The sequence below is a fragment of the Massilia scottii genome (assembly GCF_030846495.1).
Classification (GTDB): Bacteria; Pseudomonadota; Gammaproteobacteria; order Burkholderiales; family Burkholderiaceae_D; genus Telluria_A; species Telluria_A violaceinigra.
Genome location: NZ_JAVCWM010000021.1, coordinates 1 through 115,343, shown reverse-complemented (window position 1 = coordinate 115,343; position 115,343 = coordinate 1). Strand labels below are relative to the sequence as shown.

Here is a 115,343-nt window from a genome sequence, read left to right as displayed (position 1 = left end):
ATGGTGCTGGCGATGGCGCAATCGTTGCTGTCGAACGGCAGGCCGGTGGTAAACGAGCGGTCGATCTTCAGGGTGTCGATCGGGAAGCGCTTCAGGTACGACAGACTCGAATACCCGGTGCCGAAGTCGTCCAGCGACAGGCTTACGCCGAGCGCGGTGATGCGGTCCATGATGGCGATCACGCGCTCGATGTCGTGCATCAGCGTGCTCTCGGTAATTTCCAGCTCCAGCCACGAGGGATCGAGCTGGTAGCGCGCCAAGGTCTCGCTCACCCGGCCCGGCAAGGCCGGCGAGAATTCGCGCGCCGACACGTTCACGGCGAGGCGGAACGGCGGCAGGCCGGCCGCCTGCCAGCGCGCCGCCTGGGCGCAGGCCGCTTCCAGCACCCATTCACCCAGCTGGACGATGAGGCCGGTCGCTTCGGCCAGCGGAATGAACTCGGCCGGTGGCACCAGGCCGCGCTGCGGATGCATCCAGCGCACCAGCGCCTCGGCGCCGACCATCGCGCGCGTGCTGATTTCGAACTTGGGCTGGTAGTGCAGCAGCAGCTCGCCATTGGCCAGCGCCTGGCGCAGGCCCGATTCGAGGCGCATGCGTTCCTGCATGCCCTGGTTCATGTCGTGGCTGTAGAAGGTCACGCTGTCCCCATGGCTGCCCAGCTTGGCGCGCGCCATGGCGATGTCGGCCACGCGCAGCAAGGCTTCGGCATCCACCCCGTCCTGCGGATAGACGCTGATGCCGATGCTGGCGCCCACGCGCAGGTCGTGGCCTTCGATGATGAACGGCTCGACCAGCGCCGCCTGCAGCTTGTGCGCCACCGTGGTCGCCTCGAAATGCTCGCGGATGTCGAACAGGCCGACCGCGAATTCGTCGCCCGACAGGCGCGCCACCACATCCTGCTCGCGCAGCACCTGGCGAAAGCGCTGCGCCACCTGCTTGAGCAGCTCGTCGCCGGTGGCGCGCCCGAGGGTGTCGTTGAACATCTTGAAGCGGTTCAGGTCGATGAACAAAATGCAGGCGGTGGCGTTCTTGCGCTGGGCCGACGTCAAGCCCTGGTCGACCAGCTTGGCCATCAGGCTGCGGTTCGGCAGGCCGGTCAGCGCGTCGTAGTAAGCCAGGTGGTGCAGGCGTTCTTCGGCGTGCTTGCGTTCGGTGATGTCGGTCAGGTAGGCGATCAGGCCGATCGGGCGCTGCTCGCGGTCGTGCAGGGGCGAGAGCGACAGGCTGGCCCAGAACACCTCGCCCGATTTTTTACGGCGCCGCACTTCCATCATGCGCCCGCCCTGCTCCACGAAGGCATCGTGGAAGGCCGTGTCTTCCTCGGCGTACAGGAACAGGATGTTGCGCCCCACCGCTTCCTGCGCGCTGTAGCCGAACAGGCGCTCGGCGCCCTTGTTCCAGCTGGTGATGTAGCCGGTCTGGTCCATCGTCAGCACCGACTCGTGGATCTGGTCGAGAATTTGCGCCTGGTGCGAGAGCTCCGCTTCGAGGTCGAGGTAAGCCTGGGTCGAGCGTAGCGCGAAGTCGTTGACCTGCAACACACTGGCGGCCAGATCGGCCAGGCCGGCCAGCAGGCGGCGGTCGGTGTCGTCGTAGGCGGCGCGCCCGCTGACCACGAGGCGGCCGAAACAGTGAGCGCCGCTGGCCACCTCGCAGGCGAGCTGGGGAACGGCGCCGTCGGCCGCCTGTCCCGGCGCGGCAAAGCTGCCGTGCGGGCTGGCCAGCAAGTCGCGCGCGATGCGACCGAGCTCGGCCGCAAGCGGCTCGCCGCGCAGCTTGAGCACGGCGGCACACAGGGCGGCACTACTGGTCAGGAAATCGGTCGCGGCGCTGACATGCATCCTACAGGTTCCTGCCGACCTGGATCGCCCAGTGGAAGGCGTGCAACTGGCTTTGCCACCATTGTTTGTTGTCGATGCCGAGCGCGGCCAGCTGCGCGGGTGCCGGCAGGCGCTGCTCCACCATGCTCAGTTGTTCGCCGAGGCGCCCTTCGCGCAGCAGCAGCGCTTCGGCCGCGGCCGGCGCCAGGCCGAGCGCGCCGACGATGTCTTCCATCGACATGCCGAACAGCACGTCGAGCAGCGAAAACACGCCGGTCATGAAAGCGATGTCCTGGGCATCGCGCTCGCCGCCCTGCAGCTTGCACAGGCATTCGAGCTGGGCTGCGCGCAAGGCGGCCAGCGGCAGCAGCGGATTGGCCATGCCGTCGGGCTGCTGGCGCGCGTACAGCAGCAGTTGCAGCCAGCGCTGCAACTGGCGCCGCCCCAGCAGGTTGATGGCCTGGCCGAAGCTGGTGATCTGGGTACTGAGCGCGAACGCGGCCGAGTTGACCAGCTTGAGCAGATGATAGGACAGCGCCGGATCCTGCTTGAGCAATTGTTCGAGTTCGCGCGATTCGGCGTCGCGCGCCAGCAGGCCCAGCAAAGCCAGCAAGCGCTTGCGCGAGGTGCCGTCGTGCGGCTTGGCGCTGGGCGCGGGATGCAGCGGCCAGGCGCCGCTGAGCCATTCAAAGCCGGCCTCGGTGCAGTCGGCGAAGTGCGCGGCGCTGTGCACGCCATGCGCCAGGTGCGGGCCGAACAGGGCCAGGACCTGGTATTTGCCGCCGCGTACCACCGGCAAGCCCGCGCTGCAGTCGAGCGCAACCGCACGCAAGGTGGCCGGCACCTTCACGCCCTCGGCCGGCTGGCCGTCGAGCAGCACGCGGTAGCCCTCGTCGTGCAGCGCCAGCACCTGCCTGACCAGCGCCTCGTCGCCGAGCACGCCGGCATCGATGGCGAACATCACACGGTGCGGCGGCATCAGCGCCAGCAGCGCCGGCGTCAGTACAGCGGGCGATGCGAGGTGCAGGATGCAGTCGAGCGGCGCAATGGCGGTGAGGAGGTCGGGCTCGCCGAACACGGCGTGCAGGGCGGCGGCCTGGTCGACGCCCGGCGCGATGCGCACGGTCAGCGCCAGCCACTCGTTTTGCGCATTGGCCGCCGCTTGCATTTCTACCAACGGGAACGGTGTTGTGTCGAAGGCAGCCATCGGCATCTTTGAATTAGGGGGTTGGTCAATCTTAGTTGAGATAATGATCCGAAGCAACCACTTCGTGCCCCACGTTCGTGGGTGGTGCAATAGCAGTTCGTCATCATTATTTTCCGTCAATGTAAAAGGATACTAGCTTCCCTCAAAACGTGCGTGCTGCACGGCGTATCTGATCAGTTCGGCCTGGCCTTCGATGCCAAGTTTGCGCTTGATATTGAGGCGGTGCGTTTCCACCGTGCGTACCGACAGGTCGAGCGCGCGCGCGATCTGCTTGTTGGACTGGCCACCGGCCAGCTGCTGCAGCACTTCCTGTTCGCGCACCGTCAACTGGTTGTCTTGCACGGCCGGACGAGCCAGCTGGCGCGCCAGCGCGGCGCTGTAGTAAATACCGCCGGCCATCACGGTCTCGATGGCCAGCACGATATCCTTGCCGGGCGCGTCCTTGAGCACATAGCCGCGCGCGCCGGCCTGCATGGCGTGGCTGACGTATTCGATCTTGTCGTGCATCGACAGGATCAGCACGGCGATGGCCGGGTAGCGCTGGCGGAACTGGGCGGTGGCGTCGATGCCGCTGATGCCGCGCATGTTGATGTCCATCAGCACCAGGTCGATGGCGTGCTCGCCGGCCTGGCGCAGCGCGTCGTCGGCGCCGTCGGCTTCGGCCACCACACTGAAATGCGGCACCGCTTCCAGGCGCGCGCGCAAGCCGTCGCGCACCAGGGGGTGGTCGTCGACCAGCAGGATGTGAATGAGTTTGTCGGTCATGAGCGCATGGCGGTGGGGGGAAGCGGAACCGACGCTTGCACCGAGGTGCCGGCGGCGGACGAAGTGATGGCGAGTTGCCCGCCGATGGCGTCCATGCGCTCCATCATGTTGCGCAGGCCGATGCCGCGCTTGGGGTGGATCGCCACGCTGGCCGCGTCAAAACCGGCGCCATCGTCGGCAATCGTGAGGGTGACGCAACCGCCCTCGCACGCCAGCGTGATCTCGACCTGGCGCGCGCCGGCATGGCGTTCGATATTGGTCAGCGCTTCCTGGGCGATGCGGAACAGCACCGTGTTGGCCACATCGTCCAGGCCCTCGCTGGCGCCGCGCGCCAGGAAGCGCACCGGCAACGCGCTGTTCTGGGTCGCTTCGTGCGCCAGGTGGTCGAGCGCGGCGGCCAGGCCGAGGTCGTCGAGAATGGCCGGACGCAGATTGTGCGAAATGCGCCGCACCTCGCCCAGCACATCGTTGAGCTGGCTGGCGGTGTGCTCGAAGCTGGCGCGCGCCTTCTGCTGCTGGGCCGCGTCGCCACCGAGACGGATCACGCCGGCCTCGATCTGCAGCTTGATCGATACCAGCCACTGGCTGATGCCATCGTGCAGGTCGCGCGACAGGCGCGCCCGCTCCTGCTCCTGCGACTCGACCACGCGCTGGGCCAGCACCTTGAGCTTGGCGTCGGCCACGCGCAGCTCGCTGATGTTCAAGGCCAGCCCGGAACTGGCCACCACCAGCGCGCTGACGATCGCCAGCACCGCGATCCACAGCAAGGTGCCCTGGATATTGCGCGACTGCTGGGCGTCGATCTTGGCCAGGGCGGCATCGACGTCGTCGAGATAGATGCCGGTGCCCAGCATCCAGCCCCAGTTTTCCATCGGAATCACAAACCCGAGTTTGGGCGCCGACTTGTTGATCGACGGCTTGGCCCAGATGTAGCGCTGCAGCCCGCCGCCGGCCCTGGCGCGGGCGATCAGGCGCTGGATGGTCGGCTCGCCGTTGACGTCGCGCATGTCCCACAGGTTTCGCCCCACCAGCTCGGGCTGGCGTGGATGCATCAGGCTGTTGCCCTGGTAATCGTAGACAAAGAAATAGCCATCGTCGCCGTAGCTCAGGGTCGACAGAATGCGCTTGGCTTCGTCGAGCGTGGCGTCGTCGCGCTTGCCGGAATTGACCAGATGGGCCACCGAGCGCGCCGCCAGGTCGACGTAGTGCTTGAGCTCGGCTTCCTTGCTGGCCAAATATGCTTGCTGGATAGTATCGCGCTGCTGCTGGGCCAGCGTGATGGCCTGATGGCGCACGAACAGCGCGATCGTGCACAGCGCCAGAATCAGCGGCGTGATCGCGAGAAAAATGACCTTTTGCCTTAACTTCATGCAGCGCCCGGCCTGCCGTTGACGGCTTTGTGAAATGAGCCACATTCTACGTCGCTTCCGCCGCGGGTGGTTACGTAGTAATACGTATTGCTCTGCGTAATGCTGCGCTTGCCGATGAGAACAGCCCATTCGATACTGATTCACGCTGTGCAGGATCGAAACCGGCTTAACCGGTCAAAACAGCACGGACCATAAAAAAACACCTTGGAGGAGTCACCATGAAACGTCTGTCAAGCCAGCTCGGCTGGGCTGCGCTGTCGGTTTTCGGCGCTTGCGCGCTCGGCTATATCGCGCTCAAGCGCGGCGAAGCCATCAATGCGATCTGGATCGTCGCCGCGGCGGTCTGCGTGTACCTGATCGCGTACCGCTTCTATAGCCAGTTCATCGCCGACCGCGTGCTCGGGCTCGATCCCAGGCGCCAGACCCCGGCCTACAAGTTCAACGATGGCCTCGACTACGTTCCCACCAATAAATACGTGCTGTTCGGCCACCATTTCGCCGCCATCGCCGGCGCCGGCCCCCTGGTCGGCCCGGTGCTGGCCGCGCAGATGGGCTACCTGCCCGGCATGATGTGGATCCTGGCCGGCGTGGTGCTGGCCGGCGCGGTGCAGGACTTCATCATCCTGTTCATCTCCACCCGGCGCGACGGCCGCTCGCTCGGCGACCTGATCAAATCGGAACTGGGCGACATTCCCGGCGTCATCGCCCTGCTCGGCACCTTCATGATCATGGTCATCATTCTCGCCGTGCTGGCGCTGATCGTGGTCAAGGCCCTGACCGGCTCGCCGTGGGGCAGCTTCACCGTCATGGCCACCATTCCGATCGCCCTGTTAATGGGAGTGTACTCGCGTTACGTGCGCGTGGGACGCATCGGCGAAGTGTCGCTGATCGGCTTCGTGCTGCTGATGCTGGCCATTATCGGCGGCCAGTACGTGCAGGAGCACGCCGTGCTCGGCCCCATGTTCACCTACACCGGCACCGAACTGACCTGGATGCTGATCGGCTACGGCTTCGTGGCGTCCGTGATTCCCGTGTGGCTGCTGCTGGCGCCGCGCGACTACCTGTCGACCTTTTTGAAGATCGGCACCATCGTGGGCCTGGCGATCGGCATCCTGATCGTCGCGCCGGACCTGAAAATGCCGGCCGTGACCAAGTTCATCGACGGCAGCGGACCGGTGTGGTCGGGCAGCCTGTTCCCCTTCCTGTTCATTACGATTGCCTGCGGCGCGGTATCGGGTTTCCATGCGCTCATTTCGTCCGGCACCACCCCGAAGATGATTGAAAACGAACAGCACGCGCGCTTCATCGGCTACGGCGCGATGCTGATGGAATCGTTCGTCGCCATCATGGCGCTGGTGGCCGCCTCGACCATCGAGCCGGGCATTTACTTTGCCATGAACAGCCCGGCCGCGATCCTCGGCACGACGGCCGAATCGGCGGCGGCGGCCGTGACGCAGATGGGCTTCTACATCACCCCCGAGATGCTGACCGAGACCGCCAAAGATGTCGGCGAAAGCACCATCATTTCGCGCGCCGGCGGCGCCCCGACCCTGGCGGTGGGCATGGCCAACATTTTGTCGAACGTCATCGGCGGCAAGACCATGATGGCTTTCTGGTACCACTTCGCGATCCTGTTCGAGGCCCTGTTCATCCTCACGGCGGTGGACGCCGGCACCCGCGCCGGACGCTTCATGCTGCAGGATTTGCTGGGCACCTTCGCACCGTCGATGAAGCGCACCGAATCGATTCCGGCCAACCTGATCGCCACCTCGCTGTGCGTGGCGGCCTGGGGCTACTTCCTGTACCAGGGCGTGGTCGATCCGCTGGGCGGCATCAATACCTTGTGGCCGCTGTTCGGCATCGCCAACCAGATGCTGGCCGGCATCGCCCTGATCCTCGCCACCTGCGTGCTGTTCAAGATGAAGCGCGCCAAATATGCGTGGGTGACCATGGTGCCGACCGCCTGGCTGCTGGCCTGCACCCTGACCGCCGGCTGGCAAAAGATTTTCCACGACAATGTGCGCATCGGTTTCGTGGCCCACGCGCAAAAGTTCCAGGCAGCCATCGACCAGGGCACCGTGCTGGCGCCGGCCAAGTCGATGGCGCAGATGCATCAGATCGTGTTCAACGATTACCTCGATGCGTCGCTGGCGGGCTTCTTCATGTTCGTGGTGCTGTCGGTACTGTTTTTCGGCGCGCGCACGGTGCTCAAGGCCCGCGCCGATGCCGCGCCAAGCTCGCAGGAAACGCCGTTCGTCGTCAATGCGGTCAAGCCCGCATGAGCATGTTCAGCGATCTGGCCGATGCCGGACGCGGCCTGGCCCAGGCCGGCCGCTACCTCGGGCAAAGCATGCGCCTGATGGTCGGCCTGCCCGAGTACGACACCTACGTGGCGCACAGGGAGGCGACCCATCCGGACGACCCGATGATGAGCTATGAGGAGTTCTTCCGCGAGCGCCAGGAAGCGCGCTACGGCGGCGCGGGAAAGCGCGGCGGCTGCTGCTGAAACACAAAGGGACGCTGCGGCGTCCCTTTTTTACATCCGCACCGTGCGCACGCCGTCATTTGGCGGGGGCGCGCACGGCCCCGAAGACACGCGCTCGCAATATTATCCAAGCAACTCCCACCTGTCGCATTTTCAGACACCGTCCCGGCACCTTTGTGCCTTATCAAAGTCGTGCCAGATCAATCCCCGTATATTTTTCCTGCGGGACATATTTCCCGGGCCACACCACCTTTTGCCGGGTCGTCCCATGCTGAACTTTGAACGCTCAAGCCTGAACAAAAAACTGACGATCATTTCGTTCCTGTCGACCGGCACCGCGCTGTTCTTTGTCTTCATCGCCTTTGCCGTCACCTCGGTCCTCAACCACCGCAAGGACGAAGGCATGCAGCTATCCTCGTTTGCCGGCGTGATCGGCACCAACAGCGTCGACGCGCTGATGTTCAACGACCGCGATCAAGCCACCGCCACCTTGTCCGCGCTCAAGGCCAAGGTCGAAATATCCAACGCGGTGTTGTTCGACCGCAAAGGCAAACTCTTTGCCCGCTACGTGCGCAGCGGTCACGCCGAACCGGAACCGAGCGCGCCGGAAATGAACCTGGACGAAGACGTGCTGGCCGAGGCCAGCCGCCAGGGCAGCCGCTTCTGGTCCAGCCGCATGCGCCTGTACCGCCCTATCATCAACGGCAATTATCAGGTCGGCATCGTCATGATCGAGGCCGACCTGACCCTGATGTGGCTCGACATCCTCAAGAGCCTGGGCGTGATCGCCGCCGCCATGGGCGGCTCGCTGCTGATGTCGCTGATGCTGGCCAGCCGCTTCAAGGCCAGCATCGCCGACCCGGTGGCCAAGCTGATCAACGCGGCGCAAAAGGTCTCGGCCAGCCAGAACTACAACCTGCGCATCCCCCACGAGCGCACCGACGAAATGGGTTCGCTGATCGACAGCTTCAACGCCATGCTGGCCCAGATCGAAGGGCGCGGCGCCGCCCTCACCCACCACCGCGACGAACTCGAACGCCAGGTCAGCGTGCGCACCGAGCAGCTGGAAAAGGCCAAGAACGCGGCCGAAGCGGCCAGCCGCGCCAAGAGCGCCTTCCTGGCCACCATGAGCCACGAAATCCGCACCCCCATGAATGGCGTGCTCGGCATGACCGAAATGCTGCTGAGCACCGCGCTCAACGATACCCAGCGCAACTACACCAGGCTGGTCAAGCGCTCCGGCGAACACCTGCTGGTGATCATCAACGACATCCTCGATTTTTCCAAGATCGAGGCCGGCAAGCTGTCGATCGAATACATCAACTTCAACCTGTGGGACTTGCTCGACGATATCAACACCATCTACACCCCGCAAGCGCAGGCCAAGGGCATCGCGCTCGACTTTGCGATCGCCAACGATATCCCGATCGCCATCTGCGGCGACCCCAACCGCCTGCGCCAGATCATGGCTAACCTGATCGGCAACGCGCTCAAGTTCACCGACCGCGGCCAGATCCTGGCCAAGGTCGCTGTCGAAACCGAAGACGGCGCCAGCGTCGGCCTGCGCTTCGAGGTGCACGACACCGGCATCGGCGTCTCGCGCGAGGCGCGCAGCCGGATCTTCGACGCCTTTTCCCAGGCCGACAGTTCGACCACGCGCAAATACGGCGGCACCGGCCTCGGCCTGGCCATTTCGCGCCAGCTGGTCGAACTGATGGGCGGTAAAATCGGCGTCGACAACGCTCCCACCCAGGGCTCGATTTTCTGGTTCACGGTCAGCTTCGACAAGCGCCGGGTCGACCCCAACATGCTCGACGCCAGCCTGCGCATGACCGAAGGCATGCGCGTGCTGATCGTCGACGAAGAGGCGGAGAGCCGCGCCAGCCTGGAACAGCAGCTGGCCGAGTGGCAGGTCGCCAGCGACAGCGCGGTGTCGGCGCGCGACGCGGTCGACCGCCTGCTGGCCGCGGCCCACAGCGGGCGCCCGTACGAAGTGGCGATCATCGACATGAACCTGGAGCGCACCAGCGGGCTGTCGCTGGCGGCCGGCATCAAGGGCGACCCCGCCACCAGCGCCACCCGCATCATGCTCATCAGCGACAACCGGCTGGCGGCCGACCCGGTGCAGCGGCGCGAAGCGGGCGTGGCATACCAGCTGATCAAACCGGCGCGCGCGGCCGACCTGTTCGAATGCATCATGACGCGTCCACGCGGCAAGCAGGTAGCCTCCCTGGCGCCGGTGCCGGTGGCGCACGCCCCGGCCGCGCCAGCGGGCCGCAAGCTGCGCCGCCAGCGCGTGCTGCTGGCCGAGGACAACCCGGTCAATGTCGAAGTGGCGACCGCCATGCTCGACTCGCTCGGCCTGGGCGTGTACTGCGCGCGCAACGGCGCCGAAGCGCTGGCCGCGGCCCGCACCGACGGCTACGACGTGGTGCTGATGGATTGCCAGATGCCGGTGATGGACGGCTTTGCCGCCACCGCCGAAATCCGCCGCCACGAGCGCGAATGCGGCCGCGCGCGCACGCTGCCCATTATTGCGATCACCGCCAACGCGCTGCAGGGCGACCAGGAGGCGTGCCTCGCCGCCGGGATGGACGATTACCTGAGCAAGCCATTCAGCCAGCAGGAGCTGGCCGCCGTGCTCGGACGCTGGATCACGCTGCCGCTGGCCGCCAACGTACACCACGCCGGCGCTGCTCAGATGCCTGCTCCGGTGCCCGCACCGGTCCCTGCGTCCCCTCCCGCGCCGCCGGCGCAAACAGTGCGCACCGGCGCGGCGCCGCGTGAAGCCGGTCCGCACGATGCCGTGCTGCGCCAGATCGAGCCGCGTGCGCCGGCCGCGCGCCTGCCTGCCACGCCGGGCGCGGTGCAGCGCGACGTCATCAACCGCCACGCGCTCGAAAATATCCGGGCGCTGAGCAAGGAGCGCGGCGACGCGCTGGTGCAAAAAGTGATTGCGGCGTATGTGGGCGACACGCCGCAGCACCTGCGCACGCTGCGCCAGGCCATTTCCGGGCTCGATCCGGGCAACCTGCGCAAGGTCGCGCACAGCCTCAAATCGAGCAGCGCCAATGTCGGCGCCGAAACGCTGGCGCAGATGTGCAAAGACATGGAAACGCTGGGCCGCACCGATACCACCGAAGGCGCGTCCGGCATCCTTACCGACATGGAGCGGGAATTCCAGGCCGTGTGCCACTCGCTCAATGCCCTCCTAGAGAAGGAACATTAAAAATGGCTGCTACCCCAATCAAGCGCGGCGTCGTCCTGGTGGCGGACGACGATCCGGTCATGCGCCTGCTGATGCTCGAAATGCTCGGCCAGGTCGGCCTGGACGCGATCGAAGCGGAGGACGGCCTGCAAGCCGTCGCCCTCTACCAGAGCATGGCGCCGGACCTGATCCTGCTCGACGTCGACATGCCCAACATGGACGGCTTCTCGGCCTGCCGCGAGATCCGCCGCATCGAAACCGGCGCCCCGGTACCGATCATCATGGTCACCGGCGGCGACGACATTGAAGCGGTCACCAACGCCTACGAGGCCGGCGCCACCGACTTCGTGTCGAAACCGATCAACTGGCCGATCCTCGGCCACCGCGTGCTGTACGTGCTGCGCGCCAGCGACGCCATCGTGCGGCTGCGCATCGCCGACGCCCACAACCGCGCGGTGCTGGCCGCCATCCCCGACACCTTTTTCCGGCTCGGCAAGGACGGCGTCTACCTCGATTACGAACAGGGCCACGACGCCTCGGCCGCCATTCCCGCGGAACTGTGCGTGGGCAAGCACATCACCGAAGTGCTCCCGCGCGACATCGCCGAACGCCTGCTCGAACAGATGCACTGCGTGCTCGATACCCAGCACGTGCGCTCGGTCGAATATGAACTGGCCAGCTTCGGCATGGTGCAGCACTTCGAAGCGCGCCTGGTCGCCACCGGACCGGACGAGGTGCTGGGCCTCGTGCGCGATATCAGCGAGCGGCGCCGCACCGAGGAACAGATCCGCCGCCTGGCCTATTGCGACAGCCTGACCGGCATTCCGAACCGCCAGGCGTTTCTCGAAACGCTGGAACGCGAACTGCACCGCTCCAAGGTCGGCAAGAAAAAGTTCGCGGTGCTGTTCATGGACCTCGACGCCTTCAAGCGCATCAACGACACCCTGGGCCACAACGTGGGCGACCATCTGCTCAAGATCGTCTCGGAGCGACTGCGCGAAACCATCCGCCCGAGCGACCTGGTCTCGCGCGGGGACCAGTCGCACAACCTGGCGCGCCTGGGCGGCGACGAATTCACGATCCTGATTCCCGACCTGGAGCGGGTCGAAAACGCCCTCAATGTGGCGCACCGGGTCAAGGAAGCGATGCGCCGTCCCTTCCTGATCGAGGGGCACGAAATTTTTGTCACGGCCAGCATCGGTATTTCGCTGTTCCCGGAAGACGGCGACGATTGCGACTCGCTGCTCAAGTTCGCCGACACCGCCATGTATCACGCCAAGAACTGCGGCAAGAACAACGCCAAGTTGTACAGTTCTTCGCTGACGATGCAGATCATGAGCCACGTGAAGCTCGAAGTGGGCTTGCGCAAGGCGCTCAAGAACGAAGAGCTGTATCTGCTGTACCAGCCGCAGATCGACGTGCGCTCGTCCGAGATCGTGGGCGTCGAAGCGCTGGTGCGCTGGCGCCATCCCGAGCGCGGCATCATTTCGCCGACCGAGTTCATTCCGCTGGCCGAGGAAACGGGCTTGATCGTGCCGATCGGCGAGTGGGTGCTGCGCACTGCCTGCAGCCAGGCCAAGGCCTGGCAAAAGGCGACCGGGCGCGCGATCCGCATGGCGGTCAATTTATCGGCCAAGCAGTTCAAGGACGAGAACCTGACCCAGATCGTGCTCTCGGCGCTGCACGACTCGGGGCTCGATCCCAAGATGCTGGAGCTGGAGCTGACCGAAGGCACGCTCATGGACGACGCCAAGGCGACCATGGCGACCCTGGAGCAGCTGCGCGGGATCGGCGTGTATCTGTCGATCGACGACTTCGGCACCGGGTACTCGTCGATGAATTATCTGAAGCGCTTCGATGTGCGCGCGCTCAAGATCGACAAGAGCTTCATTTGCGGGCTGCCGCAGGACTCGGAAAACGCCGCGATCACGCGCGCCATCATCGCCATGGCGCATGGATTGAAGATGGTGGTGGTGGCCGAAGGCGTGGAGACCGATGAACAGCTGGTGCTGCTGGAGGAGTACGGGTGCGATCTGGTGCAGGGGTTCTACCTGGGGCATCCGTCACCGCATGAATCGATCACGCTGATGCTCAATAAAGCTGGGGCGATGGCGCTGGCGATGAAATAGGGCGGGAGCAGCCTCACAACGCCGTCCCCGCGCCAGGGCGCGGGGACGGCGGTTCGATCCGGGTTACTTGAACGTCAGCGTATGCCGCGCCACCCCGGGCAGCAACGGGGTCGGTTTCCCGCTCACCCAATCGGCGTGGCCTTCCATGAAATACGGCGACAGCGGATGCCCGCTCTGCCCACCCGGCATGTTGAACACGCCCTGCTCTTCCTTCCCGGGCGACACCGTCATCCGCTCCGACTGACCGAAGTTTTTGCCCGACACGCGCGGCATGTTGGCGTCGCCGGGCAGCATGTCGGCCGGTGCGCTGAGCCAGCGTGCCACGAACGGCACGGCGGCGGCAATCGGATGCGCAATGGCCGCCGTATTGCGCTCGCCCCACGTCGCACTTGACAGGGGCGTGCCATCGGCCGCCAGTTCCACAATCACCCGGTCGATTGCTTCGAGCTGCACCGACTGCCAGTTCGCGTGCCCCGGCGGCAGCCACGCAGCCGGCTGCTCGTCGAGCAGGCGCGTGACCACTTCCGGCCAGCGCGACGTCGCCAGCGCCATGGTCGACTTGGGATGCAGCGCGGCCAGATCGCCATTGACTCCCTCGAACAGCACATCGCCCACCGCCCACATGAAGTGGCGCGCCAGCCGGTAGCCGACCGAATCGACACTGGCGCGCCCGCTCCAGCTCTTGTTCAACAGGTCCAGGAACTGCGCGCGCTGCGGCTTGGCCTGCAGCGCCGCCGTGTCGAGCACCTTGATCGCGCGCTCGCGCCACGGGGCGACAAACAGCGCGCGGTCATCCAGCGCCACGCCGTACACGCCCGCCAGGTCGGTCTTCGGCCCGAGCGCGGCCAGACCATCGCGGATCTGGCGGTTGCGCGCGCCGATGTCGAAGCCGCCGTCGCCGAGAGTCTGCGCATGCGCGCCATTTAACTGGCGGCTATTGGCGGTCGACAGCTGGCCGCCGGGCGGATTGACCACGCGCGGATAATCGGCCGGCGCCAGCGCACCATCGAAGCTGGCCTGCCCGCCATCGACGGCCAGCGGGAAGGTGGCGCCGCTGCCCGGCTGCGTGCGGCGCGGCAGCGGGCCGGAAATAGTCCAGCCGATATTGCCCTTGTCGTCGCCGCCGACGAAATTTTGCGACGGAATGCCGATGGTGGCCGCGATCGACAGTGCTTCATCGAGCGTGTCGACCGTCTCGAGCCTGATCGGATCGAGATTGATCGAGGCCGGCGCGTGCGCCAGCCAGTGGATGGCATACGGTCGCCCGCCGCTCTCGCGCACGGGGCCGAGCGAGGTGTCGAGTACCGTCATCCGCTCGGCGGGAGCGCCCTTGACCAACATGGTTTCGACCACGGCGACCGGCTTTTCCCAGCCCGCGGGAGTACGCAACTGGTCAGGATGCTGCTTGTCCTGGCCCAGCATCACGAGGTCGAGCAGATCGGCGTAGCTGTTCGTATAGCCCCAGGCGACACGGCCGTTGCTGCCGGCGATGATGACCGGCGGCGCGCCCGGCAAGGTAACGCCGACGATGCGGCGCGGCGCGCCCTTGGCGTCCGGGTACTGGATCGCCAGGCGGTACCAGATGTTGGGCAGGGACAGGCCCAGGTGCATGTCGTCGGCGACAATGGCCACGCCATCCTTGCTGCGGCTGCCGGCGACGGCCCAGTTGTTGCTGCCGACCGCATCGATGAAGTCGGCCGAGGCAGTCTTGTGCGCGCCAGGCTGGCGCGGCTTGCCCCACCATGCCGGCGGCGCCGGCGGGATGGGCACCGGCGCGACGGCGATGCCGGCGGCGTCGAGCGGGGCGTCCCACTTGCTCGCTTCGGGCAGCAGGAAGGCCAGCTGCGCGGCGTCGCTGTGGTCGCGAATCCAGCCCCGCGTCAGTTCGCGCGGTTCGACCGTGCCTTGCAGGTCGAAGTACATCGCGCAGACCACCAGCAGCGAGTCTTCCGCGCTCCAGGGACGCGGCTTGACGCCGATCAGGGCGTATTCGAACGGGTTGGCGCCAAGCGCCGCCAGGCCGGCGTTGATGCCGGCGACATAGCGATCGAGCAGCTGGCGGTCGGCCGGGTTGAGCAGCTTGAGCGAAGCGGCCACGCGCGCGCGGAAGCGGTGCAGGCGGTTGGCGCGGTCGCGCGGCAAGGCGCGCGCGCCGAACAGTTCGGCCAGTTCGCCGGCGCCCGCGCGGCGCAGCAAGTCCATCTGGAAGAAGCGCTCCTGCGCATGCACGAAGCCCGTGGCGTAGGCGACGTCGGCACGGCGCGCGCCGCTGATCAGGGGCACGCCGCGCCCGTCGCGCGCCACCGTGACCGGGGCCGACAGGCCGGGCGCCTTGATGTCGCCGTCAAGCCGCGCCAGGCTGGCGCGCAGGTACAGCCACACGGCCAGTGCCGCGAGCACCAGCAGAACAAGCAGGCCAAGCAGCAGCCGGACCGACCAGACTTTGATTCCACGCGTACGCATAACATTCCCCGGTTTGATTTCGCAAGGCATCTTGCCAGAAAAATCAGGCTACGCGCAAACATTGTTGGTGGGACTGTTGGTGCGAGACTAGAACAAGTACGAGGTTCCCCTTAACCGTTTGATATGGATCAGGCCCCTGCTTAGCGGCCCTTTTAAGCTATGTCAAGGACATACGCGGCCGCGCGCAAAGCGCACGCGCATAAAGGAGATATCGATGCGAAAGCTCATGACGGTGTGTATTGGCGCGTTGCTGCTCGCCGGCTGCACCACGCCGCAGCAACGGGCCGCCTCGGCGCAGGCGGAAATGGACCGGATGATGGTCGTGTACGGCCCGGCGTGTTCCAGGCTAGGCTATCCGTCCAACTCGGATTCGTGGCGCAATTGCGTACTGCAACTTAGCGCGCGGGATGATCTGCAGCGCTATGGCTATCCGCATTTTCACGGTGGTGTGGGCCGGTCGCACTGGTCGCTGGGCGGTTATTGGGGGCCGTACTGGTAGCGACTGCGGCCCATTGACGGGCAAAGGCGCTCTTGGTCAGCGCCGCACGCGATTGCAGCAAGTGTTCGATGAGTTGCTGCGCATGGCGCAGCAGTGCGGGGTGGCGCGCGTCGCGCGGGTGCAGGGCCAGGCGTACCAATGGCGAAGGGTGCATCAGCCGGGCGAGCGTCCAGGCGAGCGGCGGGGAAACGATGCGCCCGGCGCGGTTGCGTGCCGCGTACACCAGGGATGGCGATAGCAAGGCGTGAGGCAATGGCGGCGGCGCTTCAGAGAACATACGTTCCATACGTTCCCGTCGAGGGCCGTCCTCGCGTGGGAATGATCGGTGCAAGGGTGGTGCCGGAGCCGACGGATTCAAGGGCTGTGCCGGAACCGCCGGATTCGCGGGCGTCTGCATCAAGACGTGAAAATGGCTCCACGTGGTTGTGTAGAGGAACGGGTAGCTGCGCACCGCCTCCCAGGCTCCATCGCTGAGCAGCCATGCCGGCGCGACGAAACCGCTGGCGGGCCAGCCGCGCTCATCGAACCATGCCAACCCCAGCTCGATGCGGCGCCTCGCCTCGGCCGCGTCAAGCGCGGCAAACTCGCCCTCCCCTTCGGTGTACACCCCCCGCAAAAACCGGCTGCGCCAGTCGCGCCGCTCCGCAGCGGTATCAACATGCGTGTAGCCATGCAGGGCGATTTCATGACCGTCGGCCAGCAGGCTGTCGAGCGCCGCCTCGCACGCAGGCGAGCGGTCCTCGCCGCCATGCCAGCGCGGCACCGCCAGCCACGTGAGGGGAATGTCGGCCACCGCCCGCACGGCCTGCAGCAGGCGCAGGCAATCGGGCCAGGTGGCCGGCGCCACATCGTGGATGACGACGCACAGCGCCGCCTGCTCATTCGGTGGCGCAGGCACGCTCGGCCTCCAGGTCGGCCCGCGCGCGCGACGCCAGCAGGCCCGCGTAGCGGTTCATCAGCTGCGGCATGATGCGGTTCCAGTCGTAGTACTCGTGCGCCTTGCGCGACGCCGCGCGCGACATCGCCGCCAGGTCCATGCGGAAGAGCGCCTCGATCCCTGCCGCCAGGCTGTCGACGCTGTTGGGCGGCACCACGATGCCCGTTTTGTCATCGATCAGTTCGGCCACGCTGCCCCCACTCGTGCCCACCACGGGCAGGCCGCACGCCATCGCTTCGGGCACGATCAGGCCGAAGGTTTCGCAGTCGCCGGGATGGACCAGCACATCGCAGCTGGCCAGCAGGCCGGCCAGCACGCGCTGGTCGCGCTGGAAGGCGATCCGGCTGGTCCGGGCGCAGTGCGGCACCGCACCGCCGCCGCCGATCAGCAGCAGGTGATACGGCGGCCCCAGCTTGCGCACGGCGTCGATCAGCACCGTCAGCTTTTTCTCGGCGGTGAAGCGGCCGGCGTAGACCAGCAGCCGCGTTTCCGGCGCCAGTCCGAGGCGCTCGCGCAGCGACGCGCTGCGGCGCTGCGGGCAAAACGTGTGGATGTCGATCCCGAGCGGCTGGTGCACCACATCGCGCACGCCGATGGCCGCCAGCTGGTGCACCATCAGCCGGCTCGGTGCGAACACCAGGTCGAACTGGCGGTACAGGTGGGCCAGGTAGGCGCCGGCGGCGCGCCGCGCGGGCTGGCCGAAGCGTTCGTGTATCAGGCGCGGCAGATCGGAATGGTAGAAGGCGACCGCCGGCACGCCCAGCTTGCGCCGCACGCGCAGCGCCGCCCATGCGCCGTGGCCGGCGTCGCCGGCTTCGATCAGGTCCGGTTGCAGGCCGAGCATGATGCGCGTGGACGCGCCGATCGAGAGCGGCATGCGAAAGCCGTTCACGCCGGGAAAGGCGATGGCGGGAACGCGCCGCAATGCCGGCGTGCCGTCGCGGCTGTCAACGTTGGTACTGAGAATGGTGTGGCGCACGCGGTTACGGCGCGCAAGCCAGGCCGCCTTGGCGTTGAGGTAAGTGCTCACGCCGCCGCCTTCCGCGGCATAAAACATGGTGATGTCTACGAGGTGCATGTTGGTGGACTCGGTTGGGAGAGCACACCATAGCAGCGCAAAGCGGGTGGAGTTTGAGCGCACGCAAACGCTCGCAGCGCGACATGGGATGGACACCGCTGGCAGCTTCTACAGCACCTTCGCCTGTCTCAGGGCGGCAATTGCATCGGCGTCATAGCCGAGGCTGGCAAGGATGTCGTCGGTGTGCTCACCCAGCGCCGGACCGAGCCAGCGGGTCTGGCCCGGCGTGGCCGACAGCTTGGGCGTGATGGCGGGCAGCTTGACCGGCGTGCCGTCGCTGAAGTGGTGCTGCTCGAACATGTCGCGGGCGAGGAACTGCGGGTCGCTCATCATGTCGCGCACCGAGTAGATCTTGCCGGCCGGGACATCGGCCGCCTGCAAGGTCGCCAGCGCGCTGGCTATGCTTTGCGTGGCACACCAGGCCTGGATCGCATCGTCGATCTCGGCGCTGCGCGGCACGCGGCCATCGTTGCGCGCCAGTTGCGGGTCCCCGGCCATGTCGATGCGGCCCATGGCCAGCATCAGGCGCTTGAAGATGGCGTCGCCGTTGCCGGCGATGACGATGTTCTCGCCATCGCCGGTGGTGTAGGTATTCGACGGCACGATGCCCGGCAGCGCGCCGCCGGTACGCTCGCGCACCACGCCGGCGTGGTCGAACTCGGGCACCAGCGACTCCATCAGATTGAACACGGCTTCGTACAGGGCCACGTCGACCATCTGCCCTTCGCCGTCCACGCGCCCGCCGGTGGCGTCGCGGTGGCGCAGCGCCATCATGGCGCCGATCACGCCGTGCAGCGCGGCCACCGAGTCGCCGATCGACACGCCCACGCGCACCGGCGGGCGGTCCGGATGGCCGGACACGTAGCGCAGCCCGCCCATCGATTCGCCGATGGCGCCGAAGCCCGGCTGGTCTTTCATCGGGCCGGTCTGGCCGAAGCCGGACAGGCGCACCATGATCGCGGCCGGGTTGAGGGCCTTGATCTGCTCATAGCCGATGCCCCATTTTTCGAGCACGCCGGGGCGGTAGTTTTCGATAATGATGTCCGCTTCCAGCGCCAACTGCCTGGCGATGGCGCGCCCGCGTTCATCCTTCATGTTGAGGGTGATGCTTTTCTTGTTGCGCGACTGGACCGACCACCACAGCGAGGTGCCGTCCTTGAGGATGCGCCACTGGCGGATCGGGTCGCCGCCATCGGGCGCTTCGACCTTGATGACGTCGGCGCCGAATTCGGCCAGCATGCGCGCACAGAACGGGCCGGCGATCAGCGTGCCCAGTTCGAGCACCTTGATGCCGGCCAGCGCGCCGGGCTTGAATGGCGGCGCCGTCATCAGGTGCTGCGCCGGTCGAGCATCGCGCGCGCGATGGTGCCCGGGTCGACGTATTCGAGTTCGCCGCCGACCGGCACGCCGCGCGCCAGGCGGCTCACCTTCAGGCCGCGCGCCTTGAGCATTTCGCTGATGTAGTGCGCGGTGGCTTCGCCTTCGTTGGTGAAATTGGTGGCCAGGACCACCTCGCCGACCACGCCGTCGGCGGCGCGCACCAGCAGTTTTTCGAGGTGGATGTCCTTCGGGCCGATGCCGTCGAGCGGCGACAGGCGGCCCATGAGAATGAAGTACAGGCCCTTGTAGGTCAGGGTCTGCTCGATCATCATCTGGTCGGCCGGCGTCTCTACGACGCACAGCAAGGTGGTGTCGCGCTGGTCGTCGAGGCACAGGTCGCACACGTCGGTTTCGGCGAAGGTGTTACACAGGGCGCAGTGGTGAACCGCGTCGACAGCCTGGTACAGCGCGCGCGATAGCATGGCGGCACCCTCGCGGTCGTGCTGCAGCAGGTGGTAGGCCATGCGTTGCGCCGACTTCGGGCCGACGCCGGGCAAGCGGCGCAGCGCTTCGGTCAGGAAGTCGAGCGATTTGGACATTTAGAACGGCATCTTGAAGCCGGGCGGCAGCTGCATGCCGGCGGAGAGGCCACTCATTTTTTCGGCGGACGTCGCTTCTGCCTTGCGCACGGCGTCGTTGAAGGCGGCGGCGACCAGGTCTTCCAGCATGTCCTTGTCGTCGGCCAGCAGCGACGGGTCGATCGAGACGCGCTTGACGTCGTTCTTGCAGGTCATGACGATCTTCACGAGGCCGGCGCCGGACTGGCCTTCGACTTCGACGCTGGCCAACTGTTCCTGCGCCTTCTTCATGTTGTCCTGCATGGCTTGCGCCTGTTTCATCAAGCCTGCGAGCTGGTTCTTCATCATGGTGGTTCTCCGGGATTCAAAAAATGGTCAATAAGGGGGTGTTTGGTTCAGGCGGGGGCGCCGGGGGCGGCGGCGGGACGCACCGATCCGGGCACGATGAACGCGCCAAGGTCGCGCATCACGTCTTTCACGAACGGGTCGTTGGCCACGGTTTCCTCGGCCACGCGCTGGCATTCTTCGCGCCAGGCGATCGCTTCGGCGCTGGCCGTGTACCACACCGGACCGATGTCGATCTCGAGGTGGATCTTGGTCGCGGCGAAGCGCTCCTGCAGTGCGGCGCACAGTTTTTCGGTATTGCCGCTGGCGCGCAGGGTGTCGATCGGCACGCGCAGGCTGAAGGTGGTGACGTTACCGTCCACCACGCAGGAAACCAGTTCCGTCTGCAGCGCCAGTTGCTGGGACACGCCGCGCAAGGTCAGGCCGGCGGCGAGGCCGGGCCAGTTGCCGTCCCAGTCGATCTCGGGCACCGGGGTGATGACGTAGGCCGGGCGCGCACGCGCGGGCGCGCGCATGGCGGCGGCCGGTGGCGCTTCCTGGGCGACGGCGGTGTCGTCGGAAAATTCGGTGACCCACGATGGCGGCTCGTCGTCCTGCATCTCGGGATAGTGCGCCTCCGGCATCGGTGGCGCTGGCGCTGGCGGCGGTGCGGCCTGCGCTGCGGCAGCCTGCGACTCGCCCTGCTCCCACGGCGGCGGCGCCTTCGATGCCGCCGGCGCGGGCGGTGGTGCGGGCTCCGGCGCGGCCTGCGGTGGCGCAGCCGCGGCGGCGTTGGCGGCGGCCTGGTTCGACATGGCGGTCGGTCGGCGCGGCGAAGAGTTCTGTCCGCGGCTGGCCGAACGCGCCGCTTCGAGGGCGGCGTTGATCGCGGCGCGCGCCGAGTTCATGGCCGGTACGCTGGCCGCTGGTGCGGGCGGCGCCGGAGCGGGTGCCGCCGCTGCTGGCGCGGGCGGTGGCGGCATGCGCGGTGCCGGTGGCAGCGGCGCGCTCACCACGGCGTGGCTGGCGACGGCTGCCGATGCGGCGCGTGCCGGCGCGGCGGCGGCTGCCGCAGCACGGGCTGGCGAGGGCGAACGGGCCGCGGCCGAACCGGTCGGCGGCGCGCCTTCGGCGCCACCGTTACCGGGGCGGAAAGCGAGCATGCGCAACAGGGTCATGGTGAAGCCGGCGTATTCGTCGGGCGCGAGGCCGATCTCGTTGCGGCCGTGGACGGCGATCTGGTAAAACAGCTGCACTTCCTGGGCGTCGAAGGCCGCCGCCAGGCGCAGGATGTCGGCCAGTTCGGGCAAGTCTTCGGGCACGGCGGACGGCACGCTTTGCGCCAGCGCGATCCGGTGCAGCAAGGTGCCCAGATCCTGCAGCGCGCCGTTGTACGACAGGCTGCGGCTGGCCATTTCGTCGGCCACCGCCATCAGGTCGGCGCCGTCTTGCGCCAGCAGCGCGTCGAGCAGGCGCACCAGATACGTCTGGTCGAGCGCGCCGAGCATGCCCTGCACTGCGTCGAGCGTGACTTCGCCGGCGGCGTAGGCAATCGCCTGGTCGGTCAGCGAAAGCGCGTCGCGCATCGAGCCGTGCGCGCCCTGGGCCAGCAGGCGCAGGGCCGGCTGCTCGAAGCTGATGCCTTCCTGGCCGAGGATGTTATCGAGGTGGCTGATGATATGCCCCGGCGGCATCTGCTTGAGATTGAACTGCAGGCAGCGCGACAGGACGGTGACGGGGATCTTTTGCGGATCGGTGGTCGCCAGGATGAACTTGACGTGCTCGGGCGGCTCTTCCAGCGTCTTCAGCATGGAGTTGAAGGCGTGGTTGGTCAGCATGTGCACCTCATCGATCATGTAGACCTTGAAGCGCGCGTTCGAGGGGGCGTACACGGCCTGCTCGAGCAGCTGGGCCATTTCGTCGACGCCGCGGTTCGAGGCCGCGTCCATCTCGATATAGTCGACGAAGCGGCCGGCATCGATGGCGGTGCAGGCTTCGCACACGCCGCACGGGTCGGCGGTGATGCCGCCGTTGCCGTCAGGGCCGATGCAGTTGAGCGACTTGGCCAGGATGCGCGACAGGGTCGTCTTGCCGACACCGCGGGTGCCGGTGAACAGATAGGCGTGATGCAGGCGGCCCGATTGCAGGGCGTGCGTCAGCGCGCGCACCACGTGCTCCTGGCCGACGAGCGTGTCGAAATTCTTGGGACGGTATTTGCGGGCGAGGACTTGATAGGACATGCTGAATTTTACCGTAGATAGCGAACGCGGCGGGGATTCCCGCTCCCCGAAAAGGCAATTGTAGCAAGAGCGCGCGCGAATGCGAAACCACCGCTTGTGCGGACGGGCTGCGACTGTGCTGGGGGAAGGTACGACGGAGACTGGACAACAAGGAGATCGAAAGAGGCGAGCCTGATCTGCGGCACTTATGGTTAACGGCCGTGGCTGCTTCGTTCCCGACCTGACCAGGTTAGCCATGCCACAATGCGCAGGGGCCCGCCAGCGACAATTATAACCGACCGGGAGAATTTGTGGGAAACAGCTTGCGGGCTCATCCCGGCAGCTCGAGCACCTGCATGTTCTGCTGCAGCGAGGCGCTCATGGGCGGCAGCGCGTCGGCGGGCGTGAGCACGATTTCAAAGCCGAAGTCGACCACCACATTATTTTCCACCTTGCGAAAGCCGTTGACCGCGGCCGCGTAGCATCCCGGCGCCATATCGATCTGCTGCCAGCCCTCCTCCGGATACCACTCGAGGAACACGGCCAGGTCCGCAATGATGAGCCGGCCCGTCACCCGCAGCGGGAACGACGCGTTTCTCACAATGATCAGCTCGTCAGGAACGATGGACGGTTCCCCGGCCATGCGCACCAGTACCCGGTAGGAACTGTCGTTGACGCCAATAATGGGAATCACGATTCCCTGCTCAACCACCTTGTCGCCATCGTCGGTGGTCGTGAAGCGCCTGTACAGATTGTCGCCCTCGGCGATGTTGCCGAAGTACGCCTGCAAACCCTTGTCGTCGAACACCACGATGCCGCCAAAGTCGACCACCACCTCGAATTGCTGCATGTTCATAGCTCCACTGTCATATTGTTATCAGCAGCCGCCGGACGGCGGCCGCGGCGGCAACGCCTGTTTCCTGCCCCACGTCAGCAGCGCGGAGTAAGCCTGGCGCGGCGTGACATTGTGCGCGATGACTTCGCCCGTTGCCGGTATTTTCAGGTCGCCCCGGATATGCGATACCGCGTCCAGCCCCCTGCCCGCGGCCCGGACCAGGTCCATCGGCTTGCCGCTCCACGATCCTGTCAGGCGCCCGACGAACGGTTTTTGGGCCGCGTGAATGGCTTCATGGCTGCCCGCCACATACGGTTTCGAGAAGAAGAAGGTCGGCGTCTGGGTGTTGCTGCCGAACAGGGTCGCGACCAGGCTGGGACCGGTCGAGCGGGCCAGGCTTTGCGGCACCAGGTGGTGCCCGACATTGACCGGATCGACCCACGGCATCAGCCCCCACGGGTCCATCCAGCCGGACGGATTCGGGGCGTACGCGTACAGATTGTCGCCGCCGGCCAGCCCGATCGGGTCCGGGCTGATGAAGCGCCCGATGTCGGGATCGTAAAAGCGGAAGGTGTTGTAGTGCAGCCCGGTGCCTTCGTCGGCATACTGGCCCGGGAAGCGCAAGGGCTGGTCGATGGCGCCGGCAAGCGCCACATCGTCGTCGTTGCCGACCTTGCCCCAGGCCTGGTAGGTGCCGGCCCAGGCCAGCTCGCCCGCTTCGTCGGTCATTTCGAGCGGCGCGCCAATCAGGTCGGTATGAAAGTGATACACGCGCGCCGTGCTTTTCGCGGTGGCGATGGCGGCGGCCGTCGCGGCGGCGGCAATCACCGCATCGACCCGCGCCAGCGGCGTGTAGGCGGCGTCGGGACTGAACACGTAGCTGCTGACGGCATTGCCGCGCCGCTCCTGCACCATGCGCAGCCCCTGCCACACATAGCGCCTGACGACGCTGTGCGCCAGCCCGCCCGCTTGCGTGCGCGTGTCGGTCGTGGCGATGCGCCGGCCCAGCGGATCGTAGGCAAACCGCGTTTCCGTCACGCCCCGCAGGTTTTCCGTCACCATGCTCACCAGGCGGTCTTCGGCATCGAAACTGAAGCGCTGGATCTGGTGCGCCCCTTTGCGCTTGGTGACCATATTGCCCCAGGCATCGTACTCGAAGCGCATGTCTTGCCAGACCATGAGCCGGTTGCCCTCGACCTGGCCGCGACTCTTTTCGCCCGCGTCCTGCAGCAGATTGCCGGCCGCATCCCACACGAAGCGTTCCTGCTGCTGGTCGGCGCGGCGCATCTGGCGCCGCAGCTGCCCGGCCGCATCGTACTGAAAATCGATCGCGCCGCGCACGCTGTCGCGCTGCTCGGCCAGGTCGCCGGATGGGTGGTAGCGATAGCTGCGCCACAGGCGTCCCTGCCCCTCCGCCAGTTCCGGCGCGCTGCCCGCCGTCTGCGATGTGCGCCTGCCCAGGATGTCGTAGGCGATGCGCTGGGTCAGGCCACCCTGGGTGCGTTCGACTTCGCGATGCAGGTCGTCGCGCTCGAAGTCGCAAATCACGCCGTCGGCGCAGCGGATCTGGTGCACGTGGCCGGAACCGTAGGTGAGCATGTCGATGCGCTGGCCGTGCGGCAGCGCCAGCGATACCAGGTTGTCGAGCATGTCGAGCGAATAGCCGACCGTGCCGTCGGCGCCGTGTTCGGCCACCATGCGGCCCGCGCGGTCGTACTCGAAGCGGACCGCGCCCGCCGCCACGCCCAGCGCGGCGCCGGCGGCATCGGGCTCGGATGTCGCTTCGAGCAGGCGGTCGCCATCGTCCCAGGTGTAGCGGGTGACGGCGGTTGCCGTGGTCTGCGCCAGCACGCGCCCGGCCTTGTCGCGCTCATACAGCACCGTGCGGCGCGCGGCGCCGCCTTTCACGGCGCCGATTTTTTCGATCTCGATCAGTTCGCCCGCCGGGTCGTAGCGCATGCGCCGCTCGGCGCCATCGGGGCGCATTTCGCGCGCCAGGCGGTCGCCGGCATCGTATTCGAAGCGGTAGCGCGTGCCGGTGTCGCGGGCCAGCTCCACCACGCGGCCACGCACATCGTAGCGGTAGCGCAGGTGCTGCTGCGCGGGATCGATGGCGTCGACCACCTGGCCGCGCGCGTTGCGCACCCAGCGGCGCGCTGGCTGCTCGCCGCTGCGCTGTTCGATGAGCAGGCCAGCCGCGTCGTATGCGAATTCTTCGGTGCTGCCGTCGGCCAGCACCACCTGGGTCGGCTCGCCCGTGCGCAGGTAGTGATAGCGCGTGGCCTGGCCGAGGGCGTCGGTCAGGCAGGCCAGCTGGCCATCGGCGTTGTACTGGTAGCGCGTGACCTTGCCCGAGCAGTCGGTGCGCGACGTCATCTGGCCGCGCCGGTTCCATTCCATCTGCTGGCGCCCGCCGCTGGCATCGATGTGCGCGACCGGGAAGGGACTCAGGCCGCTCGGGTATTCGTTACGTTCCTCGCGGCCCAGCGGATCGGTCGTCGCCAGCAAGCGCCCCAGATAATCGTACTCGGCGCGCCAGCGGGAGCCGTCGGGCAGAATCAGCTCGCTGATGCGCAGGCTGTTGGCGTGGTAGGCCGTGCGGGTGACGCGGCCGAGGGGATCGGTTTCGGCGATGACGCGCGCGGCGTGGTCGTATTCGAACGCCACTTCGCGCTCGCCCGGCAGCGACACCAGCTGCGGCATGCCGGCATCGTTGTACGTGATGCGATAGCTGGCGCCATCGAAATCGGTGCACGCGACGATCTGGAAATGCGCGTCGTACTGCCAGTGCGCAGTGCGCCCCTGCTCGTCCTGGGCCCAGGTCTGGCGCGCCTCACGGTCGTAGCGAAAGCGTGTGTGATCGCCCTCGCTGGTGCCGCACGCGACCACGCGCGCGGCGCCGTCGATCTCGGCCCACTCGTAGGTACAGGTCAGGCCGAGCGCGTTGGTGTGGCTGGCCATGCGGCCGTCAAGGTAGCTGAACTGGCGCGCCACGGCGCCGTTGGCGTCGGTGACGGACACCAGCTGGCCCAACCCGTCGTAGCCATATGCGACCAGGGTGCCCGGGGTTCCGCCATCGGTGCAGTCGATCGCGGTCAGCCGCGATGGCGATTCGGCGTAGCGCAGCTGCAGCTGCTGGCCGCCGCTGGTGCGGATCATGCTCACGCGGTTGGCGTCGTCGCGGGTGTAGCTGTGCCACTGGCCGGTGCGGTCTTCCTTGCGCCGCACCCAGGCGATGTCGCCGCCGGCGTCGAGAAGGCCGAAGTCGTGATACACCTCGTTCAGGTCATACAGGATGAACTGTCCGGTGGCGGTGCAGGCCAGGTAGCACTGCTCCGCTTCGCTGTAGGCGCAGTGGCCGGGCTGCACCAGCGGGAAACCGGTTTCGCGGCCCTGGGCATCGGTCAACCAGATCATGCCGTCGCGCTGCTGCAGGCGCAAATCCCATGGCAGTACCCATCCCTTGCCCAGGCTGCCCTCGAAAGCGAGGTCGCTGCCGTAAAAGCGCGCACAGACCAGCGGAATGGGACTCTGGAGCACGGCGTCGATTTCGTGCTGGGCCAGCAGCACCTTGCGCCCGGTCGCCACCTCGACCGGGTTGCCGAGCAAGCCACCCATCACGCGCGAAATGACCGGGGCGGCCACGTAGCGGCCGACCGCTTCGCCGGCCACGTAGCCGGCGATGAATTTCGCCGCGCACGGCAGCAGCGCGCGCGACAAGCCCCCGGCGGCCTTGACCAGGCCGGCCAGCCCGCCCGCCAGCCCGGCCAGCGCGAACGCCCAGTCGACCGTGGTGCGCAGCCAGGGCGGCACTTCGTCGGCGACCGGCAGGTATTCTTTTGTGCCGCCGCCGATGAACACGTTCGATGACCCGCCGTCGATCTCGGCGCCGCAGACCGTGTGGTCTTTCTTGCGCGCCGCGCCGAAGCCGTTGATAAAGACATTGGTCGACCCTTCCGCCACCAGCGGCACCGGGCTGTGCTTGTCGCACAGAACCGTGCTCGCCTTGGCGAAGGCGGCCGCCAGGCTGTTGGTAAAGACAGTGGGCGAGCCGCTGGTGATGGCCCCGGCGGTCGACATGATCGACTTCCCGATCGCCTCGCCTATGCCGAGTATCAGCGAGCCGCCCACCCCGGCCGCCAGGCCGGCGAGCAGCGCGACGCCAAAACCGCAGGTGAAGGTGGCAAACGCGACGGCGGCGATCAGGGCGATGCCGATCAGGGCGCCGACCAGAAATCCGGCCAGGGCGCTGCTGTGGGCAATGGGGTCGGTGAGGCGGGCGGCTTCAAACATGGCGGGCTCGTACCTGGTTGGTGAAGGCCGGTGCCTCGGCACGCCTTTTCCGGTTTGTCATCGGACGCCAGTGTGCGCCCGGGCTTGTTATCGGTGCCAGCTTGGCACTGGACGAAACCACAAGGATACAACTATAGCAACAATTGATCAGTGCAAGAATACACCGAAACGGACGACGTTGTCACCACACCGCACAAGCGCAAGTCCGGATGGCGGGGGCTTGCCGCCAAGCCCCCCCCGTTCTACAACTTAAATACCCAGCTCCTGCCAGATCGAATCGACCCGCGCCTTCACTTCCGGCGTCATGCTGATGGTCGTGCCCCACTCGCGGTTGGTCTCGCCCGGCCATTTATTGGTCGCGTCGATGCCCATCTTGCTGCCCAGCCCACTGACCGGCGAGGCAAAGTCGAGATAATCGATCGGGGTATTGTCGACCAGCAGCGTGTCGCGCATCGGGTCGACCCGCGTCGTGATCGCCCAGATCACCTCTTTCCAGTCGCGGATATTCACGTCCTCGTCCACCACCACGATGAACTTGGTATACATGAACTGGCGCAGGAAGCTCCACACGCCGAACATCACGCGCTTGGCGTGGCCGGCGTACTGCTTTTTCATCTGCACCACGGCCATGCGGTAGCTGCAGCCTTCGGGCGGCAGATAAAAGTCGGTGATCTCGCTGAACTGCTTTTGCAGCAGCGGAATGAACACTTCATTGAGCGCCACCCCGAGCACGGCCGGCTCGTCGGGCGGCTTGCCTGTATACGTAGAGTGATAAACCGGGTCGCGCCGCATGGTGATGCGGTCGATGGTAAACACCGGAAAACTGTCCTGCTCATTATAGTAACCAGTATGGTCGCCAAACGGCCCTTCCAGCGCGTGCTCGTAGCCGGTCGGATGATTCGGATCGGCGTAAATATGCCCTTCCAGCACGATCTCGGCCGAGGCCGGCACGCGCAGTTCGCTGCCGATGGCCTTGGTCAGTACCGTGCGGCTGCCGCGCAGCAGGCCGGCGAACTGGTATTCGGACAGGCTGTCCGGCACCGGCGTGACCGCGCCGAGGATGGTGGCCGGGTCGGCGCCCAGCGCCACCGCCACCGGATACGGCTGGCCCTTGGTGGCAATGCCATGTTCGCGGAAGTCCAGTGCGCCGCCGCGGTGCGCCAGCCAGCGCATGATGACCTTGTTCGGCCCGATCACCTGCTGGCGGTAGATGCCCAGGTTCTGGCGCTTCTTGTTAGGGCCTTTGGTAATCACGAGGCCCCAGGTGATCAGGGGCGCGATGTCGCCCGGCCAGCAATGCTGGATCGGCAGGCGCGCCAGGTCGACGTCGGCACCTTCCCAGACGATATCGTGGCAGGCGGCGCCGCGCACTTCCTTGGGCGACATGTCCCACACGGCCTTGACCAGGGAGCCGAGCCCCATCAAATCCTTGAAGCCCTTGGGCGGTTCCGGCTCCTTGAGGCGGGCCAACACATGGCCGATCTTGCGCAGCTCGCCCACGTCGTCGGCGCCCATGCCGAGCGCCACGCGGCGCGGCGTGCCGAACAGGTTGCCGAGGACCGGAATCGTGTGGCCGGTCGGATTTTCAAACAAAATGGCCGGTCCGGCAGCCCGCAAAGCGCGGTCGCACACCTCCGTCATCTCCAAATAAGGGGAAACTGGCAAGGAAATGCGCTTTAATTCGCCCATTTCTTGCATTTTCGACATGAAATCGCGCAAGTCTACGTAATTCATCGGGTTTAAATTCTTTTTTTCATGTGAGCATGGTTGTTCAATTAGCCATGGCAAGTGGTTGATTTCATAGGACTTTGCTGCAACGCAGCACAAAAAGCTAGATCTAAAAGTAATATAGAACGTTTGTGTTAGTATTGACTTAGTATATACCCGCTTCTACAATTCGCCCTACTTGATGAGCAGGCACTGTCTACGAACTCGATTCTAGCCTGTCTCATAACTTCACGGGGTCGGGGCCCCAATGACATTTTAAGGAGTGTTTTCAATAGGCGTCTGCCTTCTCCCCCGAAAAAGTTGTTTAGCTACTGGTCCAATACCACAGGGAACGACCAGCTGAAGCGAGCAATGACGGCGTTAATCGCGCGCCCACGCGGCGGCGATGGACGATATTTCTGATGCACGGCACAAGTCTGCCCGCTGCGCTAACGCGCGGTGCCGGGATGGCTTTTTCCGCGACAAAGGGGAATTCGATGATACATCGTTTCAACGGGGCGACAGCAAAGCTCGCCCAAACCATGGCCAGCCAGCCATTCACGTGGTCTTCCGTGAGCAAAACGGCGCGTGGTCTCCTGACTACAATGCAACACACACTGACGTTTTTCGGTGTTTCCGCACTGGCCATGATGGCTTTGCTCTACATGCGTCCTGAACTGGCGCACGAAGCGTCGCAACTGCTGGCAGCGCCGCACAAGCCGGCGCCCGTCGTCGTCGTCGCGCGCCCGCCCGTGCAGGCGCCTGCCCTGTCGGCCCTGATGACGGCACCGGCACCCGCACCAGCCGTGCTGGCGCCGAACGAGCCGCCGATTCTGGCGCTCGACGACAAGGCGAACCACGCCAACCGCAAGCAGCAGGAGTTCGTGACCACCTGGCTGTCCAAGCGCTACCGCGTGGCGGGCGACGCCGCCAACATGCTGGTCTCGACCGCCTATTCGACGGCGCGCGAAATCAAGCTCGATCCGCTGCTGATCCTGGCGGTGATGGCCATCGAATCGGGTCTGAACCCGTTTGCCGAGAGCCCGGTCGGCGCGCAAGGCCTGATGCAGGTCATGTCGAAGATTCACCATGAGAAGTTTCAGGACATGGGCGGGACCAAGGCCGCGCTCAATCCCGTGGCGAATATTCGCGTCGGCTCGCTGATCCTCAAGGAATACGTGAAACGCGGCGGTTCGGTGGAAGCCGGCCTGAAGACTTATGTGGGCGCCGCAGCCTTTGCAACCGACCAGGGTTATGGTTCGCGCGTGATGAACGAGTATCAGAAGCTCAAGCTGGTTGCGAGCGGCAAGAAAGTGCCGACGTTTACGGCGCCGGCCGCGCCGAAGCCGGTCCTGGTGGAGAAAGCCTCGCAGGAGCAGATCGCCGGATTGTAATTTGCCGCTATATATAGATGTAAAAAAGCCCGATGCTTGCATCGGGCTTTTTTTATGCGCGCTTCCCGCTCGGGAAGCAGAGGCGGAACCCCGGCGCAACTGCCATCGATTCCCGCCAGCGAGAAGACGATGGCGTTCAAGGTGCCGCCCAGCTTAGCGGCGCGTGTCGCCCGCGACTTCGTCGGCGCGCAGCCTCGGCGCCAGCTTGTCGAGTACGCCGTTGACGTACTTGTGTCCGTCGATACCGCCGAACGACTTGGTCAGCTCGACCGCCTCGTTGATGACAACGCGATAAGGAATATCCAGGTTGTTCTTCAGCTCGAACGCGCCGATCAGCAGCACGGCGTGCTCGATCGGTGACAGTTCGGCCACGCCGCGGTCGATCAGGGGTGCAAACGCTTCGCGCAGGGCAACCGAATCCTTGATCGCGCCGTACAGCAAGACCGCAAAGTGGTCGGCGTCGGCCTTTTCGAAGCCGTGCGCTGCCCGGATGTTGGTCACGACCGTGGTGGCGTCTTCATTGTTCAGCAGCCACTGATACAGCCCCTGCAAGGCGAACTCGCGCGCCCGGTGACGCGGCGTGCGGTTCTTGCTGGGGTTGGCGTGCAAGGTTTTCTCTGTCATGGTGTTCTTACCTTCTTATTACCGTTTGTTCTTAACTACGTGTTCTGGACAATGTACTGCTGACGCCGCGAACTCAGTCTTCTTCGGCTTGCAGCTCTTCGAGCGCGATCAGCAGATTGGCCATCTCGACGGCGCAGCGCGCCGCTTCGGCACCCTTTTCCGCCATGCGCGCTTCGGCCTGCTCGTCGTTCTCGGTGGTCAGGACGGCATTGGCGATCGCGATGCCGTAGTCGAGACCGATGCGGGTGATGCCGGCGCCCGATTCGTTCGAGACCAGCTCGAAGTGATAGGTTTCGCCGCGGATGACCGCGCCGAGCGCGACCAGGGCATCGAACTGCTGGGTCTCGGCCATCTTTTGCAGCGCCAGCGGAATTTCCAGCGCGCCGGGCACGGTGACGTGCAGCACGTCTTCGTCGCTCACGCCCAGGTGCTTCAGTTCAGCCAGGCAAGCCGACAGCAGTCCATGGCCCACATCGGCGTTAAAACGCGCCTGGACGATGCCAACGCGCAGGCCTGCACCGGTCAGATTGCTTTCATAAGTTCCTACGGTCATGGCAGACCCCTTTTATATGTGTGATTGAATGAGAAGTGTACCGCGTCAGGCAGCCGGCTTGGCGGATGGCTCGCCGTTCGGCTTGCCGTTCGGCTCGCCGTTCGGCCTGGCCCGATAGCCGGTCACTTCCAGGTCGAAACCGGTCATGGACGGCATTTTGCGCGGGCTGGCCAGCAATTCCATCTTGCCGACTCCCAAGTCCTTGAGGATCTGGGCGCCGATGCCGTAGGTGCGCAAGTCCATGCTGGCGGCGCGCCCGGTCGGCCTGGTGTCGGCGTCCAGCGCCGCGAACTGGGCAAACAGCTGGTCGGCCGTCTCGCCGCAGTTGAGCAGCACCATGACGCCGCGGTCGGATTCCTTGATCGCCTGCATCGACGACGCCATGGTCCACGAGTGGGTGGTCGCTTCGCTGTCGAGCAGGTCGAGGATGGACACCGGCTGGTGCACGCGCACCAGGGCATCGAGGTTCGGGGCCAGGTCGCCATGCACCATGGCCAGGTGGGCCGAGCCGCTCGGCTTGTCGCGGAACGCGATCAGGCGGAACTCGCCGTAGGCGGTCTGCATGGTGCGTTCGGCAATGCGTTCCACCAGACACTCGTTCTGGCCGCGGTAGTGGATCAGGTCGGCAATGGTGCCGATCTTCAGATTGTGTTCCTTGGCAAACTCCAGCAAGTCCGGAAGGCGCGCCATGGTGCCGTCGTCCTTGAGGATTTCGCAAATCACCGAGGCCGGCGTCAGGCCGGCCATCTCGGTCAGGTCGCAGCCGGCTTCGGTGTGGCCGGCGCGCATCAGTACGCCGCCGCGCTGGGCCTTGAGCGGGAAAATGTGGCCGGGCTGGACGATATCGGCCGGGCTGGCGTTCTTGGCCACCGCCACCTGGATGGTCTTGGCGCGGTCGGCCGCCGAAATGCCGGTGGTCACGCCCTCGGCCGCTTCGATCGACACCGTGAAGTTGGTGCCGTAAAAGGTTCCGTTGCTCGACGTCATCATCGACAGGTTGAGCTGCTTGCAGCGCTCTTCGGTCAGGGTCAGGCAGACCAGGCCGCGCGCGTGCTTGACCATGAAATTGATGGCCTCGGGCGTCACGAAATCGGCCGCCAGCACCAGGTCCCCCTCATTTTCACGGTCTTCTTCATCGACCAGGATGACCATGCGTCCTGCGCGCAACTCTTCAACGATTTCGGGGGTACTGGAAATAGACATAAAAGATCCTCTGATGCGACAAAGCTGCTGGAGCGTAATCCGCTATTTTAAAGGATTTACCCGACTTCAACCGCCCTAAGCTTGGGAAGATTCCGAGGAGGTGCGGCGACTTCACCCATGCTTACCCAGATTCGTTGCACTGCGACAACAATATGAGGTAAATGATAAGGGAATGTTACTTTTTTCAAATCGTTCCGAAACAAATCCGGAAAGCGCGCGCCGACCTGCATTATTATCACTGCAGGCCTCGCCTTCCGTGCTTTTGCATGCCGGAGCGATGCCCGGAGCCACCGATGCCAGCACGTCCCCACTCTCACCGCACACCATCCCGCCCCCCGGAGCCTGGCGTATGTCCACGATCCTGATCGTCGACGACCGGCCCTCGAACCGGCGCTATCTGAGCGCCCTGCTCGGCCACACCGGCCATCGCCTGCTCGAAGCCTATGACGGCGCGCACGCGCTGGCCCAGGTGCGCACCGAGCGGCCCGACCTGATCATCACCGATATCCTGATGCCGGCCATGGACGGCTACGAATTCGTGCAGCAGCTGCGCGCCGACCCGGAACTGGCCGCCACCCGCGTGATCTTTTACTCGGCCATCTACGCCGTGAGCGAAACCACCGCGCTGGCGCGCAGCTGCGGCGTGACGCGGGTGCTGGCCAAGCCGGCCGACCCGGAAGACATCCTGGCCGCGGTGCACGGCGAACTGGGACTGTCCGGCAGCGCCAGCATGCACGATCAGGGTCCGCCGCCGGACGACGGCGCGCCAGTCCTGGGCGCGGACCTGGGCAGCAGTATCGACGACGCGCTGGTGTCGGCGCGCCAGGCGCTCGGTGCCCTCTTGCTGCGCCATGGCGCCACCGATGCCGCCCTCGGCGCGGACCTGAACACCCTGCTGGGGGAGCGCATGAGCGGCTTGCGCAGCCTGGCAGCGCGCCTGGGCGCCATGGAGGAAATGAGCCTGCGCCTGACCGGCGAGCGCAATGCCGACGCGATGATCGGCGTGTTCCTGCAGGCCGCCGGCGCCATCCTGGACGCCGACTGCGTGGCCGTGTGCCTGCTCGACAGCGGCGAACAGCGCGTGCGCCACCTGGCCGCGCGCGGGGTCGACAGCGCGCTGCTGGCCGGACGCGCGCTCGATACGCGCCAGCTGCCCGGCGCCCTGCTCCAGCAGCCCCTGGCGCTGCGCCTGCAGGACGGCGCGGCGCTGCCCGAGGGCCATCCGGCGGTGGACGGTTTCCTGGGCCTGGCGATCCGCGACCGCAACCACCTGTACGGCTGGATGTACTGCGCCCGCGCGCCCGGCGCGACGCCGTTCAGCCACGAAGATGAACGCATTGGGGTAACCCTCGGCGCCCAGCTGGCGGTAGCCTACGAAAACCTCGGCCTGTATGAAGTGGTGCAGCGCCACGCCGCCCAGTTGCAGCTGGAAGCGGCCGCGCGCCTGCAGGCCGACCGCGCCCTGCGCGACAGCGAACAGCGCCTGCGCCTGTCGGCCCGCATCCTCGAGAGCACGCAGGAAAGCATCATGATGACCGATGCGCAGGGCGCCATCATCGCCGTCAACCCGGCCTTCGAGCACATTACCGGCTACAGCGAAGCGGAGGTGGTGGGCCGCAATCCGCGCCTGCTGCAGTCGGGCCGCCACGACAGCGCGTTCTACCGCGCCATCTGGGCCAGCCTGGGCTCCAGCGGCCAATGGCGCGGCGAAATCACCAACCGGCGCAAGAACGGCCAGGTATATCCGGAGCGGATCAGCATCAACGCCGTGTGCGGGGCCGGCGGCGCGGTCGACGCGTATGTGTCGGTATCGAGCGACATCAGCGCGCTCAAGGCCGCCCATCACCAGGTCGACTTCCTGAGCAACCACGATCCATTGACCCTGCTGCCGAACCGCTCGGTGCTGGTCGACCGCATGCAGCAGGCAATCGCCTCGGCGCGCCACGGCGACCGCCAGATCGCCCTGCTGCTGTTTAATATCGACCGCCTGCAGCGCATCAACGACAGCCTGGGACACGAAGCCGGCGACGCCCTGCTGCAGGAAGTGGCGCGCCGCGCCGGCATGCTGGCCGGTCCCGCCGACTCGCTGGCGCATCTGGGCAGCGACGAATTCGTGCTGCTGCTGACCGAATGCCTGGACTCGGACGCCATCATCGTCGCGGTGCGGCGCCTGATCGACGAGATCGCGCAGCCGTTCCAGGCCGACGGCCATGAACTGATCGTCACCACCAGCGTGGGCATCAGCATCTACCCGCGCGACGGCGCCAACCCGAGCGAGCTGCTGAAAGCGGCCGACGTGGCGCTGTCGCACATGAAGGATGCTGGCCGCAACGGCTTTCGCTTCTTCAAGGGCGAGATGAACGCGCACGCGCTGCGCTGGATGGCGCTGGAAACGCACCTGCGCCGCGCCATCGAACGCAACGAACTGTCGCTGCACTACCAGCCGCAGGTGGCGCTGGGCAGTGGCCGCATGTGCAGCATGGAAGCGCTGCTGCGCTGGAGCAGCCCGGAACTGGGCCAGGTCGGGCCGGGCGACTTCATCGCGCTGGCCGAAGACACGGGCCTGATCCTGCCGATCGGGAACTGGGTGATCCGCCAGGCCTGCATGCAAAACAAGGCATGGCAGGACGCCGGCCTGCCCCCGCTGCGGGTGGCGGTCAACGTCTCGGCGCACCAGTTCACGGCCGGCACGGTGCCGGCCGTGGTGCGCGAGGCGCTGCGCGACAGCGGCCTGGCGGCGCGCTACCTGGAAATCGAACTGACCGAAAGCGTCATGATGCGCGACAGCGAAGCGGCCGAAAAGCAGCTGGCCGAACTGACCGACATGGGCGTATCGATTTCGCTCGACGACTTCGGCACCGGCTACTCCTCGCTCGGCTACCTGTCGCGCTTCATGCTCGACAAGCTGAAGATCGACCAGAGTTTTGTGCACAACATCATCAGCGATCCGCGCAGCGCCGCCATCGCCCAGGCCACCATCGCGCTGGCGCACGGCCTGTCGCTGACCGTGGTGGCCGAAGGGGTGGAAACACCCGAGCAGCTGGCGTTCTTGCAGCGCATCGGCTGCGACGAGGTACAGGGCTACCTGTTCAGCCGTCCGCTGGCGGCCGACGCGATGGCGCTGCTGATGGCGTCCGATGCGCGCCTGGCGCTGCCGCCGCCGCTACCCGTCTCGGCAAAGGAGTAGAATCCGCGCTCCACCAAACATATTGCAGAGACGCCGATGACCAAGTATTTCGTTCGATCCGCCTGTGCGGCCGCCCTCCTGATGGCATGCGTGATCGGTGCCCAGGCCGCCATCAGGCTGGACGACGCAATACCGGCAGGGCCGCAGGTCAAGGTGGGCAAGCTGGCCAACGGGCTGACTTACTACATCCAGAAAAACGCCAGGCCCGAGAAAAAACTCGAACTGCGCCTGGTGGTCAAGGCCGGCTCGATCCTGGAAGACGAGGACCAGCAAGGGCTGGCCCACTTCACCGAGCACATGGCCTTCAACGGCTCGACCAACTTCAAGAAACACGAACTGATCTCGTACCTGCAATCGATCGGGGTCAAGTTCGGCGCCGACCTCAATGCCTACACCAGCTTCGACGAGACGGTGTACATCCTGCCCATCCCGACCGACAACCGCGACAACATCGACAAGGGCTTCCTGGTGCTGCAGGACTGGGCGGGCGGGCTGACCATGAACGCGGCCGACATCGACAAGGAACGCGGCATCATCCTGGAAGAACTGCGGCTGGGCAAAGGCGCCAACGACCGCATGCAGAAGGTGCTCATTCCGAAGCTGTACAACGGCTCGCAGTACGCCAGGCGCCTGCCGATCGGGCAGGAACACATCATCAAGGGCTTCAAGCACGAGGCCATCCGGCGCTTCTACAAGGACTGGTACCGGCCCGACCTGATGGCGGTGGTGGTGGTGGGCGACATCGACCCGCTTGATGCCGAGCGGCGCGTCAAACAGCATTTCGGACAGCTGAAGAACCCGGCCAACCCGCGCGCGCGCACCTACGCCGCCATTCCCACGCGCGCCCACACCGAGGCGCTGGTCGTGACCGACAAGGAAGCGACCTCCAATGCGCTGCTGATCCGCTACCCGGTGAAGGAAGCGATCGACAAGGGCACCTTCGGCGCCTACCGCGAAAAGCTGGTCGAGGCGCTGTTTACCGGCATGCTGGGCCAGCGCATGCAGGAACTGGCGCAGCAGGCCGACCCGCCGTTCATCGCCGGCAGCAGCTCGGTGGGCAAACTCACGCCGCGCTACACATCGTTCAATGCCTTCGCCGCGCTCGGCAAGGGCGGCGCCACGCCGGCCATCGAGGCGCTGGTGCAGGAAAACGCGCGCACGCGCCAGTTCGGCTTCAGCGCCCAGGAATTCGAGCGCGCCCGCAAGAACATGATGCGCCAATACGAACTGGCCTACAACGAACGTGACAAGACCGACTCGGGCAGCTATGTCGGCGAATACGTGCGCAACTTCCTCGAACAGGAAAGCATCCCCGGCATCGAAAACGAATACGCCTACGTGCGCGAGCTGCTGCCGGCGATCACCCTCGACGAGATGAACGGCTACGCGCGCGCCACCATTCCGGCCGCCTCGGCCAAGCTGGTGGTGTACACGGGCAGCACCAGGAACGATATTCCGGTGCCGACCAGCGCCCAGCTGCTGGCGGCGGTGGCCGCGGCCGAAAAAGTGACGGTGCGCGCGCTCGAGCAAAAGACGCTGGCCACGGAGCTGATGGACAAGCCGCCGGCGGGCGGCAGCATCGTCGCGCAGAGCGAAGACAAGGCGCTGGGGCTGACCAGGCTGACCCTGTCGAACGGCGTGAAAGTGATCCTCAAGCCGACCGACTTCCGCAACGACCAGGTGCTCATGAGCGCGGCGCGCTTCGGCGGCCAGACCCTGTTCGGCGAGGCCGACATCATCAACGCGCGCTATGCGAATGCGGTGGTGGGGACGATGGGGCTGAAGGATCACTCGCCGCTCGACCTGCAAAAGATTTTGGCCGGCAAGGCCGCCACGGTCAGCGTCACGCTGGGGACCCATGTGGACGGCATCACCGGCAGCACCGCCAACGACGACATGGAAACCATGCTGCAGCTGCTGTACCTGCGCATGACGGGCGTGCGGCGCGACGAAGGCCTGTACAAGTCCTTCGTCGGCAAGCAGGTCGAAGCGGCGCGCAACGCGATGGCGCAGCCGGAATCGGTGTTTCGCGACACGCTGGTGAGCACCCTGTATCAAAACCATCCGCGTGTGGCCCGCACGGCGCGCCCGGGCGACTTCGACAAGCTCGATCTGGAGCGCGCACTGGCGGTCTACCGCGCGCGCTTTTTCAGCGCGAAAGACATGACCTTCATTTTCGTGGGCAGTTTTGACATGGCCAAGGTCAAGCCGCTGCTGGCGGCTTACCTGGGCGCGCTGCCGGTGGGCGAGATCGAGGTCGGCTACAAGGATGCCGGCGTGCGTCCGGTGCGCGGAGTGGTGAAAAAGGACGTGCGCGTCGGGTCCGAGGCCAAGAGCAGCGTGTCGTTCAACTTCAGCGGCGAGGCGCCCTATTCGGACGACGAAGCGATGCGCTTCCAGGCGATGCTGGAAGTGATCAACATCCGGATCACCGACATCCTGCGCGAGAAGCTGGCCCTGATCTACGGCGGCGGCATGAGCGGCAGCTTGAGCAAATACCCGTACGAGAATTATCTGATCACGGCCTCGCTGCCGACCGGTCCGGCCAATGTGGACAAGGTGATCGCCGCCACGATGGCCGAGATTGCGCGCATGAAGGAGCAAGGACCGGATCTGGCGGACCTGAACAAGGTCAAGCAGAACTGGCTGCAGAATCACCAGAAATCGCTGCGCGAGAACGGATACTGGGTCAACCGCCTGCAAGCGGCCGAGCTGCAGGGGAACGATCCGCACGAGATCCTGGCGTATCCGAAAAAGGTGGACGCCATCACGCCGGAACAGCTCAAGCAAGCCGCGCGGCGCTACTTCGACATGAACAACTACGTGCAGCTGGTGCTGTATCCGGAAAAATAGGTCGCGGGTGCCCGGTCGGGCACCTCCCGCTCGGGCACCCAAGGCGTATTCGCGCTTATTTTAAATAACGCTCGAACCACGCCACCGTGCGGGCGCGCTGGTCGCGCTGGTGTTCGGGCTTGCGGATCGCGTGGCCTTCGCCATCGTAGATCACCAGCGCGGTGGGCGTGCCCATGGCGCGCAGGCCGTGCCAGAACTCCATCGATTGCACCGCCGGCGTTTCGACGTCGCGCTCGCCCACGTAGAGCAGGGTCGGCGTCTTCGCGGCCTTGATCGATTCGATCGGCGAGGCGGCCCGGTACACCGCCGGGTCGTCGTAGGCCGAAGCGCCGAAGAAGGGGATCATCCACTGGTCGATGCCGTTCTGGCCGTAGTAGCTGATCCAGTTGGCGATGCCGGCGCCGGCCACCGCGGCCTTGAAGCGCTGGCTGTGCGTGACGCCCCACATGGTCATGAAGCCGCCGTAGGAGTGTCCCATCAGGCCAAGGCGGCCGGCGTCCACCGGCGCCACCTTCACCACGGCGTCGACGCCGGCCAGGATGTCGCGCCAGTCGCCGCCGCCGAAATCGCGCCTGTTGGCGCTGCTGAAGGCAATGCCCTGGCCGAAGCTGCCGCGCGGATTGGGCAGGAACACGTAGTACCCCTTGCGCGCAAGGTCGCGCAGCAGCGGGTTGGCCTGTTCGCCGCCGGAGACGAAACGCGGCGAGGCGGCCGACGCCGGCCCGCCGTGCACCTGGACCACCATCGGATATTTTTTCCCCGGCTCGGTCGCCAGCGGCGCGACCAGCCAGCCCTGCATCTTGAAGCCCTCGTTGGTCCATTCGACGCTGGTGGCGCGCACCTGCGGCGCGAAACCGTCGTTGTCGCGCGTGATGGCGGCCAGCTGCGGCAGGCGTCCGGCGACGATGCGCGGCGCGCGCGCGAAGTCTTCATGCACCGAGGCGGCGACCGCGCCATCGGCGCTGAAGACGAAGCGGCCCTGGCGCGAGCCGGTGGCACCGACGGCGCCCGACCACAGGGTGCGCGTGCTGCGTTTGGCCGGATTGATGCTCAGGACCGCATGGTCGCTGCCGACCAGCGCCGAGGCGATCAGCTGCCTGCCCTGCCAGGCCAGAGCGTTGAAGGAGCCGGCGAAGCGCGGGGTGACGTTGTGCGGCTCGCCGCCCGACAGGGGTACCGTAAAGACGTCGCCGCCGACCGCGCCGAAGTCGCTCATGAGGCCTCCGATGAAGGCGACGCTGCGCCCGTCGGGCGCGACGCGCGGGATATTCATCTGCATCTTCGGCGAAGCCAGCACGCGCAATGTGCCGCTGGCGGCGTCCACATGGCCGAGGGTGGCGACCCACCAGTTGTTGTCGCCGTTGCCCTTGGCGCTGGTGACGACGAAGCCCTTGCCGTCCGGGGTCCAGTCGTATTCGTAGATGTAGCTGTCGGGCGGAGAGACCATGGTCAGTTCGCCGCCGTGCGGGGCCACCAGGGCGAGGCGCTGGGCGTCGTCCTGGGTGCCGATTTCGCCGACCTGGCGCGCACCCGCTTCGACGGCGCCGGCGAGCTTTTTCGCGCCGGGGGTGGCCAGCAGCGAGAGCAGTTTGCCGTCCGGCGACCAGCGCGCGGTGCTGGCTACGCCCTTGATCGAGGCAACCGGCGTGGCGCCCGCGGGGCCGGCGACGTAGACGGTGGCGGTGCCGGCCCTGGCGTCGGCACTGATGAAGGCCAGCGATCGCTGGTCGGGCGACCAGGCGGGATGGTCGTAGGTGCAGGTGGCGCACGGGTCGTGCTGGGCCAGGATGGCGCCGCTGACGGCATCGCGCACGACCACGACGGCGTGCGGGCGCAGCGGCAGCCCGCCCGGGTCGAGCGATTCGAGAGCGGCGATACGCTTGCCGTCCGGGGTGATGGCCAGGGCGCGGTAATCGCGCAGGGCCACGGGTTCAGCGGCCAGTGCGGGAGCGCTGGCGGCGGCGCCAGCCATCATGGCCGAGAACAGGACTGTGTGGAGTTGTGCCATAGTGAGTTTATGTGGGTGAGATTTTCTGTCAAATCCAGCAAAAGGAAAACCGTGATCGGCCATGCGATAGGGTCGGCACGTTCAGGGGACTCAATATATACGATTGCGCAGTGCGCTACACAGGCGGCTGCGCATTTCCTTGCATCGGGCAGGAATAGGACCGGCCGGATCAGGCGCTGCGTTTCCTGTTCTGTTCAAGCGCCACTGGCGGCGCTCAGCCCGGCTTTAGTACGACCAGAAAGACGATCGCCGTCACGCCGCACAAAACCGCTGCGGCGGCGTACCGCAAGCACGCGGGTGCTCGGCGAGACGGGCTGTCAACCATGCGCCGCAGGCTGCCGCCCTGGATCCCATGCACGGCCGACAGGGCGAGCACCAGTACCATCTTCAGACTCAGCCAGGGCGTCATCCACCAGTGTCCGAGGGTGGCCAGCGCGAGTCCGCACGCCCAGGCCAGCAGCATCGCCGGTGCGGTCAGGAGCCGGTCCCAACGCACCGCGGCGCCAATCACGCTGCGCTCATCCGGCAACAGCGGCAAGGGCTGACGCGCCACCGTCCGCAACAAAAAGGCCTGCATCAGCAGGCCACCGATCCAGGTCGTCACAGCGACGATATGCAGCGTTTTCAGGAGCAGGTACATCATGCGGCCGGCGCGACGATCGCCGCGGCCTTGCGCTCGATCAGGCCGATGCTGAACCATGCGCCGAATGGCAGCATCGCACAGCCAATCAGTTGCGCGACCTCGGTACGCGTCCAGTCTTCGGCTGTGACGTTGCTCGTCATGGTCCAGAGATAATACAGAAATGCCATGCCGTGCACCGGCCCCATGAGCGTGACCAGGGCGGATTGGCCAGCAATATGTTTTAGCGGTACCGCAATACCGAGCAGAAGCAGCAGGGTCGCCCCTTCCCACAGCGCGGCGTGGCGCAAGCGCCGACATTGCTTCAATCGTGATTCCATTGCCCACCCTTGCCGTTAAATGAAGCACGATTATGACGGCGCAACTCCTGGCTGAACATTGGCCGCATTGCCATATTGCGCAATAATCCGGCCAAACACTATCCAGAGACTGACACGACAGCCTATCGCCGCTAGAATCGCGCCATGCACAAAATCGCCATCCTGGCGCCCCACGGCGTCATCCCATTCGACCTGTCCACTGCCTGTGAAGTGTTCAGCCGCGTTCGCGTTCCGGGCTTGCCTGCCGCATACGAGGTCATCGTATGCGGCGAAGCGCCGTCGGTCGCAGCCAGCCTGTTCGATTTGCACACGCGATGGAATCTGGGCCACGCGGCCGGCGCCCATACCTTGATCATTCCAGGCATCGACGACATCGACGCGCCAGTGTCGGAAGCGGTGCTTGCGACGATCAGGGCCACGGCTGCGGGAGGGGCACGCATCGCCTCGATCTGCACCGGCGCCTTCCTGCTTGCGGCGAGCGGCTTGCTGGACGGCCAGCGTGCCACCACCCACTGGATGGCGGCGGGCGAACTGGCGCGCCGCTTTCCGGCAGTTACCGTGGACCCGAACGTGCTGTTCGTCGACAACGGCAAATTGCTGACCTCGGCGGGTGCTGCGGCCGGACTCGACCTTTGCCTGCATCTGGTGCGGCGCGACTACGGCGCCGCGGTCGCCGCCGATGCGGCCCGCGCCGCGGTGATGCCGCTGGAACGTGGCGGTGGCCAGGCCCAGTTTATCGTGCATCCGGAACCGTCATCGTCGCTGGCTCTGCAGCCGGTGCTCAAATGGATGGAGTCGCAATTGCATTCTGCGTTGACGCTGGAGGCCATCGCCGCGCATGCCGCGCTCAGCAAACGCACCCTGAGCCGGCGCTTTCTCGAGCAGACGGGCACCTCGCCCTTGCAGTGGCTGCTTGGCGCGCGCGTGCGGCGCGCCCAATATCTGCTGGAAACGAGCGCACTATCAGTCGAGCAAGTTGCCAACGCGACCGGATTCGGTTCAAGCGCCGCCCTGCGGGCTTGTTTCGGCAAGCAGGTCGGCACCAGTCCCCATGATTATCGGCAAAGTTTCCGGTCGCGTTGAGGATAAGCAGGCATCCAGGCAACCTTGCGACGCAGCGGGGGGACGCATTACATGGCCGACGTTACGGCGATGGCGCCGCGCAGGCGCCGTCCAGGCGGATTTCGGCGATCATTTCGCCATCCTCGTCCAGGCCGGCTGCTCCGGCAGCAAGGGCAGCAAGGGCAGCAAGGGCAGCTTGATGATGGCGTCGAAATTGTGTTCGGTGACAGCTTGCAGGGTGATCGTCACGCGGCGCCTTTCTGTTGCACCGGGAAGGCGGCGCGGTACCAGGCCGGCCGCCGGAACGACGCCGGTCAGGCCTTGCCGACCGAGAGCATGCGCTCGACGTAGCGGGCGATCAGGTCGATTTCCAGGTTGACCTTGCTGCCGGCGCGCAAATGCTTGAGCGTGGTGACGGAAATGGTGTGCGGAATCAGGTTGATCGAGAAGCGGCACAGCTTGCCCGAAGCGGCGTCCAGGTCTTCCACGCGGTTGACCGTGAGCGAGACGCCGTTGATGACGACCGAGCCCTTGAAGGCGAGGAATTTGGCCAGTTCGTGCGGGGCGTCGATGACCAGTTCCCACGATTCGCCCACGGCGTCAAAGCGGTGCACCAGGCCCAGTCCGTCGACGTGGCCCGACACCAGATGGCCGCCCAGGCGCTCGGCCAGGGTCAGTGCTTTTTCGAGGTTGACTTCGCCGGGCGCGTCCAGGCCGGCCGTGCAGTTGAGGCTTTCGCGCGAGACGTCGACGCTGAAGGTGGCGTCGGTCTTGGCGACCACGGTCATGCAGGCGCCGTTGATGGCGATCGAGTCGCCCAGGGCGACATCGGCCAGCGGCAGGCCGCCGGCATCGATGTCGAGCCGCACGCCCGCGTCGAGGCCGCCTTCGAGTGCTTGGACGGAGCTGATCTTGCCGACGGCGGCGACGATTCCTGTAAACATGCTGGTCTATTCCTTGGTGTGAGTAAAGCGGGCGAGGATGCGCAGATCGTCGCCCAGCGGGTGAATGGCGTGAAAGCGCAGGCGCTTCTGCTGGTCGAGGCTGGTCAGCGCGGGCAGAGCGAACATCCCCTGCGCTTCGCCCAGCAGGCTCGGCGCCAGGTAGACGAGAAGTTCGTCGACACACCCTTCGCGAATCATCGATCCGCCCAGCTTGGCGCCGGCTTCGACGTGCAGTTCATTGATTTCGCGCCGGGCCAGTTCGCGCATCAGGGCAGGCAGGTCGACCTTGCCGGCCTCGTTGGGCAGCAGGATGACATCGTGGCCGGCGGCGCGCAGCACGGCTTCCCTGGCGGGATCGGGCGCGGCGCACACGATCCAGCATGGGGCGCCGGCCAGCACGCGGGCGGCGGGATCGATCTCGAGCCGGCTGTCGACAATGATGCGGCGCGGCTGGCGCGTGGTGTCGACGCCGCGCACGGTCAGTTGCGGATCGTCGGCCTTGACGGTGCCGATACCGGTGAGGATGGCGCAGGCGCGCGCGCGCCAGGCGTGGCCGTCGGCACGCGCCTCGGGTCCGGTAATCCATTGGCTGGCGCCATTGTGCAGGGCCGTCATGCCGTCGAGGCTGGCGGCGGTCTTGAGGCGGACCCATGGCACGCCGCGCTGCATGCGCGACAGGAAGCCGATATTGAGTTCACGCGCCTCGGCTTCATGCAGGCCGGAACTGACGGCGATGCCGGCCGCGGCCAGCTTGGCCAGGCCCTGCCCCGCGACCAGGGGATTGGGGTCGACCATGGCGGCGACCACACGGCCCAGGCCGGCCCGCACCAGGGCGTCCGAGCACGGCGGGGTGCGGCCATGGTGGTTGCACGGTTCCAGCGTCACATAGGCGGTGGCGCCGCGCACGTCGTTGCCGCGAGCCTCGGCGTCGCGCAGGGCCTGGATTTCGGCATGGGCCTGGCCGGCCGGCTGCGTGTGCCCGGCGCCGATGACGACGCCATCGCGCACGATCACGCAGCCGACGCGCGGATTTGGCGAGGTCGTGTACAGCCCTCGTGCAGCCCAGTCGAGGGCGAGGGTCATGGCGGCAGAATCGGTAAGTAATTGCACGGATATCCCAGCGTAAATGGCTGACCGCGATTTTACGCCAAGACGGCCGTTCCCGCCCGGTCTTGCCAAGAGCCTGTTCCGTTAGTCCGGCCAGGATCGGACTCGCCATCCTGACCCGGACACATGATGCACGACCGCTACCGCCCCCACAGCGGCCCTTCCCTGACGCGTTGCCGAAACTAATGACCTATCAGCACGTCATGGCCCTCATGTTTGTCGTGGATACCAAACTTGTCTACCAAGGTGGCGCTGGCTTCGTTGAGGCCCTGCACCTCTACTTGCGCACCGAGCCTGCGAAACTTGAACACGATCTTATCCAAAGCGCTGATCGCAGTAATGTCCCAGAAGTGCGCCTCAGTGAGATCAATGTGCACGCTGTCCAGGGTTTCTGTGTAGTCGAACGAATGAACAAGCTGATCCGAGGAAGCGAAGAACACCTGTCCTGTCACCCGGTATCGGCGAGCGCGACCGGCGTCTTCAATCTGCGAGCTGACATCCAGAAGTCGGCTGACCTTCTGGGCAAAGAATATGCCGGACAACAAAACTCCGGTGAGCACGCCTTTCGCCAGGTCATGGGTTGCCACGGTGACGACGACGGTGGCAACCATCACGATGCTCGAACTGGCCGGGTGTTGGCGCAAATGCTTGATCGACCTCCAGTCGAAGGTACCGATCGACACCATGATCATCACCGCGACAAGCGCCGCCATCGGGATCTGCCTGACCCATTCGCCCAGGAAGACAACCAGAATGAGGAGTACCACGCCGGCGGTCAACGTCGAGAGGCGCCCGCGTCCACCCGACTTGACGTTGATGACCGACTGGCCGATCATCGCGCAGCCAGCCATGCCGCCGATGAAGCCGGTCGCAATGTTGGCAACGCCCTGCCCTACGCACTCGCGGTTCTTGTCGCTCTTGGTGTCAGTGAGGTCATCGACAATCGTGGCCGTCATCAGCGACTCGAGCAGACCCACGACCATCAGCGTTGCAGAGTAAGGAAGGATGATCTGGAGGGTCTCATAATTGAACGGAACGTTCGGAATCAGGAAGGACGGCAGGCTGTCCGGGAGCTGGCCCATGTCGCCCACAGTGCGAATATCCAGCCCCATTGCGATAGACACGCCCGTCAGGACAACAATCGCGACCAACGGGGACGGGATGGCGCGCGTCACATAAGGCAGGCCGTAGATGATGGCCAGACCGGCAGCCGTGACGGCATACACGTGCCAGGTAACGTTTGTCAGCTCAGGCAGCTGCGCCAAAAAAATCAGGATAGCCAGCGCATTCACGAAGCCGGTCACGACCGAACGCGAGACGAAGCGCATGAGCCGGCCGAGCTTGATCCATCCCGCAGCAATTTGAAGAACCCCTGCGAGGATCGTAGCGGCAAGCAAGTAGTCCAAACCATGGGATTTTACCAGCGTCACCATGACGAGGGCCATGGCGCCGGTTGCAGCCGAGATCATCCCTGGACGTCCGCCAAAGAAGGCGATCAGCGTCGCGATGCAGAACGACGCGTACAAGCCGACCTTTGGGTCCACACCGGCAATGATGGAAAAAGCGATTGCCTCCGGAATGAGCGCGAGTGCGACGACGAGGCCTGCAAGCAGGTCATTACGGACGTTGAAAAACCAGTCCTGGCGAATAGTTTGTAGAGACATAGAGATACCTTCTCAGGCGAGTGTCGCCGAGTACGGATGAATAAGTGCCTGCGCGAATCGTTACGCGCAGCGGATTGGGAACGAGCATTGAAAGGCACGGCGTCGCAGGATGCGACACCAGTTTATCTGCCGGTGAGAAGGTGTCTTACGGGGGAGTAACTGAGCAAAAATAACCGCGTGGCAAGCCGACTCCTGGGTAGGAGGGTGCGCCCTGACCGAGACATAGACGAGCGCACTCAGCGGCATGTAGCGCGCGTGCGGTCGTGTCAGATGTAGGGAAAGAGGCGGTCATAGCCCGCCATTTTGCACTGCAGCATAGGCGTAGTCAAGGCATTCGCCTGAGACTGTCTGCCAATGGCCGAAGCGGACGGCCGGAATGGGGCAATGTACGAGAGCGTTACCCTCAGAAAAAGCAAGCGGTGTTGTCAGGCGTTTTAAGGCTCCTCCTCTTCCCCGGCGCAGTTGGCGCCGTCGCGCGCGGGGTCGCACACGCGGGCCCGGCCGAGCATGTTGATCTTGATGCGGCGCGTCTGCCCGCCCTGGAACAGCGACAGCGTGCCCCAGCGCGCCGCGGCGCTGCTGCTTGCGCTGCAGCTGCGTCCGGCACTGTTGTAGGCCAGGTAATCAGGCAAATTCTGGCTGGTGAACACGGCGCTGACGACAATGCCCTTCCCGACCGGGCCGTGCATGGAAATCAGTTCGTCGGCGGCGCCGGGCCGGCGGTCGCCGTCGCGGTCGACAAACGCCACCCAGCCGAGACTCCAGTCGGCACCGCCAGCGTCGGCCGGCGCAAGCATGACGCGCTGGCCGCGCGCCATGGCTTGCGTACGCGTCATGGCGATGGCGCCGGCGAGGTCGTTCACGGCCGCGTTGAGCTGGTAGTGGCGGATCAGCGCGCGCATGTCGGGCATGACGAGAGCGAGCACGATGGTGGCGATGAACAGCAGCGTCATCAGTTCGACCAGCGAGAAGGCATGCAGGCGCCGCGCCCGCGCGTGGTTCATGGCCAGCAACCGGCGCCACCGCCGCTGGCCGTGTGTTCGCCTGCGCTGTTGAGCGTCAGGGTCTCGCAGTGGCCATCGCGGAAGGTGGAGTCGACCCGGCCGGTGCCGGGAATGGCTTCGATGATGATGCAGCGCGCAATCGTCTGGCCGGCGCAGGCATGCCCGCGCAACTCGTATGCGCTCGACGCGGCGCTGCTGCCGGACCACCACTTGAAGTGTCCCTGCTCCGGGCTGCCGGCCTCGGCCGAGAAAGCCAGGTAGCGGTTGTGCTGGGTGTAATAGCGCTCCTGCTTTTGCATCAGTTCAAGCAGGACCGCCTGGGCTTCGGCGCGGCGCGCCTTGATGATGAAGTCCTGGTAGCCGGGATAGGCAAGCGCGGCTAGCACGACGACGATCGTCATCACGATCATCGTTTCGATCAGGGTAAAGCCTTGACTGCGTTTCATTGCCGACTCCCTTCGCTCAAGTGGTCATTTTTTCCTGCTTGCGTCGTGCAGATCCTGCCAGTTGGGTATTTCGCGCCAGCCGAGGCGCCGCGACGGGAACCTGACGATGACCTGCTGCGCCGGCGCAGCCTTGCCGTCTTCCTGCGGACGCACGATGGCGTAGGTGTGGGCCGCCTCGGCGCGTCCGGTAGCCGTGCGCACGCCCGTGCTGGCGCTCATTGCGATCATCATCGGCGCCACGCCGGCAAGGGCTGCATGGCGCTCGCCCGTGCTTTCCCCGGAACGGGCCAGGCCGTCGGCACCGATGGCAAAGCCGCTCAGCGCGTCGATCACGTAGCTGCGCGACGCCGGCGCGGTGCACAGGTCGGCACCGGGCAGCAAGGTGTCGACGATCAAGGTTCCCGCCCTCGACACCGGGCTGCCGGCGGCCCGTTCGCCGTCCAGCGCGGTCTGGGGGAAATCGAAAAACCAGCCCTTGGGCGCGTCTGGCGCTTCCGGCCCGCCCAGCTCGGCATGCGCACCCGTGACCGCATAGCGCGCCGTGCCGGTCAAGGTGCGCGGCACGAGCCGGGCACGCGACAGCGGCGGCTGCGGCCTGCCGGCGGCGTCGTGGACGGCATAAAACGATTGCGGCAGGTAGCTGCCGCGCTGGGTATCGGCCAGTTCGAGGAACTTGCCGGTGCCGAACAGGACGAGGTAGCCGCCGCCGGGCGCGAACACGATGCGGGGCGCGTGCGCGACCGGCTGGCGCCGCCCGCCGGCGTCGCGCGCGTCGAACAAGGGCGAGACGGCCGAACCCCATGGCGCCGGGCCGCTGAAATCGAAACGCCACAGCCGGCCCTGCAAGTCGCCCGCGTAGGCGTGGCGCACGCTGGCGTCGCCCGCCATGGCCAGTGCCGGGGGTGCCAGCGCGTTGGCCAAGGACGGGACCGATGCCGGGGCATCGAAGCGGTAATAGTTGACGCCGCGCCGCCATCGCTGCGAGGCGGGCTTGTCGGGCGCGAGCAGGAACAGCGCACCGTCGCCATCGCCGCTGCCGTTGTTGATGCCGCTGGCCACGACGACAAAGTCGCGGTACTGGGGCACGCCATCCCTGACGGCGGTGCGAAAGCGGGCGACCAGCGGCGGCGCGGCCACATGGCCCATGGCCGGATCGTCGCGCTCGGTAAATTCCCACAGCGCGCCCAGCCCCGCATGGAAGGCGGCAGGGTCGGAGATATCGAGCGCAAACACACCGCGCGCGCCCATGCCCATGCCGGAAGCGAGAATGGTGCGCCAGCGTCCGTCCACCAGCGCTTCGCCGCTGCCGGCGCTGGCATCGACATAGGGCCGGTGCCCGTAGCCGGGACTGGCGAGGAGCGGCAGCGCCGGCAACAGCGCATTGGGCACGTAGGCGAACAGTTCGGCGCCGCTGGCGGTGTCGAAGGCGTGCAGCATGCCATCGTTGGCGCCGACGTAGACGACGCTGCGCCGTGCATGGTGGCGCCGGTGAAAGTCGGCATAGGCCGGGTCGGACCGGGATGGCGGCGGCGGTCCGACCAGCAAGGGTACGCTGTGGACGATGTCGCCGAGGACACCGGTGCGGCGACGGAACACGCCGCCCGGGCGCCCCGCTTCCATGCCGCGTTCGCCGCGCAGGAAGGCGGTGCGGGCCTCGCCCAGCCCGTCAGTCACGCCACCGGCAACAGGAACGTCGAGCAGCGCCCGCGATTCTTGCGGCAAGCTGGCCCAGTCGAAAGCAATCGTGACCGTCTTGTCCGGGCGGTAGTCCAGCGTGTAAATCTTACGCGCCGCCGCTACCGGCGCCGGCAGCGGCGGCACTGCGCCGGCGTTCCCGCTCAGCAGCTCGGACGCGTCCCAGTCCGGCACCGGTGCGATGGCCGGCTCGCCGCCATTGCCGATGGCCAGCGCGCGGCGCTGCAGGCTGCCGCTGCCGGTCGCCAGATCGTGGCCGGCCTGGACGATGAAGCCGCGTCCCTTGCTGACAGGGCTGGCCGCCACGGCGCCCGGCATCATGCCGCTAGCGTTGCGGGCAGCGGCGAACAGGGCGTCGATGGCTGGCCCGATCGCCTGGGCGTCCCTGGCGGCAAAAAAGCCCGCCGGCGTGCTGCCGTCGGCGCTCCATTCGGTATTGTCGTGCCGGTTGCCGGTGGTGATGAAGGGATTGCCGTCGTCGTTGCGGTCCTTGAAGGCGCCGTATTTGGCGGCCAGGTAGAGCGCGCTGGCGCCCATGCCGGATGCCGGGCCGAGTTCGAGCGCGATGCTGCTGACCGTGACCGGCTTGTCGCGCCGGATCGGGTTGGTGTGCGCCCAGTAGGCCGCGCCGGCCAGGTACAGGCTGCCCGCGCCGTCGGGGCCGTCGCTGCGCAGGTCGAGCCTGTCCAGGTCCGGCCGGGGCGCGCCGTTGCCGAAGGCGCCGTTGCGGTCGGCTTCCATGTCGCCGACGCGGCGAGTCGCCTGCATGACGTCGAAGCGGACCGGCGCGAAGGTGTCGACGGCGCGCGCGGGATCGTTGCGGCCGGTCCGGGTGTTGCCCGGCACGTGGCGGTCATCGATGAAGGAGGAATGGCCGATGGTGGCGATGACGTTGCGCTGGCAGGCCGCGCCGACCGGGTCGGCGCGGCTCGACCAGGCCGGCAAGCCATCGCCGGGCACGGCGCCAGTGCCCGGTTCGCGCCCCTGCAGGTAGCGCAGGGCTTCGTAATACAGTTCGGCCCCGGGATCGCTGGCCGCATAGCTGCCGGCGGTGGCGGGATGGCTCCTGCCCGCCAGGTTGATGGCCGCGATCGTGCCGCTGGCCGCGCCGCTGCTGCGGTCGGGATTGGGTACGAGCACGCCGCTCACTGCGCTCCATTCGGCGCGCTGGTTGACCTGCGATTCGTAGCGTGGCGCCTCGATGGCCTTCTCGCCGATGAACTTGAGCGGCGCGCGCAGGACGCCACCATCGACCGCCGCGCTACCGTGCGCCGCGCTACCGTGCGCCGCGCCATCGTGCGCCGCGCCATCGTGCGCCGCGCCATCGTGCGCCGCGCCCTTCTCGCGCGTGGCGGCCGGGTACGCCATGAGCCCGATGCGCGCCGTCCCGGCATGCCGCTGCAGCGCCCCCTCGGGCTTGAAGGCGGCACCGTAGGGACGGCACAAGCCGGGCCGGCTGGCGCTGTCGTCGGCGCCGCAGACGCGCACGCGCGCGAGAAATTCGCCGTGGAACTTGTCGGACACCAGCCGCGTGCCGCTGGCGCCGTAACGGGGTGCGTCGCAGTTGCTGCCTTTGCCGGTGCCGCTGAACAGCACGCGGTTGCGGCACGACACGATGAACAGGTCGGCGCTGCCGAAGGGCGTGAGCGCCGCGCTGTGTGCCGCCGCCAGCTTCTTGCGCGGAAAATGCCGCGGATGGGCATAGAAATCAGGATGCGCCGCGCCATCGGGCAGCCATGCGCGCTGCAGCACGGTGATGCCGGGTTCGTCGATGACGCGGTCGCCGCCAGTCAGGCCGAGCCGGACCAGGTCGAGCGTGGACGCCGTGGCCCAGTTGAGCAGATGGCCGCTGAACGCGTCACCGCCGCAGCCATGCTGCGCATCGGCCGGCCCGACGGGCGAAAAATACCCCTGGCGCTCGTCCAGGTCGGGCTCGCGCACCGAGCGCGAGCGCGCCCTGGCCGGGTACCGGTAGCACAGGCGCGGATTGAAGTAGCCGGGGTAATCGGCCCCTTGTGCATACTCGCCACGGTAAGCCGCGCCCGCATCCTCGAAGGTGAGCGACAGGTTGAGCAGCAGATTGGGTGGCAACTGGCCGGGCGCACCAAGAACGCCGTCGGGCAGCACCAGCGGCGGCGCGGCCGACGCCAGGCAAGCGTGGCAGACAAGCACGAGCGCCAGCAGGCAGCGAAGACAGGCGCGCAGCGGTTTCATGGCGCCTCCTCGGGCGCGGCCTCCGGCACGGCCTTGAGGTAGAACGATTGCAGCACCACGCGGGTGGCGTCGAGCGCGCCGAAGCCGACGGCGGTAATCCGGTAAAAGTTGCCTGGCGGGCGGGCAGCGTCGGCGCCGGCCTGAGTGTGCGGCAACAGTTCGATCAGGTAGCGCGGCGGCCGCAGCGGCAGCGTGCCTTTGCCCGACGGCAGCTGCGCGCCGGTAAAGCGGCCGTATGCGACCCCGTCCGGCCCCGGCCCGTCATGGTCCGACAAAGCGGCGCTTTGCCACGCCGGCGTCCCGGGCACATGCTGGCACAGCCCGGCATTGACCTCGCGTTCTGCGCCGCAGCCGTCGACGAAGCCGAGCGCGTAACCACGGGCAAACAAGGCCGCGCGCGCCGATGCGGGATCGGCGCCGCCTTCGATATCGTGCTCGGCGTCGGCCAGCGCGGCCTCGGCCGCCTGGAAGGCGATGTGCCGGTCGCGCTCGTGGCGCGCCGATTTTTCACCGTCGAGCGCGCTGCGGGCCGCCGACACGCCGACGATCATCAGCGCCAGCAGCACGAACAGGGCCGCCAGCATGACGGCGCCACCTTGACGGTCGAGGGGAGAGGGAGCGCAGGGCATGGCGTCTCACAGGGCCGCGTTGCGCAGTACGATGGTGGCGGCGAAACTGCGCCGTTCGCGCCAGCGCAGCGCCGGCGGCATGCGCGCTTCGTCAAGCCGGGTACCGGGGTCGGCCGCACCGCTGTAGCCGGCGCCGAACAGGTCGAACGCTTGCGGCTCGCGGTCGGCCGCGCCGCGCCGGGCGCCGTGCAGCAGCAGCGCCACCTTGATGCTGGCCACCCGTTTCCAGTGGGTTTTGCGGCGCAGGTCCTGCTCGCGCTCGGCCGGACTTGCCCCGTCAAGCGCCAGGGCGGCATCGAGCGCGCTGACGGCGCCGGCGCTGAGGTACTGGTTGGGCAAGCCGTCGGCCGGCACATCGGTGTCGAGTCCGTACAGCACCTGGAAGGTGTCGACCCCGGCCACGAGCGCATCGCTGCGCCAGTTTTTCTGGCCCCGGTATTTGCAGCGCAGTTCGGCCTCGCCGCCCGCTGCCGGCGCGACATAGAAAATGCTCCAGCCCTCGCTGCCGGCCCCCACGCCGAACCCGGCGCAACTGAGCATGCTGCCATCGCCCTCGGCGCCCTCGCCCACGCCGTCGAAGCGCAGCGCCAGCACGTCGCTGCCGTTGACGCCGCCCGGGCGCGCGCTGGCGATGCCGGGCCCGCCGCCGAGCACCTGGTCGTCCAGCCCGCCGATGCGGGCGGCGGCGCTGGCCGGCGACGGCGGCGCGTCTTCACGGTCGAGATCGACAAAGGCGCCCTGGCGCGCCGCGCGTTCGATGGCGTCCAGCGCAAAGCGGCCGGCGTCATCCACCTGCGCCAGTTCGCCCTGGGCCGCGTAGCCGGTCTGGGCCGACACCAGCACCGATGCCGCGGCGAGTGAAACCAGCAGCCCGAGCAGCAGTGCGACCAGCAATTCCACCAGGGTCAGGCCGGCCTGATGGCATCGGCGCCGGACCGCCGCGTGCGCGCTCATGGGGCACCCGTGCCGAGCATCACCGCCACCGCCGGCGGGGATGGTGCGCCGGCGCCGGCATCGGCAGCGCCGTCGGCCCGCTTGGCGCGCCAGCCGAGCTTGATCACGACAGGGGCGCCGGCCGCGCCGGCGCACTCCCAGGCCAGCGCCTGGCGCGCCTCGTCCCACACGGTGGCGTCGCGGCAGACTGCGATGCGCCCGCCGGGAAAGCCCGCGTGCAGCGCCGCCATGGTGTCGGCGATGTCGAACTGGGCCAGCTGGGCGCTGTCGCAGCGGTTCACGCCGTAGCATTGCGCGGGCGCGGGCGGCGGCGCGCCATCGGCCGCATCGTAGTGGAGTTGCAGGTAGGGATTGCTGAGATCGTCGCGCTGCATTTGCCCGGCGTTCGCCTGCATGCGCCCGGCCAGGCCGCTGGCCAGCTGCACCGCGCGCGACATGAGGCTCGCTCCCTGGTGCGTGCGCAGCGCGGCGACCTGCGTGCCAAGGGCGCCCAGGATGCCGACGGTCAGCAGCAGCAGCGCCACCAGCACTTCGGTCAGCGTAAATCCGCCGGCGACACGTTTTCGCAATAAGCGCATGACTCCCCCGCAACGTTGAACAGACACGTCCGGTCATGACGCCGCGGCCCGGCAGGCGTGGCTGCAAGGTGCGTGGACGGGTGATCTGGATCGCTTGTGAGCTACGTTAACAGCAGGGCGTGCAGGCACGGATGGCCTGCCTCAAGCGTGTGAGCTGAACTATTTGCGCGGTTTGCGCTCGTGGCCTACTTCGGCAATGGCTTCCTGGAACTCGGCCAGGTCTTCGAAGTTTTTATAGACGGACGCGAAGCGGATGTAGGCAATCTTGTCGAGGCGTTTCAGTTCCTGCATGACCAGTTCGCCCACGTGGCCGGTATCGACCTCGCGCTGTCCGCTGGTAAGCAGCTTTTCCTCGATCGAGGCGACCGCGCTGTCGATCGCTTCGGCCGACACGGGCCGCTTGCGCAGCGCCAGCATCAGGCTGCCGCGCAGCTTGACCGAGGCGAACTCGGTGCGGCTGCCGTTTTTCTTGACAATGATCGGCATCGACAATTCGATCCGCTCATAGGTGGTGAAGCGCTTGTCGCACTTGACGCAGCGGCGCCGGCGCCGGATCGAATCGCCCTCCTCGGAGACGCGCGTATCGAGCACTTGCGTGTCTTCATGCTGACAGAAAGGACATTTCATGGGGGCGCCGGGCTGCTGGTGTGAGGTTAAGCCGCGTAGACCGGGTACTTGTCGGTCAGCTTCTTGACTTCCACCTTGACGCGTTCGACGACGGCGGCGTCGTTCGGGTTGTCGAGGATGTCCGCGATCAGGTTACCGACCGTGGTTGCATCTTCTTCCTTGAAGCCGCGCGTGGTGAAGGCCGGGCTGCCGAGGCGGATGCCGGAGGTCACGAACGGTTTTTGCGGATCGTTCGGGATGCCGTTCTTGTTGCAGGTCATGTGGGCGGCGCCCAGCAAGGCTTCGGCTTCCTTGCCGGTCAGGTTCTTCGAGCGCAGGTCGACCAGCATCACGTGCGATTCGGTGCGGCCGGAGACGATGCGCAGGCCGCGCGCGATCAGCGCCTTGGCCAGCGCGTCGGCGTTTTTGACAACCTGCTTCTGGTACTCGGCGAACGATGGCTCCAGCGCTTCCTTGAAGGCGACGGCCTTGCCGGCGATCACGTGCATCAGCGGGCCGCCCTGGATGCCGGGGAAGATCGCCGAATTGATGGCCTTTTCGTGCTCGGCCTTCATCAGGATGATGCCGCCGCGCGGGCCGCGCAGCGATTTGTGCGTGGTCGAGGTGACGAAGTCGGCGTGCGGCACGGGGTTCGGGTACACACCGGCGGCGATCAGGCCGGCGTAGTGCGCCATGTCGACCATGAAGTAAGCGCCCACTGCCTTGGCAACCCTGGCGAAGCGCTCGAAATCGATCTTGAGCGAAAAGGCCGAGGCGCCGGCGATGATCATTTTTGGCTTGTGCTCGTGCGCAAGACGCTCCATCGCCTCGTAGTCGATATCTTCCTGCTCGGTCAGGCCGTAGGACACCACATTGAACCACTTGCCCGACATGTTCAGCGCCATGCCGTGGGTCAGGTGGCCGCCTTCGGCCAGCGACATGCCCATGATGGTGTCGCCCGGCTTGAGCATGGCGAAGAACACGCCCTGGTTGGCCTGGGAGCCGGAGTTCGGCTGCACGTTGGCCGCTTCGGCGCCGAACAGTTGTTTGACACGGTCGATCGCCAGTTGTTCGGCGACGTCGACGAATTCGCAGCCGCCGTAGTAACGCTTGCCTGGATAACCTTCGGCGTACTTATTGGTCAGCTGCGAGCCCTGGGCTTGCATGACGGCTGGCGAGGTGTAGTTCTCGGACGCGATCAGTTCGATGTGATCTTGCTGGCGTGCGTTTTCCTTCTGGATCGCGCCCCACAATTCGGGGTCAACATTGGCCAGCGTGTGTTCTTTTGAAAACATGAAAAAACTCCAATCGATAAGAGTGCGAGGCACCTGATTGCAAGGATCGAATGAGGGAAGCCGTCGGAAATGGAACAGGCAGCCTCATCGTGCGCTTCCATCGGTGGCTGCCCAGGCGAACGGCTGATGAAATCTCACGTTCCCCGGTGGATGCCCACCTTTCGCCGCCAGGCAGCAATGCGCCGCGACTTTTCGCCAGTTACGTGAGACATAATGGAGCCCAAATTGTAAGTTAAGTCCCTGATTAGGGCAAGGAATGGGATTGCCTAAATGGCAGGTCGCGGCCAATATCGTCACTTGGGCTACAATCCGGCATAGTTTCGGACTTCCTCAGGACACCACATGATCGTTTTCATCACCGGCGCCTCCGCCGGCTTCGGCGCCGAAATGGCGCGTACCTTCGTCAACAACGGCCATCAGGTCGTCATCAGCGGTCGCCGCAAGGACCGGCTCGAAGCCTTGGCAGCCGAGCTGGGCGACCTGGCCTTGCCGATCGTCATGGATGTCACCTGCAAGGAATCGATCAATGAAGCCTTGTCGATGCTGCCGCAATCGTGGCGCCAGGTCGATGTGCTGATTAACAATGCCGGGCTGGCGCTGGGTACGCAGCCGGCCCACGAAGCGCCGCTGGCCGACTGGGAAACCATGATCGCGACCAACTGCACCGGGCTGGTAACGATGACGCGCGCGCTGCTGCCGGCCATGGTCGAGCGCGGCAGCGGGCTGATCATCAACCTGGGCTCGGTGGCGGGCCACTATCCTTACCCGGGCGGCAATGTGTACGGCGCGACCAAGGCCTTTGTCGACCAGTTCACGCTCAACCTGCGCGCCGATCTGGCAGGCAGCGGCGTGCGCGCGACCAACCTGGCGCCGGGATTGTGCGGGGGGACGGAGTTTTCCAACGTGCGCTTCAAGGGCGACGACGCGGCCGCGGCCAAGGTGTACGAAGGCACGGTGCCGCTGACGGCAGCCGATATTGCGGCGACGGTGTTCTGGATCGCCACCCTGCCGCCGCATATTAATATCAATACGATCGAGATGATGCCGACCTGCCAGGGGTTTTCGCCGTTTGCGATCAAACGGACCTGATTCCCCGTCGTACCCGCCGAGTGCCGCCTTGGCGCGGTAGTCGTTTCTGCCAATGGCAGGAACGACGGGTGTGAGCCGGCATCACGTAACACAACTACACCCCATGTAAGCGATTGTTACAGAACTTGGCACTTCGTTATCGCTCACGTCTACTTGTGCCCCACTCCACCCCCGCTGGGTCATCTTTATGTACGCTTGCGTACATTTACAGCCCCGAAATCGCGTAAAATGTTTCCGATATTCACTTATGGCAAATGAAATGCCCTCAGTATTCAGTTGGCCGGTACGGGTCTATTACGAAGACACCGACGCCGGCGGCATCGTCTTTTACGCGAATTACCTCAAATTCTTCGAACGCGCCCGCACCGAGTGGCTGCGCGCGGCCAACGTCGGCCAACAGGCGCTGCGCGACCAGGATGGGGCCATCTTCGTCGTCAAAAACGCCAGCATCGACTATCACGCGCCAGCCCGGCTCGATGATGAATTAAACTTGACATTGAGTATAGAAAAACTGGGGCACGCATCGGTCCAGTTCCTCCAGCAAGCCTGGCACGGCGACGTCTTGCTGGCCAGCGCGCGGGTCAAAGTCGGTTGCGTCGATGCCGCATCCTTGCGTCCGCGCGCCCTGCCCGACGCAACGGCTGCTAAAATGCGTGCCGCCTGACACTTCACATCCAGAAAAATCCAACGCCCATGAATGCAGCCCAAGACCTTTCCTTTCTCGCCCTGATCAGCAACGCGCACCTGATCGTGCAATTGATCATGGCACTCCTGCTGGGCCTGTCCATCATGAGCTGGACCTACATCTTCCGCAAAGCGTTTGCCGTGCGCGCCGCCCGCCTGCAGACCGAACAGTTCGAGCGCAGCTTCTGGGCCGGCGGCAACCTGCACACCCTGCACCAGAACGCCAGCACCACGCGCGAGCAGAGCGGCGCGCTGGCACGCATCTTTGAAGCCGGCATGGGCGAGTTCATCAAGGGCAAGCAAGCCTCTCCCCAGCGCGATCCGCTCGAGACCGGCGCCGTGCTCGATGGCGCCCGGCGCGCCATGCGCGCCGCCTTCCAGCGCGAACTCGACGGCCTCGATTCGCACCTGAACTTCCTGGCCTCGGTCGGTTCCGTCTCGCCTTACATCGGCCTGCTCGGTACCGTGTGGGGCATCATGAACGCCTTCCGCGGCCTGGCCAACGTGCAGCAAGCCACCCTGGCAGCGGTTGCGCCCGGCATTGCCGAAGCGCTGATCGCCACCGCCATCGGCCTGTTCGCGGCGATTCCGGCCGTGGTCGCGTACAACCGCTTCACGCACGATATCGACCGCCTGGCCATCCGCTTCGAGAGCTTCGTCGAAGAATTCTCGAACATCTTGCAGCGCCAGTCGCGCTGATCGGAGTCACTCATGGCATCGTTTTCCAGCAGCCTGCGCGGCGGACGCAAACGCAAGTTCAAGTCCGAAATCAACGTCGTCCCCTACATCGACGTGATGCTGGTGCTGCTCATCATTTTCATGGTCGTGCCGCCTGCTAACAGCCCGAGCGTGATCAACCTGCCGAGCGCCGAGAAATCGGCGCTGCCGCCGGACGACTACATCCAGATCGTGATCAAGCCCAACGCCACCCTGAGCATCGGGGTCAACGGCAAGAACAGCGCCGCGCCCGAGGAGCTGCCCAACCGCGCCGCCGTATTGCGCCGCCTGCGCGCGCTGCATGCCGAGCATCCCGCGTATCCGGTCATGATTGCCGGCGACCGCGACAGCAAGTACGACGAAGTGATCCAGTTGATTTCCGAAGCGAAGAAAATGGGCATCAACCGGGTCGGCCTGGCCACCAAGTGACGACACGATGGCGCCCCTGACCCCTCCCGCCAGCACTGGCGGCCCTTACACTGTTCCGCCCGAGCCGAGCCGCACCCCGGCCATCCTGCTGGCGCTGGCCGTGCACGCCGGCTTGCTGCTGTTCCTGTGGGCTGGCATCAGCTGGCAGAACGTCGCCCCGACCACGACCGAGGCGGAAGTGTGGGACATGAAAGTGCAGGACGCGGCACCGCCGGCCCCCGAGCCGCCGCCGCCGCGCGAGGTGAAACCGGTGGAGCCGCCCAAGCCGGTCGAGAAAACGATCGAAAAACCGGTGGAAAAGCCGGTCGAAAAACCGCCGGCCGTCAAGCCGCCGGACATCGCGCTCGAACGCGAAAAGAAGCTCAAGGAACAGAAGCTCAAGCAGGAAGAGCGCCTGGCCGAGGAAAAGCGCGAGCTCGAGAAAGCCCGCAAGGAGCTGGCCGAGCAGAAGAAGCGCGAAGAGAAGAAACTCGACGAGCAAAAGAAACTGGCCGACCAGAAGAAACTCGAGCAGCAGAAGGCGGAACAGGACAAGCTGGCCGAGAAGCAGGCGGATAAGCAAGCCGACAAGCTGGCCCAGGAAAAGGCGGCCAAGGCGGAAAAAGCGGCCAAGGACAAGAAACTGGCTGAAGAAAAAAAGATACTCGACAAGCTGCACGCCGCCGAAATGCGCCGCATCACGGGTGGCGCCGGCGGCACCGGCGAGAGCGAGCAAAAGAGCGCACCGAAAGGCGATCCGAGTTACTTCGGCGCGATCGGCGCCAAGATCAAGAGCAACCTCAATTACACGGGCAGCACCAGCATGGCCGGCGATCCGGAAGCGGTGTACCAGATCGAGCAATGGCCGACCGGCGAAATCAAGTCGGTCAAGAAGATTAAAAGCAGTGGTGTGCCGGCGTACGACCAGGCAGTGGAAAATGCGATTGCCAAATCGTCACCGCTGCCACGGAAAAAAGATGGTACGGTAGATCGTTCAGTTCCCGCGGCATTCAAATTGAAGGAAACCCAGAAAAACCATGACTAAACTCAGCACATTGATCCTGACCGGCGCCCTGATCACCGGTTCGTCGGCCTACGCGCAAATGCGCGTGGAAGTCGTTGGCGTCGGCAGCAACCAGATTCCGATCGCCATTGCCGCGTTCGCAGAAGAAGGCGTGGCGCCTGCGCAAATCTCAGCCATCATCCGCGCCGACCTCGAGCGCAGCGGCATGTTCAAGATCATCGACGCCGGCAGCACCCTGTCGGAAACCTCGCCGATCGATTACAGCCAGTGGAAGTCGCGCGGCGCCGATGCGCTGGTGGTGGGCAGCGTGCAGAAGCTGGCCGACGGCCGTTTTGAAGTGCGCTACAAGCTGCACGACACCATCAAGACCAACCAGTTGTCGAGCCTGACCCAGGCCGCGCAAGCGAAATACACACGCCTGTCGGCCCACAAGATCGCCGACGATATTTACGAAAAGCTGACCGGCAGCCGCGGCGCCTTCGCCACCCGCGTCGCGTACGTGAATGAAAACCGCGGCGCGCGCGATTACCGCCTCGAAATCGCCGATGCCGATGGCGAAGCGGTGCAGGTGGCGGTGCGCTCGAACGAGCCGATCATTTCGCCAGCCTGGTCGCCGGACGGCACCAAGGTCGCCTACGTGTCGTTTGAAAAACGCAAGCCGATCATCTACGTCCAGGACCTGGTGACGGGCGGACGCAAGATCGTGGTCAACGAAAAGGGCAGCAACTCGGCGCCGTCGTGGTCGCCCGACGGCACCCGCCTGACGGTGGCGCTGTCGAAAGACGGCCATACCCAGGTGTATATCGTCGGCGTGGACGGCAGCGGCCTGCGCCGCGTCTCGAACAGCAATGGCATCGATACCGAACCGCAATTTTCGGCCGACGGCCAGACCATTTATTTCACGAGCGACCGCAGCGGCGGCCCGCAAATCTACAAAATGAGTGCCAACGGCGGCGCAGCGCAGCGCGTCACCTTCAATGGCAGCTACAATATCAGCCCGCGCGTCTCCTCGGACGGCAAAACCCTGGCCTGGGTATCCCAGCGTGACGGTGGCTATTCCCTCTATGCGATGGACCTGGCCAGTGGCCAGGAACTGCGCCTGGCCGATGCGGCCACCGAACCGAGTTTTTCGCCCAACGGCAAATACATCATGTACGCAACCAAAGGCGGCGGCCGTACTTCGCTGGCTGTGGTGTCGGTCGATGGAAGGGTCAAGCAGCGCTTAACAACCCAGGCAGGAAACATCAGGGAGCCCAACTGGGGTCCCTTCATGAAGTAAAAAAAGAAGTCCAAACGTCATTCACGTCATTTTTAACACCGACCAGGAGAAGAACCCATGCGCAATTTTAAAACCCTCGCATTCATCGTCACGAGCGCCGCCCTGCTCTCAGCTTGCAGCACCCCAGTCAAGGAAGAAGTCGCGCCAGTGACCGAGCGTCCGGTCGCCGCCAAGCCGGACGTCGCCGCCGACAAGCGTGACGTCAACCCCGTCGAAACCGGCTCGGTCGATCCGGTCAACGATCCAAAAGGCGTGCTGGCAGCCCGCAGCATCTACTTCGACCTCGACAGCTATGTCGTGCGCGAAGATGGCAAGCCGGTCGTCGAAAACCACTCCAGCTACCTGAGCAAGAACAAGGGCCGCAAGATCATCATCCAGGGCAACACCGATGAACGCGGCGGCACCGAGTACAACCTGGCGCTGGGCCAGAAGCGTGCAGAAGCTGTGCGCAAGTCGATGGCATCGCTGGGCGTAGCCGAGTCGCAGATGGAAGCCGTCTCGCTGGGCGAAGAAAAGCCTAAGGCTACCGGTGGCGGCGAAGCGGCATGGACGGAAAACCGTCGTGCCGATATCGTCTATTAATCGCTTGCCGTAAGGGCATCCGGACCATCGGGGCGGCGCGCAGTGCGAACTGTGCCCGCCCCGCTGACCTTGCGCGGCTGTTCGACCGCCGGGTCCCGTGGTTTTCAGTTTCAACGGTTTTGAAAGAGTCACGATCATGATCACACTGTCCAAGTCCCGCATTGCCGCCGCCTGTGTCGCGCTGGCCGCCTGCATGCCGCTGCAAGGCCACGCCGGCCTGCTCGACGACGATGAAGCGCGCAAGGCCATCATCGACCTGCGCGCCAAGGTCGAGAACATGGCGCGCGAGCTCAACGCCCGCATCGACACCAAGTCCGACCGCAGCAGCGCGCTCGACATGGTGAACCAGCAGGAACAGACCATGTCCGAAATTGCGAAATTGCGCGGCCAGGTGGAAGTGCTGAGCAATGAACTGGCCAATGCCCAGAAGCGCCAGAAAGATCTGTACGCCGACCTCGACGAGCGCATGCGCAAGCTCGAGCCGCGCCAGGTCACCATCGACGGGCGCGAAGCGGCGGTCGATCCGAGCGAGCAGCGCGCCTACGATGCGGCCATGGTCATGTTCAAGGGCGGCGACTACAAGAGCGCGGCGGCGGCGCTGGGCGACTTCGTGCGCCGTTATCCAGCCTCGGTCTATGCGGCCAATGCGCAGTACTGGCTGGGCAATGCCCATTTCGCGCAGCGCGACTTCAAGGGCGCGATCGCGGCCCAGGAGATGGTGGTCAGCCAGTACCGCGACAGCCCCAAGGCGCCGGACGCCATCCTCAACATCGCGAGCAGCTATACCGAATTGAAGGATATTAAGAATGCCAAGAAGGCATTGAAGGAACTGGTGCTCAAGTATCCGGACTCGAGCGCGGCGCAAGCGGCGAAAGAGCGCCTGGCCGTGCTCAAGTAACAGCGGATGTAACACCACGGTAAAAAATGTGTGCTGGGGCATTTGACAGAAGCACGGATGCCCCCTATAATCTTGCTTCTTCGGGTCGTTAGCTCAGCTGGTAGAGCAGCGGACTTTTAATCCGTTGGTCGCAGGTTCGAATCCCGCACGGCCTACCACGAATACAGCAGCAAGCAAATGAAGCAGTTACGAGCGATCGTAACTGCTTTTTTGTTTTTGGCTGAACGGTTTTATCGGCTTGCACCCTGCTCCCGACCTGGACGACAATAAGTCGCGCTTCACGTAAAATCCTTGGTTAAATTTCTGGCAGACTGGGCAAGACCTGCACGTGCTGGAAGGCTGACGAAGACTGCACTCCACGGCTGCGCATGTTCTCCCTGTTCGATCAATGGGTTGTTCGCCTTCGCCAACTGAACGTAACGGGTACGTTATGGCTGGATGGCTCGTTCGTCACACGCAAGCCAGATCCTAACGACCTCGACTGCGTGCTATGGCATCCATCGTTTGCCGGCCCGGTTTCTGAAGAGAGTAAAATCGAAGTGCGCAGCATGATTGATCGCGCGTCGGCCAAAGCAGTGTTTGGTATCGACCTCTACATCGCATTGCCGCTTCCCACTGAAAAGATGGCGTCCGAAGCATATTGGCGCGGCTTGTTTGGTTTTCAGCACGATGGCAGAAGCGCCAAGGGATTTATGGAATTGAAAGTATGAGCACCGATTTTCTTGAGCAGCACGCCAGGCAATTGCAGCGCGAGGCACAGCAAACAGCTGAGCGCAGTGCAGCCACGCCTGACGATTTCTGGCTCAATGCGGCCGCCGACAATCAACGGCAGGCAGCCCGCGAGGCTTTGCGGGCATTGGAACTTGAGTATGCCCGCGAAAGCGGCGAGCTGCTCGATATGCGTTTTTCAGGCCCGCGAGCCAATGGATCCATCTCCCTGGATGCGTTTTTAAAGATCGCGGAACCACTGAACAAGGCATGGAAAGCGGCGGCTTTCCGACTCCGTCACGGCGTGGTCGAGGGGCGGATCGGCCAAGGCATCGGCGCCACCCTGAATCTGAAGCTGGCAGGCATAGCGCAAGGGTCGACACATATACTTCTGACTGGAAATGGGTCCGAAGACCTTTCAGGCGAGAGCTTGTTCCGGGAAACGTTGACACAGACCTTCCGACTGCTTTCTTCGAACAACGACGACTTCTACGATGCGGTTGACGCAATGGGCGGACGTGCGGCCCACTATGTCGGTGAGGCGCTCAAGGCAATCGATGCCGCAGGACTCGCGGCGCAATTTACGTGGCAAAACAGGGGCGCGCTGAATTGCTGGAATGGGTCCACCGATGAGGTTTTAAGAATACGCGCGCTCCTGGCCGGCGTATCGGACTCCAAGACATATGAGGAAACGATCTCCGGCAGCGTCGCCGGTATCTTTGACAATGGCCGGCTCGACATTCGCACCGAGGTTGGCAAGGTCCGGATTCGATTTCCGCTCGATATGATTCCAGTGGTTCAAAGATTTCAAATTGCAGCCCACGCCGACATTCGGGTACAGACGACGCGATTTTCCGACCCAATATCAAGGCGGGACGTCGTCACATACCAAATGCTTCCGACAGAGAAATAAGCGCCTGAAGCAGTGGCCCAATCGGCGCAAGCGATGGTGCGCCCAGCATGGACGCACCAAAAAAAGCCCCAATCGCTTGGGGCTTTTCGTTCTCGTTTCTATTTTTTCGCCGCCGCACGCCGTTCCCAGAAACTGGCATTCTTGATGCCAAGCTTGATGGGGTCGAACGCGATGGGGCCACCCGCCTTTAACTGGGCTTCGTAGTCGCGCAGGCACAGCATGGTGGGCTTGGCCATGAAGAAAATCATCAGGATGCCGATGATGTTAATCCACGCCATGATGCCGACGCCAATATCGCCGAGATTCCAGATGTAGCCCGCGCTGTTGATGGTGCCGTAAGCCACCATCGCCATGATCACCACTTTAACGGTGACCAGCGGTATGCCACGCTTGAGAAAGCGGTTCAGGTAGGCGATGTTGGTTTCCGCAATATAGTAGTAGGCAATGATGGTGGTGAAGGCGAAGAAGAACAGCGCCACCCCGACAAATACCGGACCGAAGCCGCCGAAAGTACTCTGCAACGCCATCTGGGTAAATGCCGCCGAGCCTATTTCGGTGGCGGCCGGCAGGTTTTGCACGATGAACTGGCCGGCAGGCAGCGTGCCCTGGACGTTGTACTGACTGGTGATCAGGATCATGAGCGCCGTTGCGGTGCAGACCAGCAGGGTATCGATGTAAATTGAAAACGCCTGCACCAGCCCCTGCTGGGCCGGGTGTTCAATTTCCGCCGCGGCCGCCGCATGGGTTCCGGTACCCTGCCCGGCTTCGTTGGAGTAGACACCGCGCTTGACACCCCAGCCCATGGCAGCGCCAAACCCGGCCTGGGCCGTAAAGGCATCCGAAAAAATCAGGCTGAAGACGCCTGGCAGTTTCTCGATATTCAATCCGATCACGATCACGGCCAGGACGATATAGCCCAGCGCCATAAACGGGACGACGAATTCGGCAAACTGCGCAATGCGCTTGATTCCGCCAAAAATGATCACTCCCAGCAGCGCCAGAATGACGCCCAGGCCGATCAGTTTATAGATCCCGACCGGGCCCAGAAACGTCTCGACCATGTCGCCGTTGCCGAAGATCTGGGTAACGGCATTGCCAACGGCATTGGCTTGCACACCGGGCAGGAAGATGCCGCATGCGATCGCTGCCGCGATGGCAAAGGAGATCCCCAGCCAAGGCCAGCCAAGGCAACGCTCGAAGAAATAGGCCGAGCCGCCGCGGTACTGTCCGTCCTGTTCCACCTTATAGAGCTGGGCCAGGGTGGACTCGGCATACGCCGTGCTCGCGCCGAGGAAAGCGACGACCCACATCCAGAAAACCGCACCGGGGCCGCCGAAACCGATGGCAGCGGCGACACCGGCGATATTGCCCACGCCGACCCGGCCCGAGAGCGACACTGCCAGTGCCTGGAACGATGAGATGCCGGAATCGGTGCTCTTGCGTCGGAACAGCAGGCGCACCATCTCTTTGAAATGCCTTACTTGGGCAAAGCGGGTCTGGATCGAATAAAACAAACCGGCACCGAGGCAAAGGTAAATCAATCCCTTGCTCCAGATGATGCCATTCAGACCGTCGATAAAACCTTCCATTTGAACCTCTTCTGGTACGTGTGAAAGCTTGACTCCCGCGCTGCTGGCAGGGGGAGCATCCATTGACAACCGGGATGAAGCCGTATCGGCACCGGCCTTGCGCAATCGTCGGGCGGAGGAGCCAGCCAGACATGCGCGTTCGCATTTTAAGGGATTAATGGCGAGAAAGACATGCTTGTCGACGCCGAGACCAACTTTCTGTGGAGCGCCATCATCCCGCGACGCCGACCCGCGACGTGCGACGGTGACCCTGTTGTAGCAAACCCGTCCGGCTCGCACTGCCTTAACTTTTATCAACAAGCTCCCTGTCGGAGAATCTTACACTGGACTACTGAGTTGACTATTGGAAACATATTCCCGCATCACGCAGGCGGGCCCTCCGCCCCGGCATCGCCTGGCGGCCACTCCGCAGGATCAGGACATGCATCCGACACCGAACCACCCTCTTCGCCCCGCGCTGGCCGCCATGTTCGCTACTGCGCTGGCCGGCACGCTCCCGCTTGCCATGGCCAGCCCCGACCACCAGCAAGACCTGAACGCGCTGCCGATCGAGCAACTGCTCAACCTGGAAATCATCACCGCCTCCAAGTTCGCGCAGAAAATCAGCGAAGCGCCCTCGTCGGTGTCGGTGATGACCGCGGAAGACATCCGCCGCTTCGGCTATCGCTCCCTGGCCGACATCCTGCGCAGCGTGCGCGGGGTGTACGTGACGGACGACCGCAACTACAGCTACGTCGGCACGCGCGGCTCCGGCCGCCCTGGCGACTTCAACACCCGCCTGCTGATCCTGGTCGACGGCCGCCGCCTCAACGACATGGTGTTCGACCAGGGCGCCGTCGGCACCGAATTCCCCATCGATGTCAGCCTGATCGAACGGGTCGAATTCGTGCCCGGACCGGGATCGGCCATGTATGGCAGCAGCGCGTTTTTCGGTGTCGTCAACGTCCTCACCAAGACCGGCGCCACGCACCAGGGCACGACGGTCAGCGCCAGCGCCGCCAGCGCCGGCACGCGCAAGGCGCGCCTGGCGAGCGGCTTTGCGCGTGCCAATGGCATCGACCTGCTGCTGGGCGCTGCCTGGCTGGAGCGCAAGGGAAGCGACCAGTATTTCCCCGAATACGACGACGCGGCCCACAACTTCGGCGTGGCCCGCAACCTCGACCATGACCGCTACCAGCGCGCCTTCGCCAAGCTGTCATGGGGAAGCGTCGCGGCCAGCGCGTATCTGGGCCGGCGTACCAGGGGCATCCCGACCGCGTCCTACGGGCAGCAGTTCAACGATCCGCGCAGCCGCACCGTCGACGAGTATGCCTCCGCCAGCGCCTCCTGGCAGGCGGCGCTGAGCCCGACCCTGGAAGTGCATGCCGGCGTCAACCTGCACAGGTACCGCTACCAGGGCACCTATATCTACGTGCCCGACAGCGCAACCGTCAACATCGACGCGGCCGAGAGCCGTACCGTGGCGTCCGAAGTACGCCTGCTGAGCACGGCATTTCGGAACCACAAGATCATCGCCGGCGCCGAGTACGCCAGCGACGGCAAACGCATGCTGAGCAACCACGACCTGGATCCCTACACCTTTTCCCTGCTCAGCGACAGCCCCAAAAAACGCGCCGGCGTGTACCTGCAGGACGAGTTCCGGCTGGGCGAACGGGTGATCCTCAATGCCGGACTGCGCCACGACCACGACGACGAAGGCGGCGGCGTGAGCAATCCGCGGGTCGCCCTGATCGTCAAGGCCGCCACGCATACCACGCTCAAGGCACTGTACGGCACCGCCTACCGCTCCCCCAATGCCTACGAGCGCTACTACGCCACCAACACGGGTTTCAAACTCAATCCCGCCCTCCGGCCCGAGCACATCAAAACCTATGAACTGATCGGCGAGTATTTTCCATCAGAAAATTTCCGGGCCAGCGCCTCGCTCTTCCAGTACCGCTTCACCGACCTGATCGCCCTCGCCACCGATCCGCTCGACTGCAAGCTGGTCCAGTCGAACATCGATTCGGCCCGTTCCAAAGGCGCCGAGTTCGAGGCCGAATGGCTGCGCGATGACGGCAGTTCGCTCAAAACCAGCGTCAGCCTGCAGTACGCGCACAACGGCGCCAACGGCGAATGGCTGAGCAACTCGCCGCGCCAGCTGTTCAAGCTGAACTACGCCAAGCCGCTCCGGCGCGATACCCTGCGCGCCGCGCTCGAGTACCAGTTCACCAGCCGCCGCCGCACCGCGGCGGACGGCCACGTCGGCGGGTTCGGCCTGTTCAACGTCACCGTCCTGGGCCACCCCATGGGCAAGCACCTGGAGCTGTCCGCCAGCATCTACAACCTGCTCGACAAGCGCTACGCCGATTCGGCCAGCGAAGAGCACTACGACAGCAGCAGCCCGGCCCGCTATCTGAACGCCATCGGCCAGGATGGACGCAGCTGGCGCCTGCAGGCGAGCTACACCTTCTGATATGCGCCTGCGCCCCGCTTCCCTCCGCACCGCGTGGCTGGCCGGCACCGTGCGCCGGCGGCATTGCTGCGCCCTCGCCCTGGCCTTGCTGCTGCCCGCCTCCGCCCAGACCCAGGCCCCGGCGGCCGCGGAGTACGCGGCGAAAGCGGCATTCATCTACAACATCGCCTTGTTCAGCACGTTTCCGAACGCGCAGGCCAAGCTGATCAGGCTATGCGTCCTCGGGCGCGATCCGTTCGGCAATCTGCTCGCCAGCCTGGAGGGCAAGCCGCTGGGCGCAGCGAAGATGACGATCGCCTATCCACGTTCCGGCCACGACGCGCTCAAGCAATGCCAGATCGTGTTCATCAGCGCCTCCGAGAGCGACAGCGTGGCCCTGCTGGCGCAGTCGGCGCGCCAGGAAGGCGTGCTGACGGTCTCCGACGCGAAGGGGGCGGCGCGCATGGGCATCATGGTCGAACTGGACGTCGAGGACAAGCGCATCGCCTTCGAGTTCAACGCCGAGGCGGCGCGCGCCGCCAATATCGCGCTCAGTTCCAAAGTGCTGCGCCTCGCGCGCGCTGTGTATTGAACCCACGAAACGGACCCATCATGAAACGCCCCTGGCCTCGCCGCCGCAACCGCACACAAACCCTGAGCACCAAGCTCAAGTGGGCAAACCTGGTCACCAGCGGGACCGTCATCCTGCTCTCGACCCTGTTCCTGCTCGGAATCCAGACCTATTTCTTCACGGCGGCCCTGGTGCGCCAGACCCAGGCGCAGGCGGCCATGGGCAGCGAAAACATGTCGGCCGCCATGCTCTTTGGCGACCAGCACGCCGCCGACGACATCCTGGCCGCCCTGCGCGTGGTGTCGGATGTGCAGTCGGCCGTGGTCTACGACAACGCCAACAAGCGCTTCGCCAGCTACCTGCGCGACGCCGGGGCGGCCCCGGTCGCGCTGCGGCACGACAGCGGCAGCGGCTACACCCTGTCGTACCGCCACGTCACCGTGGTCGAGCCGCTGATGGTCAAGCGCCAGCGGCTCGGCACCCTCATCGTGCAGAGCTCGCTGGACAACGTCTACCGCCAGCTCGCGTTCTACCTGGCGCTCACCATTCCCGTCATGCTCGCGGTGCTGGCCATCGCCCATCTGGTGCTGTCGCGTCTGCAGCGTTTCATTACCGATCCCCTGCGCGCGCTGTCGGAAACGAGCGCGCAGATCTCGCGCCTTGGCGACTACGCGATCCGGGCCGAGGTCAGCTCGCTGGCCGATATCGGCATGCTGTCGACGGCGTTCAACACCATGCTCGAGCGCATCCAGAAGCGCGAGAGCGAACTCGAGGCCGAGATTGCCGAGCGCAAGCGGGTCGAGGTCAAGCTCGACCGCCTGGCCCACTTCGACAACGTGACCCAGCTGCACAATCGCCACTTCTTCAACGACCGGCTCGAAGCGGTCATCGCCCGCGCCCAGCGCTGCCGCGAGCGCGCCGTGGTGATGTTCATCGACCTCGACAACTTCAAGACCGTCAACGACACGCTGGGGCACGATATCGGCGATGAACTGCTGCGCCTGGTCTCGCGCAGCCTGACCGAAACCGTGCGCGCCGGCGACGCCATTGCCCGCATCGGCGGCGACGAGTTCGCCATCATCCTGGAAAACGTCCACCACATCGGCGACGCCTCGATGGTCGCCGAAAAATGCCTGCTGCGCATTGCCCAGCCGATCGCCATCTCGGGCCACGAAATTCACATCAGCGCCAGCATCGGCATCAGCGTGTACCCGGACGATGCATTGACGATGCACGAGTTGCTCAAATACGCCGACAGCGCCATGTACTACGCGAAAAACAGCGGCAAGAATGCCTACCGGCTGTTCACGCACAGCATGCAGGAAGATGCGCGCAAGCGCTTCACGCTCGACAACAACCTGCGCCGCGCGCTCGAACGCAAGGAATTCGTGCTCCACTACCAGCCCCAGATCGACCTGCGCAGCGGCGCCATCTGCGGCGCCGAAGCCCTGATCCGCTGGATCCATCCGGACCTTGGCCTGATCAGCCCGGCCGACTTCATTCCGGTGGCCGAAGATACCGGCATGATCGTGGCGATCGGCGAATGGGTGCTGCGCGAAGCCTGCCACGAACTGCGCAGGTGGCATGACGATGGCCACGGCGTGCGGATGTCGATCAACCTGTCCGGACGCCAGCTGAGCGAGGAAGGGCTGGTCGCCTCGGTGCTGGGAATCGTCGACGACAGCGGAATCGACGCGCGCTGGCTGGAACTGGAACTGACCGAAAGCATGCTGATGGATGCCTCGGCCAGCGTGATCGACAAACTGCATACGCTCAAGCGCGCCGGCATCGCGCTGGCCATCGACGATTTCGGGACCGGCTACTCTTCCATGAGCTACCTCAAGACATTTCCGGTCAGCGCGCTGAAGATCGACCGCAGCTTCGTGCGCGACCTGCCGCACAGCACCGAGGACGCCGCCATCACGAAAGCCATCATTGCCATTGCCCGGAGCTTGAAAATGGAAACGGTTGCCGAGGGTATCGAAACGCTGGAGCAAGGCGAATTCTTGCGCGCAAGCGGATGCGACAAGGCGCAGGGCTATTACTACGGCAAGCCGCTGGCGGCGGCGCAGATGCGCGACTTGCTCATGCGCCGCGAGCAGGAGGCGGCCGAGCCGGCCATGCCGTGCGACGCATGACGGACGATGGCCGCCCGCGCCTGCGCCGTGGCGGCCGTCGCCAGCTCCTCTCGGACCACGCCGGGCCACATCCATACCACTCCCGGCCCATCAAAAATTGCATACATCTTTAGGAAATGCATATACCTGTATGTACATTTTAGCTGATAGCATCCGCTTCTTTGCATTTCAATAACACAAGTAAGCCCATGTCGTGGCCTGCTTGCCAACCATCCGGAGCTACACCAGCCATGACCGAATTCCCCGTTTCCGACGCGTCGATCCGTCCGTTTCCCGCACGGCGCCTGGCCGCCCTGGCCGCCTCCCTCGCCATTCCCCTGGCGTTGATGGCCAATCCCGCCAGCGCCGCCAATTGCTCCGCCGCCGTGACCAACGGCGGCTTGTACAGCGTCGTCAACGCCGCCTCCGGCAAAGCGCTCGACATCGTCGCCGGCTCGACCCAGGGCGGCGCCGAAGTGCAGCAATGGGGCTACGGCGGCAGCGCCAACCAGCAATTCTATCTGCGCGACGCCGGCAACGGCTACTGGACCATGCAAGCCAAACAGAGCGGCCTGCTGCTCGACGTACTGAACCTGTCCGCCAACGATGGCGCCAGGATCATCCAATGGAACGCCACCGGCGCCCACAACCAGCAATGGCTGCTCAAAAAATCGGCCAGCGGCGGCTACAACGTCGTCGCGCGCCACTCGGGCAAGTCGCTCACCGCGGGCGACAACAACAGCGGCTCGCGCGTCTACCAGGCGATTGATAGCGCCGGCGGCCTGCAGCGCTGGTTCTTCAACCCGACCAACGGTTCCTGCGGCGGCCCCGCACCGGACGGCTTCGCGGCCCAGCGCGGCGCCGACGGCTTGAGCACCACCACCGGTGGCGGCAACACCGCCCCGGTTACCGTGACCTCGTGCAGCGCCCTGAGCGGCGCCCTGCAATCGGCCGCCGCGGCAGTGATCCAGATCCCGGCCGGCACCACCATCGATTGCCGCACCCCCGTGCGCTCGCAAAGCACCTGCGCGGTCGCCTGCCCGACCTACCAGGATCCCGGCAAGAGCACTTACCGCATTCCGGTCGGCGCACAGACCTGCAAGGAACTCGGCTCGACCAGCGAAACGCGCTACATGCGCCCGCGCGATGAAATCAATATCCGGGTCGGTTCCAACAAGACCCTGGTCGGCCTGAACAAGGATGCGCGCATCATCGGCGCCTCGCTCACCCTGAGCGGCGCCAGGAACGTCATCATCCGCAACCTGTCCATCGAAAACATCAACCCCGGCATGGTCGAAGCGGGCGACGGCATCACCGTCAGCAAGTCGAGCCACGTCTGGGTCGACCATGTGCGCTTTAGCATGATCAGCGACGGCCACATCGATATCCAGGACAGCAAGAACGTCACCCTCAGCTGGAACCGCTTTGACGGCACCAACCCGGCGGTCTGCGGCAACCAGCACCACTACACCAACGCGTTCAGCAACTCGCAGGTGACCCTGCACCACAACTTCTGGAACAAGACCTCGGGCCGCAATCCGAAGCTCATGGGCGCGGCATCCCGCACTCACCTGTACAACAACTACTGGCTGGACGTGCCCTACTTCGCCATCAGCGCCGATGACTTTGCGCAAGTGAAAGTGGAAGGAAACTTCTTTGCCAACACGGCCAGGCCGCACTGGAACGGCAGCAACGGGCTGATCGATGCCAACATCGCCTCGAACCGCTACACCGGCAAGTCGGCCACCGATGCGGACCGGGACACCGGCGCCAAGGTGTTCAGCGACACCGTGCTGTTCCCGTACAAGCTCGACAACGTCGACAACCTGCCGGCCGCGCTGACCGGCGGCACCGGCGCACGCTGATCCGCAGCCCGGCCCACACGGCCGGGCAATCGCTATACCGTTGCCGCTCTCGCCGGCAACGGTATCGGCCGGCACCCCGAGAACGCCAGCCTTCGCCCTCCTCCCATGCCGCGCCAGCCTTGCGCACGCGCACATCCATCTCTTCCTTGAATTGCAAAAGGAAGCGGATTCAGTCCAGCTCATCCGTGAGGTCGCCCGCCTCGCCGCACCGCCGTGTTTCTTTCTCCGTTCCGGCAACGCGCAGCGGCTTCCCAGATTGAACGTGACAGGAGGCCTTGCGCCCGTCATACTTCTTTCCGAAGCAACAAGGTTATCGTGCGCCAGCAGTATTTACCGCACAAACAGGACCGCAATACCTCCAACATAAAGCACAGACGCAACAATGACGACGAACTGGTCACTTTTTCACAAATACGCCGGCACCAAGCCACGACAGTTTGTCGAGGTGCGCGACCTCGGCACGGCAGTCTGGAGCGCCACCGGCATGGCCGAAACCTGGGGCACCGACACGCTCGATGAAGTGGCCAGCCCGGCCGCCGCCCAGGCGCGCTACGCGGCCCTGTGCGCCGACGCCGTGGCCGCCGGCTTCACGCTCACGCGCCAGGCCAATGTCGACCTGAACCGGCTCGATGCCGCCCTGCTGGCCAGCGAAATCCGCGACGGCGCCCGCAACGCCTTCAACGCCATGCGCGCGGCCCATCCGGACCAGACGTTCAACGCCTTCGCCCTGATCAGCGACGACAGCGCCATGACGATCGTCCCGCTCGCCAACAGCGTGGAAGCGCTCAGCGAGGACGGCGGCGGCGACGATATCCTGTGGAATCCGTCGGAATGGTCGTTCTTCGAGGAAGGCGCCTGGCTCGACATCGCCTACCGCATGATCCTGCCCTACCACCGCGATCTTCCCAACGAGGTCGACATCGACGCACTGCGCGCATGGGTGTTCGGCGCCTGCAGCGCGGCCTTGCAGCAGCTGGCCGACGAAGGCCTGTTCGGCAGCGCCGCCCAGCGCGATGCGGTGGCGCTGCTGTTCCACGTCACCGATGGCGACGGCGACGACGACGTCATCGAAGAACTCAACACGCCGGCATCGTTCCGGCGCTACGCGGCCTGGCGCGCCACCTGGAACTAGCGCTAAAGCCGCCTGAGCCCCGATGCGCGGCGTGAGGCCGTCCAGCAAGCGATAACAGACGAAAAGAACTTACCGCGCCAGCACGCGGCCGGTCACGCTGTCACTGCGCGCGCCCGGACCGGCCGGATCGTAGTCGAAACGGCAGGACCGCACGTAGTCGAGCGCGCCGGCCACCAGCGCGTCCGGCTGGCCGTTGGCCTCGGCGGCGAGGCGGAACGGCACGCCGCCCTCGCCCACGATAAAGCGCACCAGCACCCCGCTGGCGCTGGTGGGCGCCGCGTCGAACGGGGCGAAGTGCGCAAAGCGCGAGGAAGCCTGGCAACTGCCGGCGCGCAGCACCGGCGTGACACCAGCATCGCCGTCGAGCTTCCAGTCGAACTGCATGGGGAATGGTCCGGCGCGCTGCGCCGCGTCCAGGCCCGGCTTGAAGCGGCAGGCGGCAATCCCGGCCAGGGCGGCGTCGTCGAGCATTTTCCAGCCGCTCGTACGCAACAGGCGCGGCTGTACCACCGCGCCATCCGGCCCGATGGCGAACGCCAGCGTGGTGCTGCCCTGCAAATCGTAGCGTAGCGCTTCGCGCGGCCAGGCCGGCGGCGGGCAGGCGCCCGCTCCGGCCAGCAGATGGCTGGGAAACGCCGGCGCGGCCGCAGCCGGGGCAGGCTTGTCCGGCACCTGCGCCACCGACGCGGCGGCAGCGGCGATGCACACGCCAATGACTAATTTTCTGTTCAAATCATTCCACCCGATAAGCTGTGACGGGGCGGAAGCGACCTTGGTACACTTCCAGCGCAAACAACGATACCACGACGATACTGACGTCGACGGCGCCGGCAGCCGGCTTGCAACGTGGTCCTCCGCCAACAAACAGCGCTGCAATTTTCACATATTTGCCATCGATGCATCGTTTCTTGGGTACAATAAATACATCCTACAGTAAATTTAACACGGCAAAACGCATGGCGGTACTAAAATCAGCGGCATTCCGGCAGCGCGAAGAGGCCCACGCTTGCTAGACGGCCGCTTGTCCCTGACCACGCCCGAGGGCGTGAGCCTGCAATTGACGCCCGCCGGCCCCTACCTGCGCGCGGTTGCCTGGCTGCTCGATTTCCTGCTGTGGGCCGTCGTGTGCTTTCTGCTGCGCCTCGCCATGCCAAGCGGGAAACTGGGCGAAGGCATTTTCCTGCTGCTGCTGTTCGTGACCTACTGGGGCTATCCGATCATCAGCGAAGTGTATTTCAGCGGCCGCACGCTGGGCAAACGCGCCGTCGGCCTGGAAGTGGTGCGCAGCGACGGCCTGCCGGTCGGCTGGCGCGAATCGACCCTGCGCAATCTGCTGCTGGTGGCCGACTTCCTCCCGGTCATGTACGCAACCGGGCTGGTGTGCATGATGTTCGACCTGCGCTTTCGCCGCCTGGGCGATATCGTCGCCGGCACCCAGGTCATTTATCACGAAAAGGCCGTGCCGCGCCCCACCCCGTTGCTGGCCCATCCGCTGCCGCTGCCGTTCCCGCTCAGTCCCGACCAGCAGCGCACCCTGGTCGACCTGTTCGAGCGCGAAGCGAAGCTGCCGCTCGACCGCATGGCCGAATTGGGCAGCATCGCCGAACCGTTGACCGGCGTACGCGGCACCGAGTCGGTCGAGCGCATGCGCTCCTACGTGGCGGGCCTGACCCAATGAAGCAAATTCAGTTCGAAGCCGACAACGCCGCTCTCTGGACCGAGATCGCTGCCATCCTCGACGGCAGCCAAGCCGACCAGCGCGCGCTGCCGGCCCTGTACCGGCGCCTGTGCCAGTGCCTGGCGCTGTGCAGCCAGCGCGGCTATTCGCCCGCCCTGACCGATCATCTGCAGAAAATGGTCGGCGCCTGCCACCGCCGCCTGTACGGCACGGTCGTCGAGCGCCCCACTACCCTGCTGCGCTGGATGCTGGTCGACTTTCCCTGCCGCGTGCGCGCCGAATGGCGTTTGCTGCTCATTACCTGCCTGGCGTTTTTCGGCGTCGGCCTCGTGGTCGGCCTGCTGGTCTGGTACCAGCCGCAGTGGGCGTACAGCTTCGCCTCGGCGCAACAGCTCGACCAGTTCCGCGAAATGTACCAGCCGTCCCGCATCCACGTCGGGCGCGGCGGCAGCGAGGGCGACCTGATGATGTTCGGCCACTACATCTGGAACAATGTCTCGATCGGTTTTCGCAGTTTTGCCGGCGGCATTTTCGGCGGCATCCCGGCCTTGATCAGCCTCGGCCTGAACGGCATGCACCTGGGCGTGATCGGCGCCTGGCTCACCCGCGACCCGACCACCGTCCACCAGTTCTGGTCGTTCGTGATCACCCATTCCAGCCTCGAAATCACGGGGCTGCTGCTGTGCGCCATGTCCGGCATCCGGCTCGGGCTGACCCTGATCCACCCGGGCCGGCTGACCCGCGCGCACGCGCTCTACACCACCAGCCAGACCATGTTCCCGGTGATCGTCGGCGGCAGCCTGATGACCATGTTCGCGGCCTTCTTTGAAGCGTTCTGGTCCGGTTCAGGGGCGATCCCGATCCAGGTCAAGTACGCTGTCGGCGGCATCGGCTGGGCGCTGGTGATCGGATTTTTCCTGTTCGCCGGCCGCGGCAAGCAATAAGGGCCGCCATGCAAATCGACAAACTGCAGATCGAACTGCGCCCGCGCACCAATGCCCAGGCGCTCGACCTCGGGTTCAGCCTGCTGCACTCGCACGCCGGCGCGGCCTACATGGCGTTCCTGGCGCTGTGGCTGCCCCTGGTCGCCGTGTGCGCCGCGCTGACCGTGTGGCTGCCCGAACTGTCCTGGGCCTGGCTGATCCTGGCCTGGTGGTTCAAGCCCCTGCTCGAACGCGCGCCCCTGTACGTGCTCTCGCGCCAGGTGTTCGGCACCGCCGTCACCTGGCAGGAAGCGGTGCGCGCCTGGCCGGGCCAGCTCGGCGGCGGCTGGTTCCGCCTGATTACGTGGGGCCGCCTGATCAGCGCCGGACGCGGCCTGTGGCAACCGGTCTGGCAGCTCGAAGGTGCGCGCGGCGGGGTCGCCAGCGCACGCCGCAGCGCGCTCGGCAAGAATGGGACCGCCTCGTCGGCAGTCTGGTTCGGCGTCGTCTGCGCGCACCTGGAAGTGGTGCTGCAGCTGGGCGCCCTCGGCTTCATCGGCATTTTTGCCGCGGACGGCAAGATCGGCAATCCGTTTCTCCTGTTTGCCAATATGGTCAGCGACACGCCCGACGTGCTGACCGAGCTGCTCACCCTGGGCGCCTTCGCCCTGTCCATCGCGCTCATCGCGCCGGTCTACACGGCCTGCTGCTTTACCCTGTACCTGAACCGCCGCGCCAGCATGGAAGCGTGGGATCTCGAAATCAAGCTGCGCCAGATCAAGCGCCCGCAAGCGGCCCGTGCGCGCAGCGCCGCGCCCGTGTCGGCGCTGCTGGTGCTGGCCGGCGCCGGCATGCTGCTGGCGCTGGCGGTCGTTCCCGCGCCGGTCTGGGCCGAGCCTGCCGCACCCGGCAAGCGTGCCCTGGCGTCACCGGCCCCGGCGCGCCCGCCATGCGAACGGCCCAAGGGCATGCGCCTGCCCGAACGCGGTCCGGCGCAGGCCCCCGAGCAGGCGCGCATCCGCCAGCAGATCGACCAGGTCTATGCCGACCCCGACCTGCGCGGCTACGAATGCGTGGAAAGCTGGGAACTGAAAGAGCGCGACAAGAAGAAGGAAATCAAGAAGGAAGAGCGCAAACGCTCCTCGTCCGACATGAACCTGATCGCCGCCATCCTCAAGGTGCTGTTCATCGCGGCGGCCATCGGCGCCGTGGCCTGGGTGCTGTACCGCTACCGCCACCATTTCCCGTCCTTCGAGCGCGCGGCCAAGGCGCGCGTGGCCACCGAAATCGGCGGCCTGAACATCCGCGCCGAATCGCTGCCGCCCGATGTGACGGCCGACGTGCGCGCCCTGTGGACCCGCGGCGAGCGGCGCGCCGCCCTGGCCCTGCTGTACCGCGCCACCCTGTCGCGCCTGGTCACGGAAGATGCACTGCCCCTGCGCCAGGGTAATACCGAAGGCGACTGCCTGCGCCTGGCGCGCCAGGCCGCGCAGCGCCAGCAGCTCTCTCAAGCGCGCCTGGAAGTGGCCATCAGCGCCACCTCCCTGTGGCTGGGCGGCGCCTACGCCGCGCGCTGGCCGGACGACGACACCCTGATGGCCTGCTGCGCCGCATGGGATGCGCAGTTCGGCGCACTGCGGGAGACGGCGGCATGAACGACAACCTGAAAAGCTTCCTGTCCGTGCTGGCCCTGGTGGCCCTGGGCGCCCTCGGCACCTGGTGGTGGCACGACATGATGGAATTGCGCTGGGAATCGCGGCGCACCATGTCCGAGGCGGCGCGCAAGGATCGCATGCTGGCCGCCACGCGCCTGTTGCAACAGAACGGCCGGGTCGTCAGCAGCGTCGGCTCGCTGGGCGAACTGATCTTGCCCAAGGTCGGCGGCGGCACCATGATCCTCAGCGGCGCGTCGGGCACGGCGCTGCCGGGCCAGGCACAGGAAATGCTCGACTGGGTGCGGCGCGGTAATACCCTGATTGCCGAACCGCGCTCGCTGACGTCCGCCGAAAAAGCCGCGCTCGCCGCGCTGGAGCCGGCCAGCGAGGAGAACGACGACGAGATCGAGGACGAGGAAGAAGAAGTCGAAGAGCCCAGGCCGGCCGCCGCTCCCGCCGGGGCGCAGGGCAAGGATGAAGACAAGCCCAAGGAGGATGCGGACGAGGACGAGGACGAAGAGGAAGACCATGCTCCGTCCGAGCCGCGCGCCCGGCCGTTTTTCACCGCCGAAGCCCGCCACAACAACGACCCGCTCACCGACCGCTTCGGCGCGCGCGTGCGCCGCGACGCCAAGGCCTGCGAATGCCGCACCGAGCCGGCCGCGGAAGACAAGGACAAGCCGGAAGCGATCGCCGCGGCCCGGCGCGAGCGCGACAAGACCGTCAGCCGCCTGACCCTGCCGGGCAAGAGCTATCCGCTCGAACTCGACGGCGGCAAGATGGAACTGGTCAGCCTGCCCAACGCCGTCGCCCCGCTCTGGAGCGACGACGATGGCGGCGCCGTGCGCGTCTACCGCGAGGGCAAGGGCCAGGTCGTCCTGGTGACCAACGATTACTTCACCAACTACATGATCGACGAGCGCGACCACGCCCAACTTCTGCTGGCACTGACCGAGCTCACGCCGGGCCGGCACGTCACCATCGTGCGCAACCTGAACGTGCTGCCCTGGTACAAGGCCCTGTGGCGCAATTACAGCCTGTTCCTGATCAGCCTTGCGGTCGGCGTGGCGCTCATGTTCTGGGCCGCGGTGCGCCGTTTCGGCCCGATCATCCCCGCGCCCAAGGCCGAACGGCGTTCGCTGCTCGAACACATCGACGCCAGCGGCGCCTGGCTGTGGAAGGCCGATGGCGGGCGCCAGGTGCTGCTCGAGGCCGCGCGCGAAGATACGCTGGCCCTGATCCGGCGCCGTGCCCCGGCCCTGTTCCGTTTGCCCGAAACCCAGCTGTGGGCGACCCTGGCGCGCGACTGTTCGCTGCTAGATGCCGATGTCAGCGAAGCGCTGCAGCAGGACGCCGCCAGCCATGTCACCCGATTCACCCGTCAGATCCGCACTCTTCAAGAACTGAGAAATCACTATGAACGATAGCACCGCCACCAGCGCCGCCCCTGCCATCACGGCCGACCGCCTGAACCAGGCGATCGGCATTGTCCAGCGCATGCGCGAGGAAATCCGCAGCGCCGTGATCGGCCAGCAGGCCGTTGTCGACCAGGTTTTGGCCTGCTGCCTCGCGGGCGGCCACGTGCTGATCGAAGGCGTGCCGGGCCTGGGCAAGACCTTGCTGGTCAAGGCCCTGGCCAAGACCTTCGCCGGCGACTTTTCGCGCATCCAGTTCACACCCGACCTGATGCCGGCCGACGTCATGGGCCACGCCGTCTACGACATGAAAAGCCAGTCCTTCAGCGTGCGCCGCGGCCCCGTGTTCGCGCATCTGCTGCTGGCCGACGAGATCAACCGCGCCCCGGCCAAGACCCAGTCCTCGCTGCTCGAAGTGATGCAGGAGCGCCAGGTGACGATCGAAGGCGAATCGCACCAGCTGCCGCCGCCGTTCATGGTGCTGGCCACCCAAAATCCGCTGGAAAACGAAGGCACCTACCCGCTGCCGGAAGCGCAGCTGGACCGCTTCCTGATCAAGGTGCGCATCGATTATCCGACCGTCGACGAAGAAGAGCAGATGCTGCGCATGGTCACGCGCGACCGCGTCGGCGACGGCCTGGAAGTGAGCCAGGTGGCCACCCTGGTCAAGCCTGAAACCATCGTCGCGCTGCAGCAGCTGGTGGCCCGCATCCGGGTCGACGACGCCGTTGGCGCCTACGCCGTGCGGCTGGTGCGCGCCACGCGCGACTGGCCCGGCATTGCGATCGGCGCCGGTCCGCGCGGCTGCATCGCGCTGGTGCGCATGGCGCGCGCCATGGCGCTGACGTCGGGGCGCGACTACGTGACCCCGGACGATATCAAGGCCGCCGCGCTGCCGGTGCTGCGCCACCGCATCGCCGTCTCTCCCGAAAGCGAACTCGATGGCCTGAGCAGCGACGAACTGCTGCTTGGCCTGATCGAAGAAGTCGCCGCTCCGCGTGGCTGACGTACTGACCCCGTCGCGCACCCTGCTGCTTGTGGCCGGCGGGTGGACCGTGCTTGGCCTGGCGGCCAGCCACGTCGAGGCGCTGCTGCCGCTGTGGCAGGGGGCGGGCCTGGCCGCGCTGGCCGTGGCCTGCGTCGACGCCTGGATCTCGCGCAAGGCGCCGCTGCTGCGGGTCGAGCGCGAACTGGCCGGCGTCTGGCCGGTCGGCACCTGGAACAAGGTCACGCTCAAGCTGCACAACGAGGGCGCTCGCCACGTCGCCCTCGACCTGTACGACGACTATCCCGCCACCTGGGCCATGGAAGGCCTGAGCCACCGCAGCCAGATCGCGCCGGGCGCGTATGCCGCCGTCAGCTACAGCCTGTGCGCCGACCAGCGCGGCCCGGCCGGTTTCGGGCCGGCCCACCTGCGCGTGCGCTCGCCGCTGCGCCTGTGGCAGCGCGTGCATCGCATCGGCGCGCCGAGCACCATCAAGGTCTTCCCCGATTTTTCCAAGCTGCTCGGCCACACCCTGAGCGCGACCGACCGCCGCGCGCCGGCGGCCGGCGCCATCCGCAAGCGGCGCCGCGGCGAAGGCACCGACTTTCGCCAACTGCGCGAATACCGCGACGGCGACAGCATGCGCTCGATCGACTGGAAAGCGACCGCGCGGCGCCAGAAGCCGATCACGCGCGAGTATCAGGAAGAGCGCGACCAGCAGGTCGTGTTCCTGCTCGATACCGGGCGCCGCATGCTGGCGCGCGACGACACCACCACCCACTTCGACCACGCGCTCAACGCCGTGCTCACGCTCGGCTTCCTGGCGCAGAAACAGGGCGACGCGGTCGGCCTGATGACCTTCGGCGGCGAGACCCGCTGGGTGGCGCCGCTCAAGGGCCGCAACGGGCTCGATCGCCTGCTGGGCGCGGTGTACGACGTGCAACCGTCGGAAATGGCGCCCGACTACCTGCAGGCGGCCACCAACCTGCTCAACCGCCTGAGCAAGCGCGCTTTCGTCGTCATCATCACCAACCTGCGCGACGAAGACGACACGGCGCTGCGCTCGGCGTGCGAACTGATGTCGAGCAAGCACCTGGTGATCTGCGCCAGCCTGCGCGAAAAGGTCATGGACGGCGCGCGCAGCAAGGCGGTCGACAGCTTCCCCGGCGCCCTGCGCTACAGCGCCACGGTGCACTACCTGCAGCAGCGGCGCGAGGCCATCCGGCGCCTGGGCATCCGCGCCGAGCGCCTGATCGACATCACGCCGGAGCAGCTCAGCACGGCGCTGGTGAACCGCTACCTCGACATCAAGGAAAGCGGGCAGCTGTAAGCTTTACATTCTTATTGACAGTTAGCCCGGATAACCTTCAGGGCACAAAACGGAGAAAACATGTTCAGTCATGTAATGATCGGTTCAAACGACATCGAACGGTCGAAACGGTTCTATGACGCCGTGCTCGCAACACTCGGGGCCGGCGAACCGCTGTATAACAAGGCCCATTCGGGCCACGCCCGGCTGTTTTACCGGCACGACGGCAGCATCCTCTGCATCACCGAGCCGATCAACGGCGAAGCGGCGACGCATGCGAACGGCGGCACCATCGCCTTCAAATGCGGCTCGCTGGAGCAAGTGCAAAAATTTTACGATACGGCGCTAGGCGCTGGCGGCAACGCCTGCGAAGACCCGCCAGGTCAGCGCGACACCAGCCTGGGCCCGATGAACCTGGCTTATGTGCGTGATCCGGACGGCAACAAGCTCTGCGCGATTCACCGGACCGAATAAGCCGGTGCGACCGGCGCCCCGGCTCAGCCGATATCGAACACCCACACCAGCCCGGTGAGCGCCATCAGCATGACCATCCATGTTCCGGCCGCCACCAGCGTCGTGTTTTCCGACGGTGGCGGCCCGTAGCGGTTCGGGCCCGCGTCGCCCGGGCGCACCAGCAGGAACCCGACCAGCAGCAGATTGATCGGCGCCAGCAGCAGAATCAGCGCCCACCACCCCGGCTGCGCCAGGTCGCGCAGGCGCCGCAGCGTCATCACTGCCAGCACGACCGCCAAGGCAAGCCCCATCGACATGGCCAGCACGCCCAGCACAAGGGGCCGTTCGGCCAGGACCCGCCCGCCACCCAGGAGCGACACCAGCACCAGGATGACTGGCACCGTGGCATACACCAGGTACCGCAAGCGGCCGATGCGCCCGCGTGCGTCGAACCAGGTGGGCGTATAGGTGTCGCCGTGCTCTTGCACCGGCGTGAGGTCCGATTCCGGCGGCGCGTAGGGATTATTCATCTTTTTCCTCCCGTGGCATCGGCTGCGTCGCCCTGCGTTCCCGGCAGCGGTATGTGGTAATACGCCGTGACCACGCTACTGATCCACCTTTGCTGAAATTTCAAATAGGTCGGCAAGGTCAGAAACACGGCGACCGGAAACACCCAGGCGGCAATTACCAGCAGCCAGGTGTTGGGTACCGGCGGCAAGCCGTACTGGTTCGCCCCGCCGTCGCCCGGTCCCAACACCGGCCGCACCCAGAACAGCACATTTACCAGCGGCACCAGATGCAGCAAGCCCCACCAGCCGGAATGGCCCATGTCATTCATGCGACGGCCGGTCGTGACCAATATCACGGCCAGCAAGGGGATGGCCATGACCAGCGCCAGCATGCTTGCCAGCGGACCGATTTTCATCAGTCCCTCCACCATCAGGGCAGTGGCGGCCATCAGCACGCCCGTCGACAGCGACAGATACACCAGGTAGCGCACGCGTCCGATGCGTCCCGTCGTGGCCAGCATGCGCGGCACGTACGTTGGTTCGACCGGCATGGCCGCGAGCATGTTGGTGGCGGGTGCGGCGTACGGATTATTCATCGATTCTCCATCAATATGGTCGTCGGCCCGCTTGCGCTCATCGCCAGATCGGCGTCAGGTGCGGCGGCGGAGCGCCGTTCTGCATGCCTGGCAGCGCCATCGGAAAGTAAGCGGCAGCGACGATGGTGCTCCAGCGGTACTGCATTTTCATAAAGGTGGGCAAGGACAGCAGCATGGCAAGCGGAATCACGCACGCTGCCAGCACGAGTTGCCAGCCGTTGGACGGCGGCGGCAAGCCGTAGGCGTTCTCGCCGGGGTTGCCAGCCTCCAGCAGCGGCCACAAGCCCGCCACCAGATTGACGAACGGAATTAAACCCAGCACGCTCCACCAGCCGGAATGCCCCAGGTCATTCAGGCGCCGGCGCGTCATCACGCACAGCATACCCAGCAAGGGGATCAGCATCAGCAGCGCCAGCGTGCTCACCGGAGCGCCGATCGGCATCAGTGCGGCCACCATCAGCATGGTGGCAGCGATCAGCAAGCTCGTCAACAGCGACACATACAGCAGATAGCGCACGCGCCCGATGCGCCCGTGCAGGGCCAGCAGGCGCGGCGTGCAGCGCGCCTGCACCGGCCCGGCGTGCAGCGCGCCTGCACCGGCCCGGCGAGGAACATGTCGGCGCCCGGCGGCGCGTAGGGATTGTTCATTGTTCAGTCCAAAAAATGATGGGTGAGGCATCGCGCGGCCCGCCCGGCGCCGGCGGCGTGGCGGCCTGCGGTGCCAGGTAAGGATTGCCCATCTTCATCTTCATCAATATCCGGCAAGGTCCGTGCCCTGCGCATCAGCTTAACTCAGGCACAGGGTGCTTGCCACGCCGGTCTCGCAATCCACATCGATCAGGCGGCCAGCCTGGTCGAACACCAGCAGGCGCCCGTCGTGAAAGCTGAAGCGCCCCGAACTGTGCTGCGGCAGCACGATGCGCGCCCGCTCCACGCCATCGTTCAAACTGACGATGCGGCAGCACATCGACCTTTCCTCCTCGCCGACGAGGACCAGCCATTTGCCGTCGATAAGTACCTTGGACGGCGCGCTCAATCCCAGCGCGACCGGCGGCAGCGCCGGCAAGCCGTGCTGCTTCACCAGAATCTGCTCGGAAACCCGGTCGATGCTCACCAGGAACGGCGCCGCCCCCGACGGGCCGGGAAGCATGCGCATGCCCTCGCTCCAGGCGATATCGTTCCACCAGTCGCGCTGGCGCAGATGCCGGCCCGGCTGCTGGTACGACCATTGCTCGAACCCGTCGGGTACCCGCAGCAGGATCGTCAGCGCGCCGGCCCGGTCGGCATAGCCGTCGATCACGCCGGGCAGGCTGGCGACCTGCCACACGATACTCTGATGCTGCGCGGTGGTGTCGAGCACCGCCAGGCGCCGCTCCATGGCCACGTTCCAGGACACCCCATCGTACTGGCCGGACCAGTGCTGCAGTTCCAGCGTCAGCCAGTCCGACACGCTGCCGCTGATCAGGTCGAGCCGGCTGACCCGGTATTTGCGGTCGCGCTTGACCAGGGCCAGCGCGCGCTTGCCATTGTGCGAGATCACCAGATGCTCGGCCGGCACCGGATAGTGGGCCAGCTGGCGCCCGTCGCGCCCGATCCGCACCACGCCGCCTTCGCCCAACGCCAGCAGGTACTGGCCGTCCGGCAGGCTGCGCGCGTACTGGATCGGCATCAGGCCGCGTTCGTCCATGCTCAGGACCAGCGGCTCGCCGCGCGCATTGAGCGGCATCACGTCGATGTCGGGCCTGGTTGAAAACACGGGCAGGTCGGCGCTGAGCACCGCGCTGCCGGCCAGCTCGGCCAGCTGCACCAGCGCCTTCTTGTCGAGCCGGCTCAAGCCTTCAATCCGGTCCGGCAGCACCTTGCGCAGCAGCGCCGCGGCCACGCGTTTGGAGGACGCCGACGCCGGCGTGGTGTCGAGCAGCGCCATCGCCAGACGTGCGCGCAGCTGCACGCCGTCCTCGCCTGGCGCGGTCAATACCGTGTTGATGGCCGCCGCGCTGCTGCGCAGTGTGCCCGGCATCAGCGCCAGTTTGCGCGCCAGCGCCTGCATTCCCAGGGTGCCGCCACTGCGTTCAGCCTGCACCAGGCAAGCCAGCGCCAGCGAGTGATGCTGCGGCAAGGGCCAGATGGCATCGATCGCTTCGGCCAGGTCGCCGCGCGCGGCCAGGTATTCGGCCCAGTGGCGCCGCAGCGGCGCCGCGTGCTCGCTGTTGCGGCTTTCCAGCAGGCGCACGGCGGCGTCGAAGTCGTTGTGCAGGCGCGCCACCTGGACCGCGCGCTCGATGTCGCCGGCCAGCACCCACAGGCGCACCGCCACCGCCGGCGCCAGTTCCACGGTGGCGGCCAGTTGCGCCGCCTGCAAATAGCGCTCCTTCTTTTCCAGGTAGGTCACCGCTTCCAGGCCGCATTGCAGCAGCTCGGCCAGTACATAGACGGCTTCGTCGATGCGGCCCTCGCGGTCGAGCTGCTCGAAGCTGCGCCGGTAGGTGGCGCGCAGCTGCGCCGACAGATCGCTGTCCAGGCCGATCGCCGGCGCGGCCGGGCTGGGACCGCTGATGGTCAGGCTGGTGCGCGGGCGCGGCGTGCCCAGCGCCGGGCGTGCCGCCCCGCCGCCGATGGCGTCGATCGGCACCGCGTGGCGCAGCGCTTGCGCCAGGTCGCCGTTGGCGAACATGTCCAGCATGTTTTGCAGATAATCGGCCTGGCGCCGGCCCAGCAGCTTGGACAAGCGGGTCGCCGACGCGAGCCGCAGCGCCCAGTCGGACAGCAGGCGCGATAAGGGGCCTGGCGGGGCCTGGCGCGCCTGCCCTGTTTCACCGCCGGCTGCAGCCGGTTTCACGCCGAACCAGCGTGCCAGCGAGCCGATGACGGCATCGGCGACGGCGACGCCGAGCGGCGCGCTACGCTCGCGCCGGGCGCCGTGCATGGGCTGTGCGGCCTCGCGCTGGAAGGCGATGCTCTCGGCGCTGCGCTCAGGCATGGCCGCGCCCAGCACCTCTTGCAGCGACATCGGCTGCGCCATGGCTTCCGGGGCCGGCGCGCGCGGCGGTGCCAGCGGCACGCGCAGCGCAACCGACCCAAGCGCCAGCCACGGGGACGGATCGACGCGCGCCTCCGGCACGGCCGCCTGCGCCACGCCGGCGCGCACCAGCCAGTACGCGCCGGCCGGCAGCGCGGCCAGTTCGGCGTCGCTCAGGGGTGCGCTGCTGAGCACTTCACCGACCTGGCACAAGGCCAGCGCGTCGAGTGCGTCAACATGCTCCCAGCGCGGCGCGGGCCAAGCCAGCAGGAAGCCGCCGCAGGCCTGGAACAGTTGCGAGCCGGCCTGCCAGTGCGCCAGCACGCGCCGGCGCGCTTCGATTTCGCCCAGCAGGGCCAGGTCGAACCACAGTGCGCGCACTTCGCGGCGGCCGCTGAACAGGGGTTGGCGTATTTCAAGGTGCATCGGGTACTCCATCGGGTATGACGTGCAGCAGCGCTTGTTCGTCGTGCAGGTGGCGCACGAACAGCTCGTGCGTGCCGCTCAATATCCAGCAAAACCGGTCGCTGGCCGGGTCCAGCGTGACTTGGGCAATCGGCGCCGTGGTCGTAAGCACCACACGGCGCTCTGTTTCGCCACGCAGCTCCACGCAGCGCCGACTCGGATCGAGCACCAGCAGCGCCAGTTCCGCCCAATCGGCCGGCTCGCTGCGGGTGACGCCAATCACCGTGGCGCCATCATCGATCTCGACATTGCATTGCTCTTTCCCTTGCCCCAGCAGCCACGTTGTTTCCTTGATCGCGGCAGCGATCCGCCACAACCGGGGCTCCTTGCCGACGCCGATATCACCGAACAGCACGCGCGTCGACAGCCCTGAAAAAACGAATGCCTCGCGCGGGCTCACAGCACCGTCGCGATAGCACTCCAAGGTCGTACAACTGTCTTCAATGCGTGCCCATACCAGCGTGTCGCGGGTCTGGACGACACCAACCACGCCAGTGGCAATCACCTCGAAGACGGTATTGGCATCGGCCGTACCGACCGCGCTCCAGCACACCAGCCGGCCCACCGCATCGAGGACAAAAACCCGTCCGCCAGTGTCGTGCGTGTTCATATGGAACGTCGGTAGCCGCTGTCCCGTTCCAAGCGGCGTCGTGAATTGTTCAGGTGGCGGAAGCGGGCATTCGCGCGCGTGAAAAGCACCGTAAAACTGGTTGAACCACACCCTATGTTTAGAGCAAGAAACAGTGCAACCCAAGGCGGTCAGGCCGATCACGCTTCCCTTTTTTGGACGACGTTGCCGACGTGGAGCGATAGGCCCCTCGCGCGCGCCATCGGCCACCTGAAAATGCAGACAGCCGCCATCGGCGCGGGCCGTGACGACGCTGTGGCCGCCCAGCAAAAAAATCGGTGGATGCTTGAGCGAGGGCGTATCGTGCCCACCAATGCGGTCGCGCATTTTGTCCAGCCGCGCATTTCCCGGATGGCGCATCAGGCGCACCGCGCTGGCCGGATCGGGCAAGTCCAGCATCAGCTGGCGCGCCCTGCCCTGCTGCGTAATGGTCACCTGCAGGCGCTCGTCGAGCAGCGGCTGTTCGATGCTGGCGCGCGCCGTCATCCGGTGCAACACGCCGGCGCCGGGGCCGTCGATCTGCCATATGTCGGCCAGCAGGTCGACCTGGGCCAAGTAGCGATTCCAGCCATCGCGCTCGGCGCTGCCGACACGCGCCACGGTGCGCGCGTTCATCAAGCGGTCCAGGGCCGGCTGGTCGCAGTCGGCGTGCAGCGGCCCGGGTGTTTGCAGGATGCCCCATTCGAAGCTGGCGCCGTCGAGCTGCGCGCGCCGCGCCAGCAGGATGAACAGCGCCATCTGCACCAGGCGCGGTTCGCCCAGTTGCTCGGGGCCGGCGTCGAACAGCGCCACGCACACGCGCGCGCGGCGCTGCACTTGCGGCTCGGGCGCGGAAAACAGCAGCTCGTTGGAGGCCGCCCGGCGGATGAATTCGTCCGGCGCGACATCAAGCACTCCCCATTCGCTTAGCAGCAGACGCTCGTAGGGACCGCGCCGGGCAATGCTGCCCACGCCGGCGGGGATATCGTCCGCACTGGCCGCCACGCCCGCCATGCGGCCCACCAAAGGCTGCAGGCGCAGCAGCATCTGCCCGAGCGGCGCCACCAGGTCGAACGGCAGCAGCGAGAGCCACGCGCTCCACGGCGCCAGTTGCGGCGGCAGCATCATGCGGCGCCCCGCTCTGGCGCTGATGCCACATGCAGCAACACCTCGCTGCCATGCAATGCGCGCACGCTCAATTCGCGGCTATCGGTCAGCCAGCACAGACGCTCGCCCGTGGGGTCGAGCACCAGCTGGGCAATCGGCTGTTCGGACTGCAGGACCACCTGGTTCCCGCTTGCGCTACGCAGGTCCACCGTGCGGCGGTCGGCGCTGAGCACCAGCAGCGCCGGTGTGGTGCAAGCTTGCGGCGCCATGCGCGCCACGCCCATCACCGTGGCCCCGTCGTTGATCATGAGTGGGATAGTCACCTTGAAGTTGTCGTCGACCAGCAGCCAGTGCTGGTCGCTGCGCTGCAAGGCATACAGCCAGCTCGCGCGCTGCCGTGCTGGCGCCGGCGCGCCGAACAGCACACGCATGGCTTCCATTGGAAACTCGGCGATCTCAGTCGGTTCCTCCTCCTTGGCACCGATGGCATATATCGTGGTGCGGTTCGCCGCACTGGTGGCGTAGAGCAGCGTGCGATCGTACTGGATGGCGCCTGTCACCCCCTCATCCACTTGATGAAAGCGGGTGCGGCCCAAGTGCTCCGGCGAGCAAGCCGTCCAACACCCCAGCTTCCCGCCGAGATCGCGCATGAACACGCGCGCACCGACACTGCTGCGCGAGTAATCGATCAGGAAAAACGTCGGCAGCCAGCACCCGGTCTCTGACGGCATCCGGAACTGGTCCGGACGTCGACGCATGACGGTGCGCGGAGGACCGAATTCCCTGCCGGGAAAACGCACAAACGTCAGGGAACTACCCGATATTTCAACCATGGCGGGCATTTTGCCAGCGAGGACGACACCCAAAACAGACGCGCGCGGCTTGGCGTGGTAGCGGCGCGGTTTGCCCGGCTGCGCCGCAGCGGAAGCCGGCACATGATGCAGCACGACGCCACCCTTTTCCCTGGCTGCGGCGAGCCAGGTGCCGGACAAGCCGAACACCGGTGCCTGCTTCAGCGACAACATATCGTCCACCCGGCGTTTCCCTTGCGGCGGAGGATCGAACGGATGGCGCAGCAAGCGCGCGCCGATGCCGGGCGCCGGCAACTCCAGCAGCAGTTCACGGGTCGCGCGGCGCTGCGTGATGCTCACCTTCAGGCCCGCATCGAACAGCGGCGCTTCGATGTTCACGCGCGCGCCGGTACGCGCCAGCGCGCCGCAGCCGGACGCCCCGATCTGCCACACTTCGTCCGTCTCGCCGAGCGAGCCAAGCTCCTCGTTCCAGCGCTTCAGGTGAGCCGCGTCGACCCGCGTGAGCGTGCGCGCGTCCAGCCATGCGCGCAGTTTGCGCGACTTGGCATGCAGCGTGGGCGGCGCTTGCAGGACGCCCCACTGGAAATCGGCGCCAGCCTCCCCGGCGCGGCGCGCCAGCAGGATCATCAGCGCCATCTGCACCAGACGCGGCTCGCCCAGCTGCTCCGGGCCGGCGTCGAACAGTGCCACGCACAGGCGCGCACGGCGCTGCACCTGCGGCTCGGGCGCCGAAAACAGCAGTTCATTAGCGGACGCGCGGCGGATGAATTCGTCCGGCGCGGCGTCAAGCACCGCCCATTCGCTCAGCAGCAGCCGCTGGTACGGCCCGCGCCGCGCGATGCTGCCCGCCCCCACCGGAATGGTATCCGGACTCGCGGCCACGCCCGTCATGCGGCCGACCAGGGGCTGCAGGCGCAGCAGCATCTGGCCGAGCGGCTCGGCCATCTCGAGCGGCACCAGCGCCAGCCATTCGCTCCATGGCGCCAGTTGCGGCGGCAGCGTCATTATTCGAGTTCCTGGCCGAGCCACGCCAGGCTGGCGCGGTTGACCGCGATCGGCTGGCCGATGGGCAGCACTTGTTCAGGATCGTTCCACAGCAGGAAAGGCAGGCTGGCGCCGCGCGCGGACAGGTTGGCCAGCACCAGGTCGAGCGGCAGTTGCGGCACCACGTCGGTGGGCAGCCACAGCATGCGCTGGAGCGGGTCCGGGGCGCAGTAGCGCGCGCCGTCGACCCACGGCAGCGCCGCGCCGCGTCCGAGCAGCACCAGCATGTCGCGCGTGGCGACCGCCGTCAGCGCGTCCAGCTGGGCGTCGCTGCACAGGGCCAGGCGTGCCAGCACCTGGCGCATCACCATCCCTTGCGACACCTGCCCGCCCGGCTCCGGCGCGGCGCCGGGCCGCGCGATCCATCCCAGCGCGTTCATCAGGCTGACTGCACGGCCACCACCAGCTGCGCGCGGCGCGCCGACAGTTCCGGCGGCAGGCTGTCCTTGCCGAAATTGGCGTCGATTTCGCGCAGCAGCGCTTCGGCTTCGCCGCGAAAGGTCTCGCCGCGCGCGGCGCCGAGCAGCCGGTCGGCCGTTTCGGCCAGGCGCGCGATGCGGGCCAGCGGCTGCTGCACGGCCGTTTCCACCACGGCCTGCAAGAGCGGATGGCGCGCCTCGGCCAGCAGCTCGCGCAGGGTTTCGCGCGCGCTTTGCTGGCCGGCGGCGCTTGGCACCACGTACACCAGCGGCCACAGGTCGGCGCGGGTAGCGACATTGCGCCCGGCCAGCACGGCGGCCGCCGCGATCAGTTGCTGGGCCTTGACGATGCGCCGGTCCGACAAGTTGATCTGCGCCTTGCGCAACTGCCGGATCGCGTGCGCCAGGTCGGCGCGCACCGTCCCCATATCCACATTCGGCACCGCTGCGTGCAGCGCGTCCAGGGTCGCCATGTCGGCGCGCACGCCGACATGGCGCTGGCCGACCGCCCAGCCGCCGGCCAGCAGGTCTTCCAGGCGCGCGTCGGGCACAGCGTCGACGAACACGTGCAGCAAAAAGCGGTCGGCAAAGGCGGACAGGCTGTCGTCGTCCGGCAGCGCGTTCGAGGCCGCCACGCACAGGCGCAGCGGACAGGCGATGTTGGTATGGCCACGGCGGAACTGGCGCTCGTTGAGCACCCCCAGCAGCGTGTTCAGGATGGCGGTCGAGCCGAGGAACACTTCATCGAGAAAGGCGATGTCGGCCTCGGGCAGCATGCCGCTGACGTCCGTTTCGACCAGACCCTCGCGCAGCTTGCCCAGGTTGACCGCGCCGAACAGCTCCGACGGCTCGGTAAAGCGCCCCAGCAGGTATTCGAAATAGCGTCCGCCCAGGCTCTGGGCCACACGGCGCACCACGGCGCTCTTGGCGGTGCCCGGCGGGCCAATCACCAGCAGGTGTTCCTGCGCCACGGCGGCCAGGATCATCAGTTCGGCCAGATGTTCGCGGTTGATCAGGCCATCGGCCGCTTCGCGGATGGCGTCGCGCAGGCTGGCTGCGGCTTGGTTGACTGGGGTGCTCATGGGCGTGTGGTTGGGCGGCTGGGCTCGTGCACGCGTCGGTGCTGCAGGAACTTTTGTTGCCTAGATTTAAGAGTTGCAATTATACCAAACGCCCCACGGCAAGTTTGTTGTTTTACGGCACTAATTTGCCCGACTGCCGCGCACGCTGAAGCGGGTGGTTGCCACCACCTTGTCCTGCGCGTCCACCAGCGCCAGTTCATGCTCGCCCGCCACCGGCTGCCAGGCGTGACCCGCGCTGGCCGCGCCCAGCGCCACGCCATCGAGCCGCCACGCCAGCCCGGCCGCACCCTGGGCGCGGAACACCACCCGCTCCCGCCCCGCCGGAATATCCGGATCGATGGCGATCACGCTGGCCTGGCCGGGATACAGAATGGCGGCGCGGCGCTGCTCCGCCCCCAAGAGCGTCACCTGCGCGCTTTCGGTGCCGCGCACGAACCACTCCCTGCGCGGCGCCTCGAACGCCGGCTGGTAGCCGACCACCTGCTGCACCAGCCCTGGCGGCGCGGCCGGGGCGCGGCTCGGCGTTTGCCGGTGCAGGAAGTCCATCACGTCGCGCCACACCGGGGCCGCCCCGGTCACGCCGGATACGTCCCACATCGGGCTGCCGTCGAAATTGCCGACCCAGACCGCCACCGTGTATTTTTCCGAATAGCCGACGCACCAGTTGTCGCGCATGTCCTTGCTGGTGCCGGTCTTGACCGCGCTCCAGAATGCGGTGGCCAGTTCGTTGCGCAAGCCGAAGGTGAGGCTGCGCGCGGCCCGGTCCGACAAGATATCGCCGATGATGAAACTCGTCCGCGCATCGAGCACCCGTGTCTTGGTTTGCGCCGCGCGCGCCTGCAAGGTGACGCCGCCATGCAGGCCGCCATTGGCCAGCGTGCGGTAGGCGTTGGCCAGTTCGAGCAGCGACACGTCGCCCGACCCCAGCGCCAGCGAATAGCCGTAAAACTCGGCCGGCTCCGAGAGGCTGGCCATGCCGAGCGCGCGCAGGCGGCCGTGAAAGCGCTCCAGTCCCGTGAGCTGGAGCATGCGCACCGCGGGCACGTTGAGCGAACTGGCAAGGCTGGTGCGGGTGCTGACCCAGCCCTTGAACTGGCGGTCGTAATTCTGCGGCACGTAAGGCCCGGCGGCGGTGGCGATTTCGAGCGGCGAGTCGTCCTGCAGCGAGGCGGCCGTGATCCAGCCGCGTTCCATCGCCAGTTGGTACAGGAAGGGTTTGAGGGTGGAGCCGGCCTGGCGCAGCGCCAGCACGCCGTCGACTTCACTGGCGCCGCCATTGGCTACGTAAGCGACGATCTCGCCGCTGTCGTTATCGAGCACCACCAGCGCGCCTTGCGTCACGTTGCGCTCGCGCAGGGCCGCCAGATGCTGGCGCAGGCTGTCCTGGGCCTGGCGCTGCAAGGCCGCGTCGAGCGTGCTGCGCACCTGGCGCGCCGCGCCCTTGAGCAGGCGCTGGGCTACCTGCGGCGCCTGCGCTTGCGGTGCGCCGACAGCCGAGCGGGTCAACGCCGCCGCCACGTCCCATTCGATGCCGGCGCAACTGGCGGCCGGGTTGATTTCTTTGGCCAGCACGCAGGCGCGCTGCGCCACCACGCGCGGCGCCGCCGACGGCGCGCGCAACAGGCTCGCCAGGATCGCCGACTCGGCCTGGTTCAGTCCCGACGGCGCCTTGCCGAACAGCCCGCGGGAGGCCGCGCCGATGCCTTGCAGCTCGCCGCGAAACGGCACCAGGTTCAGGTAGGCTTCCATGATCTGGGCCTTGCTCCAGCCGGATTCCAGCTCGCGCGCGGCCCTGGCCTGGTCCCATTTCTGGCCCCAGCTGCGACCGCCCGCGCTGGCGCGCAGGCGTTCGTCGAGCAGCGCCGCAAGCTGCATCGTGATGGTCGACGCGCCGCGCGCACGGGTGCGCAGCAGGTTGTCCCAGGCGGCCTTGCCGAGCGCGCCCACGTCCACTCCGTCGTGCTGCATGAAGCGGCGGTCTTCGGCGTGCACCAGCGCCAGGCGCATGGCTGGCGAAATATCGGCCAGGCCCACCCACGGCGCGCGCCGCAGCGTCATGTCGGTGCGCAGCGACTGGATCGGCACGCCGTGGCGGTCGAGCAGTTCGGCGTCCGACGAGCGGTAAGCCGCCTTCACCTGCTCGGGCGTGGGCACGGCCAGCGCGTTGGCGCACGCCAGCAACAGCAGCGCGGCGATGCGTCGCATCAGCGCCCCACCTCGACCGCCGCGTTGGGCAATTCACCCGCCAGTTCGGGGCTGTACAGCGCTTCGACCCGGGTCGGCGGCAGGTTGAAGCGGCCCTGGTTATTCAGCCGCACCGTGTAGCCGATACTCCATTTGCCTTTCGGGACAAAGTCGTAATACGCGCGGAAGGCGTCGAAGGTGCGTTCCTCGAACACCGGCTGCAACGACGCGCTCGGGCTTTCGGCGGCGGGCAAGGTCTGGGCATCGCGTCCCAGGCCGTTGCCGAGCAGCGTGGCGCTGGCCGGAATCGGGTCGTCCAGCGCCACCCAGGTCATGTCGGCCTGGGCTTCGATGTCGAGCCGCACGCGGTAGCTGTCGCCGCGCGACCAGGCGCCTTTGACCTTCTGTTCGAGCGGCGTGATGGTCTTGACGATCCGGTAGCCGTTCGCCAGCGGGGCCTTGAGTTCGACCGCGGCCAGGCTTTGCACGATGGCCCATGGTTTGCCGCCGCCGTTGTGGGACAGGAGCAGATCCTGCTGGCCCGCGCCCCACGGGTGGTTGATCACGGAGACGCCGCGCGCGTTCCAGTTGGCTTCCTTGACGGTGTTGCCGAGGCGCGCACTGCTGCTGCCGTCGACCGCGTCCGGCTCGAACTTGCGCGAGAACTTCTCCAGCGCCAGCACGCCCCAGGCGTTGGCCAGGGTCGAACCCCAGCGCCCTTTCTGCTGGCGCCCCAGGGTGCCGCGCGCGAGGCGTCCCATGTCGCCCTGCCAGGCCGCATCGTCGATTACGGCCAGCAGCAGGCGGTTGGCGTTGGTGTCGGGCGAGGCCATGATCCACCACCAGTTGTCATTCTTTTCGGTCGAAAACGACAGGCTCGCACCCTGCAGGTTCAGGCGCGCGCGCAGCACCTGCTGCAGTTGCGCCAGTTTGGCGTCGCGCTGCGCCAGCGCGGGGCTGCGCTGCAGGATCAGGTACCAGTCGATGACGGCCGACGTCGGCCACTGGTTCGGTTCGATGGTGAACGATTCGAGCAGCTCGGGCGCCACCGGGCGCGTGCGCGACAGCGCCTCCAGCGCGGCGATCTTGCGCACCGCGGTATCGACGCGGGCCGTGCGCGCGCTGCGCACCACGCGTCCCTGGACGAACTGGCGCAAGCCCTCTTCCATGCGTTCCCTGAGCGCCGGCGCGATCGGCAGGCCGGCTTCGGCGCTGACCGACAGCAGGTAGGCGGTCAGGCTGTCGCTGCCCTGGGTCTGGGTTGGGTAGTACTTGGCCAGGCCATCGGCATCGAGCTGTGACGGCAAGGCCGCCGCCAGCTTGTTCCACAGAGCCGCGTCGCGCAGGGCCACGGCGCGCGAGACATCCTGCTCGACGCCGCGGTACTGGTAGGCGCTCATGTAATCGCGCACGGCGGGCAGGCTCTCGCCCAGGCGCGCCACGAAGGTCGCGCGCACGCCGCCCTGACCAAGCAAGGCGTCCGGCGGCGACTGTACTTTCAGCGTTTGCGGCTGGTCCAGGCGCACCAGGGTGGACTGGACGGTGCGCACCGGGACTGCCGGCAGCACCTTCTGGCTCACGCGCAGCTGGTCGGCACCACCGGTGCTGCGGGCGTCGATGGTCCACGCGAGCGCACTGGCGCCGGCCGGCACCTGATAATCCCAGCCGGCTTCCTGCGCCTGACCGGCGGCCAGGGTCAGGCTCTGGCGCGCCAGCGCCTTGGCGGCGCCGCCGTCGGCAGCCACGCTGGCGCCGAAATCGACCGTCAACGCGGCGTCGGTCGTGTTACGCAAGGTGAAGCCGGCGCGCAGGCGGTCACCCGCACGCACTACCGACGGCAAGCCCGGCACCACGATCAGGTCCTGGCTGCTGCGGATCTCGGTCGAGCCGGTGCCGAACATGCCGCTGCCGCCGCTGGCCACGGCCACGATGCGAAACGACGTGAGCGTGTCGTTCAGAGCAAGCGGCACGCGCGCCTCGCCCTTCGCGTCGAGGACAACGCGCGGTTTCCACAACAGCAGCGTGTCGAACAGCTCGCGGCTGCCCTTGCCGCCGCCACCGCCGGCCGGCAGCGCCTTGCGCCCGAAGTGGCGCTTGCCGACCACCTGCATCTGCGCGGTCGAGGTTTCCACCTGCAGCACGCGTTCCTGCATCATCGCGTTGAGCAAACGCCAGCTATTGTTGGGCATCAGTTCGAGCAGGCCCGTATCGACCGCCGCCAGCGCCACTTCGGTGCCGGCAGGCGCCGGCGAGCCATCGGCGCGCGTGACTTTCAGGGTCACGGTGCCTTTCTCGCGCACCTTGTAATCCTGCTTGTCGGTGGACACAAGCACCTTCAGTTCGTGCGCGCTCCAGCCCACTTTCACCGGCGCGATGCCGAGCTTGTAGGACGGTTTGCCCAGATCGACCATGGCGGTGGGCTGCACGCCGGCCACGCGGCCGCGCACCACCATCGCCGACACGAACACATTGGGCGCGTACTTGCCCAGCATGGGGATGGTGAAGGCCGGCTCCTTGCCATCCAGGCGCCGCACGTAGGTGTCGAGGATGCCCTCGCGTTCGACCGTGATCAGCACGGTGGCGTCGCGGAACGGGCTGCGCACCTGGAAGGTGGCATCCTGGCCCGGTTCGTAGCGTTTGGCCGATGGCAGCAAATCGATGCGGTCGTTATCGCCGGCCCGGTACCACCATTCGCCGCCGCCGGCCACCCACACGTCGCGCTGGCTGACGGCGGCGCGCTGCTGGCCGTCGACGACGCGCGCGCGCAGCACCAGGTTGCCGTCCGCCGATGTCTTGACCGTGCAGCGCAGCAGGCCCCTGGCGTTGGTGCGGCCCTGGCAGGCCGGCCCGATGCGCGTAATTTCGCTGCTGTTCTCGTAAGCGTAAAAGCCGCCGATCAGGCGCCGCCGGTGGGAATAGTTCAGGCGCTGGAACAGGTCGACGTCGACCGCGGCATTGGCCGCCGGCTTGCCGTCGACGCCGAGCACCACCACCTCGAAGGCGACGCTGTCCTTGCTGTCGTTCCAGTCGTCCGGCTTGATGCCGACCACGTACGACGACGGCCACAGCGCGATCCGGGTCGACGACGACAGGGTCTCGCCGTTGGCGTCCTGGTAGGACACTTCGGCCACCAGGTCGCGCGCGCGGTCGCCCACGGGCAGCTGGTCGATCTTCACGCGCGCGCCGCCGGCCTTGTCGAGCACCAGCGCGCGGGTACGGATGTCGGCGGCCTTGACCGCGCCTTCGGCGTCGTCGTCAGCGGCATCCTCGTCGTAGCCGGCTTCGTGCTGCACGCCTTCGCGCACGTCGCCGGCGCCCAGGTTATAGTCGTCGTAGCCTTCGAACCAGACCACCTTTTCCTCGGTCAGGGTGCGCAGCTTGACCGGCGCCTTGCCGGCCACGCCGCCGGCCAGGTAGCCGACCTGCAAATCGAGATCGAACGAGGTGGCGCCGATCAGCGGCGTGGCCGGGCCGTTCAGCAGCGCCTTCATGGTCGGCACGCGGAACTGCTCGACGCGGAAGGTGCCGGCCAGCTGGCCCGCGATCTTGACCTCGTACACCCCCAGTTTGGCGCCGGCGGGAATGACCCACTCGTTATCGGCGGTGCCGGTGGCGTTCCAGCGCAGCGGCAGCTCGTAGCTGCCGTCGCCGCCCTGGTGCGCGATGGTCACGGTGGTGGCGCGCGCTTCGGGGCCTTTGGATTCAAACTCGATGCCGCGCGAAGCGTGGCGGCGCAGGAAGTGCTTCATGTGCACCGTTTCGCCGGCGCGCAGCAAGGTGCGGTCGAATACGGTGGCGACGATGGTGGTGCTCTGCGAGGGGTTGAACGGCAGGTTGAAGCGCCACGATTCGATCCCGTTCTGCCAGTTCGACAGGGTGAAGGTGTAATCGGCGCCGCTGCGGGCGCTGATGAACAGGCTGTTGTTGCCTTTGCAGACGCCGCGCGAAAGCGGCTTGTCGATGCGTGCCACGCCGCTGGCGTCGGCCACGCCCTGCCACAGCAGTTTCCCGTTGCAATCGCGCACCGCGACGGCCGCCTTGGGCACCGGACGGCCCTTGTCGAGCGAGGTGACCCACACCAGCGACGAATCGGCGCCATGCTTGAAGTGGGCCGCCATATTGGTCACCAGGGCGGCCGCACTGACGTAGGCCCTGGTGTTTTTTGCATCGAACAGGGCCACGCCCAGCTTGGGGCTTTCCAGTTCGACGACGTAAAAACCCGGCTTGGGCAGCGGGATGCCGATCACCTCGAACGCACGTCCGCCGCCCGGCGCCGGCAAGGAAAACGGCTCCGGCTTGCCGCTTTTCAGGCCGGCGAAGACCGATTTTTTCAACTCGTCGCCCGACAGTTCGCCGACCTGCCAGCCGTTGCCGGCCAGGCGCTTCATCCACGCCATCACGTCGAGGTCCTGGCGCTCGCCCTGCACGTCGACGCGCAGCATGGCACCGGCGCTGCGCAGTTTTCCGGACAGCCTGGCTTCGATGTTGCGCACCGTGACCGGCAGCAGGCGCTCGGTGCGCGCTTCGATGATGCCGAAACGGGCCGGGAACTTGAGTAGCGGCGGCAGCGTATCGATCGCGATCGTCATCGGGAACTGGCCCTGGTTGACCAGGGCGCGGCCGGCGTCGTCCTTCATCGTCGGCGGCAGCGCCAGTTGCAGGCTGCTTTTCTCGGCGAACGGGCCGCGGAAGTACACGTTGCTGACCGGGGCGCCGCGCGCCGTGTCGCCATCCCAGGTGGGACGATACTGTTTTCCGTCGGCGCCGGTGAGCGTGATTTTGTCGGCCTCGGCGCGCGTGACCGGTTCGGTGAAGGACAGGCGCAGCGGCGTGAGCGGAATGCACGGCCCCTTGGCGGTCAGGTAATCGCAGCTGAAGTGCGCGGTAAAGTCGCGCCGGGTGGTAAAGCCGAGCGCCTGGTCGGCACTGGAGGCCACGCCGCCCAGGCCCTCGATGCCGGCGGCCCAGACCAGCGACACGCTAGCCCCGGCCGGCAGGCTGCGCTTGCATTGCACCAGCGCCAGCGGCAAGTCGTCCTTGCCCTTGGGCGCCGTGCCGCCGCGCTGCACGTAGTCCTTGATATAGCGGTCCACATAGCTTTTGCGCGCGGCCAGTACCTGGTCGCGTTCGGCCCCGGCCAGCACGCGCACGCCGATCCGTTCGTTGATGCCTTCCACGCCGCAGTACGCCTTGGCGGCGATGCTGGCCGGGCGCGCCGGCGCGTCGAGCGCCAGCACGAAAACCTGCTGCTCGTCGACCCGGTTGCCCTGGCGCGGGCTGCTTTCGCGCACGCTTGGCCCGCCGGTTTCAAAAGCGAAGCGCGCCGTGCCGGCCAGGGGCTGGGCCGCCAGGTCGCGCGTGTCGGCCTTGAGGGTGAAGCTGCAGCGCACGCCGGGCGGCACATCGCGCGCGAAATCGTAGCTCCAGATGCGCGCGTCGATCCAGCGCCCGCTGCCCGGCTCCGCGCAATCGATGGCGAACGGATCGCCCAGGCGCTGGTCGCCGAAGGCCACCATGGGGGCGCTGAAGCGCGCCGTCACCTGGCGCACCGCTTTCACCGGGCCGGTGGGCGCGAACGCTTCGATGGTGGTCTGCGCCTGCGCCGCCAGCGACAGGCAGGCCAGAGGCAGCAGGATCAATCGTTTGGACGGGGCGCGCATGGTTTCTCCAGGAAGGGCGGTAGCCAATCCTGGGGCCGCACGGCGCGGGCAGGCTTGGCGGGAATCAAGACAGGCGGCGAGTGTTGCAAACATCCCAGGGGCTGTCAACAACATTACTCTTTTGATACGCGTCATGACGGATGCCGGAAGTCATCCAGTACCGTTACGCCGCTATCACCCGCCTGACCGAATGTCATTCCCCCCCGGATTGAATCGTCATCCTCCACGCCCATCCACGAACCACAGATCATGCACCAGATGCATGTTATCGGGCTGCCCGCCCGCTCGAAGCGTAGCGCCGCCGCGTCTCGTCCCGTGCCGGCGAAGATCCGCTGCGATTGCCGGGATCCGTTCCGACGCGGGGCGAATCCCCTCCCACCCGTTGTTCCACCAACCCGCTCAGGGAACCTTCCGCCACCCTGAACGTCCCCAGCATGCCGGTCCTTCCGGCGGGCTGGCCGACACCCGATCCGGTGATACCGCAGACACTTTGCCCTCGGCTGGCCCCGGCGCTGCCGGACGCGCTGGCGCTGGCGTCGGCGGATTGAGGGAAAATGACGGGTGGAAATTGCGGTTCGAGCATGGCAGGCCTCCTATTGACGAGTCATCATAGTATCCTCAGGGCAATATGATGAGGATAGGCGGCAGAGACGCGACTGTGTAGGACATCGCGCCATGTGGATGTTGCGAATCAGGGAATGACGTCAATAGCCCGAATGGATCGCGAAGTCGACGGCGGGCCGCAGCGGGAAGTGGACATTTACAATGACGCCGTCGCCGCCATGGGATCCACACGCGCGGCCTGAACCCACCCGGGAGGACGAACAGGATGAAAATTGCAGGTTACCGCTCCATCAGCAACATGAAGAGACTGCGGGTAAGGCTCGCCTGGCAACGACAGCGCCTTCGCTGCTTTATCGACAACCCGACGTTCGACTTCCGTTTCAAGCTGATCGCCATGTCGATCCTCAGTCCGGTCATTCCGGTCGGCGCAGGACTCCTGGCCTCATACGGGCTCCTGGCGCCCAAGCAAGCGTTCGTTTGTTACATGGCGGGCGCGCTTTTGGGCCTGCTGGTCCTGGCGACGCTGGCGACGCGTTTCATCGACCGCCACTTCGCCGAATTCAAGTCGGCAAAAATCATTGGATTGGCATTGCTCGGACTGGCGACCTATTACGCTCATGGCCAAGCGGCAGTCGAGGTGAACGCCATCTTCCAGGTCGACGCCTCGTCCTTGCCGCGCGCGACGGCTGCCGCGTCCGCACTCGTGCTGGCGAACTGGATCTACCCGGCAATCGTCCTGCCCATTCTGTTCGGGAGCATCGCCCTGGTGCTCTACTACGCAGGCAAGGCTCAGCGCGGCAATATGGCGATCGCGTTCGCGATCTGCATGTCGTCGACCTTGTGGGCCGGGCTGATCAACTACCAGGCCGCGCCCGACCGCATACGCAAGAGCAACCTCTATCAGATTGCCCTTGAAATGGACTTCAACAAGCGATCCACGTGCGCCGGCGTCCCCGCCGATGCCGAAGGCGTCGTCTTCATCGGGCCCGATCAGCGCCGCGCGATCGTCGCTCCGCGACTGGCCGAAATCCGACGCAGTCCGAATGCCATTTTCAAAGAGGTCAAGGTGCCGGAGACATTCGAAAAAGTCGACTGCACTTAGGGTTTGTCCGGCCAAACGCAATGCGAAAGACTTGCTTCCTCCTGACGCTGATTTCGCCAGGCTTTATCTCGTGCATCCACGTGGGGAGTCCGGGCAGCGACGGACGGGCTTGTGGGCAAGCAACAGGATTATGGTTAGAATGTTCGGTTATATTGCCGCCGCGAAGCTTCCGCGCGCAGCGCCCACTCAAGAGGCCCGCATGACCCTGAATTTTCCGCTGATCCTGAACCTGGCCATCGCACTGGGCGTGTGCTTTCTCCTCTATAAGATGCAAGAGGCGCATGCCTCGTTCACCAGGCGCGTGTTCACCGGCCTGGGCCTGGGCGTGCTGCTGGGGGCGGCGTTCCAGCTGATCTACAGCGTGCCCTCCCCGATCATCACCGAGACCAATGCCTATCTCGACATCATCGGCACCGGCTACGTCAAGCTGCTGCAGATGATCGTCATGCCGCTGATCATGGTGTCGATCATCGCCGCCATCCTCAAGCTGCGCGATGCCTCGTCACTGGGCAAGATCAGCGCGCTGACCATCGGCATCCTGATGCTCACCACCATGGTGGCGGCCGGTATCGGCATTCTGATGGCCAAGCTGTTCGGCCTGTCCGCCGTGGGCCTGACCGCCACCGCCGCCGAAGTGGCGCGCGGCGACTATCTGAAGGGGCACCTGAACACGGCCCAGGCGATCTCGCTGCCGGGCATGATCATCAGCTTCATTCCCGCCAATCCTTTCCTCGACATGACCGGCGCGCGCAAGACCTCGACCATCGCGGTGGTGCTGTTTTCGATTTTCGTGGGCATCTCGGCGACCGGCATCGCGGCCAGGCAGCCGGACATCTTCGACGCTTTTGCGCGCTTCATCAAGGTTGCGCACGCGATCATCATGCGCATGGTGACCCTGGTGCTGCGCCTGACCCCGTTCGGCGTGTTCGCGCTGATGACGCAAGTGGTGGCGGGATCGAGCCTGGACAGCATCGTCAAGCTGCTCAGTTTTGTCACGGCCTCGTACAGCGCCCTGCTGCTGATGTTCTGCGTGCATTTGCTGCTGATCAGCGCCTCCGGCCTGAACGCGCTGCGCTACGTGAAGAAAATCTTCCCGGTGCTCGCCTTCGCGTTCACCTCGCGCACCAGCGCCGGCTCGATCCCGATGTCGGTGCAGACCCAGACCAGCCGCCTCGGCACGCCGGAAGGCATCGCCAACTTCGCCGCCTCGTTCGGCTCGACCATCGGCCAGAACGGCTGCGCCGGCATCTATCCGGCCATGCTGGCGGTAATGATCGCGCCGACGGTCGGCATCGATCCGATGACGCTCGGCTTCATCGTGCCGCTGATCGCCATCATCACGGTCGGCTCGGTCGGCGTGGCCGGCGTGGGCGGCGGCGCCACCTTCGCGGCGCTGATCGTGCTGTCGGCGATGGACTTGCCGGTGGCGCTGGCGGGCTTGCTCATTTCCATCGAGCCATTGATCGACATGGGCCGCACCGCGCTCAACGTGAGCGGCTCGATTACGGCGGGCACGGTCACCAGCCGCGTGCTCGGCCAGACCGACATGGACGTCTTCAACAGCGACGCGCCGCTCAATGTCGATGCCGACGAGAAAGCGGCGTAAACAATACGCGACAACTGCTTGTATCGTGCGCTGATCCGCCGCCGAATCCGTCTATGATGACGTCGTGTCAACATTTCAAGGGCAGGCGAATCGATGGAACAAAAGTGGCCCCAACAGATCTGGCTGGTCAGGCACGGACAAAGCGCCGGTAACGTCGCCCGCGATGCGGCGGAAGCGGCGGCCGGCCTGCTGATCGATATCGCCGAGCGCGATGTCGACGTCCCCCTCTCCCCGCTCGGCGTCGAACAGGCGCGCGCGCTGGCAGGCTGGTTTGCCGCCATGCCCGAAGACCAGCGTCCGAATGTGGTGCTGCATTCCCCCTACGTACGCGCAGCCGATACCGCCCGTATCATCATGGAGCAGCTCGGCCCGGACAGCCTGATGGCGGTGCACGTCGACGAGCGCCTGCGCGAAAAGGAATTCGGCATCCTCGACCGCCTGACCGTGCTCGGCATCCAGCATCAATATCCGGAGCTGTACGAGCAGCGCCAGCACGTGGGCAAGTTCTACTTCCGCCCGCCCGGCGGCGAAAGCTGGTGCGATGTGATTTTGCGCCTGCGCAGCATCATCGACACCATCACCCGCGAGTTCTGCAAGGAACGCGTGCTGATCGTCGGCCACCAGGTGACGGTCAATTGCTTCCGCTACCTGTTCGAGCGGCTCGACGAAGCGTCGATCCTCGCCTTCGACCGGGCCGGCGACGTGCCGAACTGCTCGGTGACCTCGTACAGCTTCGATCCCACCCAGGGCAAGCACGGCAAGCTCGGCTTGCAACTGACTAATTTTGTCGCTCCCCTGGAAGCGGCAGGCACGCCGGTCACGGTTCAAAAAGATGTGCCCGCTGCTCCGAAAGCGTAGGCGCGCCGGTCCGATGGACATGCCGCTCGCCAGCACCCACATGATTACCATCGACCCTGCCGCCCTGCGCGCCTGGCCGCTGCCCATGCCGCCCGCCGGGGGCGACAAGGAACGGCGCGGCCACGTGCTGATTCTGGGCGGCTCGTGCGAAATGCCGGGCGCCGTGATCCTGGCGGCCACCGCGGCCCTGCGCGCCGGTGCCGGCAAGCTGACCATCGCCACCGGCGCCAGCGTGGCGCAACTGGTGGCGCTGGCCATGCCCGAAGCGCGCGTGATCGGCCTGCGCGAGACGGCCGAAGGCGGCTTCGAGCGCGATGCGCTGGCCATGCTCGATCCGCTGGCCGACAAGGTCGACGCGGTGCTGATCGGCCCCGGCATGCAGGATGAGGCGGCCACGGCGGCACTGGTGCGCGCCCTGCTGCCGCGCCTGGAAGGCGTCAGCGTGGTGCTCGACGCCAACGCGATGAGCATCGTGACGAATCCCGACCTCGACGGCGAAAACGCACCGTTCCGCTTTGCCCAGACCGTCATCCTCACCCCGCACGCGGGCGAGATGGCGCACCTGAGCGGCAATCCGAAAGAAGAGATCCTGGCCGAGCCCGACGGCGCAGCCAGGGACGCGGCGCAGGCCTGGAACGCGGTGGTGGCGCTGAAGGGCGCGCGCACCGTGATCAGCGCCCCGGAAGGCGGCCCCTGGCAGCACGAAGGCGGCAACGTGGGGCTGGCCGTTTCCGGCTCCGGCGATACCCTGGCCGGCATCATCGCCGGCCTGGCGGCGCGCGGCGCCACCCTGGCCCAGGCCACCTGCTGGGGCGTGGCACTGCATGCGCAGGCCGGCGAACAGCTGGCCTTGCGCTTTGGCGTGCTCGGCTATCTGGCCCGCGAGATCCCGGCCGAAATTCCAGCCCTGATGGAGCAAGCCGCCCGTTCCTGATGTCGACGGAACGGCCGCGGCCAGGCAAAACGTTTGATCAGTATCAAATTGCGCGGACATGGAGGTAAATCTACGTCAGATACGCAAATAAAGATGAACTGGCGCAGATGTTGAAAGTCTAATTTTTACAGTCGCATTCGCGCATCAGCTAACGGGACCGCGTTATGCACGACGTCGGTTCCCTGATGGTCCTCGCCGGGCAGCGTGCCTGTCCGGCAGGATCGACCTGGCGCCGTTGCCTGCGGCTATGCAGTGACAGGCAACGGTACTCTATTGACGTGACCGAGGAGTAAACAATGAAACCATTCACAACCGCACCAAAAATCCTGCTGACCGCGGCGCTGCTGGCGTCAATGCTCGTTGCCTGCAAACGCAACGACACCCCTGCCACCGGCACCGGCGACACCACCACCTCCGGTACGACCTCCGGCACCACATCCGGTACCAGCGGCACCGGCGGTACCACGGGCACGGACGATACCGGCACCAGCGGTACGGGCACCAGCGGCACCACGGGCGATACCGGAACCAGCACCGCAGGCTCGGGCACATCCGGCACGGGAACGACTGGCACGGGCACGACCGACACCGCTACCTCAGGCACCAGCGGCACATCGGGCACGACCGGCACATCGGGAACCAGCGGCACCTCAGGCAGCACCGACACCACCCCGCCGCCCGACAAGGACAAGCGCTGACCGATCGTGCATGGCCGCAAATGAAAAACCGCCGCTTCTGCCAGTGGCAAAAGCGGCGGCCCGGCTACTGACGGCATCTGGTTCGAATGTGCCGGCAGTGCATCCTACAGCTGCGGCTACTTGAGCGGCAAAGCATCCCCCATGGCCGCGCTGCGCTTGTCTCCCGTGGCCAGGCGCACGCCCATCATGATCAGGCGATAGATCAGGCGGATGAAGGTAAGGAACAAAATCACCTCGATAAACGTCGCCAGGAATGCCAGCAGCGGACCGAAGCGCGCCGAACGGCGGTGGAACTTGGCGCCCATGCTGTCGGTCTTGATCTCAATGCTGTCGTAGAAGGTAGGCACCACCAGCAAGGTCAAAATGGTCGAGGTGATGGTGCCGCCGATGATCGCAATCGCCAGTGGACGGTAGAACTCGCCGCCCTCGCCCAGCCCCAGCGCCACCGGGAACATGCCGGCGATCAGGGCGAAGGTGGTCATCAGGATCGGACGCAGGCGCGCGCGCCCTGCCTCCATCAGCGAATCCTCGCGGCTGTGGCCTTCACGTTCGCGCGAACGGGCCGCGTCGAGCAGCAGAATCGCATTCTTCGCCACCAGGCCCATCAGCATGATGATGCCGATGAAGCTCATCAGGTTGAGCGTGTTGCCCGTCACCAGGAGCGCCACCACCACGCCGATCAGCGACAGCGGCAGGGACAGCATCACCGCCAGCGGCGCCGTGAACGAACCGAACTGCATCACCAGGATCAGGTACATCAGCCCGATGCCCGACACCAGCGCGATGCCCATTTCGGTAAACAGCTCTTGCTGGTCCTGGCCGGCGCCGCCCAGTTCACGGCCGTAGCCGGGCGGGTAATCGAAGGTATCGGCCAGTTTCATGGCATCGCCCGAGACTTCGCCGTTCGCGCGTCCCTGCGCATTGGCCGACACCGAAATGGTGCGTTTGCCGTTCTTGTGCGAGATGCCGGATGGCCCCTTGCCCATGGTGATGGTGGCGATCTGGTCGAGCGGCACCATCTGGTTGGTGCCGGTCACGGCGATCGGCAAGCGTTCGATATTGTCTGCGCTGACCCGGTCGTCCGGATGCAGGCGCACCGCCACGTCGCGCGTTTCGCCGGTCGGGTCGACCCAGTCACCCACTTCGACGCCGGCAAACGCCACCCGCAGCGACTGCGCCGCATCGTTGACGGAAATGCCCATCGAATTGGCCAGGCCGCGGTTCAGTTCGATCTGCAATTCGTTTTTCGGATCCTGTTCGGACAGGCCGACATCGATCGCGCCCGGCACCTTGCGCAGCTTTTCCATGTAGGCATTGGCGATGTCGAGCAGCTTGCGCGAATCCGGCCCGGTGAACTGGATCTGGATCGGCTTGCTGGCGCCATTGTTCATGTCGTCCAGCACCACGTACTCGGCGCCGACCAGCTGGGAAATCTTGGCGCGCAGCTCGACCGCAATTTCCTTGGCGCTGCGCGAACGGGTGGCGCGCTTGCCGATATCGACATACACCTTGCCGCCGCCGGTGTTAATGAAGGCGTTGGTATCCTTGGTTTCCTTGATCGTGCGGGCCAGCTCGGCCGCCTTTTCCAGCTTGGCGCGCGAATACTCGACGCTCGACGAAGCCGGCGTGCGGATATCGATCAGCAACTGGCCATAGTCGGCCTCCGGCAGGAAGCTGGTGCCGCCCTTGGCGCCCTGCAGATAAATCGCGCCGGCGAAGGTGGCCACGGCGATCAGGGTCATCCAGATGCGGTGATGCAAGGCCCAGGCGATCACATTGCCGTAGCGGTCGGCCTGGCGGTCGAACCACTCGTTAAAGTGATGCAGCATCAGCGACAAGCCTTTTTTCGGCGCCGTGTGATGATCCGGCGGGTCGCCCCAGTAAGCCGACAGCATCGGGTCGAGCGTGAAGGAAATGACCAGGCTGACCAGCACCGAGCAGGTGACCGTCAGCGCGAACGGACGGAACCATTCACCGGACACGCCCGGCATGAAGGCCACCGGAATGAACACGGCGATGATCGAGAAGGTGGTCGAGGCCACCGCCATGCCGATCTCGGCGGTGCCTTCGAGGGCGGCCTTGCGGCGGTCGGAACCGCGCTGCATGTGGCGCACGATGTTTTCGCGCACCACGATCGCATCGTCGATCAGCACGCCGATCGCCAGCGACAGCCCGAGCAGGGTCATGAAGTTGAGCGTGAAACCGCACAGCCAGACCGCAATAAACGACGCGATCACCGAGGTCGGCAAGGAGAGCGCCGTGATCAGGGTCGAGCGCCAGGAATTGAGGAAGGCGTACACCACGAAAATGGTCAGCACGGCGCCGAAGATCAGCGACTCGATCACATTGTTCAGGCTGCGCTGGGCTTCATCGCCGCCATCGCGCGTGACTTCCAGCACGGTGCCTTTCGGCAATTCTTTTTCCAGTTCCTTGATCAGCAGCTTGGCCTTGTTCGCCACGCTGACGGTACTGGCATCGCGCGAGCGGGTCATGGTGATGCCCACGTTCGGCTTGCCGCTGCGGATGCTCAGGTTGTTGACTTCGGCAAAGCCGTCGCGGATCTCGGCCACCTGGGCCAGGCGCACGATTTCCTCGCCGCGGCGCTTGACCACGATCTGCTGGAATTCCTCGGGCGACTCGATGCGGCCCACCAGGCGGATGCTCTTCTCGTCGTATTCGCCGCGAATCTTGCCCACCGGCGCGTTGGTGTTTTGCGTGCGCAAGGCGTTGACCACGTCGGACACGGCCACATTATATTCACGCAGCTTTTCGGCGCGCAGCAGCACCGACAGTTCGCGCCGCAGCGCGCCGTTGACGTTGACCGTCGCCACGCCGTCGATGCCGCGGAAGCGGTCGGCCAGCACATCCTCGGCCAGGCGCGAGATTTCCGCATGGGTCTGGCTGGTGGAGGATAGCGCCAGGTTCAGGATCGGCTGCGTGGCCGGGTCGAGTCGCTGCAGGATCGGTTCGCGCATCTCGGTCGGCAGCTTGTAGCGCACCGTGGCGATGGCGTTGCGGACCTCGTCGGACGCTTCGATCAGGTTCTTGTCGAAGTTGAACTCCAGCCAGAACTGGGCATTGCCCTCGACCGCATTGGCGTGCACATCGGTGACGCCGGAAATGCTGAGCAGCGACTTTTCGATGCGGTTGATCACTTCGCGCTCGACCGTGTCGGGCGAGGCGCCCGGATAGGGAATATTGATCTGCAAGACCGGCACTTCGACGTCGGGATTCTGGTTGACCCGCAGTTTAGTCAGGGCAAGCAGACCCATGCACATCAGGGCGACGATCAGCACAATCGTCGCGATTGGCCGCTTGATACTGAAATCGGAAAGGAACATGGCTTATTTCCCCTGCACGACAGCTGGGGCGGCGGCAACCTTGGCCGGCGCCAGTTCGACCTTCTGGCCTTCCTTGAAGGCCGAGCTCGGAGTGCGCATGACGATGTCGCCGGCGGCCAGGCCCTGCTTGATCTCGTAGTTGCCGGTGCGCGTGTCGCGCGGCCCGACCGCCAGGTCGACCTTGTTCAGGGTTTTGTTGCGCAGGCGCCAGGCGTAGGCCTTGTCGCCGGCCTTGACCAGCGCGCCTTCGGGCAACATCAGCGCGGCCTTGGTTTCGGCCTCGATGCGCCCTTCCCCGTACAGGCCGGATACCTTCGGCACCGCCGAGCCGGGCGCGAACCCGACCAGCACCTCGACCTGGCGCGTGACTTCGTTGGCGGCCGGGTCGACCCGCCTGACCACGCCGCGAAACTCTTCGCCGGCATAGCCGTTGATCCGGAAGCTGACCGCCTGGCCGACCTTGACCGTGCTGATGCGGTCGGCCGAGACGCGCCCTTCAAAACGCATGCTGGACGGATCTATCACTTTCAGCAATTCCTTGCCGACCGAGGCGGTGTCGCCGGCCGAGACCTTGCGTTCGCTGACCACGCCGTCGAACGGCGCGCGCACCACGGTGCGGGCCAGTTGCTGGCGCGCCAGCGCGGCGCGCGATTTGGCGGCCGACACTTCGCTCAGGGCATTGTTGCGGCGCACTTCGGCGTCATCCATCGCCTGGGCCGAGGTCATGCCCGAGGCGCGCAGGGTTTTCATGCGTTCGAGCTGGCGTTCGGCCTGGTCGAGCGCCTGGGCGGCGGCGCGGGCCGATTGCTCGGCCGAGCTGAGGCTGTCGCGGATGGCGGTTTCATCGAGCTTGACGAGGACATCGCCGCGCTTGACGATGTCGCCGTTTTCCTTGAGCACCTGCAGCACCACGGCCGAGACTTCGGCGCGCAGGTCGGCCTTGCGTTCGGGCTGGACCGAGCCGGTCACGACCGGACCGGACGCGAGCGCGTTCGATTGGATGGTGAGCATATCTTCCGGAGAAACCAGCAACTGGACGGGGGCGGCCGCCTTGGCGTCCTTGCCCGGTTCTTTGGCATCCTTACTGCAGGCGGCGAGCGCCGTGGCGATGGCGAGGACGAGCATTGTTTTGCGCAGCATGGGATTCTCCGGATTCAAATCGGTCAGACGTATGTATCAAATTGAAAACTATCAGCGGCAAAGTATCCTTGAGACGGATATCGACGTCAATTAGCAATCTTTCAACCTGTCCGTTTGGATGCCTGAACTGCGGATTTGCGGGACTGAACTGCATTCCTGCCGTACTGAGTTGCAACAAACTGGGCCGCCACACCCCGCGTGTTCTTTAGTCCAGCGCCATGGCGCAGCGTCAGAACCGCTCGAACAGATGGAAAACCGCAAACCCCATGCCGATGCCGGTGCAAATGCCGCCGCTGATTTCGACCAGCGTATGCCCCATGCGTTCCCGCAGATGGGTATGGTCGGCGGCGCTGCCGGCCACGCGGTTGATGGCGGCGGCCTGGCGGCCCACGTGCTGGCGCAGGCTGTTGGCGTCGATCATCACAATAAACGCCAGGGTCACCGCCACCCCGAACGCCGGGCTGTCCATGCCTTCGCGCAGGGCGATCAGGGTCGCCATGCTGGTCACCACCGAGCTGTGATTGCTGGGAAAGCCACCGTTGCCGACCAGATTGAACGCCCAGCGCCGCTGGCGCGCGCTATTAATCAGGAACTTGATTGGTCCCACCACCAGCCAGGTCAGGACTGGCGTGATGAGGTAGCTGATATCCATGCGTGTATCCTTGTTGTCATTAAACCGCGAAATTGCTGCGTAATTAACAATTATCGCAGATCACGCCCGCCAGGGGGACCACGGCAACGGCCGCCGAGCCGGGGCGCGTGCGCGCGTTTGACCGCTCATCGGGCAGGAAAACCTATTAGAATGACATCAGACCGCCGCCTCGCCGGCGCCCGCCATTCGTATCGAATTTTTCCTTGGGAATTTCCGCATGCGCCACTTCAGACTCTCCTTCCTCGTCACCTTCATTCTCATGTGCGTTGCCGCCTGGTGGGGCTATTCGCGCGGCGGCATCCCCGGGCTGCTCAATGCACTGTGGATATCCGCGGTGCTGGGCGTGCTGGAAGTGTCGCTCTCGTTCGACAACGCGGTGGTCAACGCCTCGGTGCTGCGCCACTGGAACGACTTCTGGCGCAAGCTGTTCCTGACGGTCGGGATTCTGGTGGCGGTGTTCGGCATGCGACTGGTTTTTCCGCTGGTCATCGTTTCCGTCGCCACCGGCCTGGGCCTGCTGGATGTGTGGACCATGGCGATCAACACGCCCGACGAATACTCGCGCCACCTGACCGAAAACCATGCCGAGGTGGCGGCGTTCGGCGGCGCCTTCCTGCTGCTGGTGTTCCTCAACTTTTTCTTCGACGAAGGGAAGGAACATCACTGGCTCGGCGTGTTCGAAGAGAAGGTGGGTAAATACGGCAGCGAGAGCCTGTCGGTGATGCTGACCCTGTGCGCGGCGTTCATGGCCATGTACCTGGTGCCGGAAGCGCGCAAGCTGAGCGTGCTGATGGCGGGCGTACTCGGCGTGGTCATTTACGTCGGCGTGAACTGGATCAGTACCCTGCTGGAGGAAGAAGAAGCCGATCCGACCATCGGGCAGATGGTTTCGCGCGGCAGTATCGGCGGTTTCCTGTATCTGGAAGTGCTCGATGCCTCGTTCAGTTTCGACGGCGTGATCGGTGCGTTCGCAATCACGAGCGATGTGGTCATCATCATGCTGGGCCTGGCCATTGGCGCCATGTTCGTGCGCTCGATGACGGTGTACCTGGTCGACAAGGGCACCTTGCAGGAGTTTGTGTACCTGGAACACGGTGCGCATTACGCGATCGGGATTCTGGCGCTGATCATGTTCGCCAGCGTGCGCTATCACATTCCGGAATGGTTCACGGGGCTGTCGGGCGTGGCGTTCATTCTGGTATCGCTCTGGTCGTCGCTGCGGTACAAGAAACAGCAGGAGGCTTTGGGGGTGGCTTGACAGGGGCGCAGTTTGGGGGCGGCGAGCTCCCCCACTGTCCTTTCTGCCATTGGTAGAAACGACTTCCTGCCACTGGCAGAAACGACTTTCCGCGCAGGCGGGAACGCATGCGTTCCCGCCGATGGCCGCCCTGGTGCGGGAGACGTCAACGGTGCAGGAGTACCGCACCAGCGCATGACATCCTAGAGTTTCTCCATCTGCTGCTTCACGTACACCGCACCCGGGCTGGCCGGAGCCAGTTCCAGGAAGGTCTTGTACGCCAGCTTCGCCTTCGCCACGTCACCCGCCTGGGCATGCGCATCGCCCAGGTTGCGGTATGCCACCGCGCGCGACGGATCCATCTTCACGGTATTGTCGAACCAGCGCGCCGCCTCGGCGAATTTCCCCTGCTTGTAATACACGAAGCCCAGATTATTGGCCGCCAGCGCAAAGTCGGCGCGCAGTTTCAGCGCCTCCGTAAATTCCGCTTCGGCCGCCGCGTACTGCTTCTCCTTAAACAGCTGCAAACCGCGGTCGTTGGCGCGCTGGGCCAGCTGGCGCGCCGACGACGGCACCGCCAGCGGCGTCACCAGCTTCTGCTCCTTGCCCTGCAAATCCTTGACCGCGACCGGCGCTGCCGGTGGCGTCACGCCCGGCTTGTCGTCCGACTTGGGCGCGTCAGGGCGCACCGCGTCGAGCTTGGCGTTGAGCGCGATCGCCTCGGTCGACAACTGCGCCGTCTGCGGATTGAGAAACTCCGCCTCCACCGGCAGCTCGAACACAAAGTCGCCCCCTTCCGAGCCAGGCAGGCTGCCGAACGCCGGCGTCTGGTTCGACACGCCCGCCACCGCCGGCGCCACATAGGCCGCCAGTTCGGTGGCCGTGATCAAGCCATCACCGTTGAGATCGCCCTTCCCCGCCAAGCCTTGCAGCAAGGTCCAGGTGAACACCGAATGCCCGTTGGGCCCGCCGTCCGACACCAGCTGGTCGGCCCCGCCGGCGGTCAGCATCTGGCGCCCGATGCGGCGCGCGTTATCGCGCAGGAAAGCGCCGGCGCCGCCGCCGCGCGTCAGGCCCAGCCCGCTGTAGCAGGCATCCATCACGAACAGCGCATGCTTGGCGGTCAGGCTCTCGGCGATGTTCTGGATGTCGCTCATCGGAATCGCATCCGTGGCGAACTGGGCCGGGTCGGAATCGAAAGGAACGATGTAGCCGAGGTCGCGGCCCGAACTGAGCTTGCGGGTAGCGCCGTGGCCGGCGAAAAACACGAAAATCCGGTCATTCTTTTGCACTCCGCCGTGGGCCAGGCGGTCATGGAAGGCGCCGAGGATGCCGGCGCGGGTCGCTTCGGCATTGTTGAGCGAGACCACGCGCTCGGCCGCGAAGCCGAACTTGCCGATCAGCGTTTCGCGCACACCCTGGGCATCGCGCACCGCGTACTGCAGCTTGGGCCACTTCGGATAGCTGTCGATACCGATCACGATGGCCCAGGAATTGGCATAGCCGGTGCTCACTGCCACTTTTTCGGCGGGCGCGGCGGCCGTGTTGGCGCTGGTGAAATTGGCGCCATCCCAGCCGGCGAACTGATAACCCTCCGCGATCAGGCGATCCAGCACGGCAGGCAGCGCCTTGACCGTGCGCGCATGGATGTCGTGGAACAGGATGATGCCGCGGCCCTCCTTGTCGACCGTGCGCAGGACCCGTTCCGCGATCGAGGCCGGGACCGGATCGGCCCAGTCGAGCGAATCGATATTCCACATCACCGAGCGCAGGTGCGCGCCTTGCAGCGCATGCATGCCCTCGCTGTTGCGCGCGCCGTAGGGAAAGCGAAACAGCGGCGAGCGGCCGGCATCGATCGCCTTGAGCAGCACATCGGTGTTGAGGATTTCGGCCTTGAGCTTGGCGCCGGTTTCTTTCGACAGCTGGGCGTGCGTGTAGCTGTGGTTGGCCAGCGTGTAGCCGCCTGCCTTGAGCTTGCGGCTGACCGCGGCGCCCTCCGACAGCGTCGCCTTGCCGGCGGCATCGACGCTGCCCAGGTTGCGCCCGACGCTGAAGAATACCGCCGGCACCCCGTACTGCTTGAGGATCGCGGCGATTTCCTCGCTGTAGCGCTTGTGGGGACCGTCGTCGAAGGTCAGCACCACGGTTTTTTTAGGCAGGGAGTTGCCGAAGATCTCGTTGGGATCGGGCTCCGCCTTGGCCTTGGGCTCCGGGGGCAGGGCCGACGCCGGGTAAGGCACCACCACGCCCTGCTCCTTGAGGATGGTGTCGCGCGCGTACAGGGTCTTGAGGTAAGCGAGGTAAGTGTCCCAGCGCTCGCGCTTGAGCTCGATCGCACGCGACTCGTAGCGGCCGAAGACCTGGCGGATTTCCTTCTCGTAGTTACGCTCGATCTCGGCCAGCGCATCGAGATCCTCCGACAGGCGCTTGTGGAGCTTAATGGCCGGCAAGCTCGAATCCTTGGCCACTTCCGCCAGCAAGCCTTGCAGCAGCTCGCGGAAAGCGAGGCGGTCGGCGTCGTACAGGGACTTATCGGACTCGATGAAGCTGAGCAGTTCGCTGACGGCATCGAAGCGGTTCGGCTGGGTGGAGGCGAGCAGCGCGGCCAGGTCGCGTTCGAGGGATGCGGCGCGTGACTGATTCTCGTGGAACAGGTTTTGGCCGACGCGCTGCGCCTGATCGCGCTCGTTGGCCGGCATCGACTTCTCGTCGGCGAGCAGGACGATGATCTTCCGGTAATTGGCCAGCAAGGCCTGGACGCCGCTCATCAGCGGCGCGGTATCGATGCGCGGCGCGGGCGTGGCTGCGGGGGCGGACTTGACGGGCGCGGGCGGCGGCGTTGCCGGCGCCGGCTTACGTCCGGCAAACAAAAAGGTCGCCCCGGCCGCGCCCGCGATGGCAAGCGCAGCGGCGATTTTGATGGGAGTGGAAGTCACGGAGACACACCTGTTGGAAGAAATGCATCGATTGTATTGCAAAACCAAACACACCGAAAATTCCTACACCGGCCCTCAACTTTCCCACAACCGGGGTCAGAGCTCTGACTCGCAACATTTTTGTTT

At 65.8% G+C, this 115,343-nt stretch carries 83 protein-coding genes, 1 tRNA gene, 1 other RNA gene and 1 riboswitch (1 of these 86 running past the window's edge); of the genes, 37 read left to right on the top strand and 48 right to left on the bottom strand.

What is annotated here, in order from left to right; genetic code table 11:
• From RBA41_RS24575 to RBA41_RS24560, 4 genes are all read right to left on the bottom strand, one after another.
• Positions 1-1,841: the 5' portion of a putative bifunctional diguanylate cyclase/phosphodiesterase gene (locus RBA41_RS24575; RefSeq protein ID WP_306626862.1), read on the bottom strand. The gene continues 181 nt to the left of window position 1, outside the view; only the first 1,841 of its 2,022 coding nucleotides appear in the window; the start codon lies at positions 1,839-1,841; its stop codon lies beyond the left edge, outside the window.
• Position 1,842: 1 nt separating this feature from the next.
• The gene (locus tag RBA41_RS24570) at positions 1,843-3,027 is read right to left on the bottom strand and encodes an HDOD domain-containing protein (RefSeq protein WP_306626861.1); all 1,185 of its coding nucleotides are present in this window, start codon (positions 3,025-3,027) and stop codon (positions 1,843-1,845) included.
• 132 nt (positions 3,028-3,159) lie between these two features.
• Complete coding sequence (locus RBA41_RS24565; RefSeq protein ID WP_306626860.1) at positions 3,160-3,792, bottom strand: response regulator; 633 nt, start codon at positions 3,790-3,792, stop codon at positions 3,160-3,162.
• On the bottom strand, positions 3,789-5,162 hold the full coding sequence (locus RBA41_RS24560; protein ID WP_306626859.1) for a cache domain-containing protein: 1,374 nt from the start codon (positions 5,160-5,162) through the stop codon (positions 3,789-3,791). The genes RBA41_RS24565 and RBA41_RS24560 overlap by 4 nt, the downstream gene beginning before the upstream one ends.
• 218 nt (positions 5,163-5,380) lie before the next feature.
• Here RBA41_RS24560 and RBA41_RS24555 point away from each other — a divergent pair, with 218 nt between their 5' ends.
• The 4 genes from RBA41_RS24555 to RBA41_RS24540 all read left to right on the top strand — a co-directional run bounded on the left by RBA41_RS24555 (position 5,381) and on the right by RBA41_RS24540 (position 12,984).
• On the top strand, positions 5,381-7,444 hold the full coding sequence (locus RBA41_RS24555; RefSeq protein WP_306626858.1) for a carbon starvation CstA family protein: 2,064 nt from the start codon (positions 5,381-5,383) through the stop codon (positions 7,442-7,444).
• The gene (locus RBA41_RS24550; RefSeq protein WP_306626857.1) at positions 7,441-7,668 is read left to right on the top strand and encodes a YbdD/YjiX family protein; all 228 of its coding nucleotides are present in this window, start codon (positions 7,441-7,443) and stop codon (positions 7,666-7,668) included. Before RBA41_RS24555 ends, RBA41_RS24550 begins: the two co-directional genes overlap by 4 nt.
• A gap of 247 nt (positions 7,669-7,915) precedes the next feature.
• The gene (locus tag RBA41_RS24545) at positions 7,916-10,876 is read left to right on the top strand and encodes a hybrid sensor histidine kinase/response regulator (RefSeq protein ID WP_306626856.1); all 2,961 of its coding nucleotides are present in this window, start codon (positions 7,916-7,918) and stop codon (positions 10,874-10,876) included.
• A 2-nt stretch (positions 10,877-10,878) separates the two neighbouring features.
• Positions 10,879-12,984 (top strand): putative bifunctional diguanylate cyclase/phosphodiesterase, encoded by a 2,106-nt coding sequence (locus tag RBA41_RS24540; protein WP_306626855.1) that lies wholly within the window; start codon positions 10,879-10,881, stop codon positions 12,982-12,984.
• 63 nt (positions 12,985-13,047) lie between these two features.
• Here the strand turns inward: RBA41_RS24540 and RBA41_RS24535 are convergent, their stop codons facing one another.
• From RBA41_RS24535 to ubiD, 11 genes are all read right to left on the bottom strand, one after another.
• Positions 13,048-15,447, bottom strand: a complete 2,400-nt coding sequence (locus RBA41_RS24535; RefSeq protein WP_306626854.1) for a penicillin acylase family protein — start codon at positions 15,445-15,447, stop codon at positions 13,048-13,050.
• 395 nt (positions 15,448-15,842) lie between these two features.
• Positions 15,843-16,844 (bottom strand): DUF2334 domain-containing protein, encoded by a 1,002-nt coding sequence (locus RBA41_RS24530; protein WP_306626853.1) that lies wholly within the window; start codon positions 16,842-16,844, stop codon positions 15,843-15,845.
• Entirely contained in the window at positions 16,825-17,961 is a 1,137-nt protein-coding gene (locus RBA41_RS24525; protein WP_306626852.1) for a glycosyltransferase, read from the bottom strand. Before RBA41_RS24525 ends, RBA41_RS24530 begins: the two co-directional genes overlap by 20 nt.
• A 108-nt stretch (positions 17,962-18,069) precedes the next feature.
• The gene (locus RBA41_RS24520) at positions 18,070-19,290 is read right to left on the bottom strand and encodes a CaiB/BaiF CoA transferase family protein (protein ID WP_306626851.1); all 1,221 of its coding nucleotides are present in this window, start codon (positions 19,288-19,290) and stop codon (positions 18,070-18,072) included.
• Positions 19,290-19,880, bottom strand: a complete 591-nt coding sequence (gene recR, locus RBA41_RS24515; RefSeq protein ID WP_306626850.1) for a recombination mediator RecR — start codon at positions 19,878-19,880, stop codon at positions 19,290-19,292. The genes RBA41_RS24520 and recR overlap by 1 nt, the downstream gene beginning before the upstream one ends.
• A complete protein-coding gene (locus tag RBA41_RS24510; protein ID WP_099881273.1) occupies positions 19,881-20,207 on the bottom strand; it encodes a YbaB/EbfC family nucleoid-associated protein in 327 nt (108 codons plus the stop codon).
• A 47-nt stretch (positions 20,208-20,254) separates the two neighbouring features.
• A complete protein-coding gene (locus RBA41_RS24505; RefSeq protein WP_306626849.1) occupies positions 20,255-22,423 on the bottom strand; it encodes a DNA polymerase III subunit gamma/tau in 2,169 nt (722 codons plus the stop codon).
• Positions 22,424-22,584: 161 nt separating this feature from the next.
• Positions 22,585-22,683: signal recognition particle sRNA small type (gene ffs / locus RBA41_RS24500), an RNA gene on the bottom strand.
• Between the two features lie 50 nt (positions 22,684-22,733).
• A complete protein-coding gene (locus RBA41_RS24495; RefSeq protein ID WP_306626848.1) occupies positions 22,734-23,252 on the bottom strand; it encodes a hypothetical protein in 519 nt (172 codons plus the stop codon).
• 27 nt (positions 23,253-23,279) lie between these two features.
• Positions 23,280-27,530, bottom strand: coding sequence for an RHS repeat-associated core domain-containing protein (locus RBA41_RS24490; RefSeq protein WP_306626847.1), 4,251 nt, complete (start codon positions 27,528-27,530; stop codon positions 23,280-23,282).
• A 249-nt stretch (positions 27,531-27,779) separates the two neighbouring features.
• Complete coding sequence (gene ubiD, locus RBA41_RS24485; RefSeq protein ID WP_306626846.1) at positions 27,780-29,264, bottom strand: 4-hydroxy-3-polyprenylbenzoate decarboxylase; 1,485 nt, start codon at positions 29,262-29,264, stop codon at positions 27,780-27,782.
• Positions 29,265-29,779: 515 nt separating this feature from the next.
• On the opposite strand from ubiD, the gene RBA41_RS24480 reads away from it, so the two are divergent.
• Complete coding sequence (locus RBA41_RS24480) at positions 29,780-30,631, top strand: lytic transglycosylase domain-containing protein (protein WP_306626868.1); 852 nt, start codon at positions 29,780-29,782, stop codon at positions 30,629-30,631.
• A 153-nt stretch (positions 30,632-30,784) separates the two neighbouring features.
• On the opposite strand, the gene nusB is transcribed toward RBA41_RS24480, so the two are convergent.
• From nusB to ribBA, 3 genes are all read right to left on the bottom strand, one after another.
• Positions 30,785-31,255 carry a transcription antitermination factor NusB gene (nusB, locus tag RBA41_RS24475; RefSeq protein WP_306626845.1) on the bottom strand — a complete coding sequence of 157 codons (471 nt, stop codon included), beginning with the start codon at positions 31,253-31,255 and terminating at the stop codon, positions 30,785-30,787.
• Between the two features lie 73 nt (positions 31,256-31,328).
• Positions 31,329-31,808, bottom strand: coding sequence for a 6,7-dimethyl-8-ribityllumazine synthase (ribH, locus tag RBA41_RS24470; RefSeq protein ID WP_099881285.1), 480 nt, complete (start codon positions 31,806-31,808; stop codon positions 31,329-31,331).
• A 45-nt stretch (positions 31,809-31,853) separates the two neighbouring features.
• A complete protein-coding gene (gene ribBA, locus RBA41_RS24465) occupies positions 31,854-33,011 on the bottom strand; it encodes a bifunctional 3,4-dihydroxy-2-butanone-4-phosphate synthase/GTP cyclohydrolase II (RefSeq protein ID WP_306626844.1) in 1,158 nt (385 codons plus the stop codon).
• Positions 33,012-33,360: 349 nt separating this feature from the next.
• Between ribBA and RBA41_RS24460 the strand changes: the two genes are divergently transcribed.
• Positions 33,361-36,198 carry a two-component system response regulator gene (locus RBA41_RS24460; protein ID WP_306626843.1) on the top strand — a complete coding sequence of 946 codons (2,838 nt, stop codon included), beginning with the start codon at positions 33,361-33,363 and terminating at the stop codon, positions 36,196-36,198.
• Positions 36,199-36,234: 36 nt separating this feature from the next.
• Positions 36,235-39,051, top strand: a complete 2,817-nt coding sequence (locus RBA41_RS24455) for a M16 family metallopeptidase (protein WP_306626842.1) — start codon at positions 36,235-36,237, stop codon at positions 39,049-39,051.
• A 55-nt stretch (positions 39,052-39,106) separates the two neighbouring features.
• Here the strand turns inward: RBA41_RS24455 and RBA41_RS24450 are convergent, their stop codons facing one another.
• The 3 genes from RBA41_RS24450 to RBA41_RS24440 form a co-directional block, all read right to left on the bottom strand.
• The gene (locus tag RBA41_RS24450) at positions 39,107-41,059 is read right to left on the bottom strand and encodes a S9 family peptidase (protein WP_306626841.1); all 1,953 of its coding nucleotides are present in this window, start codon (positions 41,057-41,059) and stop codon (positions 39,107-39,109) included.
• Positions 41,060-41,273: 214 nt separating this feature from the next.
• Positions 41,274-41,702: a CopD family protein gene (locus tag RBA41_RS24445; protein WP_306626840.1), complete on the bottom strand. Its 429-nt coding sequence runs from the start codon at positions 41,700-41,702 to the stop codon at positions 41,274-41,276.
• Positions 41,699-42,019 (bottom strand): DUF3817 domain-containing protein, encoded by a 321-nt coding sequence (locus RBA41_RS24440; RefSeq protein WP_306626839.1) that lies wholly within the window; start codon positions 42,017-42,019, stop codon positions 41,699-41,701. Before RBA41_RS24440 ends, RBA41_RS24445 begins: the two co-directional genes overlap by 4 nt.
• A 144-nt stretch (positions 42,020-42,163) precedes the next feature.
• Between RBA41_RS24440 and RBA41_RS24435 the strand changes: the two genes are divergently transcribed.
• Positions 42,164-43,102: a GlxA family transcriptional regulator gene (locus tag RBA41_RS24435; protein WP_306626838.1), complete on the top strand. Its 939-nt coding sequence runs from the start codon at positions 42,164-42,166 to the stop codon at positions 43,100-43,102.
• Positions 43,103-43,395: 293 nt separating this feature from the next.
• On the opposite strand, the gene RBA41_RS24430 is transcribed toward RBA41_RS24435, so the two are convergent.
• From RBA41_RS24430 to glyA, 11 genes are all read right to left on the bottom strand, one after another.
• Complete coding sequence (locus RBA41_RS24430; RefSeq protein ID WP_306626837.1) at positions 43,396-44,025, bottom strand: riboflavin synthase; 630 nt, start codon at positions 44,023-44,025, stop codon at positions 43,396-43,398.
• A 6-nt stretch (positions 44,026-44,031) separates the two neighbouring features.
• Positions 44,032-45,108 carry a bifunctional diaminohydroxyphosphoribosylaminopyrimidine deaminase/5-amino-6-(5-phosphoribosylamino)uracil reductase RibD gene (gene ribD, locus RBA41_RS24425; protein WP_306626867.1) on the bottom strand — a complete coding sequence of 359 codons (1,077 nt, stop codon included), beginning with the start codon at positions 45,106-45,108 and terminating at the stop codon, positions 44,032-44,034.
• Between the two features lie 206 nt (positions 45,109-45,314).
• A complete protein-coding gene (locus RBA41_RS24420; protein ID WP_306626836.1) occupies positions 45,315-46,796 on the bottom strand; it encodes a SulP family inorganic anion transporter in 1,482 nt (493 codons plus the stop codon).
• 434 nt (positions 46,797-47,230) lie between these two features.
• Entirely contained in the window at positions 47,231-47,800 is a 570-nt protein-coding gene (locus RBA41_RS24415; protein WP_306626835.1) for a GspH/FimT family pseudopilin, read from the bottom strand.
• Entirely contained in the window at positions 47,797-48,246 is a 450-nt protein-coding gene (locus RBA41_RS24410; protein WP_306626834.1) for a type IV pilin protein, read from the bottom strand. The genes RBA41_RS24415 and RBA41_RS24410 overlap by 4 nt, the downstream gene beginning before the upstream one ends.
• Positions 48,247-48,270: 24 nt before the next feature.
• Positions 48,271-52,155: a pilus assembly protein gene (locus tag RBA41_RS24405; protein ID WP_306626833.1), complete on the bottom strand. Its 3,885-nt coding sequence runs from the start codon at positions 52,153-52,155 to the stop codon at positions 48,271-48,273.
• Positions 52,152-52,784, bottom strand: coding sequence for a pilus assembly protein (locus RBA41_RS24400; protein WP_306626832.1), 633 nt, complete (start codon positions 52,782-52,784; stop codon positions 52,152-52,154). The genes RBA41_RS24405 and RBA41_RS24400 overlap by 4 nt, the downstream gene beginning before the upstream one ends.
• 6 nt (positions 52,785-52,790) lie before the next feature.
• Positions 52,791-53,738: a PilW family protein gene (locus RBA41_RS24395; protein WP_306626831.1), complete on the bottom strand. Its 948-nt coding sequence runs from the start codon at positions 53,736-53,738 to the stop codon at positions 52,791-52,793.
• Positions 53,735-54,316: a type IV pilus modification protein PilV gene (gene pilV / locus RBA41_RS24390; RefSeq protein ID WP_306626830.1), complete on the bottom strand. Its 582-nt coding sequence runs from the start codon at positions 54,314-54,316 to the stop codon at positions 53,735-53,737. The genes RBA41_RS24395 and pilV overlap by 4 nt, the downstream gene beginning before the upstream one ends.
• Before the next feature lie 159 nt (positions 54,317-54,475).
• Complete coding sequence (nrdR, locus tag RBA41_RS24385; RefSeq protein WP_099881314.1) at positions 54,476-54,943, bottom strand: transcriptional regulator NrdR; 468 nt, start codon at positions 54,941-54,943, stop codon at positions 54,476-54,478.
• Between the two features lie 26 nt (positions 54,944-54,969).
• Positions 54,970-56,217, bottom strand: a complete 1,248-nt coding sequence (gene glyA, locus RBA41_RS24380) for a serine hydroxymethyltransferase (RefSeq protein WP_306626829.1) — start codon at positions 56,215-56,217, stop codon at positions 54,970-54,972.
• Between the two features lie 102 nt (positions 56,218-56,319).
• A riboswitch (ZMP/ZTP riboswitch) is annotated at positions 56,320-56,430 on the bottom strand.
• Positions 56,431-56,559: 129 nt separating this feature from the next.
• Between glyA and RBA41_RS24375 the strand changes: the two genes are divergently transcribed.
• The 11 genes from RBA41_RS24375 to RBA41_RS24325 all read left to right on the top strand — a co-directional run bounded on the left by RBA41_RS24375 (position 56,560) and on the right by RBA41_RS24325 (position 64,519).
• A complete protein-coding gene (locus tag RBA41_RS24375) occupies positions 56,560-57,306 on the top strand; it encodes an SDR family NAD(P)-dependent oxidoreductase (protein WP_306626828.1) in 747 nt (248 codons plus the stop codon).
• 259 nt (positions 57,307-57,565) lie between these two features.
• Positions 57,566-57,970, top strand: coding sequence for a tol-pal system-associated acyl-CoA thioesterase (ybgC, locus tag RBA41_RS24370; protein WP_099881320.1), 405 nt, complete (start codon positions 57,566-57,568; stop codon positions 57,968-57,970).
• A gap of 29 nt (positions 57,971-57,999) precedes the next feature.
• Complete coding sequence (gene tolQ / locus RBA41_RS24365) at positions 58,000-58,689, top strand: protein TolQ (RefSeq protein WP_306626827.1); 690 nt, start codon at positions 58,000-58,002, stop codon at positions 58,687-58,689.
• A gap of 12 nt (positions 58,690-58,701) precedes the next feature.
• Complete coding sequence (locus tag RBA41_RS24360; protein WP_306626826.1) at positions 58,702-59,136, top strand: ExbD/TolR family protein; 435 nt, start codon at positions 58,702-58,704, stop codon at positions 59,134-59,136.
• A 7-nt stretch (positions 59,137-59,143) separates the two neighbouring features.
• Entirely contained in the window at positions 59,144-60,160 is a 1,017-nt protein-coding gene (tolA, locus tag RBA41_RS24355; RefSeq protein WP_306626825.1) for a cell envelope integrity protein TolA, read from the top strand.
• Positions 60,153-61,418, top strand: a complete 1,266-nt coding sequence (tolB, locus tag RBA41_RS24350) for a Tol-Pal system beta propeller repeat protein TolB (RefSeq protein ID WP_306626824.1) — start codon at positions 60,153-60,155, stop codon at positions 61,416-61,418. The genes tolA and tolB overlap by 8 nt, the downstream gene beginning before the upstream one ends.
• A 57-nt stretch (positions 61,419-61,475) precedes the next feature.
• Positions 61,476-62,000 carry a peptidoglycan-associated lipoprotein Pal gene (gene pal, locus RBA41_RS24345; protein ID WP_306626823.1) on the top strand — a complete coding sequence of 175 codons (525 nt, stop codon included), beginning with the start codon at positions 61,476-61,478 and terminating at the stop codon, positions 61,998-62,000.
• A 136-nt stretch (positions 62,001-62,136) separates the two neighbouring features.
• Positions 62,137-62,898, top strand: coding sequence for a tol-pal system protein YbgF (gene ybgF / locus RBA41_RS24340; protein ID WP_306626822.1), 762 nt, complete (start codon positions 62,137-62,139; stop codon positions 62,896-62,898).
• Between the two features lie 82 nt (positions 62,899-62,980).
• A tRNA-Lys gene (locus RBA41_RS24335) sits at positions 62,981-63,056 on the top strand.
• Positions 63,057-63,266: 210 nt separating this feature from the next.
• Positions 63,267-63,608: a DUF6932 family protein gene (locus tag RBA41_RS24330; protein WP_306626821.1), complete on the top strand. Its 342-nt coding sequence runs from the start codon at positions 63,267-63,269 to the stop codon at positions 63,606-63,608.
• Positions 63,605-64,519: a hypothetical protein gene (locus tag RBA41_RS24325; protein ID WP_306626820.1), complete on the top strand. Its 915-nt coding sequence runs from the start codon at positions 63,605-63,607 to the stop codon at positions 64,517-64,519. Before RBA41_RS24330 ends, RBA41_RS24325 begins: the two co-directional genes overlap by 4 nt.
• Positions 64,520-64,617: 98 nt before the next feature.
• Here the strand turns inward: RBA41_RS24325 and RBA41_RS24320 are convergent, their stop codons facing one another.
• Positions 64,618-66,108, bottom strand: a complete 1,491-nt coding sequence (locus RBA41_RS24320; protein WP_306626819.1) for an alanine/glycine:cation symporter family protein — start codon at positions 66,106-66,108, stop codon at positions 64,618-64,620.
• A gap of 421 nt (positions 66,109-66,529) precedes the next feature.
• Between RBA41_RS24320 and RBA41_RS24315 the strand changes: the two genes are divergently transcribed.
• The 5 genes from RBA41_RS24315 to RBA41_RS24295 all read left to right on the top strand — a co-directional run bounded on the left by RBA41_RS24315 (position 66,530) and on the right by RBA41_RS24295 (position 74,227).
• Positions 66,530-68,563, top strand: a complete 2,034-nt coding sequence (locus RBA41_RS24315; RefSeq protein ID WP_306626818.1) for a TonB-dependent receptor plug domain-containing protein — start codon at positions 66,530-66,532, stop codon at positions 68,561-68,563.
• A gap of 1 nt (position 68,564) precedes the next feature.
• Positions 68,565-69,134: a YfiR family protein gene (locus tag RBA41_RS24310; protein WP_306626817.1), complete on the top strand. Its 570-nt coding sequence runs from the start codon at positions 68,565-68,567 to the stop codon at positions 69,132-69,134.
• Positions 69,135-69,154: 20 nt separating this feature from the next.
• A complete protein-coding gene (locus RBA41_RS24305) occupies positions 69,155-71,251 on the top strand; it encodes a putative bifunctional diguanylate cyclase/phosphodiesterase (protein ID WP_306626816.1) in 2,097 nt (698 codons plus the stop codon).
• Between the two features lie 230 nt (positions 71,252-71,481).
• The gene (locus RBA41_RS24300; RefSeq protein WP_306626815.1) at positions 71,482-73,095 is read left to right on the top strand and encodes an RICIN domain-containing protein; all 1,614 of its coding nucleotides are present in this window, start codon (positions 71,482-71,484) and stop codon (positions 73,093-73,095) included.
• 382 nt (positions 73,096-73,477) lie between these two features.
• Positions 73,478-74,227, top strand: a complete 750-nt coding sequence (locus RBA41_RS24295; protein WP_306626814.1) for a DUF4303 domain-containing protein — start codon at positions 73,478-73,480, stop codon at positions 74,225-74,227.
• A gap of 69 nt (positions 74,228-74,296) precedes the next feature.
• Here RBA41_RS24295 and RBA41_RS24290 read toward each other — a convergent pair whose 3' ends face one another.
• On the bottom strand, positions 74,297-74,959 hold the full coding sequence (locus RBA41_RS24290; RefSeq protein ID WP_306626813.1) for an energy transducer TonB: 663 nt from the start codon (positions 74,957-74,959) through the stop codon (positions 74,297-74,299).
• Positions 74,960-75,233: 274 nt separating this feature from the next.
• Between RBA41_RS24290 and RBA41_RS24285 the strand changes: the two genes are divergently transcribed.
• The 7 genes from RBA41_RS24285 to RBA41_RS24255 are packed head-to-tail and all read left to right on the top strand — an operon-like array spanning position 75,234 to position 82,666.
• On the top strand, positions 75,234-75,905 hold the full coding sequence (locus tag RBA41_RS24285; RefSeq protein WP_306626812.1) for an RDD family protein: 672 nt from the start codon (positions 75,234-75,236) through the stop codon (positions 75,903-75,905).
• Positions 75,902-76,849 (top strand): stage II sporulation protein M, encoded by a 948-nt coding sequence (locus tag RBA41_RS24280; protein ID WP_306626811.1) that lies wholly within the window; start codon positions 75,902-75,904, stop codon positions 76,847-76,849. Before RBA41_RS24285 ends, RBA41_RS24280 begins: the two co-directional genes overlap by 4 nt.
• 8 nt (positions 76,850-76,857) lie before the next feature.
• Positions 76,858-78,483 (top strand): hypothetical protein, encoded by a 1,626-nt coding sequence (locus RBA41_RS24275; RefSeq protein ID WP_306626810.1) that lies wholly within the window; start codon positions 76,858-76,860, stop codon positions 78,481-78,483.
• Positions 78,480-79,910 (top strand): DUF4350 domain-containing protein, encoded by a 1,431-nt coding sequence (locus RBA41_RS24270; RefSeq protein ID WP_306626809.1) that lies wholly within the window; start codon positions 78,480-78,482, stop codon positions 79,908-79,910. Before RBA41_RS24275 ends, RBA41_RS24270 begins: the two co-directional genes overlap by 4 nt.
• Positions 79,900-80,904, top strand: coding sequence for an AAA family ATPase (locus tag RBA41_RS24265; protein WP_306626808.1), 1,005 nt, complete (start codon positions 79,900-79,902; stop codon positions 80,902-80,904). Before RBA41_RS24270 ends, RBA41_RS24265 begins: the two co-directional genes overlap by 11 nt.
• Positions 80,897-82,213: a DUF58 domain-containing protein gene (locus RBA41_RS24260; RefSeq protein ID WP_306626807.1), complete on the top strand. Its 1,317-nt coding sequence runs from the start codon at positions 80,897-80,899 to the stop codon at positions 82,211-82,213. Before RBA41_RS24265 ends, RBA41_RS24260 begins: the two co-directional genes overlap by 8 nt.
• A gap of 60 nt (positions 82,214-82,273) precedes the next feature.
• Positions 82,274-82,666, top strand: coding sequence for a VOC family protein (locus RBA41_RS24255; protein WP_306626806.1), 393 nt, complete (start codon positions 82,274-82,276; stop codon positions 82,664-82,666).
• 23 nt (positions 82,667-82,689) lie between these two features.
• Here the strand turns inward: RBA41_RS24255 and RBA41_RS24250 are convergent, their stop codons facing one another.
• From RBA41_RS24250 to RBA41_RS24205, 10 genes are all read right to left on the bottom strand, one after another.
• Positions 82,690-83,175 carry a DUF805 domain-containing protein gene (locus RBA41_RS24250; RefSeq protein WP_306626805.1) on the bottom strand — a complete coding sequence of 162 codons (486 nt, stop codon included), beginning with the start codon at positions 83,173-83,175 and terminating at the stop codon, positions 82,690-82,692.
• The gene (locus RBA41_RS24245) at positions 83,172-83,750 is read right to left on the bottom strand and encodes a DUF805 domain-containing protein (RefSeq protein ID WP_306626804.1); all 579 of its coding nucleotides are present in this window, start codon (positions 83,748-83,750) and stop codon (positions 83,172-83,174) included. Before RBA41_RS24245 ends, RBA41_RS24250 begins: the two co-directional genes overlap by 4 nt.
• A gap of 37 nt (positions 83,751-83,787) precedes the next feature.
• Positions 83,788-84,321, bottom strand: coding sequence for a DUF805 domain-containing protein (locus RBA41_RS24240; RefSeq protein ID WP_306626803.1), 534 nt, complete (start codon positions 84,319-84,321; stop codon positions 83,788-83,790).
• Positions 84,322-84,537: 216 nt separating this feature from the next.
• Positions 84,538-87,195: a bpX6 domain-containing protein gene (locus RBA41_RS24235; RefSeq protein WP_306626802.1), complete on the bottom strand. Its 2,658-nt coding sequence runs from the start codon at positions 87,193-87,195 to the stop codon at positions 84,538-84,540.
• Positions 87,185-88,969: a hypothetical protein gene (locus tag RBA41_RS24230; protein WP_306626801.1), complete on the bottom strand. Its 1,785-nt coding sequence runs from the start codon at positions 88,967-88,969 to the stop codon at positions 87,185-87,187. Before RBA41_RS24230 ends, RBA41_RS24235 begins: the two co-directional genes overlap by 11 nt.
• Complete coding sequence (locus RBA41_RS24225) at positions 88,966-90,765, bottom strand: hypothetical protein (protein ID WP_306626800.1); 1,800 nt, start codon at positions 90,763-90,765, stop codon at positions 88,966-88,968. Before RBA41_RS24225 ends, RBA41_RS24230 begins: the two co-directional genes overlap by 4 nt.
• Positions 90,765-91,184: a bpX5 domain-containing protein gene (locus RBA41_RS24220; RefSeq protein WP_306626799.1), complete on the bottom strand. Its 420-nt coding sequence runs from the start codon at positions 91,182-91,184 to the stop codon at positions 90,765-90,767. The genes RBA41_RS24225 and RBA41_RS24220 overlap by 1 nt, the downstream gene beginning before the upstream one ends.
• Positions 91,184-92,305, bottom strand: a complete 1,122-nt coding sequence (locus tag RBA41_RS24215; protein WP_306626798.1) for an AAA family ATPase — start codon at positions 92,303-92,305, stop codon at positions 91,184-91,186. The genes RBA41_RS24220 and RBA41_RS24215 overlap by 1 nt, the downstream gene beginning before the upstream one ends.
• A 120-nt stretch (positions 92,306-92,425) precedes the next feature.
• Complete coding sequence (gene pbpC / locus RBA41_RS24210) at positions 92,426-94,510, bottom strand: penicillin-binding protein 1C (RefSeq protein WP_306626797.1); 2,085 nt, start codon at positions 94,508-94,510, stop codon at positions 92,426-92,428.
• On the bottom strand, positions 94,510-100,149 hold the full coding sequence (locus RBA41_RS24205) for an alpha-2-macroglobulin family protein (RefSeq protein ID WP_306626796.1): 5,640 nt from the start codon (positions 100,147-100,149) through the stop codon (positions 94,510-94,512). The genes pbpC and RBA41_RS24205 overlap by 1 nt, the downstream gene beginning before the upstream one ends.
• An 829-nt stretch (positions 100,150-100,978) precedes the next feature.
• Between RBA41_RS24205 and RBA41_RS24200 the strand changes: the two genes are divergently transcribed.
• From RBA41_RS24200 to RBA41_RS24180, 5 genes are all read left to right on the top strand, one after another.
• Entirely contained in the window at positions 100,979-101,815 is an 837-nt protein-coding gene (locus RBA41_RS24200; protein WP_306626795.1) for a hypothetical protein, read from the top strand.
• Positions 101,816-102,014: 199 nt separating this feature from the next.
• Positions 102,015-103,421, top strand: coding sequence for an L-cystine transporter (locus RBA41_RS24195; protein WP_306626794.1), 1,407 nt, complete (start codon positions 102,015-102,017; stop codon positions 103,419-103,421).
• Positions 103,422-103,514: 93 nt separating this feature from the next.
• Entirely contained in the window at positions 103,515-104,279 is a 765-nt protein-coding gene (locus tag RBA41_RS24190) for a histidine phosphatase family protein (RefSeq protein WP_306626793.1), read from the top strand.
• Between the two features lie 13 nt (positions 104,280-104,292).
• Positions 104,293-105,213 carry an NAD(P)H-hydrate dehydratase gene (locus tag RBA41_RS24185; RefSeq protein WP_306626792.1) on the top strand — a complete coding sequence of 307 codons (921 nt, stop codon included), beginning with the start codon at positions 104,293-104,295 and terminating at the stop codon, positions 105,211-105,213.
• A gap of 296 nt (positions 105,214-105,509) precedes the next feature.
• On the top strand, positions 105,510-105,911 hold the full coding sequence (locus RBA41_RS24180; protein ID WP_306626791.1) for a hypothetical protein: 402 nt from the start codon (positions 105,510-105,512) through the stop codon (positions 105,909-105,911).
• Between the two features lie 116 nt (positions 105,912-106,027).
• Here the strand turns inward: RBA41_RS24180 and RBA41_RS24175 are convergent, their stop codons facing one another.
• From RBA41_RS24175 to RBA41_RS24165, 3 genes are all read right to left on the bottom strand, one after another.
• Positions 106,028-109,252, bottom strand: a complete 3,225-nt coding sequence (locus RBA41_RS24175; RefSeq protein ID WP_306626790.1) for an efflux RND transporter permease subunit — start codon at positions 109,250-109,252, stop codon at positions 106,028-106,030.
• A gap of 3 nt (positions 109,253-109,255) precedes the next feature.
• On the bottom strand, positions 109,256-110,392 hold the full coding sequence (locus RBA41_RS24170; RefSeq protein WP_306626789.1) for an efflux RND transporter periplasmic adaptor subunit: 1,137 nt from the start codon (positions 110,390-110,392) through the stop codon (positions 109,256-109,258).
• A gap of 229 nt (positions 110,393-110,621) precedes the next feature.
• Entirely contained in the window at positions 110,622-111,044 is a 423-nt protein-coding gene (locus RBA41_RS24165) for a divergent PAP2 family protein (RefSeq protein WP_306626788.1), read from the bottom strand.
• A gap of 217 nt (positions 111,045-111,261) precedes the next feature.
• Between RBA41_RS24165 and RBA41_RS24160 the strand changes: the two genes are divergently transcribed.
• Positions 111,262-112,302, top strand: coding sequence for a DUF475 domain-containing protein (locus RBA41_RS24160; RefSeq protein ID WP_306626787.1), 1,041 nt, complete (start codon positions 111,262-111,264; stop codon positions 112,300-112,302).
• A gap of 182 nt (positions 112,303-112,484) precedes the next feature.
• Here the strand turns inward: RBA41_RS24160 and RBA41_RS24155 are convergent, their stop codons facing one another.
• Positions 112,485-115,217, bottom strand: coding sequence for a polysaccharide deacetylase family protein (locus tag RBA41_RS24155; RefSeq protein ID WP_306626786.1), 2,733 nt, complete (start codon positions 115,215-115,217; stop codon positions 112,485-112,487).
• Between the last annotated feature and the right edge of the window lie 126 nt (positions 115,218-115,343).

What these genes read in the sequence shown, in the direction of transcription:
- RBA41_RS24570 (WP_306626861.1), bottom strand. Translation starts at nt 3,027, where the DNA reads ATGGCTGCCTTCGACACAACACCGTTCCCGTTGGTAGAAATGCAAGCG.
- RBA41_RS24565 (WP_306626860.1), bottom strand. Translation starts at nt 3,792, where the DNA reads ATGACCGACAAACTCATTCACATCCTGCTGGTCGACGACCACCCCCTG.
- RBA41_RS24560 (WP_306626859.1), bottom strand. Translation starts at nt 5,162, where the DNA reads ATGAAGTTAAGGCAAAAGGTCATTTTTCTCGCGATCACGCCGCTGATT.
- RBA41_RS24555 (WP_306626858.1), top strand. Translation starts at nt 5,381, where the DNA reads ATGAAACGTCTGTCAAGCCAGCTCGGCTGGGCTGCGCTGTCGGTTTTC.
- RBA41_RS24550 (WP_306626857.1), top strand. Translation starts at nt 7,441, where the DNA reads ATGAGCATGTTCAGCGATCTGGCCGATGCCGGACGCGGCCTGGCCCAG.
- RBA41_RS24545 (WP_306626856.1), top strand. Translation starts at nt 7,916, where the DNA reads ATGCTGAACTTTGAACGCTCAAGCCTGAACAAAAAACTGACGATCATT.
- RBA41_RS24540 (WP_306626855.1), top strand. Translation starts at nt 10,879, where the DNA reads ATGGCTGCTACCCCAATCAAGCGCGGCGTCGTCCTGGTGGCGGACGAC.
- RBA41_RS24535 (WP_306626854.1), bottom strand. Translation starts at nt 15,447, where the DNA reads ATGCGTACGCGTGGAATCAAAGTCTGGTCGGTCCGGCTGCTGCTTGGC.
- RBA41_RS24525 (WP_306626852.1), bottom strand. Translation starts at nt 17,961, where the DNA reads ATGCACCTCGTAGACATCACCATGTTTTATGCCGCGGAAGGCGGCGGC.
- RBA41_RS24520 (WP_306626851.1), bottom strand. Translation starts at nt 19,290, where the DNA reads ATGACGGCGCCGCCATTCAAGCCCGGCGCGCTGGCCGGCATCAAGGTG.
- recR (WP_306626850.1), bottom strand. Translation starts at nt 19,880, where the DNA reads ATGTCCAAATCGCTCGACTTCCTGACCGAAGCGCTGCGCCGCTTGCCC.
- RBA41_RS24510 (WP_099881273.1), bottom strand. Translation starts at nt 20,207, where the DNA reads ATGATGAAGAACCAGCTCGCAGGCTTGATGAAACAGGCGCAAGCCATG.
- RBA41_RS24505 (WP_306626849.1), bottom strand. Translation starts at nt 22,423, where the DNA reads ATGTCCTATCAAGTCCTCGCCCGCAAATACCGTCCCAAGAATTTCGAC.
- RBA41_RS24495 (WP_306626848.1), bottom strand. Translation starts at nt 23,252, where the DNA reads ATGCAGCAATTCGAGGTGGTGGTCGACTTTGGCGGCATCGTGGTGTTC.
- RBA41_RS24490 (WP_306626847.1), bottom strand. Translation starts at nt 27,530, where the DNA reads ATGTTTGAAGCCGCCCGCCTCACCGACCCCATTGCCCACAGCAGCGCC.
- ubiD (WP_306626846.1), bottom strand. Translation starts at nt 29,264, where the DNA reads ATGAATTACGTAGACTTGCGCGATTTCATGTCGAAAATGCAAGAAATG.
- RBA41_RS24480 (WP_306626868.1), top strand. Translation starts at nt 29,780, where the DNA reads ATGGCCAGCCAGCCATTCACGTGGTCTTCCGTGAGCAAAACGGCGCGT.
- nusB (WP_306626845.1), bottom strand. Translation starts at nt 31,255, where the DNA reads ATGACAGAGAAAACCTTGCACGCCAACCCCAGCAAGAACCGCACGCCG.
- ribH (WP_099881285.1), bottom strand. Translation starts at nt 31,808, where the DNA reads ATGACCGTAGGAACTTATGAAAGCAATCTGACCGGTGCAGGCCTGCGC.
- ribBA (WP_306626844.1), bottom strand. Translation starts at nt 33,011, where the DNA reads ATGTCTATTTCCAGTACCCCCGAAATCGTTGAAGAGTTGCGCGCAGGA.
- RBA41_RS24460 (WP_306626843.1), top strand. Translation starts at nt 33,361, where the DNA reads ATGTCCACGATCCTGATCGTCGACGACCGGCCCTCGAACCGGCGCTAT.
- RBA41_RS24455 (WP_306626842.1), top strand. Translation starts at nt 36,235, where the DNA reads ATGACCAAGTATTTCGTTCGATCCGCCTGTGCGGCCGCCCTCCTGATG.
- RBA41_RS24450 (WP_306626841.1), bottom strand. Translation starts at nt 41,059, where the DNA reads ATGGCACAACTCCACACAGTCCTGTTCTCGGCCATGATGGCTGGCGCC.
- RBA41_RS24445 (WP_306626840.1), bottom strand. Translation starts at nt 41,702, where the DNA reads ATGATGTACCTGCTCCTGAAAACGCTGCATATCGTCGCTGTGACGACC.
- RBA41_RS24440 (WP_306626839.1), bottom strand. Translation starts at nt 42,019, where the DNA reads ATGGAATCACGATTGAAGCAATGTCGGCGCTTGCGCCACGCCGCGCTG.
- RBA41_RS24435 (WP_306626838.1), top strand. Translation starts at nt 42,164, where the DNA reads ATGCACAAAATCGCCATCCTGGCGCCCCACGGCGTCATCCCATTCGAC.
- RBA41_RS24430 (WP_306626837.1), bottom strand. Translation starts at nt 44,025, where the DNA reads ATGTTTACAGGAATCGTCGCCGCCGTCGGCAAGATCAGCTCCGTCCAA.
- ribD (WP_306626867.1), bottom strand. Translation starts at nt 45,108, where the DNA reads ATGACCCTCGCCCTCGACTGGGCTGCACGAGGGCTGTACACGACCTCG.
- RBA41_RS24420 (WP_306626836.1), bottom strand. Translation starts at nt 46,796, where the DNA reads ATGTCTCTACAAACTATTCGCCAGGACTGGTTTTTCAACGTCCGTAAT.
- RBA41_RS24415 (WP_306626835.1), bottom strand. Translation starts at nt 47,800, where the DNA reads ATGAACCACGCGCGGGCGCGGCGCCTGCATGCCTTCTCGCTGGTCGAA.
- RBA41_RS24410 (WP_306626834.1), bottom strand. Translation starts at nt 48,246, where the DNA reads ATGAAACGCAGTCAAGGCTTTACCCTGATCGAAACGATGATCGTGATG.
- RBA41_RS24405 (WP_306626833.1), bottom strand. Translation starts at nt 52,155, where the DNA reads ATGAAACCGCTGCGCGCCTGTCTTCGCTGCCTGCTGGCGCTCGTGCTT.
- RBA41_RS24400 (WP_306626832.1), bottom strand. Translation starts at nt 52,784, where the DNA reads ATGCCCTGCGCTCCCTCTCCCCTCGACCGTCAAGGTGGCGCCGTCATG.
- RBA41_RS24395 (WP_306626831.1), bottom strand. Translation starts at nt 53,738, where the DNA reads ATGAGCGCGCACGCGGCGGTCCGGCGCCGATGCCATCAGGCCGGCCTG.
- pilV (WP_306626830.1), bottom strand. Translation starts at nt 54,316, where the DNA reads ATGCGCTTATTGCGAAAACGTGTCGCCGGCGGATTTACGCTGACCGAA.
- nrdR (WP_099881314.1), bottom strand. Translation starts at nt 54,943, where the DNA reads ATGAAATGTCCTTTCTGTCAGCATGAAGACACGCAAGTGCTCGATACG.
- glyA (WP_306626829.1), bottom strand. Translation starts at nt 56,217, where the DNA reads ATGTTTTCAAAAGAACACACGCTGGCCAATGTTGACCCCGAATTGTGG.
- RBA41_RS24375 (WP_306626828.1), top strand. Translation starts at nt 56,560, where the DNA reads ATGATCGTTTTCATCACCGGCGCCTCCGCCGGCTTCGGCGCCGAAATG.
- ybgC (WP_099881320.1), top strand. Translation starts at nt 57,566, where the DNA reads ATGCCCTCAGTATTCAGTTGGCCGGTACGGGTCTATTACGAAGACACC.
- tolQ (WP_306626827.1), top strand. Translation starts at nt 58,000, where the DNA reads ATGAATGCAGCCCAAGACCTTTCCTTTCTCGCCCTGATCAGCAACGCG.
- RBA41_RS24360 (WP_306626826.1), top strand. Translation starts at nt 58,702, where the DNA reads ATGGCATCGTTTTCCAGCAGCCTGCGCGGCGGACGCAAACGCAAGTTC.
- tolA (WP_306626825.1), top strand. Translation starts at nt 59,144, where the DNA reads ATGGCGCCCCTGACCCCTCCCGCCAGCACTGGCGGCCCTTACACTGTT.
- tolB (WP_306626824.1), top strand. Translation starts at nt 60,153, where the DNA reads ATGACTAAACTCAGCACATTGATCCTGACCGGCGCCCTGATCACCGGT.
- pal (WP_306626823.1), top strand. Translation starts at nt 61,476, where the DNA reads ATGCGCAATTTTAAAACCCTCGCATTCATCGTCACGAGCGCCGCCCTG.
- ybgF (WP_306626822.1), top strand. Translation starts at nt 62,137, where the DNA reads ATGATCACACTGTCCAAGTCCCGCATTGCCGCCGCCTGTGTCGCGCTG.
- RBA41_RS24330 (WP_306626821.1), top strand. Translation starts at nt 63,267, where the DNA reads ATGTTCTCCCTGTTCGATCAATGGGTTGTTCGCCTTCGCCAACTGAAC.
- RBA41_RS24325 (WP_306626820.1), top strand. Translation starts at nt 63,605, where the DNA reads ATGAGCACCGATTTTCTTGAGCAGCACGCCAGGCAATTGCAGCGCGAG.
- RBA41_RS24320 (WP_306626819.1), bottom strand. Translation starts at nt 66,108, where the DNA reads ATGGAAGGTTTTATCGACGGTCTGAATGGCATCATCTGGAGCAAGGGA.
- RBA41_RS24315 (WP_306626818.1), top strand. Translation starts at nt 66,530, where the DNA reads ATGCATCCGACACCGAACCACCCTCTTCGCCCCGCGCTGGCCGCCATG.
- RBA41_RS24310 (WP_306626817.1), top strand. Translation starts at nt 68,565, where the DNA reads ATGCGCCTGCGCCCCGCTTCCCTCCGCACCGCGTGGCTGGCCGGCACC.
- RBA41_RS24305 (WP_306626816.1), top strand. Translation starts at nt 69,155, where the DNA reads ATGAAACGCCCCTGGCCTCGCCGCCGCAACCGCACACAAACCCTGAGC.
- RBA41_RS24300 (WP_306626815.1), top strand. Translation starts at nt 71,482, where the DNA reads ATGACCGAATTCCCCGTTTCCGACGCGTCGATCCGTCCGTTTCCCGCA.
- RBA41_RS24295 (WP_306626814.1), top strand. Translation starts at nt 73,478, where the DNA reads ATGACGACGAACTGGTCACTTTTTCACAAATACGCCGGCACCAAGCCA.
- RBA41_RS24280 (WP_306626811.1), top strand. Translation starts at nt 75,902, where the DNA reads ATGAAGCAAATTCAGTTCGAAGCCGACAACGCCGCTCTCTGGACCGAG.
- RBA41_RS24275 (WP_306626810.1), top strand. Translation starts at nt 76,858, where the DNA reads ATGCAAATCGACAAACTGCAGATCGAACTGCGCCCGCGCACCAATGCC.
- RBA41_RS24270 (WP_306626809.1), top strand. Translation starts at nt 78,480, where the DNA reads ATGAACGACAACCTGAAAAGCTTCCTGTCCGTGCTGGCCCTGGTGGCC.
- RBA41_RS24265 (WP_306626808.1), top strand. Translation starts at nt 79,900, where the DNA reads ATGAACGATAGCACCGCCACCAGCGCCGCCCCTGCCATCACGGCCGAC.
- RBA41_RS24255 (WP_306626806.1), top strand. Translation starts at nt 82,274, where the DNA reads ATGTTCAGTCATGTAATGATCGGTTCAAACGACATCGAACGGTCGAAA.
- RBA41_RS24250 (WP_306626805.1), bottom strand. Translation starts at nt 83,175, where the DNA reads ATGAATAATCCCTACGCGCCGCCGGAATCGGACCTCACGCCGGTGCAA.
- RBA41_RS24245 (WP_306626804.1), bottom strand. Translation starts at nt 83,750, where the DNA reads ATGAATAATCCGTACGCCGCACCCGCCACCAACATGCTCGCGGCCATG.
- RBA41_RS24235 (WP_306626802.1), bottom strand. Translation starts at nt 87,195, where the DNA reads ATGCACCTTGAAATACGCCAACCCCTGTTCAGCGGCCGCCGCGAAGTG.
- RBA41_RS24230 (WP_306626801.1), bottom strand. Translation starts at nt 88,969, where the DNA reads ATGATGCTGCCGCCGCAACTGGCGCCGTGGAGCGCGTGGCTCTCGCTG.
- RBA41_RS24225 (WP_306626800.1), bottom strand. Translation starts at nt 90,765, where the DNA reads ATGACGCTGCCGCCGCAACTGGCGCCATGGAGCGAATGGCTGGCGCTG.
- RBA41_RS24220 (WP_306626799.1), bottom strand. Translation starts at nt 91,184, where the DNA reads ATGAACGCGCTGGGATGGATCGCGCGGCCCGGCGCCGCGCCGGAGCCG.
- RBA41_RS24215 (WP_306626798.1), bottom strand. Translation starts at nt 92,305, where the DNA reads ATGAGCACCCCAGTCAACCAAGCCGCAGCCAGCCTGCGCGACGCCATC.
- pbpC (WP_306626797.1), bottom strand. Translation starts at nt 94,510, where the DNA reads ATGCGACGCATCGCCGCGCTGCTGTTGCTGGCGTGCGCCAACGCGCTG.
- RBA41_RS24205 (WP_306626796.1), bottom strand. Translation starts at nt 100,149, where the DNA reads ATGCGCGCCCCGTCCAAACGATTGATCCTGCTGCCTCTGGCCTGCCTG.
- RBA41_RS24200 (WP_306626795.1), top strand. Translation starts at nt 100,979, where the DNA reads ATGAAAATTGCAGGTTACCGCTCCATCAGCAACATGAAGAGACTGCGG.
- RBA41_RS24195 (WP_306626794.1), top strand. Translation starts at nt 102,015, where the DNA reads ATGACCCTGAATTTTCCGCTGATCCTGAACCTGGCCATCGCACTGGGC.
- RBA41_RS24190 (WP_306626793.1), top strand. Translation starts at nt 103,515, where the DNA reads ATGGAACAAAAGTGGCCCCAACAGATCTGGCTGGTCAGGCACGGACAA.
- RBA41_RS24185 (WP_306626792.1), top strand. Translation starts at nt 104,293, where the DNA reads ATGGACATGCCGCTCGCCAGCACCCACATGATTACCATCGACCCTGCC.
- RBA41_RS24180 (WP_306626791.1), top strand. Translation starts at nt 105,510, where the DNA reads ATGAAACCATTCACAACCGCACCAAAAATCCTGCTGACCGCGGCGCTG.
- RBA41_RS24175 (WP_306626790.1), bottom strand. Translation starts at nt 109,252, where the DNA reads ATGTTCCTTTCCGATTTCAGTATCAAGCGGCCAATCGCGACGATTGTG.
- RBA41_RS24170 (WP_306626789.1), bottom strand. Translation starts at nt 110,392, where the DNA reads ATGCTGCGCAAAACAATGCTCGTCCTCGCCATCGCCACGGCGCTCGCC.
- RBA41_RS24165 (WP_306626788.1), bottom strand. Translation starts at nt 111,044, where the DNA reads ATGGATATCAGCTACCTCATCACGCCAGTCCTGACCTGGCTGGTGGTG.
- RBA41_RS24160 (WP_306626787.1), top strand. Translation starts at nt 111,262, where the DNA reads ATGCGCCACTTCAGACTCTCCTTCCTCGTCACCTTCATTCTCATGTGC.